At 64.5% G+C, this 113,789-nt stretch carries 105 protein-coding genes, 2 tRNA genes, 1 pseudogene and 2 riboswitches (2 of these 110 running past the window's edge); of the genes and pseudogenes, 61 read left to right on the plus strand and 47 right to left on the minus strand.

Annotated elements, in window-relative coordinates; genetic code table 11:
* Together IWX88_RS02320 and IWX88_RS02325 are read right to left on the minus strand one after the other, a co-directional pair.
* Window positions 1-1,060, minus strand: the 5' portion of a protein-coding gene (locus IWX88_RS02320) for a ThiF family adenylyltransferase (protein ID WP_196826776.1). 20 nt of this gene lie to the left of the window's left edge; the window shows 1,060 of its 1,080 coding nt (coding positions 1-1,060); it begins with the start codon at window positions 1,058-1,060; its stop codon lies off the left edge, out of view.
* 117 nt (window positions 1,061-1,177) lie between these two features.
* The gene (locus IWX88_RS02325; RefSeq protein WP_196827800.1) at window positions 1,178-1,501 is read right to left on the minus strand and encodes a multidrug efflux SMR transporter; all 324 of its coding nucleotides are present in this window, start codon (window positions 1,499-1,501) and stop codon (window positions 1,178-1,180) included.
* Between the two features lie 771 nt (window positions 1,502-2,272).
* On the opposite strand from IWX88_RS02325, the gene IWX88_RS02330 reads away from it, so the two are divergent.
* From IWX88_RS02330 to IWX88_RS02350, 5 genes are all read left to right on the plus strand, one after another.
* Window positions 2,273-2,707: a TOBE domain-containing protein gene (locus IWX88_RS02330; RefSeq protein WP_196827802.1), complete on the plus strand. Its 435-nt coding sequence runs from the start codon at window positions 2,273-2,275 to the stop codon at window positions 2,705-2,707.
* Entirely contained in the window at window positions 2,704-3,492 is a 789-nt protein-coding gene (gene modA / locus IWX88_RS02335; RefSeq protein WP_196826777.1) for a molybdate ABC transporter substrate-binding protein, read from the plus strand. Before IWX88_RS02330 ends, modA begins: the two co-directional genes overlap by 4 nt.
* Before the next feature lie 26 nt (window positions 3,493-3,518).
* Window positions 3,519-4,301: an ABC transporter permease gene (locus IWX88_RS02340; protein ID WP_370568137.1), complete on the plus strand. Its 783-nt coding sequence runs from the start codon at window positions 3,519-3,521 to the stop codon at window positions 4,299-4,301.
* A complete protein-coding gene (locus tag IWX88_RS02345) occupies window positions 4,298-5,329 on the plus strand; it encodes a sulfate/molybdate ABC transporter ATP-binding protein (protein WP_196826778.1) in 1,032 nt (343 codons plus the stop codon). Before IWX88_RS02340 ends, IWX88_RS02345 begins: the two co-directional genes overlap by 4 nt.
* A 275-nt stretch (window positions 5,330-5,604) precedes the next feature.
* Window positions 5,605-7,155: an AtzH-like domain-containing protein gene (locus tag IWX88_RS02350; protein WP_231368730.1), complete on the plus strand. Its 1,551-nt coding sequence runs from the start codon at window positions 5,605-5,607 to the stop codon at window positions 7,153-7,155.
* A 52-nt stretch (window positions 7,156-7,207) separates the two neighbouring features.
* Here the strand turns inward: IWX88_RS02350 and IWX88_RS02355 are convergent, their stop codons facing one another.
* The 3 genes from IWX88_RS02355 to IWX88_RS02365 form a co-directional block, all read right to left on the minus strand.
* Entirely contained in the window at window positions 7,208-7,957 is a 750-nt protein-coding gene (locus IWX88_RS02355; RefSeq protein WP_370568138.1) for an SGNH/GDSL hydrolase family protein, read from the minus strand.
* Window positions 7,958-8,150: 193 nt separating this feature from the next.
* On the minus strand, window positions 8,151-8,723 hold the full coding sequence (locus IWX88_RS02360) for an NTP transferase domain-containing protein (protein WP_196826779.1): 573 nt from the start codon (window positions 8,721-8,723) through the stop codon (window positions 8,151-8,153).
* Between the two features lie 173 nt (window positions 8,724-8,896).
* Window positions 8,897-9,379 carry a nucleoside deaminase gene (locus tag IWX88_RS02365; RefSeq protein WP_196826780.1) on the minus strand — a complete coding sequence of 161 codons (483 nt, stop codon included), beginning with the start codon at window positions 9,377-9,379 and terminating at the stop codon, window positions 8,897-8,899.
* Window positions 9,380-9,752: 373 nt separating this feature from the next.
* On the opposite strand from IWX88_RS02365, the gene IWX88_RS02370 reads away from it, so the two are divergent.
* Window positions 9,753-10,355, plus strand: coding sequence for a class I SAM-dependent methyltransferase (locus tag IWX88_RS02370; protein WP_196826781.1), 603 nt, complete (start codon window positions 9,753-9,755; stop codon window positions 10,353-10,355).
* A gap of 79 nt (window positions 10,356-10,434) precedes the next feature.
* On the opposite strand, the gene IWX88_RS02375 is transcribed toward IWX88_RS02370, so the two are convergent.
* From IWX88_RS02375 to IWX88_RS02415, 9 genes are all read right to left on the minus strand, one after another.
* Window positions 10,435-10,854 carry a PPOX class F420-dependent oxidoreductase gene (locus IWX88_RS02375; protein ID WP_196826782.1) on the minus strand — a complete coding sequence of 140 codons (420 nt, stop codon included), beginning with the start codon at window positions 10,852-10,854 and terminating at the stop codon, window positions 10,435-10,437.
* A gap of 59 nt (window positions 10,855-10,913) precedes the next feature.
* Window positions 10,914-11,600 (minus strand): pyridoxamine 5'-phosphate oxidase family protein, encoded by a 687-nt coding sequence (locus IWX88_RS02380; RefSeq protein ID WP_196826783.1) that lies wholly within the window; start codon window positions 11,598-11,600, stop codon window positions 10,914-10,916.
* Complete coding sequence (locus IWX88_RS02385) at window positions 11,597-12,379, minus strand: creatininase family protein (RefSeq protein WP_196826784.1); 783 nt, start codon at window positions 12,377-12,379, stop codon at window positions 11,597-11,599. Before IWX88_RS02385 ends, IWX88_RS02380 begins: the two co-directional genes overlap by 4 nt.
* Window positions 12,376-13,695: an FAD-binding oxidoreductase gene (locus IWX88_RS02390; protein ID WP_196826785.1), complete on the minus strand. Its 1,320-nt coding sequence runs from the start codon at window positions 13,693-13,695 to the stop codon at window positions 12,376-12,378. Before IWX88_RS02390 ends, IWX88_RS02385 begins: the two co-directional genes overlap by 4 nt.
* Window positions 13,696-13,831: 136 nt before the next feature.
* Window positions 13,832-15,007: an ABC transporter substrate-binding protein gene (locus tag IWX88_RS02395; protein ID WP_196826786.1), complete on the minus strand. Its 1,176-nt coding sequence runs from the start codon at window positions 15,005-15,007 to the stop codon at window positions 13,832-13,834.
* Window positions 15,008-15,076: 69 nt separating this feature from the next.
* A complete protein-coding gene (locus tag IWX88_RS02400) occupies window positions 15,077-15,931 on the minus strand; it encodes an ABC transporter permease (RefSeq protein WP_196826787.1) in 855 nt (284 codons plus the stop codon).
* The gene (locus IWX88_RS02405; RefSeq protein ID WP_231368732.1) at window positions 15,931-16,710 is read right to left on the minus strand and encodes an ABC transporter ATP-binding protein; all 780 of its coding nucleotides are present in this window, start codon (window positions 16,708-16,710) and stop codon (window positions 15,931-15,933) included. Before IWX88_RS02405 ends, IWX88_RS02400 begins: the two co-directional genes overlap by 1 nt.
* Before the next feature lie 8 nt (window positions 16,711-16,718).
* Entirely contained in the window at window positions 16,719-17,978 is a 1,260-nt protein-coding gene (locus IWX88_RS02410) for an amidohydrolase family protein (RefSeq protein ID WP_196826789.1), read from the minus strand.
* 391 nt (window positions 17,979-18,369) lie between these two features.
* Window positions 18,370-19,731 (minus strand): amidohydrolase family protein, encoded by a 1,362-nt coding sequence (locus IWX88_RS02415; RefSeq protein ID WP_196826790.1) that lies wholly within the window; start codon window positions 19,729-19,731, stop codon window positions 18,370-18,372.
* A gap of 186 nt (window positions 19,732-19,917) precedes the next feature.
* Between IWX88_RS02415 and IWX88_RS02420 the strand changes: the two genes are divergently transcribed.
* On the plus strand, window positions 19,918-20,964 hold the full coding sequence (locus IWX88_RS02420; RefSeq protein ID WP_196826791.1) for an XdhC family protein: 1,047 nt from the start codon (window positions 19,918-19,920) through the stop codon (window positions 20,962-20,964).
* Window positions 20,965-21,256: 292 nt separating this feature from the next.
* Here IWX88_RS02420 and IWX88_RS02425 read toward each other — a convergent pair whose 3' ends face one another.
* Both IWX88_RS02425 and IWX88_RS02430 read right to left on the minus strand, forming a co-directional pair.
* Window positions 21,257-24,163 (minus strand): molybdopterin-dependent oxidoreductase, encoded by a 2,907-nt coding sequence (locus IWX88_RS02425; RefSeq protein ID WP_196826792.1) that lies wholly within the window; start codon window positions 24,161-24,163, stop codon window positions 21,257-21,259.
* Window positions 24,160-25,002 (minus strand): FAD binding domain-containing protein, encoded by an 843-nt coding sequence (locus IWX88_RS02430; RefSeq protein ID WP_231368733.1) that lies wholly within the window; start codon window positions 25,000-25,002, stop codon window positions 24,160-24,162. Before IWX88_RS02430 ends, IWX88_RS02425 begins: the two co-directional genes overlap by 4 nt.
* Window positions 25,003-25,083: 81 nt before the next feature.
* Between IWX88_RS02430 and IWX88_RS02435 the strand changes: the two genes are divergently transcribed.
* The 3 genes from IWX88_RS02435 to IWX88_RS02445 are packed head-to-tail and all read left to right on the plus strand — an operon-like array spanning window position 25,084 to window position 27,077.
* Entirely contained in the window at window positions 25,084-26,232 is a 1,149-nt protein-coding gene (locus IWX88_RS02435; RefSeq protein ID WP_196826794.1) for a mannitol-1-phosphate 5-dehydrogenase, read from the plus strand.
* A gap of 12 nt (window positions 26,233-26,244) precedes the next feature.
* Complete coding sequence (locus IWX88_RS02440) at window positions 26,245-26,649, plus strand: hypothetical protein (protein ID WP_196826795.1); 405 nt, start codon at window positions 26,245-26,247, stop codon at window positions 26,647-26,649.
* Window positions 26,649-27,077, plus strand: coding sequence for a hypothetical protein (locus tag IWX88_RS02445; protein ID WP_196826797.1), 429 nt, complete (start codon window positions 26,649-26,651; stop codon window positions 27,075-27,077). The genes IWX88_RS02440 and IWX88_RS02445 overlap by 1 nt, the downstream gene beginning before the upstream one ends.
* Window positions 27,078-27,094: 17 nt before the next feature.
* On the opposite strand, the gene IWX88_RS02450 is transcribed toward IWX88_RS02445, so the two are convergent.
* A complete protein-coding gene (locus IWX88_RS02450; RefSeq protein ID WP_196826799.1) occupies window positions 27,095-27,496 on the minus strand; it encodes a DoxX family membrane protein in 402 nt (133 codons plus the stop codon).
* 149 nt (window positions 27,497-27,645) lie between these two features.
* Here IWX88_RS02450 and serA point away from each other — a divergent pair, with 149 nt between their 5' ends.
* A complete protein-coding gene (gene serA / locus IWX88_RS02455) occupies window positions 27,646-29,235 on the plus strand; it encodes a phosphoglycerate dehydrogenase (RefSeq protein ID WP_196826801.1) in 1,590 nt (529 codons plus the stop codon).
* Window positions 29,236-29,313: 78 nt separating this feature from the next.
* On the opposite strand, the gene IWX88_RS02460 is transcribed toward serA, so the two are convergent.
* Window positions 29,314-29,565: a DUF6458 family protein gene (locus IWX88_RS02460; RefSeq protein WP_196826803.1), complete on the minus strand. Its 252-nt coding sequence runs from the start codon at window positions 29,563-29,565 to the stop codon at window positions 29,314-29,316.
* A gap of 203 nt (window positions 29,566-29,768) precedes the next feature.
* Here IWX88_RS02460 and IWX88_RS02465 point away from each other — a divergent pair, with 203 nt between their 5' ends.
* From IWX88_RS02465 to gltX, 7 genes are all read left to right on the plus strand, one after another.
* Window positions 29,769-30,824: a 3-isopropylmalate dehydrogenase gene (locus tag IWX88_RS02465; RefSeq protein ID WP_196826805.1), complete on the plus strand. Its 1,056-nt coding sequence runs from the start codon at window positions 29,769-29,771 to the stop codon at window positions 30,822-30,824.
* A 25-nt stretch (window positions 30,825-30,849) separates the two neighbouring features.
* Complete coding sequence (locus IWX88_RS02470; protein WP_196826807.1) at window positions 30,850-32,043, plus strand: branched-chain amino acid aminotransferase; 1,194 nt, start codon at window positions 30,850-30,852, stop codon at window positions 32,041-32,043.
* Entirely contained in the window at window positions 32,040-32,816 is a 777-nt protein-coding gene (locus IWX88_RS02475; protein WP_196826810.1) for a fumarylacetoacetate hydrolase family protein, read from the plus strand. Before IWX88_RS02470 ends, IWX88_RS02475 begins: the two co-directional genes overlap by 4 nt.
* A 49-nt stretch (window positions 32,817-32,865) precedes the next feature.
* Window positions 32,866-33,918: a YeiH family protein gene (locus tag IWX88_RS02480; protein ID WP_196826812.1), complete on the plus strand. Its 1,053-nt coding sequence runs from the start codon at window positions 32,866-32,868 to the stop codon at window positions 33,916-33,918.
* A gap of 183 nt (window positions 33,919-34,101) precedes the next feature.
* Window positions 34,102-34,434, plus strand: a complete 333-nt coding sequence (locus IWX88_RS02485) for a PadR family transcriptional regulator (protein WP_196826813.1) — start codon at window positions 34,102-34,104, stop codon at window positions 34,432-34,434.
* Entirely contained in the window at window positions 34,431-35,009 is a 579-nt protein-coding gene (locus IWX88_RS02490; protein WP_196826815.1) for a hypothetical protein, read from the plus strand. Before IWX88_RS02485 ends, IWX88_RS02490 begins: the two co-directional genes overlap by 4 nt.
* A gap of 186 nt (window positions 35,010-35,195) precedes the next feature.
* Window positions 35,196-36,680, plus strand: coding sequence for a glutamate--tRNA ligase (gene gltX / locus IWX88_RS02495; RefSeq protein WP_196826817.1), 1,485 nt, complete (start codon window positions 35,196-35,198; stop codon window positions 36,678-36,680).
* Window positions 36,681-36,695: 15 nt separating this feature from the next.
* Here gltX and IWX88_RS02500 read toward each other — a convergent pair whose 3' ends face one another.
* The gene (locus IWX88_RS02500) at window positions 36,696-37,685 is read right to left on the minus strand and encodes a cytochrome c oxidase assembly protein (RefSeq protein WP_196826819.1); all 990 of its coding nucleotides are present in this window, start codon (window positions 37,683-37,685) and stop codon (window positions 36,696-36,698) included.
* A gap of 61 nt (window positions 37,686-37,746) precedes the next feature.
* Here IWX88_RS02500 and IWX88_RS02505 point away from each other — a divergent pair.
* Window positions 37,747-37,818: transfer RNA gene (locus IWX88_RS02505), tRNA-Gln, on the plus strand.
* 177 nt (window positions 37,819-37,995) lie between these two features.
* Here IWX88_RS02505 and IWX88_RS02510 read toward each other — a convergent pair.
* Window positions 37,996-39,126 (minus strand): zinc-binding dehydrogenase, encoded by a 1,131-nt coding sequence (locus tag IWX88_RS02510; RefSeq protein ID WP_231368734.1) that lies wholly within the window; start codon window positions 39,124-39,126, stop codon window positions 37,996-37,998.
* A 197-nt stretch (window positions 39,127-39,323) separates the two neighbouring features.
* Between IWX88_RS02510 and IWX88_RS02515 the strand changes: the two genes are divergently transcribed.
* From IWX88_RS02515 to IWX88_RS02525, 3 genes are all read left to right on the plus strand, one after another.
* The gene (locus IWX88_RS02515; RefSeq protein WP_196826821.1) at window positions 39,324-40,031 is read left to right on the plus strand and encodes a haloacid dehalogenase type II; all 708 of its coding nucleotides are present in this window, start codon (window positions 39,324-39,326) and stop codon (window positions 40,029-40,031) included.
* A 36-nt stretch (window positions 40,032-40,067) separates the two neighbouring features.
* Window positions 40,068-41,096: an alpha/beta fold hydrolase gene (locus IWX88_RS02520; RefSeq protein ID WP_196826823.1), complete on the plus strand. Its 1,029-nt coding sequence runs from the start codon at window positions 40,068-40,070 to the stop codon at window positions 41,094-41,096.
* Window positions 41,097-41,180: 84 nt separating this feature from the next.
* Window positions 41,181-41,278, plus strand: a riboswitch (TPP riboswitch).
* On the plus strand, window positions 41,270-42,925 hold the full coding sequence (locus IWX88_RS02525) for a bifunctional hydroxymethylpyrimidine kinase/phosphomethylpyrimidine kinase (protein ID WP_196826825.1): 1,656 nt from the start codon (window positions 41,270-41,272) through the stop codon (window positions 42,923-42,925). Its footprint overlaps the riboswitch before it by 9 nt.
* A 19-nt stretch (window positions 42,926-42,944) precedes the next feature.
* On the opposite strand, the gene thiE is transcribed toward IWX88_RS02525, so the two are convergent.
* Window positions 42,945-43,589 (minus strand): thiamine phosphate synthase, encoded by a 645-nt coding sequence (gene thiE, locus IWX88_RS02530; protein ID WP_231368735.1) that lies wholly within the window; start codon window positions 43,587-43,589, stop codon window positions 42,945-42,947.
* Window positions 43,590-43,627: 38 nt separating this feature from the next.
* Between thiE and thiO the strand changes: the two genes are divergently transcribed.
* The 4 genes from thiO to moeB are packed head-to-tail and all read left to right on the plus strand — an operon-like array spanning window position 43,628 to window position 47,241.
* Window positions 43,628-44,959: a glycine oxidase ThiO gene (gene thiO, locus IWX88_RS02535; protein WP_196826830.1), complete on the plus strand. Its 1,332-nt coding sequence runs from the start codon at window positions 43,628-43,630 to the stop codon at window positions 44,957-44,959.
* Window positions 44,952-45,206, plus strand: coding sequence for a sulfur carrier protein ThiS (gene thiS, locus IWX88_RS02540; protein ID WP_196826832.1), 255 nt, complete (start codon window positions 44,952-44,954; stop codon window positions 45,204-45,206). The genes thiO and thiS overlap by 8 nt, the downstream gene beginning before the upstream one ends.
* 2 nt (window positions 45,207-45,208) lie before the next feature.
* Complete coding sequence (locus tag IWX88_RS02545) at window positions 45,209-46,015, plus strand: thiazole synthase (protein WP_196826834.1); 807 nt, start codon at window positions 45,209-45,211, stop codon at window positions 46,013-46,015.
* Window positions 46,016-46,041: 26 nt separating this feature from the next.
* Window positions 46,042-47,241 carry a molybdopterin-synthase adenylyltransferase MoeB gene (gene moeB / locus IWX88_RS02550; RefSeq protein ID WP_196827818.1) on the plus strand — a complete coding sequence of 400 codons (1,200 nt, stop codon included), beginning with the start codon at window positions 46,042-46,044 and terminating at the stop codon, window positions 47,239-47,241.
* Window positions 47,242-47,267: 26 nt separating this feature from the next.
* On the opposite strand, the gene IWX88_RS02555 is transcribed toward moeB, so the two are convergent.
* Window positions 47,268-49,568, minus strand: a complete 2,301-nt coding sequence (locus IWX88_RS02555) for an ATP-binding cassette domain-containing protein (protein ID WP_196826836.1) — start codon at window positions 49,566-49,568, stop codon at window positions 47,268-47,270.
* Between the two features lie 6 nt (window positions 49,569-49,574).
* On the minus strand, window positions 49,575-50,255 hold the full coding sequence (locus tag IWX88_RS02560; RefSeq protein WP_196826839.1) for an ECF transporter S component: 681 nt from the start codon (window positions 50,253-50,255) through the stop codon (window positions 49,575-49,577).
* Between the two features lie 88 nt (window positions 50,256-50,343).
* Window positions 50,344-50,447: riboswitch (TPP riboswitch) on the minus strand.
* 146 nt (window positions 50,448-50,593) lie between these two features.
* On the opposite strand from IWX88_RS02560, the gene IWX88_RS02565 reads away from it, so the two are divergent.
* The 11 genes from IWX88_RS02565 to IWX88_RS02615 all read left to right on the plus strand — a co-directional run bounded on the left by IWX88_RS02565 (window position 50,594) and on the right by IWX88_RS02615 (window position 61,403).
* Entirely contained in the window at window positions 50,594-51,145 is a 552-nt protein-coding gene (locus IWX88_RS02565; protein WP_196826841.1) for a carboxymuconolactone decarboxylase family protein, read from the plus strand.
* Between the two features lie 218 nt (window positions 51,146-51,363).
* Window positions 51,364-52,908 carry an APC family permease gene (locus IWX88_RS02570; RefSeq protein ID WP_196826843.1) on the plus strand — a complete coding sequence of 515 codons (1,545 nt, stop codon included), beginning with the start codon at window positions 51,364-51,366 and terminating at the stop codon, window positions 52,906-52,908.
* A gap of 4 nt (window positions 52,909-52,912) precedes the next feature.
* Window positions 52,913-53,620, plus strand: a complete 708-nt coding sequence (locus tag IWX88_RS02575) for a cysteine hydrolase family protein (RefSeq protein ID WP_196826845.1) — start codon at window positions 52,913-52,915, stop codon at window positions 53,618-53,620.
* Window positions 53,617-54,366, plus strand: a complete 750-nt coding sequence (locus IWX88_RS02580) for an SDR family NAD(P)-dependent oxidoreductase (RefSeq protein WP_196826847.1) — start codon at window positions 53,617-53,619, stop codon at window positions 54,364-54,366. Before IWX88_RS02575 ends, IWX88_RS02580 begins: the two co-directional genes overlap by 4 nt.
* 25 nt (window positions 54,367-54,391) lie before the next feature.
* Complete coding sequence (locus IWX88_RS02585) at window positions 54,392-55,756, plus strand: glutamine synthetase family protein (protein ID WP_196826849.1); 1,365 nt, start codon at window positions 54,392-54,394, stop codon at window positions 55,754-55,756.
* A gap of 5 nt (window positions 55,757-55,761) precedes the next feature.
* Window positions 55,762-56,922: an amidohydrolase family protein gene (locus IWX88_RS02590; protein ID WP_196826851.1), complete on the plus strand. Its 1,161-nt coding sequence runs from the start codon at window positions 55,762-55,764 to the stop codon at window positions 56,920-56,922.
* 59 nt (window positions 56,923-56,981) lie between these two features.
* Window positions 56,982-57,737 (plus strand): class II glutamine amidotransferase, encoded by a 756-nt coding sequence (locus IWX88_RS02595; protein ID WP_196826853.1) that lies wholly within the window; start codon window positions 56,982-56,984, stop codon window positions 57,735-57,737.
* Entirely contained in the window at window positions 57,734-58,387 is a 654-nt protein-coding gene (locus IWX88_RS02600) for a GntR family transcriptional regulator (protein WP_196826855.1), read from the plus strand. Before IWX88_RS02595 ends, IWX88_RS02600 begins: the two co-directional genes overlap by 4 nt.
* A 51-nt stretch (window positions 58,388-58,438) precedes the next feature.
* Window positions 58,439-59,701 (plus strand): methylaspartate ammonia-lyase, encoded by a 1,263-nt coding sequence (locus IWX88_RS02605; RefSeq protein WP_196826857.1) that lies wholly within the window; start codon window positions 58,439-58,441, stop codon window positions 59,699-59,701.
* Window positions 59,698-60,903 (plus strand): CaiB/BaiF CoA-transferase family protein, encoded by a 1,206-nt coding sequence (locus IWX88_RS02610; RefSeq protein WP_196826859.1) that lies wholly within the window; start codon window positions 59,698-59,700, stop codon window positions 60,901-60,903. Before IWX88_RS02605 ends, IWX88_RS02610 begins: the two co-directional genes overlap by 4 nt.
* Window positions 60,900-61,403 (plus strand): MaoC family dehydratase, encoded by a 504-nt coding sequence (locus IWX88_RS02615; RefSeq protein ID WP_196826861.1) that lies wholly within the window; start codon window positions 60,900-60,902, stop codon window positions 61,401-61,403. The genes IWX88_RS02610 and IWX88_RS02615 overlap by 4 nt, the downstream gene beginning before the upstream one ends.
* Window positions 61,404-61,437: 34 nt before the next feature.
* Here IWX88_RS02615 and IWX88_RS02620 read toward each other — a convergent pair whose 3' ends face one another.
* Window positions 61,438-62,199, minus strand: a complete 762-nt coding sequence (locus tag IWX88_RS02620) for an SDR family NAD(P)-dependent oxidoreductase (protein ID WP_196826863.1) — start codon at window positions 62,197-62,199, stop codon at window positions 61,438-61,440.
* A gap of 86 nt (window positions 62,200-62,285) precedes the next feature.
* Window positions 62,286-62,888, minus strand: a complete 603-nt coding sequence (locus IWX88_RS02625; RefSeq protein WP_196826865.1) for a helix-turn-helix domain-containing protein — start codon at window positions 62,886-62,888, stop codon at window positions 62,286-62,288.
* Window positions 62,889-63,067: 179 nt separating this feature from the next.
* Between IWX88_RS02625 and IWX88_RS02630 the strand changes: the two genes are divergently transcribed.
* Both IWX88_RS02630 and fdhA read left to right on the plus strand, forming a co-directional pair.
* The gene (locus tag IWX88_RS02630; RefSeq protein ID WP_196826867.1) at window positions 63,068-64,189 is read left to right on the plus strand and encodes a zinc-binding dehydrogenase; all 1,122 of its coding nucleotides are present in this window, start codon (window positions 63,068-63,070) and stop codon (window positions 64,187-64,189) included.
* 196 nt (window positions 64,190-64,385) lie between these two features.
* A complete protein-coding gene (gene fdhA / locus IWX88_RS02635) occupies window positions 64,386-65,600 on the plus strand; it encodes a formaldehyde dehydrogenase, glutathione-independent (protein WP_196826869.1) in 1,215 nt (404 codons plus the stop codon).
* Window positions 65,601-65,766: 166 nt separating this feature from the next.
* Here fdhA and IWX88_RS02640 read toward each other — a convergent pair whose 3' ends face one another.
* The 3 genes from IWX88_RS02640 to IWX88_RS02650 form a co-directional block, all read right to left on the minus strand.
* Complete coding sequence (locus IWX88_RS02640; RefSeq protein ID WP_370568139.1) at window positions 65,767-66,555, minus strand: SDR family NAD(P)-dependent oxidoreductase; 789 nt, start codon at window positions 66,553-66,555, stop codon at window positions 65,767-65,769.
* A gap of 106 nt (window positions 66,556-66,661) precedes the next feature.
* Window positions 66,662-67,111, minus strand: coding sequence for a Fe-S cluster assembly sulfur transfer protein SufU (gene sufU / locus IWX88_RS02645; RefSeq protein WP_196826874.1), 450 nt, complete (start codon window positions 67,109-67,111; stop codon window positions 66,662-66,664).
* 238 nt (window positions 67,112-67,349) lie between these two features.
* Window positions 67,350-70,481 carry a glycoside hydrolase family 2 TIM barrel-domain containing protein gene (locus IWX88_RS02650; protein WP_196826876.1) on the minus strand — a complete coding sequence of 1,044 codons (3,132 nt, stop codon included), beginning with the start codon at window positions 70,479-70,481 and terminating at the stop codon, window positions 67,350-67,352.
* 258 nt (window positions 70,482-70,739) lie between these two features.
* Here IWX88_RS02650 and cofG point away from each other — a divergent pair, with 258 nt between their 5' ends.
* The 3 genes from cofG to IWX88_RS02665 are packed head-to-tail and all read left to right on the plus strand — an operon-like array spanning window position 70,740 to window position 75,531.
* Entirely contained in the window at window positions 70,740-73,145 is a 2,406-nt protein-coding gene (gene cofG, locus IWX88_RS02655; protein ID WP_196826878.1) for a 7,8-didemethyl-8-hydroxy-5-deazariboflavin synthase CofG, read from the plus strand.
* Complete coding sequence (locus IWX88_RS02660) at window positions 73,142-74,041, plus strand: alpha/beta fold hydrolase (protein ID WP_196826880.1); 900 nt, start codon at window positions 73,142-73,144, stop codon at window positions 74,039-74,041. Before cofG ends, IWX88_RS02660 begins: the two co-directional genes overlap by 4 nt.
* Window positions 74,038-75,531, plus strand: a complete 1,494-nt coding sequence (locus tag IWX88_RS02665; RefSeq protein ID WP_196826882.1) for an NAD(P)/FAD-dependent oxidoreductase — start codon at window positions 74,038-74,040, stop codon at window positions 75,529-75,531. The genes IWX88_RS02660 and IWX88_RS02665 overlap by 4 nt, the downstream gene beginning before the upstream one ends.
* 36 nt (window positions 75,532-75,567) lie before the next feature.
* Here the strand turns inward: IWX88_RS02665 and IWX88_RS02670 are convergent, their stop codons facing one another.
* From IWX88_RS02670 to IWX88_RS02680, 3 genes are all read right to left on the minus strand, one after another.
* Complete coding sequence (locus tag IWX88_RS02670) at window positions 75,568-76,008, minus strand: OsmC family peroxiredoxin (RefSeq protein WP_196826884.1); 441 nt, start codon at window positions 76,006-76,008, stop codon at window positions 75,568-75,570.
* Between the two features lie 56 nt (window positions 76,009-76,064).
* The gene (locus IWX88_RS02675) at window positions 76,065-76,508 is read right to left on the minus strand and encodes a MarR family winged helix-turn-helix transcriptional regulator (RefSeq protein ID WP_196826886.1); all 444 of its coding nucleotides are present in this window, start codon (window positions 76,506-76,508) and stop codon (window positions 76,065-76,067) included.
* A 75-nt stretch (window positions 76,509-76,583) separates the two neighbouring features.
* On the minus strand, window positions 76,584-77,129 hold the full coding sequence (locus tag IWX88_RS02680; RefSeq protein ID WP_196826888.1) for a TetR/AcrR family transcriptional regulator: 546 nt from the start codon (window positions 77,127-77,129) through the stop codon (window positions 76,584-76,586).
* 100 nt (window positions 77,130-77,229) lie between these two features.
* On the opposite strand from IWX88_RS02680, the gene IWX88_RS02685 reads away from it, so the two are divergent.
* From IWX88_RS02685 to IWX88_RS02710, 6 genes are all read left to right on the plus strand, one after another.
* Entirely contained in the window at window positions 77,230-78,789 is a 1,560-nt protein-coding gene (locus tag IWX88_RS02685) for an MFS transporter (protein WP_196826890.1), read from the plus strand.
* 35 nt (window positions 78,790-78,824) lie between these two features.
* Window positions 78,825-79,919, plus strand: coding sequence for a LacI family DNA-binding transcriptional regulator (locus tag IWX88_RS02690; protein ID WP_231368736.1), 1,095 nt, complete (start codon window positions 78,825-78,827; stop codon window positions 79,917-79,919).
* A gap of 216 nt (window positions 79,920-80,135) precedes the next feature.
* A complete protein-coding gene (locus IWX88_RS02695) occupies window positions 80,136-81,440 on the plus strand; it encodes an ABC transporter substrate-binding protein (protein ID WP_196826892.1) in 1,305 nt (434 codons plus the stop codon).
* A gap of 11 nt (window positions 81,441-81,451) precedes the next feature.
* On the plus strand, window positions 81,452-82,405 hold the full coding sequence (locus IWX88_RS02700; RefSeq protein WP_196826894.1) for a carbohydrate ABC transporter permease: 954 nt from the start codon (window positions 81,452-81,454) through the stop codon (window positions 82,403-82,405).
* On the plus strand, window positions 82,405-83,346 hold the full coding sequence (locus tag IWX88_RS02705; RefSeq protein WP_196826896.1) for a carbohydrate ABC transporter permease: 942 nt from the start codon (window positions 82,405-82,407) through the stop codon (window positions 83,344-83,346). The genes IWX88_RS02700 and IWX88_RS02705 overlap by 1 nt, the downstream gene beginning before the upstream one ends.
* Before the next feature lie 47 nt (window positions 83,347-83,393).
* On the plus strand, window positions 83,394-85,526 hold the full coding sequence (locus tag IWX88_RS02710) for an alpha-galactosidase (RefSeq protein WP_370568140.1): 2,133 nt from the start codon (window positions 83,394-83,396) through the stop codon (window positions 85,524-85,526).
* A gap of 95 nt (window positions 85,527-85,621) precedes the next feature.
* Here IWX88_RS02710 and IWX88_RS02715 read toward each other — a convergent pair whose 3' ends face one another.
* Window positions 85,622-89,029 (minus strand): bifunctional proline dehydrogenase/L-glutamate gamma-semialdehyde dehydrogenase, encoded by a 3,408-nt coding sequence (locus IWX88_RS02715; protein WP_370568141.1) that lies wholly within the window; start codon window positions 89,027-89,029, stop codon window positions 85,622-85,624.
* A 109-nt stretch (window positions 89,030-89,138) separates the two neighbouring features.
* Here IWX88_RS02715 and IWX88_RS02720 point away from each other — a divergent pair, with 109 nt between their 5' ends.
* Together IWX88_RS02720 and IWX88_RS14165 are read left to right on the plus strand one after the other, a co-directional pair.
* On the plus strand, window positions 89,139-90,041 hold the full coding sequence (locus tag IWX88_RS02720) for a LysR family transcriptional regulator (RefSeq protein WP_231368836.1): 903 nt from the start codon (window positions 89,139-89,141) through the stop codon (window positions 90,039-90,041).
* 33 nt (window positions 90,042-90,074) lie between these two features.
* A pseudogene (locus tag IWX88_RS14165) lies at window positions 90,075-90,140 on the plus strand (PT domain-containing protein); the annotation flags it as partial.
* Between the two features lie 20 nt (window positions 90,141-90,160).
* On the opposite strand, the gene IWX88_RS02725 reads toward IWX88_RS14165, so the two are convergent.
* The 4 genes from IWX88_RS02725 to IWX88_RS02740 form a co-directional block, all read right to left on the minus strand.
* Complete coding sequence (locus tag IWX88_RS02725) at window positions 90,161-91,786, minus strand: GMC family oxidoreductase (protein ID WP_196826898.1); 1,626 nt, start codon at window positions 91,784-91,786, stop codon at window positions 90,161-90,163.
* On the minus strand, window positions 91,783-93,372 hold the full coding sequence (locus IWX88_RS02730; protein ID WP_196826900.1) for an AMP-binding protein: 1,590 nt from the start codon (window positions 93,370-93,372) through the stop codon (window positions 91,783-91,785). The genes IWX88_RS02725 and IWX88_RS02730 overlap by 4 nt, the downstream gene beginning before the upstream one ends.
* 61 nt (window positions 93,373-93,433) lie before the next feature.
* Window positions 93,434-95,224: an aldehyde dehydrogenase family protein gene (locus IWX88_RS02735; protein ID WP_196826902.1), complete on the minus strand. Its 1,791-nt coding sequence runs from the start codon at window positions 95,222-95,224 to the stop codon at window positions 93,434-93,436.
* Window positions 95,225-95,394: 170 nt separating this feature from the next.
* On the minus strand, window positions 95,395-96,564 hold the full coding sequence (locus IWX88_RS02740; protein ID WP_196826904.1) for a thiolase family protein: 1,170 nt from the start codon (window positions 96,562-96,564) through the stop codon (window positions 95,395-95,397).
* A 297-nt stretch (window positions 96,565-96,861) separates the two neighbouring features.
* Between IWX88_RS02740 and IWX88_RS02745 the strand changes: the two genes are divergently transcribed.
* From IWX88_RS02745 to epsC, 3 genes are all read left to right on the plus strand, one after another.
* Entirely contained in the window at window positions 96,862-97,905 is a 1,044-nt protein-coding gene (locus IWX88_RS02745; RefSeq protein WP_196826906.1) for a hypothetical protein, read from the plus strand.
* A gap of 241 nt (window positions 97,906-98,146) precedes the next feature.
* Window positions 98,147-99,085, plus strand: coding sequence for a cysteine synthase A (gene cysK / locus IWX88_RS02750; protein ID WP_196826908.1), 939 nt, complete (start codon window positions 98,147-98,149; stop codon window positions 99,083-99,085).
* A 4-nt stretch (window positions 99,086-99,089) separates the two neighbouring features.
* Window positions 99,090-99,653: a serine O-acetyltransferase EpsC gene (epsC, locus tag IWX88_RS02755; protein ID WP_196826910.1), complete on the plus strand. Its 564-nt coding sequence runs from the start codon at window positions 99,090-99,092 to the stop codon at window positions 99,651-99,653.
* Between the two features lie 39 nt (window positions 99,654-99,692).
* Here epsC and IWX88_RS02760 read toward each other — a convergent pair whose 3' ends face one another.
* Window positions 99,693-100,331, minus strand: coding sequence for an MBL fold metallo-hydrolase (locus tag IWX88_RS02760; RefSeq protein WP_196826912.1), 639 nt, complete (start codon window positions 100,329-100,331; stop codon window positions 99,693-99,695).
* A gap of 106 nt (window positions 100,332-100,437) precedes the next feature.
* Between IWX88_RS02760 and IWX88_RS02765 the strand changes: the two genes are divergently transcribed.
* From IWX88_RS02765 to IWX88_RS02785, 5 genes are all read left to right on the plus strand, one after another.
* Window positions 100,438-101,340 carry a diacylglycerol kinase family protein gene (locus IWX88_RS02765; RefSeq protein WP_196826914.1) on the plus strand — a complete coding sequence of 301 codons (903 nt, stop codon included), beginning with the start codon at window positions 100,438-100,440 and terminating at the stop codon, window positions 101,338-101,340.
* A gap of 68 nt (window positions 101,341-101,408) precedes the next feature.
* Window positions 101,409-101,484 (plus strand) — tRNA-Glu (locus IWX88_RS02770).
* Window positions 101,485-101,666: 182 nt separating this feature from the next.
* Window positions 101,667-102,275: a phosphotransferase gene (locus IWX88_RS02775; RefSeq protein ID WP_196826916.1), complete on the plus strand. Its 609-nt coding sequence runs from the start codon at window positions 101,667-101,669 to the stop codon at window positions 102,273-102,275.
* A 91-nt stretch (window positions 102,276-102,366) separates the two neighbouring features.
* Entirely contained in the window at window positions 102,367-102,612 is a 246-nt protein-coding gene (locus IWX88_RS02780; protein ID WP_196826918.1) for a ribbon-helix-helix protein, CopG family, read from the plus strand.
* Window positions 102,606-102,950 (plus strand): type II toxin-antitoxin system PemK/MazF family toxin, encoded by a 345-nt coding sequence (locus IWX88_RS02785; protein WP_196826920.1) that lies wholly within the window; start codon window positions 102,606-102,608, stop codon window positions 102,948-102,950. The genes IWX88_RS02780 and IWX88_RS02785 overlap by 7 nt, the downstream gene beginning before the upstream one ends.
* Window positions 102,951-103,193: 243 nt before the next feature.
* On the opposite strand, the gene IWX88_RS02790 is transcribed toward IWX88_RS02785, so the two are convergent.
* The 4 genes from IWX88_RS02790 to IWX88_RS02805 form a co-directional block, all read right to left on the minus strand.
* Window positions 103,194-103,490 (minus strand): HigA family addiction module antitoxin, encoded by a 297-nt coding sequence (locus tag IWX88_RS02790; RefSeq protein ID WP_196826922.1) that lies wholly within the window; start codon window positions 103,488-103,490, stop codon window positions 103,194-103,196.
* Window positions 103,491-103,509: 19 nt separating this feature from the next.
* Window positions 103,510-103,791 (minus strand): type II toxin-antitoxin system RelE/ParE family toxin, encoded by a 282-nt coding sequence (locus tag IWX88_RS02795; protein WP_196826924.1) that lies wholly within the window; start codon window positions 103,789-103,791, stop codon window positions 103,510-103,512.
* Between the two features lie 109 nt (window positions 103,792-103,900).
* Window positions 103,901-104,386: a DNA alkylation repair protein gene (locus IWX88_RS02800; RefSeq protein WP_196826926.1), complete on the minus strand. Its 486-nt coding sequence runs from the start codon at window positions 104,384-104,386 to the stop codon at window positions 103,901-103,903.
* A 4-nt stretch (window positions 104,387-104,390) separates the two neighbouring features.
* Window positions 104,391-104,561, minus strand: a complete 171-nt coding sequence (locus IWX88_RS02805) for a VOC family protein (RefSeq protein ID WP_196826928.1) — start codon at window positions 104,559-104,561, stop codon at window positions 104,391-104,393.
* Between the two features lie 190 nt (window positions 104,562-104,751).
* Here IWX88_RS02805 and IWX88_RS13735 point away from each other — a divergent pair, with 190 nt between their 5' ends.
* Both IWX88_RS13735 and IWX88_RS13740 read left to right on the plus strand, forming a co-directional pair.
* Window positions 104,752-105,489 (plus strand): hypothetical protein, encoded by a 738-nt coding sequence (locus IWX88_RS13735; protein WP_231368737.1) that lies wholly within the window; start codon window positions 104,752-104,754, stop codon window positions 105,487-105,489.
* 3 nt (window positions 105,490-105,492) lie between these two features.
* Window positions 105,493-106,071 (plus strand): hypothetical protein, encoded by a 579-nt coding sequence (locus IWX88_RS13740; RefSeq protein ID WP_231368738.1) that lies wholly within the window; start codon window positions 105,493-105,495, stop codon window positions 106,069-106,071.
* 70 nt (window positions 106,072-106,141) lie between these two features.
* Here the strand turns inward: IWX88_RS13740 and IWX88_RS02815 are convergent, their stop codons facing one another.
* The 3 genes from IWX88_RS02815 to IWX88_RS02825 form a co-directional block, all read right to left on the minus strand.
* A complete protein-coding gene (locus IWX88_RS02815) occupies window positions 106,142-107,428 on the minus strand; it encodes an ATP-binding protein (protein ID WP_196826930.1) in 1,287 nt (428 codons plus the stop codon).
* A gap of 102 nt (window positions 107,429-107,530) precedes the next feature.
* Window positions 107,531-108,160, minus strand: coding sequence for a hypothetical protein (locus IWX88_RS02820; RefSeq protein WP_196826933.1), 630 nt, complete (start codon window positions 108,158-108,160; stop codon window positions 107,531-107,533).
* Between the two features lie 63 nt (window positions 108,161-108,223).
* Window positions 108,224-110,308 (minus strand): alpha/beta fold hydrolase, encoded by a 2,085-nt coding sequence (locus tag IWX88_RS02825; RefSeq protein WP_196826935.1) that lies wholly within the window; start codon window positions 110,306-110,308, stop codon window positions 108,224-108,226.
* Between the two features lie 75 nt (window positions 110,309-110,383).
* Between IWX88_RS02825 and IWX88_RS13745 the strand changes: the two genes are divergently transcribed.
* Complete coding sequence (locus tag IWX88_RS13745) at window positions 110,384-110,605, plus strand: hypothetical protein (RefSeq protein ID WP_231368739.1); 222 nt, start codon at window positions 110,384-110,386, stop codon at window positions 110,603-110,605.
* A 277-nt stretch (window positions 110,606-110,882) separates the two neighbouring features.
* On the opposite strand, the gene IWX88_RS02835 is transcribed toward IWX88_RS13745, so the two are convergent.
* The 3 genes in view from IWX88_RS02835 to IWX88_RS02845 are tightly spaced (at most 53 nt apart) and all read right to left on the minus strand, a layout consistent with a single transcriptional unit that may run on beyond the window.
* Window positions 110,883-111,764 carry a F510_1955 family glycosylhydrolase gene (locus IWX88_RS02835; RefSeq protein ID WP_196826937.1) on the minus strand — a complete coding sequence of 294 codons (882 nt, stop codon included), beginning with the start codon at window positions 111,762-111,764 and terminating at the stop codon, window positions 110,883-110,885.
* A gap of 12 nt (window positions 111,765-111,776) precedes the next feature.
* Window positions 111,777-113,474 (minus strand): AMP-binding protein, encoded by a 1,698-nt coding sequence (locus IWX88_RS02840; RefSeq protein WP_196826939.1) that lies wholly within the window; start codon window positions 113,472-113,474, stop codon window positions 111,777-111,779.
* A gap of 53 nt (window positions 113,475-113,527) precedes the next feature.
* Window positions 113,528-113,789 carry the end of a TIGR00645 family protein gene (locus IWX88_RS02845; RefSeq protein WP_196826941.1) on the minus strand. It continues 464 nt past the right edge of the window, so 262 of the gene's 726 nt are visible here — the last part of the coding sequence; its start codon lies off the right edge, out of view; the stop codon is at window positions 113,528-113,530.

The raw sequence follows: 113,789 nt of genomic DNA on the forward strand, positions 1-113,789 counted from the left end.
GATCGATGCGGCGGGACCAGGCGTCGATACCGCCGACGAGGCTGCGGGCCGAGATTCCGTGGGTACCCAGGGTCGCAACGGCGTTCGCCGAGCGCACGCCCGCGTGGCAATAGACGACCACCGGCTTCGAGCGGTCGATGGCATCGAGCACGTTTTCGAGCGATCCGAGCGGCAGGAGCACCGACCCGGGCAGACTCGCGATTGCCGCCTCCCAGGGCTCGCGCACATCGATGAGGGTGACTGCGTCGAGAGATGCGGCGAGTTCATCGACGGTAATGACATTGCGGATGCCGCAGAACAGCTCGTAGTCGATCAGGCCGGTGATCGGGGCGGCCTGTGGATCCCGGTCGTAGGCGAGCTCGCGGAACCCACCGGTGAGGGCGTCGAAAGTGGTGACCCGGCCGATGAGGGGGGTGCCGATACCGGTGATGATCTTCACGACCTCCCCGGCCATGATCGATCCGATCACCGCGACGACACTCGGCAGTACGCCCCCGGCCTCGCAGGAGAGCACGGATCCGAGCGGCGGGGGAGTGGGGAACAGGTCGCGGTACTGCGGACCGCGCGCGGCCCAGGCCACTCCGGCCTGACCGGCGTACTGCGAGACCGCTCCCCAGACCAGGGGGATGCCGCTGAGCACCGCCGCGTCGTTGGCGAGGTATCGGGTGGGAAAGTTGTCGCTGCCGTCGACCACGAGGTCGTAATCGGCGAAGAGCTCACGAGCGTTGCGTGCGGTGAGGCGGGCCTCACTGGCGTGCACGGTGGTCGTGGGGTCAATGGTGGCCACCGTGTCTGCCGCCGAGCGCGTCTTCGGGCGTCCGACATCCGCAATTCCATGGGCAAGCTGGCGGTGCAGGTTGCTCAGCTCCACCGTGTCGTCGTCGATGATGCCGATCGTGCCGATGCCCGCTGCGGCGAGGGCCGGGATCACGCTGCTGCCGAGTCCACCGGCGCCGATCACGAGCACACGGGCATCCGCGAGGCGCTGCTGAGCTTCGGGCCCAAAGCCGGGGAGGGTAATCTGGCGCACGTATCGCGCGCCCGGTGTTGATGCCTGCATCCCGCAATTCTCGCAGGTGTGGGTGGCGCGACGGTGCTTGGGTCGCAATGTCAGCGGGAACAACAGCTGGTCGCCAACAACGAGCTCCTACCCAGCGGGTTGCCGCCCATGCAGCGGTCAGTGTGCGTCGTCGACGAGCTTGAGCCCGATGACGCAGCCAACGAGCGCGACAATGAGCAGCACCTTGAGCAGCGAGGCGGGTTCGCCACCGAACACCATCGCCCACACGACAGTGAGGGCAGCACCGATACCGACCCAGACGGCGTAGGCGGTGCCGACGGGTATATCGCGCATCGCCCACGCGAGCCCGCCCATGCTCAAAACGAGCGCGATCCCGAAGATGACGGTCGGCCAGAGTTTGGTGAACGATTCGGATTTGCCCAGCGCAGTCGCCCAGACGGCCTCGAGCATTCCTGATAGCACCAAAATGATCCAGGCCACGGTCTTCTCCATTGGCCAGCCTTGTGAGGTGCCGGCTACTGGTCCATCGTCCGGTGGCCCATTGGTGGCCCGCTTTCGAGTCTGGCACACTGACTCCTTCTTCCGAGTGGCGAACCCGGTGCCACCAACTCAGTCCTTATCAGGTGTGCAACGACTACTCGGCTACAAACTCTTGGCGGACCCTCTTGGCGGACCGTTCCGCCAGCGGCATCCGCGATGTAGCCGAAGTCACGGTCGCTGTTCAGGATGGGCGCGGTCAGCTGCCGCAACGATGGCCTAGTTGCGAGTCGCAGGTTGAGGCGAAACGTCAGGGTGCCGACGCTGGAAGACACTTCACCGGTGAGGGTTCCGATTCCAGTTCCGATCGCCGTTGGCCAGAATTTGAATCCACTCGAGCCAGCGGAAATAGCCCCAAGAATTGCGCCGAGAGTCCAACCCGCAATTGTGGCGAGAAGGACCGTGAGACAGACGAGCGATCCCCGTCGGCGCGTCATCTCTGTGGTCCCGGTCTTCTGGACTTAGATCCGGCACAGCACAAGTAGCCGGTCAACGTCGAACAGCTCAAGGGTGGCCGAGTGGCCGAGTGGCTGAGTGGCTGAGTGGACGAGTGGACGAGTGGCCGAGTGGCCGAGGTGTCAACTTGACAGGTTCCCGGGCCGCTTGAGCCTGCGAAGTTGACACCTGGGCGGCAGGGTGGCTGAGCGGCAGGGTGGCTGGGTGGCGGGCGGCGAACCTGAAAGTATCCGCGCATCCGGATCTAAGATGGTCTATGTGCCGCAAATACGGATAAAAGATGCCGCCCTCTATCTGGGCGTGAGCGATGACACCGTGCGCCGCTGGGTCGACAACGGCACCCTCGTCGCCGAAAAAGACGAGTCGGGCCGCGCCGTCGTCGACGGTTTCGCCCTCGCGACGCTGGCGCGCGAGAACGCGGTGCTGCCGGATGACCCCTCGGGTGTCTCCCGATCGGCCCGCAACAGCTTCGTCGGCCTGGTCACGAACATCGCGATGGACACCGTCATGGCCCGGGTGGAACTGCAGTGCGGCCCGCACCGCGTCGTGTCGCTGATGAGCAGCGAGGCCGTTCGCGACCTCGGACTCGAGCTGGGATCCGTCGCCATCGCCGTCGTGAAAGCCACGACGGTCATCATCGAGACTCCCAAGATCGAGACTCCCAAGATCGAGACTCCTAGGGTACAGCAATGAAAAAACAGCTCCTCGCCATACTCGCTCTCGGTGTCCTGTTCGCGATATCGGGATGTTCCGCGGCGTCACCTGCTCCCTCGGCGACGCTCACAAAAGACTCATTCACAAAAGACTCGCTCAGCGGCTCGATCACGGTCTTCGCCGCGGCATCCCTCACCAAGACCTTCGGAGTGCTGGTTGCGAAGTTTGAGGCCGCGCACCCCGGCGTCACCATTGCCACGAGCTTTGCCGGATCCGCTGACCTTGCCGCGCAGCTCACCGCCGGAGCCCCCGCCGACGTGTTCGCCTCGGCCGACGCGAAGAATATGGCGAAGGTCGCGACCCTGGTGGGCACGCCGGTCAAGTTCGCTACGAATGTGCTCGAGATCGCTGTTCCGTCGGGCAATCCGGCGAAGATCGTCTCGTTCGCTGACCTCGCAAAGCCCGGCGTGAAGACCGTGATCTGCGCCCCGGCGGTGCCCTGTGGCGCGGCAATCATCGCCATTGAGACGGCTGCCGGTGTGAAGTTGACGCCGGTGAGTGAGGAGAACGCGGTGACCGATGTTCTCGGCAAGGTCTCGTCCCGTGAGGCGGATGCTGGGCTCGTCTATGTGACCGACGTGAGAGGTGCCGGTGCGAGCATCGAGGGAATCGCCTTCCCCGAAGCGAATCAGGCCGTCAACACCTACCCCATCGCGACAGTTACAGCTGGCACGAACAGGAAGGTCGCCCAGGCGTTCGTGGACTTCGTGACCGGTGCGGTCGGTCGGTCTGTGCTGGCTTCGGCTGGCTTCGGCGCACCCTGATCGTGCGTAGGCCGTCATTCTCTGGAGTGCCACGCTGGGTGATCGTGGTCGCGATCGCTGGAGCGGCCTTCGTGTTGCTGCCGCTCGTGGCGATGACCACCAGGGTGAACTGGGCCGGGTTCGTCGCGCTGGTCACGAGCGAATCCTCCGTCTCCGCACTGCTGCTGAGCCTGCGCACTTCGCTTGTCGCGACGGTTTTGTGCGTGCTGGTCGGTGTGCCGATGGCGCTACTGCTGGCCCGCACCACCTTTGTCGGCCAGCGTCTGGTGCGCACCATCGTGCTGCTGCCGCTCGTACTCCCACCGGTGATCGGCGGCATCGCCCTGCTCGCGGCCTTTGGCCGACAGGGGCTGCTCGGACGTCCGCTGGAGCTGCTCGGTATCACGGTGGCCTTCTCGACGGTGGCCGTCGTGATCGCGCAGACTTTCGTCGCGCTGCCCTTCCTGGTGTTGAGCCTCGAGGGGGCCCTTCGCCTGGCTGGCACCCGTTACGAGGCGGTTGCGGCAACGCTCGGCGCGCGTCCCACGACTGTGCTTCGCCGCATCACACTGCCGCTGGTGTTTCCTGCCCTGCTGTCCGGTGCCGTGCTGTCGTTCGCCCGCGCCCTCGGTGAATTCGGGGCAACACTCACCTTCGCGGGCAGCCTCCAGGGCGTAACCCGCACGCTGCCGCTCGAAATTTACCTGCAGAGGGAGACGAGTCCGGATGCCGCAGTCGCCCTCTCACTCGTGCTGGTGATCGTCTCGCTCGTGGTGGTGGCGCTCACGCTGCGCACCGTGCCGGGCGCACGGGGACGGTTCGCCGCATGACGCTTCACCTTGAGGCGCGGATCGCCGAGCGCGGATTCGACCTGTCCCTCGACGTAGCCGAGGGGGAGACCCTGGCCATTCTCGGGCCGAACGGTGCGGGCAAATCGACGTTACTCTCGATTCTCGCCGGACTGCTGCGGCCGGACACCGGTCGAGCCGAGCTCGACGGGACGTCGCTGTTTGACCTGTCGTACGGTCACTGGCTGCCGCCTCATCGTCGCGGAATCTCGCTACTCGCCCAGGAACCGCTGCTCTTCCCGCACCTCAGCGCGCTGGAGAATGTGGCCTTCGGTCCGCGCAGCGCGGGCCGCCTTCGTGCCGAGGCACGGGTATCCGCTCGCCAGTGGCTCAGCGCAGTGGAGGCCGCGGAACTCTGGGACAGTCGTCCGGCACAGCTATCGGGTGGGCAGGCCCAGCGCGTTGCGATCGCTCGTGCGCTGGCTCCCGAACCGCGGCTGCTGTTGCTCGACGAGCCGCTTGCCGCCCTCGATGTGGCCGTGGCACCGACACTGCGGCGCATGCTTCGCACCGTGCTCGCCGGTCGTACCGCCATTCTTGTCACGCATGAGGTGCTCGACGCGCTCACTCTCGCCGACCGGGTGGTCGTGCTCGGTGACGGGGTGATTGTGGAGCAGGGTGCCACAGCGGAGGTACTGCAGCGGCCGCGACATCCATTTACCGCCGGACTCGCTGGCCTCAACCTGCTCACCGGCGTGCGCACGGCGACGGGGCTGCGGATGGCGGACGGCGCTGTGGTCACCGGTTCGGGCACCGGTGCGATCGGCGTGCCCGCTGCCGCTGCCGCCCGCCCGGCTGCGATGAGCGTGCAGCTCGAGAAGATCGCCGGCCCGAACGTCTTTCCCGTGACCGTGCAGGATCTCGAGCCCCGCGGGGACAGCGTGCGGGTGCGTTCCGCGTCGATGGTCGCTGACGTGTCTCCGGGACGCGCGGCAGCTCTCGGACTCACACCGGGACTGCCGGTTTGGTTCACGGTACCCGAGACCGAAGTGACGGTATATCCCCGGTGAGCGCCGCGAGGGCATCCGTGTCAACTCCGCATGGTGCCGCAGTCTCTGAGAGTGCAGTCTGTAGGCTTGACCTGATGTGTGGTGCCGGGAATGTCACCAGATTTTTAGGCGAGGGCGTGATGCAGGCGACGAGGCCACGATCTACACTCTCAGCACTGAGGACATTCGTGAAGGACAGGGCGGGGATTTGCTCGCCTTCGAAGCACAAGACTTATCCGTTCTGCAGGTCGTGGACGTTGTGAAAGGCGTCCACGCAAAAATGAGGGTGGCAGATTTTGACTGACAGTGTTGTAAAAGACAGTGCTCCGGAAGGTCTCCTGGAAACGTTCTGGAGTTACGAGCGAGCGCTCATGGCCGATGACCTCGAGGCGCTCGACCGCCTTTTTGCGCCCGGAGATGACAGCTTGCGCGGTGATGCCAGCGGACTAATCGTGGGTCATGAGGCGATCAGCGCCTTCCGGCACGGTCGCGGCGGAGCACCGGCCCGTACGATCGGCGATATTCACGTGCGCGACCTTGGCAACGACCGTGCGCTGATCGTGGCTGTGACCCTTCCGGCCAGTGGGGGCCGGGGTCAGCAGACTCAGCTGTGGCACCGCGTCACCACCAACGACGGTGATGCTGTCTGGCTGATCGAGTCCGCACACCTGAGTGTTCCGGCGCCCGCGATCGTGGCATCCATTTGGCGCATCGTTGGCAGCCCGCTCGTGACCGGAGCACCGGATGGCCCGCTGGTCGGTGAGACCGTGGCGGTGAAAGATCTCTTCGACGTAGCCGGGTTCGCCGTCGGAGCTGGGGTGCCCGCCTACCTCGCTGAATCGCCGCGGACTGTCGCGCATGCCTCTGCGGTCACGGCACTCCTCGCCGCCGGTGCCGCGGTGCAGGGCATCGCCCAGACCGATGAATTCGCCTACAGCATTGCCGGTAAGAACTCCCACTACGGCACTCCGCCGAACGCCGCTGTACCCGGTGCGATCCCCGGTGGGTCCTCGAGTGGGCCAGCTACCGCGGTCGCCTCCGGCCAGGTCTCGATCGGGCTCGGTACCGACACCGGTGGGTCGATCCGCGTTCCTGCGTCGTACCAGGGACTGTGGGGCCTTCGCACGACGCACGGTGCTGTGGCGCGCGATGGCCTGCTCGGTCTTGCGCCCACCTTCGACACCGTTGGCTGGATGACGCGTGATGCGCAGACGCTGCGGGCGGCAGCATCCGCATCTCTGGCGTCCGCCGGTCGAGGGGCCGCAGTCGCCGGATTTGCGGTGGCTCCGGCACTGGTCGCCCTGGCCACGCCGGGAGTGCAGGATGCCTTTGCCGCGGCCCTTGCACAGCTCGCCGAGGCGGGACTCACCGATGATCTGATCGAGGTGACACTGCCCGACATCGAAGATCTGCACGAGATTTTTCGCACGCTGCAGTCGGCGGAGGCGTGGGCAACTCACGGTGACTGGATCGCAGCGCACCCCGGTGGTCTCAGCGATGAAGTCGCGGCCCGGTTCGCGTTCGGTGCCACGGTCGATTCTGAGACCGAGACCTTCGCCCGGCTGGCCCTCGAGCTCGCCCGCGAGCGCATCGCGTCGGTCGTGGGTGACCGAGTGCTGCTGCTACCGTCCGCGTCATCCATCGCTCCGTCGACTACGGCGGATGCCGAGACGATCGAGCAGGTGCGCCAAAGCACGCTGCGCCTCACCTGTGTCGCCGGCATCGCGGGTCGCCCGGCACTGAGCGTGCCGAAGCTCACGGTGAATGGCGCGCCAGTGGGCCTCTGCCTGGTTGGGCCGCCGAATACCGACCTGGCCCTGATCGCGCTCGGGGAGTCGCTGGCGTAACCGGCTGCCATTTGACCGGCTGTCACTAAACCGGCTGTCATTAGACCGGCTGTCACTTGACCGGCTGCAGCGTGGCGATCTTCGGCTCACGATTGTCTCCCGACGAGCGTCCTGTGAGGCGCCGGCCGATCCACGGAAGCACATATCGGCGCCAGTAGGCGGCGGTGTGTTCGTGCGCCACCGCTGGTATGCCGGGGCGCGGATCATCCGCACTCTCCACACCGAGCGCAGCGAGCACGTTGCCGGCCACCCGCGCGTGCCCGATCGGATTCAGGTGCAGTTTGTCGCGAGACCAGTAGTGCAGTCGCCCGAGTTCCGCGTCTGCCCAGTTGTCGACGAAGGTCACATGTTGCTTGGGGAGGCGGTCACGAATGGATGCCGCGAGCTGGTCTCCCCTCGCTCGCACGAAGGATCCGAGGGGGATGTGCCTCGTCGGGTCTGCGCCGCTCACGAGGATCACATGCACACCGTTCGCAACCGCGCGGTCGACCGCGGTCTCCAACTGATCGGCGACCCCGGTGATCGAGACCCGCGGACGCATGATGTCGTTACCGCCGCCGTTGATACTCATCAGCGCGGGGGCAAGAGCGAGAGCGGCGTCGAGTTGTCCGCTCACGATCGGGGCGAGCAGCCGTCCCCGGATGGCGAGGTTCGCGTAGGTGACCGGCGTAGTGGACGCTGAGGCGAGCCCAAAGGCCACGAGGTCGGCCCAGCCCCGCACCCTGCCGTCGGGAAGGTCATCCCCAACACCCTCGCTGAAACTGTCACCAATGGCGACATAGCTGGTCAGATCGATGCTCACCCGGTTGAGTCCACCATAGTTTCAGCAACTCGGCGGCGACATCCGTTGTGCGGACTCGAGTTGCGGAGTGAATGGCCATCCGTAAAGGGGCATGCGGGAGCCAGATGCCGATCGCTCACCTGAACCTGTGGGTGACGAGAGCTGGTTGCGTGTGTTGGTTGCGTGTGTTGGCTGTCTGTGTTGGCTGCTCGAGTCAGTCAAGCGAGCCGGTTGCTCCGGATAGCCGGTCGACATCATGGCCGTCGAACAGGTCCGCGCACTCCACCTCGACAACTCCGTTGGCCACGAGGTACTCTCGTGCGCCCCGGTCGCCGACCAGGGTCGAGGCGACTCTGGCCCAGTGAGAGCGCCCGATCAGCACCGGATGCCCGGGACGCCCCTCGAACACTGCCTGCCTCAGCGTGTGCGGGGTGGTCGGCTCGGCGAGCATCCGACTGATCACGTCGACGGGGAGATCCGGCAGGTCGACAAGAGTGATGAGGGCCGCGTCGCCACTCGCTACCGCAAGCGCTGCACGCAGGGATTCGCCCATGCCTCCCGCCCAGTTATCCACCACCAGGATCTCGCTGCCGACCGGCACGAGTGCGGTTGCCTGCTGGGCTGCGGCTCCGAGCACTACGAGCACGCGAGCGCAGCCCGAGGCCTGCAACAGCCGGGCGGCCCGGGCAACCCAGGGCTCGCCATCCGCGGTGAGCATGAGCGCCTTCGGTCGCCCGAGGCGCGAACCTGCACCTGCCGCGAGCACGATTCCGGTGAGGGTGGCCATGGGTAATGGTAGGCAGATGGGTGAGCTGCCCGTCGGTACACCGCGCTGTGGTTTGTTAGCCATGCGCTCGACTGTTCGGCAGCACGGCCAACGAACGGCCGCATGGTTTTGCAGCAGCGCAACGAGCAGCTGCACGGTCCACCCTGCATGTGCATAGTCGTGAACTTTGCCGCTCAGTACTCCGTTCGAGCCTCGTGCGCGAGCCAGGCGTCGAAGGGCGCCGGCGACTGTGGAATTCGCAGCGACACTACCGGGATCTGCCAGGTGCTGCGGTCGCGCGCGAACAGATCGTAGAACTCGAGGTCGTCGAATCCTCCGCGGGCGGCATCGTGCCGGTCGGCGGCAAAGACCATTCGATCCACCCGTGCCCAGAGGGCAGCAGCGAGGCAAAGGGGGCATGGTTCGCAGGAGGTGTAGAGCGTTGCGCCCACCAGTGAGAAGGACTGCTCCGCTTTACAGGCAGCGCGGATTGCTACTACTTCGGCATGCGCGGTCGGATCCAGATCGGCGGTCACACGGTTGTATCCCTCAGCGACAAGCGCACCGTCCCGCACGATGAGCGCGCCGAAAGGGCCGCCGCCGTTGGCGATATTGAGAGTGGCCAACTCCACAGTCCGTTCGAGCCAGCGAGCGTCGACCGCATCGAACTGACTCATGCGAGAACCGTCCCGGCTATCGCGGTCGTTCCGGCACCCGGGGCGTCCTCACACAGGATGGTGGCCTCGGTGAGACTGCTGTGCTGATCAGTAGCGATGCTTGCCTCATTGCGATTGTTGGGTCCGAACTGGCTCCGGAGACAGCTTAGTTGTTGCCTCCTGAGGCTTCGAAGACCGCATCGATACCGTAAACGAATACATCTCCGTAACGGCTTTTCAGATGCGGTCGCGAGTCGGCTATGTCACGAATTTGTCCCGCATCTGCGGTGGTCCAATTGGCCAGCTCCATCCAGTGCGTTGCTGAATAATGGAAAGGTGACCAGCCTGTCGGCCACACCCTGTGTGCAGCAATCTCCAACGAATGGGATACATCGTGAGCAACGCATTCTGGGATGACCGCTACTCGACAGCCGCAGCTTCAGGTGAGGCGGTGTGGTCGATCGAACCAAACGCGTGGATCGAGCAGGTCACCAGCATTTTGCCGCCAGGCAACGCCATCGACCTGGCCGCCGGCGAGGGGCGAAACGCTCTCTGGTTGGCCTCGCGCGGCTGGAGTGTGACCGCGGTCGACTTCTCCGCCGCCGGCCTCGCGATCGGACGTCAGCGTGCTGCCACCCTCGCACTTGACCTGAATTGGGTAACTGCGGATGCCACCACCTGGGTCTCGCTGACCCCCGTCGATCTCGTGGTCATCGCCTACCTTCAATTGCCCGCAGCAGAGCTCACCGCCGCAATCTCGAACGCGATTCTCTCCCTCAATGCTGGCGGCACCCTCGCCCTGATCGGCCACGACAGCACAAACCTCGTGCACGGGGTCGGTGGGCCGAAGGATGTCGCGATGCTGTACGACCTCGAAACAGTGCGGTTGGCCGCGGCTGGCCTCGATATCGCCGAGTGCCGTCGCTACAACCGGACGACAGCAGACGGTCGAGTGGCGATCGACACGATCCTGCTGGCGACAAAGCCCCGCCGGTAGTTTTGCGCAGTGCTGTCGCGCAGTGCTGTCGCGCGGTGCCGATGTACCGGCCTACCCCAGCCGCACTGCGGGAGCCGGGCTACTCGCGCGCGACGAAACCGGCGGATCCGAGTATCCGCTCTACCCTGACCGCAATCGCCACCCGCTCGGGATTCACCCGCGGCTGGCGGTAGCGGGCCGCATACCGGGTCACCGCAACAGCGATGCTTTCCGGGTCGTCGAGCACCTCCGCTTGCCCGATGAGGGTGATCCAGCCGGCGCCTTCGACTTGACAGAGTGTGGCGTGCCCCGATCGACGGGCATTGAGTACCTTCTGGGATGTCCGCGTCGTGATGACGAAAGCTGTGCCGTCGTGAAGAGTGAAGCCGACGGGCACCGCATGAATCGATCCATTGCCCGAGAGGGTGGAGAGTGTGGCGAGGTGCCGTTCGGTTACAAAGCGAATGCCGTCCTCGGTGAGATATGTCTGGGAAATAGCGGGCTCCTGGGTCGCTTCCATCGTGCCACGGTAGCGGTCTCGGTTTAGTACGGGGTGACCGGGAGCACTACGGGGGCTGCTCACCCCGGCAGGTATACCACCGTCCAGCCGCCGGAGGTAGCGCGGTATTCGACTCGGCGGCTCGGTGCGTCCGAGCCGCTGGCCCAAAAGGTCATGCGGGTGGGGCGCACAAGGAACCCGACCCAGGTATCGGGCTGCGAGAAGGCGGGCTGCGGGGTGCCGGGCCGACGGGAGTCGTCGGTGTGCTCGCCTGTGTGCTCGGCGGTGTGCTCGCCTGTGTGCTCGGCGGTGTGCTCGCCCGTGTGCTCGGCGGTGTGCTCGGCGGTGTGCTCGGCGGTGAAGGCTACCCAGCGGTCGCGGCGCTCGTCGTCCGGGTACTGGGCGAACTCGAAGGTGTTTTGCCAGGCCAGCTGCTGAAGGTACGGCGAGCGTGCAAGGTATGCCGCGGCAATTTCGTGGGCGGGCGCGACCTCTGCGCGGCCCTGCACCACGAGTTGCTTCGTGAATCCGGGCCAGAGGAACGTCAACGCGACGGCCGGACGCGCGACGATCGCTGCGGCCTTCCGCGAGAGAGCGTCGGTATGAAAGTAGAAACCCTCCGAGTCGTACTCGCTCAACAGCACAGTGCGCGCATCGGGTTCCCCGGTGACGCTCACCGTCGCGAGGTTCATCTGCGGGCGCTCCGGCTCGTCATTGCCCGGCAGCCACTCCCCGACCACATCCCAGGGGTTCTGCGGTTCGTTCACGGTTCGTGCCGGAATCGGGCGATCTCCGCGAGGGATGCCACACCATCAGCCACCGCGCGCTCGAAGATCGCACGGCCATGTTCGGCCGTCGCTCCGGTCGCGTCGCCGATCACACCCGACGGTCCGAAGTCATTGGAGAGCCAGCCGAAGCTCACCGCGCCACCGTTGAACTTGATGTATTCCAAATCCGCCATGTGATCGGGAACCCAGCGAGCGGCCTGTGTCATATCCACGAGGTCAGGCTGCAGGTGCAGGATCATCGACGTCTCCCCGTGCCCGCCGTGTATACCGAAGCCACGCTCATCCGGGCCGTCGAGGCCGTTACCCGCGGTGATTCCGGTGCCCATCAGGAAGGTGCGCAGTCCGAAGCGTCGGCGCAGTTCTCGCAGAGTAACCTGCAGGAGTGCGATGTTTCCGCCGTGTCCGTTGTAGAAGACGAGCGTCTTCGCGGGAGTCGCAGCGACCGAACGCCCGATATCCACCACCGTCTGCATGAATGTTTCCCCGGTGAGCCAGATCGTGCCCGGAGCCCAGTGGTGTTCGTCGGACTTCGTGTAGGCGAGCGGTGGAAGCAGCCAGACGTCCTGGCCGGCGGATGCGGCGGACTCGACGACAGCACGCCCGATCAGGTCGGCCATCAGAAAGTCCGTCGACAGCGGCAGGTGCGGCCCGTGATGCTCGATCGCGCCGGTCGGCAGCACGAGAATCGAGCGCTCGGTGAGTGCGGCATTCGCGGCCGGCCCGGACAGGTTGACCAGGTCGCGGGACAGCGAGATCATGAGACCTTGGCGCCGGTCGACACAGACGGCGTGACGAGTTTGCCGGGATTCAAGAGGCGCTGAGGATCGGTCGTCGCCGCAAGAGCGGCGGTGCGTTCCGGCTCGAAGTCCACGAACCACTGATGCGGATTGTGGTAGCCGACGCCAAGCGCTGTGAGTTTGTCGAAGCCCGCGAAGACCTCCGCGGCGCTGGAATAAACGCCGGCGAGCATGCCGATGGGAACCCGGTGCTGCGCTTCGATGTGCAGCATGCCACCGGGATAGACCGCGTGCACTTCGTCGATGCGATCGACGAGGGCGTCGCCGCTCACCTCCACGTGGAAGTACCGGTCGGGATAGGCCTTCTGCAGAAATTCGATCGGGTGGTTGTACGACATCATGCTGATCTGCATCGAGGCCTGAGCACCCTCGCGCACGTCTTCGACCCGTCCACCGGCCGCTTCGACGAGGGCCGTCGCCGCGGCAACCGTGGAGACGTCGAGGATCGCCCGCAGGCTCGCTCGGTCGGTCGGGATTGCCGGGTCCGGTGGTAACGCGTTGGCGAGTGTTGCGAGATCGGCTGACACCAGTCGGGGAATTGGCTCGAGTCGGCCGATCTCCCTGATTACCGAGATGGCGTGCTCGAAGGTGTCGAAACTCGCGAAGAATCCGCGCCAGTCCTGCAGCGGCTCGGTCACCACGGTGGCCCGGGCGATGATGCCCGCCGTGCCGTAGGTGTGTACGTAGGGCTGTGCGGCCTCCCCGGCGACGTGCACGAGCGAAGCATCCGCAACCGCGTGCACCACGTCGAGCGCGGCGACGAATCCGTCGCTGTTCGAGCCGTGCTTGATCGATCCGGTGCCGCCGGAGCCACCGGAGAGAAAACCGCCGACCGAGGAGTTGGCGGTCGAGGGATACATCAAGATCTGCTGGCCAGCCTCGTTGGCTGCCCGCTCGAGCGCAGACATCGACGCGCCAGCCTCGGCGGTGATGAACCCATCACCGACCTCGGTGATAGCCCGGGCCCGGGACATATCGAGCACAAGACCACCCGCCATCGGGATGGCTTGGCCGTAGTTGCCGGTGCCCTTGCCTCGCGGAGTGATCGGAATACCGTGGCGTACGGACGCTGCGACAGTCGCGGCGATCAGTTCCGCACTCGCCGGGTAAGCGACGAGCTCGGCCAGCCCGAGTGGCAGCTGTTCCTTGATCACGGGGGAGAGGTGCGCTCCGTCGGTTGATGCTCTCTGGCGTGCGAGGAGTTCGACACTCACGCCGCGGTCGCCGAGCAGTTCACGCAACTCGGCTTCGAGGGCGGCAATGGGGGAGTCGTTCATGGTGGTCCTTTAGTGAAGCTGACAGTGCATGACCATGCCACTGGTGACGACGAAATGCTTCATGAGAAAGCGCTGCCTGGCCAGTCGCGCGGGGCGGGCCATCGTCGTCGTCACCAGTGGGTCACTCATGGGTGGTTCAGAATCCGATCGTCTTGCTCAGGAACTCGTTGGTGAAGAGGTCGGTCGCCTTGAGACCGGCCTTGGGCGCGGAACCCGTCGCGGTGAACAACGGGGTGTCGATGTCGATGACCTTCTGCACGCGGGCCTCATCGAAGTCACCGACGTAGGCGTTGGAGCCGTTCGAGGCGATCTTGAGCTTCTTCATCTGGCTGACTCCGAAGTCTGCGACCTTCTCGGAGTAGACCCAGCCGTTGTTGAACGCCGTCACGAGGTCGGCAACCAGCTTGTTGGTCATCGCCGGCTTCGAGATGTAGTCCACGTCGGCCTGCTGCAGCACGGGTACGAGCTTGGTGAGGCACGGGCTGAGTTTGGTGAGGTCCGCAGATCGCACCGATACTGCCTCCGGGTAGATCGGGTATCCGGTGTCGTGAATCAGCTGGAAGCTGAGGGGCTTGCCCCAGGCTGAGACCTCGTTCTCGTAAATGTATGGTTCGGCGGTGGCGAAGCCCTGCTGGCCGTCCTTACCCTTTGCGGTGACGAACTTCGCCGGGCTGCCGTCGTAGGCACCGTCGGTCTGGGCTGCCGGGAGGATTCCCGATCCCTGCAGGTAGCCCATGTAGGCGGCACCCTGGAAGTAGCGCACGACACCGCCACTGGTCTTGAGTGCGCTGGCCAGGTCCTTGATGGTCTTGACCTTGGGGTAGGTCGCCGGGTCCCACATGATCATCTGCGGAGAGATGTCGTTTTCGGCGAAGACTGCGGTGGTCGGCAGGCTGGCTGACAGCTGCACGGCTTCGTCGGTGGAGACATAACCGAGGGTGATGTCCTTGTCTTTATACAGCTCAGAACTCACCGTGGAGAAGCCGATGGCCGGTCCACCGGATCGGATCTCGACCTTTACGCCGGTGGACTTTCCGCCGGAGTAGAGGTCGCCGCTCACGGACTTCTTGTCGGCGTTGATCACCGGGTTCGGCCCGAGCAGCTCGTAGAGGTGACCGTGGTCCGCCTCGGGGTTCCAGTCGGTCTGGATGGTGACGGTGGCCGGGCAGACGCCCGAGAGGTTGACGGCCCCTGCTGCGGCGGTCGGCGCTGTACTGCTGCTCGGGGATGCGCTGGCGCATCCGGACAGAGCGATCCCTGCAGCGAACACCATGCCGACGGCGATGGTGGAGCGGACTGCTGTTTTGTGCATTAAAACTCCTCGTGTGATGTGTGCTGTGTGAGTGCGAAGGGTGGTGCGGGTGAAACTCTCTGGGGCGGATCAGCTGAAGTCGTACCACTTGCCGATGGCGAGGCGACCGATCCATCCAAAGAACAGGAAGACCGCGACGCCGAGCAGTGAGGCGGTGAGAATTGCGGCGTAGGTTCCCGCTCCGTTGAGCCGGGATGTCGAGACCTGAATCAGCACACCGAGACCGGGAGTACCCCGCTGGAAGAACTGGTCGCCCACGATGGCGCCAATCACCGACAGCCCGGCAGCGTTACGAAGGCCGACGAAGATCGAGGGGAGTGCGGCGGGGAACTGCAACTTGGTGAGCGTCGTCCACCGGCTCGCACCCTGCAGCTTAAAAAGTTCGCGCTGCGCGAGGTCGGTCGACTGCAGTCCGAATAGCGTGTTCGACACCATCGGGAACACCGAGATCAGCACTGTGACGATCACGCGCGACAGAAACTCGTACCCGAACAGAGCGCCGATCAGCGGAACGAGCGCCAGCACCGGGATGCATTGCAACACCACCGCATAGGGGTAGAGGGAGCGCTCGACCCACTTGGCCTGCGACATCAGCGTCGCCCAGACCACGCCGATCACGATCGCGATCGTGAGTCCGGTGAGTGCGACCTGGGCGGAGTTGCCGAGATCCGCAACGAGCTGCGGAGTGAACAGCGGATCGGCGAACGCCGCCTTGATCACCAAATGCGGATAGGGCACGAGGAATGCAAGTTGCTGACTGGCGTAGTAGTTCGCCAGCAGGTACCAGAGCCCGACGAGAGCAGCAAGCACCACGACCGGTGGCCACCATAGCGATGACCGATGCGCATAGACCCGGTTGATGCGCGCTTGCCGCTGGGACGGATCCGGAATTGCAGCGGATGTCACTTGGGGGGAGAGGGCCATCAGCTGTGCCCCTCTCGCAGTGCGTGGGAGACTTCGCCGACGAGCTCCGCGAACTCCGCGGTGAAGCGGATATCCGGATCCCGCGGCATCGGGAACGGCACGTCGAAGGTGCCAACGATCGATCCGGGTCGGCCGGACATCACGACGACCTTTGTCGAGAGGTAGACGGCCTCGGAGACCGAGTGGGTGATGAACAACCCGGCGAACTGCTTTTCGACGAAGAGCCGAAGCAGCTCATCATTCAGCCGCTCGCGGGTGATCTCATCGAGCGCACCGAAGGGCTCATCGAAGAGGAATAGCTCCGGCTCGAGGGTGAGTGAGCGGGCGAGTGACGTGCGCATCTTCATGCCACCGGAGAGTTGCTTTGGTAGGTTCTTCTCGAAGCCGCTGAGGCCAACAAGGTCGATCGCCTCTTGTGCCCGTGCCCGACGCTCCTTCGGCTTCATCCCACCCAACTCGGCAAGCAGTTCCACGTTGTCCTGTACCGTGCGCCACGGCAGGAGTGTCGCATCCTGGAACACGTAGCCGATGCGTTTCGTGTCGATCTCGGCGATGCCCGCGGAGGCGGTCTCGAGTCCGGAGGCGATGCGCAGCAGGGTGGACTTGCCGCAACCGGAGGGCCCGACGACGGTGACGAACTCGCCGCGGTTCACGGTGAGATCAATGCCGCTGAGGGCGATGGTGCCGTTGGGAAACTGCATCGCGACATCGCGGAAATCGAGCAGTGTGCCGTGGGGTGCGGCGCTGCGAGATGGCTTCGTGAGTGCTGGGGCGGACATGCTCAGCATCACCTCGTTTCGGCTAGAAAGGCGGGGGAATCCACTGCCTGAAGGGGCGTTGCGACATCGTAGGTCACGGTGCTGTGGGCTACGAGACGGCCGGCGTGGATGACGAAGCGGTCCGCGGAGGCGTTGGCGACGACATCCGAGAGGTTCGTGCCGCGCACCGCGAGCAGCTCGGCGGCCGCACCGACCTCGACCCCGGCGACGGGGAGCGACATGACGGACCGGGCACCGGAGCTCACTGCGGCATACGCCTCGTCGAGCGTGAGGTGCCCGGCCGAGACGAGCAGCGACGCGGTCTCGAGTGCATCACTGCGCCCGACCGGGTTGAATGGATCGCGCACGTTATCGGCTCCGGCCCCGACGCGCACTCCGGCATCCAGCAGCGCACGCAGTGCCGTCAGCCCCCGCGGGGTGCCAACCGGATGCTGCCAGCCCTGCAGGTAGAGGTTCGTGATGGGCAGCGAGATGATGCCGATGTCGCTTGCGAGCACTTCGACAATCACCGCGGCGAGCTCGTTCGGTTCGAGGGTGCCGAGGCGCACGCAGTGACCTGCGGATGCCGGCGCCGTCCAGTCGCGCACCAGCCGCGCGTACTCTCCGAGGGTTGGCACGCCGGTGAGGCTCTCATCGGTGTGGATGTCGCTGCCGACTCCGCGACGCTCAGCGATGCCGACGAGGCGGCGAAGATCGGCGATCGGATCCTCGGACAGGTGCGGTGCGCCGCCCACCAGGTCGACGCCGAGGTCGAGCGCCTCATCGACGTGTTCACTCGGAACAAATGGCCCGGCGAGGGCTACGAGCTCGATGTCCATGAGTCCGCGCAGCTCATCGCGCACGCGCACGAGAGCGTGAACCCCGCGCATCGGATCGTCACCGGCGAGCAGATCCACGTGTGTGCGCACGGCGGTGATGCCCTGCCGCAGCAGCAGCAGGGCGGCCTGCCGGGCCCGATCCGCGATGCTTATCATCGTCATGACCTCGGTGTAGTCATGCCACGACTGGATCGCGAGTTCGAGATCACCCATCGGTGGATTGATGAGATCCCACGACAGCGCCTTGTCGAGGTGCGCGTGCGGTTCGGCCGGCGCAGCGAGCAGCAGGAAGCCAGTCAGATCAAGGGTGTCCGGGTTGATCGCAGTGTCGAGTCCGGTTGCGGGCACGATGCTGCTCACCGTGCTGCCGTTGAGCGTGACGTCCACGCGCGATCCGTCGGGAAGTGTCGCATTCACCAGCCGGGAGATGTGACGGGGCAGGGATGACACGGCGCGACACCTTCCTCGAGCTGCTCGGAGTTTGCGACCATCGCACCGGTGAGTTGGCCGAAAAACATGTGAAGAGTTACAGCATCCCTGACCTTAGAGACGCCCCATTTCCGACATGTAACGGCATCGTTTCCATGTGTTAAGCCTGCATTCGTCGGTTCGCGCGCACTCTCGCCGGTCAGAGTGATCACCAGTGATGTGACCGCTGATCACGCCCGAAACAGCGTGGCGGTATCCCGGTCGATGTGTCGACAGATCCGAAGTCTCACCGCACCAGAGAGGCTCAACCGACGACAACGATATACCTAAAAAATGTGGCTTGTGGAGCTCGCCTGGAGTGCGGACCTACCCTCCCCGTTTTTCACCGTGCCGGCCCTTTTTGGGCTGGCTTTCATTCGGCCAACGGAACCCGAGCTTTCAGCCGTGCCACCAGGTCGTGTTCGTCGTCATTCACGAGTGTGTAGTCCCGCACAACCACCTGCCCGGCCACAACCACGTGCCTCGGACGCCGACCGGGATTCGCCCAGAGTAGGCCGGCCACCGGGTCGGCGACGCCGGCGTCCGCGATGCCCGAAACGTCCCACACACAAAGATCCGCAGCGGATCCGGCACGGAGATTGCCCAACTCCGTGCGTCCGAGTCCAGCCGAAGAGCCTGCCATCGCCATGCCGAGCACCCCGCGAGCCGAGATCGGCGGCCCGACAAGCGGCGCAACCTGCATCGCGAGCCGGGCATCCGCAAGGAGGTGTCCGGCATCGTTGCTTCCGCCTCCGCTGGTACCGAGGCCCACCGTGATACCTGCGGCCCTCAGCGCTGCGACCGGGGCGATGCCCCATCCCATCGGCAGGTCGCAGCCCGGCGCGTGCGTCGCGGTGATTCCGGATGCTGCGAGCCGCCGGATCTCGTCTCCGGTCACATCGCAGAGGTGCGCGAGTGTCACTCCCGGCTGCAGCCATCCCCAGTCCTCGAGCAGATCGAGCGGACGTCTGCCGTATTTTTCGAGCGCGATCGCAACATCCACCTGCTCATTGGCCTGAGTGCGCCGCTGTAAACCGTACTTCTCGGCGACCTCGGCGAGCAGTTCGAAGGTTTCCCGGCTGTCGCTGTGCACTCCGGCTGGGCCGACGGCTAGCTGAAGCATGCCGTCTCCTGTGCGTGGCAGCAGCGCCCGCACGATGGCTTCGGCGGAGGCTGCGGCTTCCTGCGCATCATCCCTCGCCGAGCCGCGCACGAAGACCAGCCTGCCACCAAGCGCTCGTGCGGCATCCGCGGTCGCTGTCGCGATGGCGACACTGTCGCTTGCGTTTGTTTGACTGGTGATTTTTTGGCTGCCGCTGTTCTGGCTGCCGCTGTTTTGGTTGGTGCCGCTGTGGTCGGCGCTTGGCCAGGTGAGATGGTGGTCGGCGACGGTCGTGACCCCGCAGAGCAGTCCTTCCGCCACACCGACGGATGCTGCGGCATAGGCCAGCCCGGCGTCCACTCCCGCACGGGCGTATGCCGCTGCCATCGTGGGCAACCAGTCCCGCATGGCGACACCGCGGGTGCCGGGCAGGGTGCGGAAGGCAGACTGCAGCAGGTGGTGGTGGGCGTTGACGAGCCCGGGCGTGACGACGCATCCGCTCGCGTCCAGGATTTCGCCTGGCTCCGTGTGCGTGCGTCCGGTGGAGACCACGCCATCCCGCAGTTCGAGGTCGCCGTCGCGTTCAGTGCTCTCGTCGATGAGGATTCGGATCGCGCGGGTGATTGTCAGCATGGTGTTTTCTAGCACTCGCGTGTGTGCAGTGCATGACACCGCACCCTTCCTCGCGCGCCCAGCTCCTCTTCGCCTCTTCTTCTCGTGAGTCTTGTGTAGGCAAATGGCCTGCAGCAGGCAGTGGGCGGCCGGCAGCCGGCAGCCTGCAGTAGGCGATCCCCCATGCGACTATGCGATCCTGACAGCATGTTTGAGATCGGAGATCGCCTGCTTGCCGCAGTCACTGCGGGTAAGCGCCTTGCCGTTGCCACCGCGGTTGTCATCGATGGCAGCGCGCCGCGCACGGTTGGCACCTCGATGGCGTTCGACGGAACGACCGTGATCGGCAGCATTGCCGGCGGCTGTGTCGAGGGCGCGGTGATCGAAACCTGCGAATTGGTTCTCGCCGACGGCATCCCGCGCACCGTCGAATACGGGGTGAGCGATGAGTCGGCTTTCTCGGTCGGGCTCACCTGCGGCGGACAGTTGCGCATCCACGTGCAGTTGCTTGACGATGAGCTGATCGGGGCGCTTCGGGGACAGCGCAGCCTCGAAGTGTGCGCGGGCTTCATTGAACATCCACCGGTCGACCGACACCTGATAGTTTTCGGCGCAATGGAGTTTTCTGCTGCGCTGTCCGCTGCAGCGCAGGTGCTCGGTTACCGGGTGACGCTGTGCGACCCGCGCGCACTCTTTGCGACACCCGAGCGATTTCCGGGAGCTGAAATAATCGTCGCCTGGCCCACCGTGTGGTTCGAGACGGCGAGGGTCAACGAACGCACGGTGATCTGTGTGCTCAGCCACGATGCCCGGTTCGATGCCGAACTCATTGCCCTCGCACTCGGTTCGCCGGCCGCATTCGTCGGTGCGATGGGATCGCGCCGCACGCATGACCGCCGAATCGCCTCGCTGCGCGAGAGAGGCGTCAGCGAGGAAGCGATCGTGCGTCTGCGCTCGCCGATTGGCCTCGACCTCGGCGCTAGCTCGGTCGAGGAGACCGCCATCGCGATCCTCGCAGAGGTGATTGCGGCGCGGTCCGAGGCATCCGCACGACCTCTCTCGGTGACTTCCGGAGCCATCCACCCGGCGCCTGTTCTGGCTGCTGTAGCCACAGATGCTGTCTCGGCTGCCGCCTCAATTGCTGCCACTGCTGCCACTGCTGCCACTGCGGCCGCCAGAGCGGCCGCTACAGATGTCGCTACAGTTCCTGCCACAGCACCCGTCTCGACGGCTGGGAGCGTGCTCGTCGAATAGTGCGGGCCAGACTGGGTGACTCGGGCCAGACCGGGTGGCGCGGGCCAGACCGGCCCGATCAGTCGGATCCGCCATGCGGCCGTCGAGCGCACACCCGTTCACAAATCGACTCGGTAGTTGTTGCGACCTGGCGTCGGGAAATATCGCAACGATTACCAAGTCGATTGTTGGGGGGACTGCCTTCGATGGGGAGCCAGGTGTGGGGTAACCGCGCTTGACGGGGAGCCAGGTGCGGGGGCTCGGTTCGATGGGGAGCCAGGTGTGGGCGGGCCCGAAGCGGGCCGACCCCGGCCTACTCCGCCGCGCCAGAGGCCTCGCCAGAGGCCGCATCAACGGTGGCATGCGACGCCAGGCGCCACAGACGCTCGCGGGACATCGGGAGTTCGTGGGGGCGGATGCCGAGAGCATCCCGGATCGCATTGGCAAGGGCCGGCGCCACCGGGTTGTACGGCGCCTCGCTCATCGACTTCGCTCCGAGCGGACCGAGGGCATCGAAGGTCTCGGCGAAAAACACCTCGGTCTGCGGGATGTCCGCAAACCGCGGCACGTGGTAGTTGCGGAACGCGGTGGTGGTGACGCGCCCCGCGCCATCGAGGCGCATCTCCTCGTAGAGCGCGGTGCCGATCGCCTGGGCCGTGGCCCCCTCGATTTGCCCACGCAGCTGCTCGGGGTTGAGCACGGTTCCGGCATCGGCCGCCTGCACGGACTGCAGGATTCGCACCTCGCCGGTGGCGGGATTCACGGCCACGCGGAAGCCATGCACGTTGAACGCCACGGTGCGGGGTGTGCCGTCGTGCCGTCCGGAAGCTGTGAGAGGCCCCGCCGCCAGCAGCTCTTCCGCCGGGAAATGACGGTCGCCGATACGCACGCCGCCACCCTCTACGAGCTCGTCGGAAACCAAGTCGATACGCACGCCGCCACCCTCTACGAGCTCGTCGGAAACCAAGTCGATAGGCACGCCGCCGCCCTCGTCGGGAACCAAGCCGGCGGACACACCACCATCCTCACCGGAAACCAAGCCGGCCGGTGCGCTTCCGCGCCCCCCAGAATCAGCCCCCGGGGAATATGCCCGCTCGAGCATGAGTGCACGCAACTTTTCGGCCGCGGCGAGCAGGGCTTTACCGGCGACGACGACACCCGCGGATCCGAACGCTCCGGTGTCGTACTTCACCACGTCGGTGTCGGACTGGCGGATACGCACGCGGTCGACGGTCGTTCCGAGAGCGGATGCCACCAGCTGGGTATGCACTGTCGTGGTGCCGTTGCCGAATTCGACGGTGCCAACGCCGATCTCGAAGTCTCCGGACGCCAGCAGGGTGACCGTGGCATCTGCATAGTGTCCACGGGGTGGAAGGGACGCGATCATGGCGAGTGCCATACCGGTGCCGAAACGCCACTCGGGGTCGGGCGCAGGCGAAACGTCAGACGAACCAGCAGACGGAAAGCCAGCCAGCGCATCCTGCACGAGGTCGAGGCACTGATCCAGCCCATACGAGCCGTAGAGCAGGTCCGTTTCGGCGTGCGGCTCTACAACCACCATGTCGTCCCCCGGCACGACGACGTTGCGCCGGCGCAGCTCGAACGGATCCATTCCGAGGGTGCGCGCGAGCTCATCCATTGCCGACTCGATCGCGAAGATCACCTGCCCGAGGCCGTAGCCCCGGAATGCACCCGATGGCAGGTTGTTTGTGTAGACCGACTCGGCATCCACCCGCTTGTTCGCGCAGCGGTAGACGCTGATCGATTCGTGGATGCTGTGGAACATGACGCCGATACCGTGGTTGCCGTAGGCGCCCGTGTCCACGAGCTCATCGATCGCCATGGCGGTGAGGGTGCCGTCGGCGGTCGCTGCGAGAGTGACGGACACGCGGATCGGATGCCGCGGCGAGGCCAGGGTGAACTCATCCTCCCGGGTGAACTCGTACTGCACGGGTCGCCCGGTGCGCAGCACGGCGAGGGTCACGAGGTCTTCGGTGAAGAGCTCCTGCTTGCCACCGAAACCGCCGCCGACCCGTGCGGTGAAGACGCGCAGTCGCTCGGGTTCGAGGTCGAAGATGTGGCAGAGTTCATCCCGCACCAGATAGGGCACCTGGGATGAGGTGCGCAGCACCAGTCGCCCGTCGGAGTCGAGCCAGCCACGGGTTGCGTGGGTTTCGAGGGCCGCATGGTTCACTCGCTGGGTCTGCCAGGTGCCGGTGGCCACGGCATCCGCTGCCGCGATCGCAGCATCCACATCACCCATCTCGCCGTGCATCTCGGCAAGCACGTTGCGCTCGGGGGCGGTCACTCGCTGATCGGAACCCTTGTCGGCATGCAGCAGCGGTGCGCCCGGCTGGCGCGCCAGGTGCGGGTCGAAGACACCGGGCAGCACCTCGTACTCCACCTCGATGAGCGCGAGCGCGCGTTGGGCAATCGCCACCGAGTCGGCCACAATCGCGGCGACCCGCTGGCCGATAAAGCGCAGCACCGGATCGAGCACGAGCGTGTCATCCGGATCGTCCGTGCGCATCTCGTGTCGTCCGGTCGAGAACAGTGTCGCGGGGGAGTCCCGGTGGGTGAGCACCGCGTGTACCCCCTCGACCGCAAGTGCGCGCGCGGTATCGATGGAGAGGATGCGCGCATGGGCGTGCGGGCTCTTCAGCACCGCGAGATGCAGCAGCCCGGTTGTTCTCACGTCGAGGGTGAACTCCTCCTCGCCGGTGGTAATTCGCAGGCCGGCAGGCGCCCGAACCGACCGCCCGGCGGCCGCACCGGACGCCGGCGTCTGGGTGTTCGAGGTGCCGCAGATGGCATCCTTTATCGACCGGTAGCCGGTGCAGCGGCAGATATTGCTCTTCAGCAATCTCGGCAGGTCGTCCAGGTCCTCCTCAGTGAAGGTCGACGCCGTCACGATCATGCCTGCGGTGCAGAATCCGCACTGGAAACCGGCCGCATCCACAAAGGACTTCTGAAGCGGATGCGGATGCTCCGGGCTGCCGAGCCCCGAAACGGTGGTGATCTCCACACCCTCGAGTCGATGCGCGGGCAGGATGCAGGAGTGGATCGGTTCGCCGTCGAGCAACACCGTGCAGGAACCGCAGTCGCCGCTGTCGCAGCCCTTTTTCACGTCGAATTGACCAAGATCGCGCAGGACCGTGCGCAGCACTTGGCCCGCGGCCGGTGTCGCTTCGACGGACTCGCCATTTACCGAGAATTTCATGCCAGCTCCAGCCGCAACTGCTCTGCAAATCGCACGCTCATCGCACGCCTCCAGTCGGAGGACCCGTGGGCGTCGTCGTACCAGCAGTCGATCGCCAGCACGCGTTCCTGCAGCTCCGGTGCCGAGGGCATGCCGTCGAATCGCAGCTGCACGGGATGCGACGTGCCCCCGGTCACGGTGAAGACTGTCTCACCGGTCGGTGCCACTCGAGCGATCACGAGCGTGCCCGTGCGGCCCAGATCATTCAGGGCGATGCGGCGGAATCCGGTACGGGAATCGAGGGAGGCGAACGGGATCACGATCTCGCGCAGCACCTCGCGGGGCTCGAGCGCAGTGCGCATCACACCGGTGACGAGGTCGGCAACGGGCATCCGTCGCTCTCCGCCCGATGGCATCCAGATCACCGCTTCGGCGTCGAGGGATGCGGCGAGCGAGATCATTGGACCGGCGGGCAGCGCCAGAGCGATATTGCCGCCGACGGTTGCGATATTCCAGATCTTGTACGAGGCGAGGAACGAGTTCGCGCAGTGCCAGAACAGGGCGTATGGATCGGTGTGTGACTCGTATCCACTGCCCGCGCGAACCGGGTCGGTGCGCAGCGCCGGTGGAGTGAGCCGGGAGAGTTCGGCGACGGTGCAGGTCGCGGCGATCACGAGAGCGGAGGCCGTGCGTGTTACCGGCGCCCAACCGAGCCGGGTGATGTCTACGAGGCCAGTGAGTCCGGTCTCCGGTACGGAGAAGAGCCAGGTGCCGCCGGCCAGAATTTTTTCGCTTGACCCGATCACGATTTCCGATCGGGCGGAGGGCACGCGAATCTCCTGCACATCGATAAGGTCCATTGTCTGACCAGTAAACAGCACGAATGTGACAAATCTATGACAGCGCCAACGCCGGATGACGCGCCGGTAGAATTGGCGGCCATGAGCAACAAGACCGCTGTGCATTTCGGCGCCGGCAACATCGGCCGCGGTTTTGTCGCCCAGTTTTTGCACGTGAGCGGCTACCAGGTGATCTTCGCCGACGTCAACGACGACATGATCGCAGAGCTACAGGCCGCCGACAGTTATCACGTGCACGAGGTTGGCGAGCATTCCACGTCGAGCGTTGTCGACAACTTCCGGGCCCTGAACAGCCGCACCCATGAGGCCGAGGTCGTCGCCGCCATCGCTGCCGCCGATGTTGTCACTACCGCCGTGGGGGCGCGCATCCTGCAATTCATCGCCCCCATCATCGCCAAGGGTCTTGATGCCCGCACCGCGGGAGCAGCCAAGCTCACGGTCATCGCCTGCGAAAACGCTCTTGGCGGCACCGACATCCTCGCGGGGCACGTGCGAAAGCACACGCCCGGTCACAACGCCGTCTTCGCCAACTGTGCGATCGACCGCATCGTGCCAGAGCAGCACGGCGGACTGGATGTCACGATCGAATCCTTCTACGAGTGGGTCGTCGACCGCACACCGTTCCACGGCCATGACGGTGCCGGCCACACTCCCGAGATCCACGGCATCTCCTGGGTGGACGACCTGGCTCCCTTCATCGAACGCAAGCTGTTCACGGTGAACGCCGCTCATGCCGCCGCGGCTTACCACGGCATCGATCGCGGCTGGGTGTCGATCCGCGAAGCTCTCGCCACCCCCGAACTGCAGTCCGAGGTGCGCGCCGTGCTCGCCGAGACGAAGTCACTCCTGGTCGCCAAACACGGGTTCGACGCCGATGAACAGCAGGCCTACATCGAGAAGACACTCATCCGCATCTCCAATCCGCATCTGCCCGACACCTGCGAGCGGGTCGGTCGCAATCCGATGCGCAAGCTCGGTCGCAACGAACGCTTCATCGGGCCAGCGGCCGAGCTCGCCGAGCGCGGAATGCCAGCTTGGGACCTGCTGAATGCGGTCGGGGCCGCACTGCGCTTCGATGTCGCGGGGGACGAGGAGAGCGTTCAGCTGCAGGAACTGCTTTCGAGTGGCCTGCCCGCTGACATACTTGCGGTCGAAATCACCGGAGTCGAGCCGGAACACCCGTTGTTCCCACACCTGGTCGAAGTCATCCAGCTTCGCCTGGATCGCTGAGGTCGGCCTCCCGTGGCTGTCGATAATTACGAAGAAGGCCTCAGCTGGGGCGCCGAAAACGACCCGACCCATGTCGAAGCCCCGGTTGCTGAGCAGGCAGCCGATTCGGATGAGCCGCACGAACCGGGCACGAGTTCTGCCCTGCTGGTAACCCTCGGTGTGTTCGGAGGAATCTTTCTGCTGTACACCGTCGGCTGGCTCATCGGGATGCAGCGCAGCACCGTGCCATCCGCGACCCTCTTCTTCGTCTTCATGTACCGTCTCGGCCAGGTTCTCGCGATCGCGGCACCAGCAGCCTGGTTCATTGGCGTTCTCGTGCTCGCCCGTGAGCGACGTGCCGGAGTGCGCATCATCTGGCTGCTGGTCGGTGTCGTTCTCCTCGCGCCCTGGCCGTTCATTCTCGGATTGGGAGCCTGATGACCAACGATGATTCCGCCGACTCTCGCCCCGATGCCGGCACGACGTCAGATACTGGGTCGCCTCTCCCCACGACGGGCAGAGCGGATGTCGAGCCGCGCCGATTCGCACGCATCGGCTGGCTCAGTCTCACGATCGCCATTCTGTTCGGGCTCTTCTACGCGTACGACCTCTTCGAAGCGATCTCGAACGTGGTCGGCGTCACCTCGCAGATCACGCTCTACAACGAGGCGCGAGCCGTGGTGAAACTCGACCCCGTGCCCATCCCCTGGGGGTGGCTGGTGATCGATGTTCTCCTTGCGCCGGTCGTCTTCGCGTTGGCTGTGTTCATCGGACGTAGAAAAGCCGTGCTGCTCAGAGTGCTGCTCTTCGTGGTCGGGCTCACGCTGGTTGCCGCCGCGACGCTATCGGTCGAGGCCCTCGCCTGACCCGATGCCGTGCGCAACTAGCGCGGCACCGTCACGATCGACACCAGAATCACAGCGATGACCACCAGCTGGGCGATATAGCGCGGCCAGAACGGAATGGCGGCGGCACCGAACCGCTCCGGATGCTGGGATGCGAAGTGATTCGCCGGAAACACCGCGATAAGAAAAACCACCAGCATGATGCCAGCGAGGAACGTGGTCACGGGCACGAGCAGCCCGATGCCGCCGGCGATCTCGCACACACCGGTGAACCGTACAAGAGTCCGGCCGCTGATCAGGCCGCCGCGCGTGATGTATTCGGGGATCATTGCGGCCATACCCCGCGCGGGCCCCGGCCGGAAGTGGGTGATCCCCACGCCGACGAACATGATGGCCAGCAGGATGCGAAGCACGAGCTGCACGGTTTCGAAGGTGGTCATCGGGCAATCCTTGCAGAGACGTCCTTGCGCGCCCGGCATCGACGGGCGTCCAACTGTCAGGGGCTTGGCGGTGGTGGGCTAAAGTTCAATGGCCGGAGCGTCCATCGTGTCGCGGCATCCCCCCTACTTCCAAACGAAGGATCCGATTCGTGGCAAAGCCGATCGTTGTGATCGCTGAAGAACTCTCTCCTGCTACCGTCGAGGCCCTCGGTCCGGACTTCGACGTGCGTTCCGTGGACGGCACAGACCGGCCGGCCCTGCTCGCCGCGCTCGCCGAGGCCAGCGCGGTGCTAATCCGCTCTGCGACCCAGGTAGATGCCGAGGCAATCGCCGCCGCAAAGCATTTGAAGGTCGTGGCGCGCGCCGGCGTCGGGCTCGACAACGTGGACATCAGGGCCGCGACGGAAGCGGGTGTCATGGTGGTCAATGCGCCCACGTCAAACATCATCTCGGCGGCCGAGCTCACGGTCGGCCACATCCTGAATCTTGCGCGACACATCCCGGCCGCTCACGGCGCTCTCGCTGACGGTCAATGGAAGCGCTCGAAGTACACCGGGGTCGAGATCTTCGAGAAGACGATCGGCATCATCGGGCTCGGACGCATCGGTGCACTGATCACCGCCCGCATGCAGGCGTTCGGAACGAAAATCGTCGCCTACGATCCGTATGTCACCGCCGCTCGCGCCCAGCAGCTCGGCGTCACATTGCTCAGCCTCGATGAGTTGCTCGCCCAGAGCGACTTCGTGACCATCCACATGCCGAGGACCCCCGAGACCACCGGCATGATCGGCGACGCGCAGTTCGCACTCATGAAGAACACGGCCTATATCGTGAACGTCGCCCGGGGCGGACTCATCGACGAGGATGCCCTCTACCGCGCGCTTACTGCTGGCACCATCGCCGGTGCTGGTCTCGATGTTTTCGTGCACGAGCCGCCGGTCGGCTCGCCACTTCTGGCGCTGCCGAATATCGTCGTCACCCCGCACCTCGGTGCTTCCACCGACGAGGCCCAGGAGAAAGCGGGCGTGTCGGTTGCGAAGTCCGTGCGCCTCGCGCTCTCCGGCGAGCTCGTGCCGGATGCCGTGAATGTGGCCGGCGGCGTCATCGATACGAGCGTGCGGCCGGGGATCCCCCTGATGGAGAAGCTCGGACAGCTCTTCGCCGGGCTCGCCTCGAGTCCGATCACCGCAGTCGATGTCGAAATCCGCGGGGAGATCGTCGAGTTCGACGTGAAGGTGCTGAAGCTCGCTGCACTCAAGGGCATCTTCACCAACGTCGTGAGCGAATCCGTGAGCTACGTGAACGCTCCGCTGCTCGCCGAGCAGCGGGGCATCACCGTGCGCCTCACGACGGATGCGGTGAGCGATGAATACCGCAACCTTCTGACCATCCGCGGCACCCTCAGCGACGGCAGCCAGATCTCGGTCTCTGGCACTCTCACCGGATCCAAGCAGGCGCAGAAGATCGTCGAAATCAACGGGTATGACGTGGAGGTGCCGGTCGCCGAGCACCTCATCGTGATGATCTACACCGACCGCCCCGGAATCGTTGCGGTCTACGGCAAAGAGTTCGGCGAGGCCGGAATCAACATCGCGGCCATGCAGATCAGCCGCCGCGAGGCCGGCGGTCAGGCGCTGAGCGTGCTCACCGTCGACTCTCCAGCACCCGTTGGACTCCTCGAGACGGTGCGTCTGGCGATCCAGGCGGATCTTCTGCGCGAGATCGACATCACCGACTGACGGTCAACCCGTCGAACCAACGAAGACGCGCCCCCCTTTCGAACCCGAAAGGGAGGCGCGTTGCAGCAGGTGGGATGACTAGACGACGTCTCCCCGGGTTTCCTGGCTGGTGCTCTTCTCGTTTCCGGTCGCGTCGACAGCCGTACGCGTGGTCGATATCGTCGACCGCTTGCGCGTGGCCATGATGATCGAGATCAGAAAGACCACCACACCGGCCCCCATGAGCAGATAGCCGATGAGGATGAGGTTTACCCCCGGGACTGTGAAACTGACGGCGAATGCGATAACCGCGCCGATGACGAAAAGAAAGATGCCTGTACCGATACCCATGATGAGCCCTTCCAGTGCTGTTGTGCCTTGTAAAGGTGCGCCGTAACTGGCGCGCCCGATCAATGCGTGATCACAATTGTAGTCATTTGTCCCTCGGATGGGGAGTAAAACGTACATCGATGCCCTGCGGGTACGCTGGTCACCAGCCCGAATCGGCCGTGCCACATCCGCTCCCCGTCAGCTTTCTCCCCTGGAGTCATCCCATGTTCCGCAGCATCTCACTCGCTCTCATCCCCGGTGATGGGATCGGCCCAGAGGTGATCGGCGAAGCGGTGAAAGTTCTCGAAGCGGTGATCCCGGCGGAGGTCGAACTCACCACCACTCACTTCCCCTTCGGAGCTGCGCATTACCTCGCCACCGGGGAGATCCTGAGCGATGCGGGGCTCGCCGAACTCAAGCGGCACGACGCCATCCTGCTCGGCGCCGTCGGTGGCGATCCGCGGGATCCCCGCCTGGCCGGCGGGTTGATCGAGCGAGGCTTGCTTCTTCGGTTGCGCTTCGCCCTCGATCACTACGTCAACCTGCGTCCGACTCGGCTGTTGCCAGGCATCACGTCTCCGCTTGCCGACCCTGGCACCGTCGACTTCGTCGTGGTGCGCGAGGGCACCGAGGGTCCTTATGTGGGTAACGGTGGGGTGATCCGAGTCGGCACACCGAATGAGGTTGCCAACGAAGTGTCGGTGAACACTGCCTTCGGCGTCGAACGCCTGGTGCGCTACGGTTTCGCCGTGGCATCCGCTCGACCGCGCCAGAAGCTGACGCTGGTGCACAAGACGAACGTGCTCACCAACGCGGGCAGCCTCTGGCAGCGCACTGTTGACCGAGTGGCCCTCGAATATCCGGCCATCTCGGTGGACTACCTCCATGTCGATGCCGCCACCATCTTCCTCGTCACCGACCCGGCGAGGTTTGACGTTGTCGTCACCGACAACCTTTTCGGCGACATCCTCACCGACCTCGCAGCGGCGATCAGCGGTGGTATCGGACTCGCGGCATCGGGCAATATCAATCCAGAGGGCACGTTTCCGTCCATGTTCGAGCCGGTACACGGCTCAGCCCCCGACATCGCCGGGCAGCACAAGGCCGATCCGACCGCCGCCATCCTCTCGGTCGCGCTCCTGCTCGATCATCTCGGCCTGGCGGATGCTGCGGCCACGGTGACCGCCGCGGTCACGGCCGATCTCGCGTCGCGCGGTACCACGGTGAGAAGCACCTCCCAGGTTGGCGACGCGATCCGCTCACTCGTGTCGCACAATTAAGAACTCGTACGAAAATAGGGATCCAATGAAAAACCTGCTCGCTCCGGTCACGCTCAACTTCACCCGTCGGCACAACCCCGAGGCGCTCGCCGAGCTCAAGCGCAACGAGATCCTCGCCGATCCGGGGTTCGGCAAACACTTCACCGACCACATGGTCGATATCTGCTGGTCCGCCGGTGGTGGCTGGCATCGCCCTCGGGTGCAGCCCTACGGCCCGATCGAGCTCGATCCGGCGGCAGCGGTGCTGCATTACGGGCAGGAGATCTTCGAGGGACTCAAGGCCTACCGGCACGCGGATGGCTCGATCTGGAGCTTCCGTCCCGAGGCTAATGCGGCGCGGATGCAGCGGTCTGCGCGGCGCCTCGCGCTGCCCGAGCTGCCGACCGAGTATTTTCTCGACTCACTGCGGGAGCTCATCGCTGCGGACGGCGACTGGGTGCCAACAGCGCCTGATACGAGCCTCTACCTTCGTCCGTTCATGTTTGCCAAAGAGGCCTTCCTTGGGGTGCGCCCGGCAGAGAAAGTGAACTTCTACGTGATTGCCAGCCCAGCTGGCGCCTACTTCACCGGCGGCCTCGCCCCAGTCTCCATCTGGCTGTCGACCACCTATTCGCGTGCGGGTAAGGGCGGCACGGGTGCGGCAAAGACCGGTGGCAACTACGCTTCCTCGCTCATCGCCCAGGCGGAGGCCTATGAGCACGGCTGTGCGCAAGTGCTCTTCCTCGACTCCGAGGAGGAGAGGTTTCTCGAGGAACTCGGTGGCATGAACATCGTGCTCGTGAAGAAAGATGGCACGCTTCTGACTCCGGCATCCGACAGCATCCTCGAAGGCATCACCCGCGAGTCCATCCTGCAGCTTGCCGAAGACCGCGGGCACACCGTTGAGCGTCGACGCGTGACCATCGACGAGTGGCGCGAGGGCGCAGCATCCGGCGACATCGTCGAGGCCTTCGCGTGTGGCACGGCAGCGGTCGTCGCTCCGATCGGACATCTCAAGGCCGAGGGCTTCGAGATCGTGCACGAAAGCAGCGCGCTCGCACTGTCGCTGCGGGCCGAGCTCACGGGCATCCAATACGGCACCGGTGAAGATCGTCACGGCTGGATGATGCGGCTCGATAGCGCTGATTCGGCAGGCAGCACGGTTTCGGCAGGCAGCACAGACTCGACGGCCGATGCTGCTCACGCCGCTCCGGCAGCTCACGAAGCTCCAGCCGAGTGAAGGTTGCTCGCTTCTCGATCGACGGCGCCGATCCGCGGTACGGCATCCTCGACGGAGATGACTTCGTTGTGCTCTCCGGTGATCCGATGTTCAGCGGATTCGGCACCACCGGCCAGCGCGTCGCCGCGAGCGATGTAAAGCTGCTGGCCCCGGTCATCCCACGCTCGAAGGTCGTCTGTATCGGCCTCAACTACGCCGCCCATCGCGACGAACTGAAAAACGAATTGGCGAGCCCCACAGCGCCGCTCATCTTCCTCAAGCCGAACACGGCAGTGGTCGGTCCTGGCGATACGATCCAGATACCACCGGTCGAGGGACGCATTGTGCACGAGGGAGAACTCGTGATCGTGATCGGCAAAATCGCCAAGAGGGTCAAGGCCGCCGACTACGCCGACGTGGTCTTCGGCTACACGATCGGCAATGATGTGTCGGCCCGCGATCAGATGTTTGCGGATGGACAGTGGGCCCGTGCCAAGGGCTACGACACCTTCGCGCCGCTCGGCCCGGTGATCGAAACCGAGTTGGACTGGTCGAACCTCGAGATTCAGACCTATGTCGATGGCGAACCGCGCCGATCCGGCAACACTCGCGACATGCTGCACACGGTCCCCGAAATCATCGAATACGTCTCGGATGTCTTCACCCTGCTACCCGGCGACGTGATCATGACCGGCACACCCGCGGGCCTCGGCGGATTCCTCGATGGACAGACGATCGATATCACGATCGAGGGAATCGGCACTCTGAGCAACCCCGCGAAGAACCGCGTGTGACTCACTCGTCGAGTGAGTCGCCCCGCGACCGCATCGCGGCCTGACGGCAATGACCCGCATCCGCTGGCTCCCCGGCCTCACTCTCGCCGTTGTGGGGGCGACCGCGGGTTACGGGGTGCACCTTCTACTTCCCGGTCTTCCGTGGCTCACCGCCGCGCTCATCCTTGGCGTGCTGGCCGGCTCGATTCCACCCCTCCGACACACGCTGGATGGTGCGCTTGCGCCGGGCCTCGCACTCGCCGGGCGCCGCCTGCTGAGACTCGGCATCGTGGTGCTCGGACTCAAACTCAGCCTGGTCGACATCGCGCGCCTCGGCTGGGTCGCGATCCTCGCGATCGTAGTACTCGTCGCCGCCAGCTTCGGAATCACCTGGCTCGTCTGCCGACTGTTTCATCTGGAGGGCGACCAGGCTGTTCTCATGGCGGCCGGGTTCTCGATCTGCGGCGTATCGGCGGTCGGTGCCATGGCCGCCGCGCGCCGATCCCGCGAGACGGATACCGGTACGCCGATCACACTCGTCACCCTGTATGGCACTCTCGCCATCGTCGTGCTGCCGGCCCTCGCCTCGCTGCTCCGCCTCGATAACCGCCAATTCGGGCACTGGGTGGGGGCGAGCGTTCACGACGTCGGTCAGGTCGTCGCCACGGCCCAGACGGCGGGTGCGGTCGCCCTCGCGGTTGCGGTCGTCGTCAAGCTCACCCGGGTTCTGATGCTCGCGCCAATAGTCGCGATCGCCTCGATCCAGACCCGGAGACGGGATTCCGCGGCGGATGCCTCACTGGATGCCACGCCGGATGTCTCGCTGGATGCCTCATCGGCAGCCTCGTCGGCAGCCTCATCGAAACGGCCGCCAATCGTTCCGCTGTTCATCCTGGGATTCGTCGCGGCAGTGCTTGTGCGCTCTCTGATCCCGCTGCCGGATGCCCTGCTCGCGTCAGCGGACGTCGTGCAGTCGGCACTCCTTGCCACCGCGCTGTTCGGCATCGGCGCCTCGCTTCGCCTCGAGCAACTCGCTCGTTCGGGCCTGCGGGCCCTTGCGGCCGGGCTGGTGTCGTGGGTCGCGACACTCGGCCTCGGTCTGGCTGTGGTCTTCCTCTCCTGACGGCTGCGCATGCGGATGGGTCCGGGCCAAATCCAGCATCTGGCGCACCACGCGCCCGTTTGTCAGCCATGCGGGCCTTCGTTTGGCCGCATGGCTGACTTACGACAGCGCGGTTGGTCGCTGACGGTGAGCCCGCGGCCCCGCGCATTGCGCTAACGTGCGATGCAAGCTAATGTGCAATGCATGACAGTGGATGTGGGGGCGCAACTCCGCAAGGGAGTGGTCGAGTACTGCATCCTTGGGCTGCTCGCGACCGAGCCGACCTATGGCTGGAAGCTCTCGGAAGGCCTCGTCTCACGCGGCCTGATCGCGAGCATCGGCACCCTCTACCCGATTCTCGGCCGGTTGCGCGCCCAGGGGCTGGTCAGCAGCTTCGATCAGCAGTCGGATGCCGGACCATCCCGCCGCTACTACCGCGTTACCGAGAGCGGACACCGCCAGCTCGCGGCCTTCCGCACTCACTGGGGGCCGTTCGCCCGTACCGTGCACGAGCTCGTCGGAGAGGACACCCCATGACGAAACCCAGCATCCCAGGTGTGGTTCGTGACTATCTCGCCGAGCTCGACCGGGAGTTAGCCGGGGTGCCCGGCGAGGTGCGCCAGGGCATCGTGGCTGGCATCGCCGAGGAGCTGGAGGGACTGGATGCCTCGGCCGCGGCGTCCCGCATCGAATCCCTCGGCGATCCAGCGTTTATTGCGGCGGAGGCCCGTGCGGGTGTCGCGCCCAGGTCGACAGGCCCGAAGTCGACCAAACTGGTGGTTGCCCCACCCCGGGTATCCGAGCAGCGCTGGTATGTCGTCGTGACGGCGGCGCTTCTCGAATTCGGAGTCCTCGTGGTTCCGTTGGCAGGCTGGGTGGCAGGCATCATGATGCTGTGGGCATCGCCCCTCTGGACTCGAAACGAGAAGCTCATCGCAACGATCGTGCCGCCGGCCGTTGGGGTGCTGCTCTTCGGCATCCTCGCGCTCGCCGGATCGGGATTAGCGATGTGGCACGCCCTGCTGTTCGGTGGCCTTGTTGGCCCGATCCTCGCCTCCATCGTGATCGGAATCGTGCTCAGTCGCCGGGCGTGGGGCCGCGCGCGGACCTGATTTCACCGCAGCCGACCAGTGTTCCAGCACACTATGCGCCTTTTTGTCAGCCATGCCGCCAAATGAAGTGCCGCATGGCTGACGAACGGGCGCGTGGTCCCCGGCAGGCGGAGCGGAGCGGGGTGCCGGGCGCGGGCGCCGCGGCTCGGGGTGCCCCACACCCGCCCCCGATAGAGTTAGCTGGCTATGTCACCCTCTTTCAGTACCGCCACCGGAGCCGACGTCCGCGTCCGTTTCTGCCCCTCGCCCACCGGTACCCCGCACGTCGGGCTTATCCGCACGGCCCTCTTCAACTGGGCCTACGCCCGGCATACCGGGGGCAAACTGGTCTTCCGCATTGAAGACACGGATGCCGCGCGTGACAGCGAGGAGAGCTACCTGCAGCTTCTGGATGCGCTCAGCTGGCTGAACATCGAGTGGGACGAGGGCGTCGGAGTCGGCGGCCCGCACGAGCCCTACCGCCAGTCCCAGCGCGGCGAGATCTACACTGGCCTCATCGAGCGGCTTCGGGCGAGCGGGCACCTCTACGAGAGCTACGCCACGGCGGAGGAGATCGAGGCCCGTAACATCCAGAACGGTCGGGATCCGAAGCAGGGCTACGACAACTTCGAACGTGATCTGGGCGAGGAGGCGAAGGCCGCGTATCGCGCTGAGGGACGCACACCCGCCCTGCGCCTGCGCGTGCCGGACACCGACCTCTCCTTTGACGACCTGGTGCGCGGCGGGATCACCTTTCCCGCCGGATCCTTCGTCGACTTCGTGGTCGTGCGCCCGAACGGCGCCCCGCTCTACACCTTTGTCAACCCCGTGGATGACGCGCTCATGGGCATCACCCACGTGCTACGCGGCGAGGACCTACTGTCGTCAACGCCGCGGCAAATCGCGCTCTATCACGCGCTGATCGAGATCGGTGTTGCTACCGCCATCCCGCGCTTCGGCCACATGCCCTACGTGATGGGAGAGGGCAACAAGAAGCTCTCCAAGCGCGATCCGGAGTCCAACCTGTTCCACCACCGCGAGCGTGGATTCATCCCCGAGGGCTTGCTCAATTACCTCTCGCTGCTCGGCTGGTCACTCAGCCACGACCGCGACGTGTTCACCATGGATGAGATGGTCGCCGCCTTCGACGTCGTGAACGTCAACCCCAACCCGGCCCGGTTCGACCTGAAGAAGGCCGAGTCGATCAACGGCGATCACATTCGCCTGCTCGCCCCGGATGTTTTCGTGCAGCGCCTCCTGCCCTACCTGTCGGGGCTTGTCTCCGATCCGCCGACGGGTACCGAGCTGGCAATCCTGCGTGAGGCCGGTCCACTCGTGCAGGAGCGCATGCAGCTGCTCGGCGAGGCGCCGGGTCTGCTCGGATTCTTCTTCGCAGCGGATGACTCGATAGAGGTCGACGCGGATGCCACACCCTCGGCGGGCTCAGCCGAGATCCTGGATGCTGCGGTCGGGGCGCTCCGGCAGCTCAACGAATGGTCGCACGTCGAGATCGAGCGAGTCTTGCGCGCTGAACTCATCGAGGGTGGCGGACTGAAGCCCCGCGTCGCGTTCGGTCCGCTGCGCACGGCACTGTCAGGCAAGCGGATCAGCCCGCCGCTGTTCGAGTCGATGCAGCTGCTCGGCAAGGAGTCGACGCTCGCGCGGCTGTCTCGGTTGGCGGCTGCACTCTAACCAGCGGCTGCACCGCTACTCGCGCGGCCGTCGCAGGTGCTCGCGTGTGAGGGCATCCATTTCATCGTCGGTCAAAGCGTCGAGCGCCTTCGCTTCCGAGCGGTCGATGCGGGACCAGCGCACAAACAGCAGAATCAGCACCGGCACATCGGCGACTTCGGCGATGAACCAGAGCAGGTCTCCCGAAAGATGCTGGTCGTGATATGCCGAAGGGAACCAGGCTGGCAGCGCACCGGCGGCCTGCCCGAGCCCATCGAGTATGTGGTTGTTCAGCCGAAGAAGGATGCCCGGGATCGCGTCGACGACCAACTCCACAAAAACCAGCAGGAACTCCACCGTGATGAAGAAGCTCGTGCGCTGGGTCGTGTTCTCGATGATCGGCAGCACCATCAGCAGGCCCATTTGGGGCACAGCCACCGTGAGCACACTGCCAGCAAACGAACTCTCGCGCAGGCTGCCAGCGAGCGGCGTGAGAAACACCGAGAAGGCCACGAGGGCGAACAGCGGTGCGAACACAGCATTACCGGCCAGCCGAACGGGCCAGGATCCGAGAACAGTATTCATTCTCCTCAGGGATCCTCCGGTGAGCACGAGTCGTGCGAGTGCGACGGGAGCACCCATGCTCAGCAAGCCGGGCACGGCAAACAGAAGCAGGGCAATGCGGGTCGTGAATGCCCACCGCATGTCGGTGCTCCACACACCAAGAAATCCCAGATTCACGACGGCGAATGACCCGAGGCCGAGTGCGAAGAACCAGATGATGCGGATGCCCGGCCAGACGATATTTCGCCGGCGCAGCGACATCACGCCCGCGATGTACAGCCCACCGGCTAGCACGATGACGATGACCGAGACGACGTCGAACCGCCAGGTGCTGAGAACGACGACGACGGATGGCGTGGCTGGCTCGATTCGGCAAGGTGGAGGTGTGGAGGTACGGGCTGCTCGAAGTCTGCCACGCCATGCCGACAGCCCGCCCGCCCTCACGCACAGCCCGCCCCGCATTTGGGCGACCCCCCACCCGTAGGTTAGAGTGACGAGTCGACCCGGTTCGCGCTGGGCACGGTGGGGTATGGTGTAATTGGCAACACGGAAGATTCTGATTCTTTTGTTCTTGGTTCGAGTCCAGGTACCCCAGCTTGATGGCCCGGTCCTCGGGCCTTTTGTTTTTTACGGGTGACATGCTGGTTTCGCCTCGTCGAGGCCAACTCCAACTGCTCACTGATCTGCGATTCGAACATCGGCATGGATATCGCTGGCCATCGCCCGGCCAGGGGTGGTGCAGCCACCACAATCCGACCTGCGTGCATCGCCCTCATTGCGGCGGGAGCAAAACGATGTTGCCCACGTGGCGTTTGTCCAAAAAATCGCGCTGTGCCGCGACGATCTCGCTCATGGGATAGGTGCGCTCGAGCAGTGGTCGGATCTCACCGCGTTCGACGTACGACACCACGTCAGTAAAAACATGCTCATCCCAGGCGGTGCAGCCGATGAGACGCAGATCCGCCAAGTACAGGGCCTGTAGGTCGAGTTCGACGATGGGGCCAGCGATCGCACCCGACGTCACATAAACACCTCCGCGGCGGAGCACCGCGAGCATCCCACCAAAACCGCTGCCTGCGACATTGTCGATCACAACGTCGACGCTCTTGGCACCAAGCTCCAACACGGGGTCCTGCCCCCGCTCGAGAACCTCATCGGCACCAATTTCGATGACGCGCGCGCGTTTCGCGGCGCTCGCGATCCCGATGACGTAGGCGCCACGTCGTTTTGCGAGCTGCACCACGGCCGATCCCACGCCCCCGGACGCCCCGGACACGAGCACACGCGTTCCTTTCGTGATCCCGGCACGGCTCACCATGTTTTCTGCGGTGCCGTAGGCACAGGGAATTGTTGCCAGCTCGGCATCGCTCCACGTGCTCTGAATCGGGAACACATCGCGGGCGCGGGCCACGGTGAATTGTGCGAATGCGCCGTCACGATCAGAACCGAGCCACTCCGTGTCGCGTGTGTCTTCCCGGCCAAGAGCCATGCACGAGCGAATGAGCACGCGGGCACCCACGATGGCCTCGTCGACTCCGGCGCCCACCGCGACGACACGGCCACAGCAGTCTGCGCCCTGGATGAGTGGAAACGGTGTTGTCGCATTCCAGCCGCCGTCGGTGCGATCTGCCCTGTCGTCATTCATCGAGTTGTCACCCAGTGCGACGAATGATTCGTTGGTTGCAGTCGACACCTGAGACGAATACCAGCCGAGTCGGGTGTTGATGTCGGTGTTGTTCACGCCTGCCGCGAGCACCAGAACAAGGACTTCTCCGGGTCCGGCCGCCGGCCTGGGCACTTCGCCAAGCACCAGTTGTTCGAAGCCACCAACGCCCACGGTGATGACGGCAGTCATGGTGGATGAGTTCGCGTGGCTGGCCTGAGTACCCGGCTGTTGGCTCATGACTACAGTCTTGCAGCCAGCGATCTCGTTTCCGTGGCGGGTGGCATTGGTCGGCACGAGGGACGTTGCCGCGATCTTCCCCAAGCCATCAAGCCCCAAGCCACCACGCCACCAAGCCCCAAAGCCACCACGACCCCAAGCCACCACTTCATAATGCCGCAATCGCACCGTGCGGAATTGCGTGACACACTGGCAGCATGACGGCGCCAACGACGATCGAACATCCGACCACCGGCATCCGAGGGGTCGTTTTCGACGTCAACGAGACGCTGTCAGATCTGCGCCCGATGGCGGATGCTTTTGAGGCGGTGGGTGCACCGGGATCGCTCGCGAAGACCTGGTTCGCCGGGGTGCTTCGGGACGGATTCGCCCTGTCTACGGTGGGAGAAAGCGCGCGCTTTGTGACGATCGCAGAGCTGCAGTTGCGGGTGGTGCTCCACTCAGTTGCGCTGCGTTTATCGCTCGACGAGGCCGTGGAGTCGATCCTGCAGAAGCTGAAAAACCTGTCGCTGCATCCCGATGTCGTCGATGGGGTTCGGGCACTGACCGGGGACGGGTTGCAACTGTTGACGCTGAGCAACGGGTCGAGCGATCTCGCCGCACGGCTCTGTGCCGACGCGAGTGTGCGGGCAGAGTTCTCTCATCTGCTGTCGGTCGAGGATGCACCCCTGTGGAAACCCGCAGCACAGGCGTACCGTTTCGCCTCCGAGGCCTCCGGGCTCGCACTGGGAGAACTGCTGCTGGTAGCCGTTCACCCGTGGGACATTCATGGGGCCAGTCGAGCGGGGATGCAGACCGCGTGGGTCAATCGCACCGGCGAACCGTATCCGACCTATTTCGATACTCCTGATATAACGTTGGATTCCGTATCCGGGCTGGCCGACGCCATCCGCTTAACCCGCTGAAACAGCGGTGTCTTTCTTCCCCAAAGGAGTGGTTTTGTGAGCGCAACGTGGCCAGTGACCCAGGGTGTTTTCCTGCTCGGCGATCTCGAGGTTGAGCTCGGGGGAACGATAAAGGATGCCCAGCTCACCTGGCAGGTGCACGGCACCCTGAATGAGGCGCGCGACAACGTGATCGTCTACCCGTGCAGCTACACCGCTACCCACGACGACCTGGCCTGGCTGATCGGGCCAGGGAAGGTGCTCGATCCCACCGAGTGGTTCATCATCGTGCCCGACATGTTCGCCAACGGGGTCTCGTCGAGCCCGTCACAGCCCTCGAATCATGACGACTACCCGGGTGCAGTGACGATGGCCGATAACGTGCGGGCGCAGTACCGCCTTGTGACGGAGCACTTCGGTGTGACGCGAGTCGCAGCTACATACGGTTTTTCGATGGGTGCAGGTCAGGCCTACCACTGGGCGGCGCTGTTTCCTGACTTCGTGGAACGGGCGATCATCGTGTGTGGAAGCAGCCGAACGTCGATCCACAACCGCGTGTTCCTCTCGGGGTTGCTGCGGATTCTGGAGGCGGCTCCGCAATACGAAGGTGGCGGACGGTTCAGCTCGGAGCCGACCCTGGCGCTCACCGCATTCGGACACGTCTATGCCGGCTGGGGACTCAGCCAGGACTTTTACCGCGAGCGCCTGTTTGAGACCGCACTCGGTGCCCCCGATCTGGAGACGTTCCTTCACACCGACTGGGCGGAGTCATTCGCACAGATCCGGGCGGCCGACCTCTACGCTTCAGCGGTCACCTGGCAGGAGGCCGACATCAGCCGGGGTGCGATGTACGACGGTGATCTCGCTGCGGCGCTCGCCGGAATTCAGGCGAGAGTTCTCCTGATGCCGAGTGAAACCGACCTGTATTTCCGTGTCGCCGATAACGAAGCCGAGCTGGAGCACCTGCGCCACGGCACGCTCGCCGTCATCCCCAGCATCTGGGGCCACCGCGCCGGAAGCCCCGAGGGCATCCCCGATGATCTGGCCTTCCTCACGCGGCACGTGCGGGAGTGGCTGGCATCCTGACCTGGCGTGCCTTCCTGACCGGCCACGCCTTCCTGAGGGTAGACCCGGCCCCCAACGGATGATCATCGCCTATCGTCTAGGCTGATTTTTGACACGGGGTGCTCGCCGATTGGTGGGCTGAGATCCATACCCGTCGAACCTGTCTAGTTAGCACTAGCGAAGGGATGTCGCGCATGTTGACGCAAGCCTCTGGCCTCGAACCGACCGGCCTCGAACCGACCGGCCTCGAACCGACTGGCCACGAACCGACCGGCCTCGAACCGGCGCCCATCGAGACTCCGTCCAGCACCATCCGATTGCGCGCTCCATCGAAGGCTCTCGTTCTCCGGGCAATTCCCCGGGTGCTCAGCATCGCCGGTACCGACCCGACCGGCGGCGCTGGTATCCAGGCCGACCTGAAGAGCATCGCAGCCAACGGTGGCTACGGAATGGCGGTTGTCACCGCGTTGGTCGCCCAGAACACGATGGGCGTGCGGTCGGTGCACACCCCGCCGGTCGAATTCCTGCGCCAGCAACTGGATGCCGTCAGTGACGATGTCACCATCGACGCTGTGAAGATCGGGATGCTCGCCGACATCGCCGTCATCCGCGAGGTTCGGTCCTGGCTCGAATCGACCAATCCGCCCCTTGTCGTGCTCGACCCTGTGATGGTGGCCACCAGCGGCGACCGGCTGCTCGAGCCATCCGCCGAGCAGGCGCTGCGCGATCTGATCCCACTCGTCGATCTGGTGACCCCCAACATCCCGGAACTGGCTGCGCTCCTGCAGGAATCACCGGCATCCGATTGGGCTGCCGCACTCGAACAGGGCAAACGGCTCTCAACCAGAACCGGAGTCACCGTGCTGGTCAAGGGGGGTCATATCGTGAGCGGCACCTGTGCGGACGCCCTGGTGAACACCCACGGGCTGTTGCCGCAGACGGTAGTGGAGTTCTCCTCCGCCCGGGTCGAGACACGCAACACCCATGGAACAGGATGCTCGCTCTCCTCGGCCCTCGCCACCGTGCAGGCCCGAACCGGCGACTGGTCCCGGTCGCTGGAGGAGGTGAAGGCGTGGCTGGATGACTCCCTCGAGCACGCCGATGAGCTCGGGGTTGGTGCGGGCAATGGTCCGATCCACCACTTTCATCGCATCTTCGCCGATCGGGCTTCGCTCAGCGCGCATCGCTCTCCCGTCGGTGCCGAGTTCAGCGGCATGCTCTGGGCTGACATCGAGGGCATCCGGCGGGCCATTTTTGACCTTCCGTTCATTGAAGCGCTGGGCGATGGCAGTCTCGAGCGCCACCAGTTCGCGTACTACCTGGCCCAGGATGCGCTCTACCTGAGTGCATACTCCCGCGCTCTCGCCCGTGCGAGCGCTCTCGCGGGCTCCGATACGGAGCAACGGTTTTGGGCCACTGCGGCGCATTACTGCCTGGATGTCGAGGCAGAGCTGCATCGCAACTGGCTCGGTACCGAACCGGTGCCACCGGTCGGACCGGTAACAAAAAGCTACGTCGACCATCTGCTCGCCGTCAGCGCGCAGGGCAGCTACGCAGTACTAGTCGCGGCCCTGCTTCCCTGTTACTGGCTCTATGCGGATGTCGGCAGCCGACTGCACTCCGAGTTCCTAGCCCGAACCACAGGGACGGCTCATCCCTACGCCGCCTGGCTCGAGACCTATGCCGACGAGGATTTTGCCGCGGCGACTCGGGAGGCGATCTGCATCACCGACGCGGCTGCCCGGGCGGGTTCCGCGGCGGAGCGGGCCGCGATGCGCACCGCCTTCGCCCAGTCGTCGCAATATGAGCTGGACTTTTTCGATGCGCCACGGGTGCACGCTCGTGCCTGAGAGTTCGCGGGGTGTCCACTCAGCCGAGAGGCGGCAGCGCGGCGAGGATGCTTCGTGCTGCCTCGGCCGGATCAGCTGCCTCGGTGATCGCTCGCACGACGACAACACGCGAGGCTCCGGCATCCACCACCTGGCTGATGTTGCCGAGGTCGATGCCACCGATCGCAAACCAGGGCAGCGTGCTTTCGTCAGTGCGAACACGCTCTGCCGCGTACCGCACCAGTTCGAGACCGACCGCGGCGCGGCCGGGTTTGGTCGGAGTGGCCCAGACCGGACCGACGCAGAAGTAGTCCAATCCGCTGGCTGCCAGCGCGGCCTCGATCTGCTCGGGGCTGTGGCTGGACATGCCGATCGATGTCGACGGATCGACCAAGCGCCGCGCCGAAGCAAGGGGCAGATCGAGTTGCCCGATGTGAAATACCGGGGCTTGGCTCAGCACCGCGATGTCCGCCCGGTCATTCACCGCCCAGAGTCGGCCGTGGCGCTCCGCCACCGATCGCAGTGTCTCGAGCAGCTCGAGCTCCTGCGCGGCTTCAATGCTCTTATCGCGCAGCTGGATGATGTCGACACCGCCACTAAATGCGGCATCCAGAAAGTCGGCGAAGTCTCCCTGGCGAATTCTGGCGTCGGTGCACAGGTAGAGGCGGGCGTGATCGAAGCGCATTTTTCCCATGCTACGGGCGATCAGTGGAGAAAGATCTCATGATCGCTCGTCACAATCCCGTCGATGTCGTGGTGGTCGATGTCGTGGTGGTCGGTGCCGGCGTCATCGGCCTTGGAATCGCCCACACGCTCGCACAATCCGGTCGTTCGGTCACCGTCGTCGATGCCCAACCCGCCTCCGGCGCAACTTATGCCGCTGCAGGCATGCTCGCCCCGGTGAGTGAATTCCACTATCAGGAAGAGCATCTGCTCGAGTTGATGCGAGCCTCGGCAGCGCTGTATCCGGAGTTCATCGCCTCGCTTGGCCTGGCGGATGCGGCTGACGCCGGCTATGTGCGGTCGAAGACGATCAGCGTCGGCTTCGATTCGGGCGATCGCGCGGCCCTCAGCGATCTTCGCGCGGTTCAGGTCGCCAACGGGCTGGCCGTCGAGCCGTTGACGATTCGTGAGGTTCGCACTCTGGAGCCGATGCTGAGTCCACGGTTGTCGGTCGCCTACAGCATCGAGCACGATCACCAGGTGGATCCGCGGCGGCTCACGGCCTGTTTGCGACAGGCGATCGAAGGTGTGAACGGCACGGCGACCGGCACCGCGACCGGCACTGCGACCGGCACTGCGACCGGCACCGCGATCTTGCAGAATGCGGTCGCGCTGCTGCACGAGCATCCGCTGGATCTCACCTCCCGCGTCATCGGCGTCGTGCTCGACGATGGTTCCGAGGTGCGCGCCGGTGACGTGATTCTGGCCAATGGTCTCGCCGCAGCGACCATCGCCGGGCTGCCACACTGGCTCGACCTGTCGCTGCGACCGGTCTTCGGCGACATCCTGCGACTGCGCGTACCGGATCAGTTACGGCCGCTCATCACCGCCACTGTGCGTGGTCTGGTGCGCGGCATCCCGATCTATCTCGTACCGCGAAACGATGGCACGATCGTGATCGGAGCGACCCAGCGTGAAGACGGGTCACCGGCCGTGTCGGCGGGTGGGGTGTATCAGCTGTTGCGAGACGCGCAAGAACTTATACCGGCGGTCGCCGAACTGGAACTGATCGAGATGACCGCTCGCGCCAGGCCGGGAACACCGGATAACGCTCCTCTCGTCGGTCGGGTGGACGGCATAGCAGGGCTGGTCATCGCCACTGGATTCTTTCGCCATGGCGTGCTTCTCACCCCGATCGCAGCTCAGATCTGCCGGGAAATTCTGGACGGCGGGGCGGATGACCGGTGGGCGCAGTTCCGGCCCGACCGCTTCTCCGTGTCAGGCCACCGCAGCCCGGCCACCGCATCAGGAACCACTGCATCAGGAACCACTGCATCACGAACCCCCGCATTACGAACCCCCGATGTGCCGATGGAAAGAGCTCATGACTGAATCACCACTGACAACATTTGTCCTCAACGGGGCCCCGCATGCTCTGGTGGATGGGCAGACCACAGCCAACCTTGTCGCCGCGATCTCCGGGAGGTCGATCACCGCCGAGGGCATAGCAACCGACGGCACGCGGCTCGGGCTCGCGGTGGCACGAAATGGCGCAGTGGTGCCACGGAGCCAATGGTCGATAACGACGCTCGAACCGGGCGATGAGGTCGAGATCCTGTCGGCCGTTCAGGGAGGTTGATCATGCACGATTCAGTGCCGAACGGCTCGCTACCGGAGCAATCGGATCCACTGGTGATCGACGGGGTGTCTCTCACCTCACGGCTGATCATGGGCACCGGGGGAGCGCCGAGCCAGGAGGGTCTCGGGGCTGCGCTCCGAGCATCCGGCACCCAGCTCACCACCGTCGCGATGCGCCGACACAACGCTGCGAGCGGCTCGTCACTATTCCAGGTGCTGCTCGACAACAACATCCTCGTGCTGCCCAATACCGCGGGATGCTTCACCGCGCGCGAAGCCGTTCTCACCTCCGAACTGGCCCGAGAGGCCCTCGAAACCGACTGGATAAAACTCGAGGTGATTGCCGACGAGCAGACGCTGCTTCCGGATGCTGTCGAGTTGGTCGAGGCGACGGAACAGCTGGTGGCGCGCGGATTCAAGGTCTTCGCGTACACCAATGACGACCCGGTTCTCGCGCTTCGGCTTGAACAGCTCGGGGCCGTCGCGGTGATGCCGCTCGGAGCGCCGATCGGCACCGGCCTCGGCATCCTGAATCCACACAATATCGAACTGATCGTCTCCCGAGCTGGTGTTCCGGTGGTGCTCGATGCCGGAATCGGCACGGCCTCGGATGCTGCACTCGCGATGGAACTCGGCTGTGACGCCGTGCTGCTCGCTACCGCCGTGACGCGGGCGCAGGATCCGGTGCGCATGGCTCAGGCATTCCGCCATGCGGTCATCGCCGGGCGGCTGGCCTCGCAGGCCGGACGCATCCCGAAGCGGCAACATGCGCTCGCGTCCTCCGCAATGGACGGACGGCCCGACCTGTGAGCGGGTCACTCGTGCCGCCGCAGCTCCTGTTACCTCTGGTCCCGCCGCAGCTCCCGTTACCTCTGGTCGAACCCGCCGAGCAGCTCAGTTCGGAGGAGATTCAGCGGTACTCCCGGCACCTGTTGATTCCGCGGATCGGTGCGATCGGACAGCGTCGGCTCAAGAACGCCAGAGTGCTCGTCATCGGTGCCGGCGGCCTCGGATCCCCGGTGCTGCTATACCTTGCGGCGGCGGGGATCGGCACGCTCGGCATCGTGGACGACGACACGGTCGACCCGAGCAACCTGCAGCGACAGATCATCCATGGGGTGCAGGATATCGGCCGGCCCAAGCTCGACTCGGCACGGGATGCCATCGCGGCGCTCAACCCGCTGGTCGAGGTACGGCTGCACCCGGTGCGACTGGCGGCCGCGAATGCGCTGGAGCTGTTCGGCGACTACGACCTGATCGTGGACGGATCCGACAATTTCGCTACCCGCTATCTCGTGAATGATGCGGCGGCTATCCTCGGGAAGCCGTATGTGTGGGGTTCGGTGTTGCGATTCGATGGTCAGGTGAGTGTCTTCTGGCAGCACCATGGGCCGACCTATCGTGACCTGTACCCGGAGGCACCGCCCGCCGGATCGGTACCGAGTTGTGGCGAGGGTGGGGTTTTCGGGATGCTCTGCGGAGCGGTCGGTGCGGCGATGGTTGCCGAGGTCGTCAAGCTCGTGACGGGGGTTGGGCGCACCCTCCTCGGCCGATTGGCCATTATCGATGCGCTCGACGCATCATGGCGGGAGTTGCGTATTCCACTCGACCCGGATCGTGCGCCGATCTCTGCGCTCGTCGACTATGACGCAATGTGCGGGGTGCAGTCAGGGCAAGCGGCGTCGCTCCCGGTGGCGGATCTGTCCTCTATCTCGGTGCACGATCTTGCTGCCAGCCTGAGGGCGAGAGACCGCGGGGACACCGCTTTCGATCTGATCGATGTGCGAGAGCCGGGGGAGCATGAGATCGTGCGGATTCCGGGGTCCACCCTCATCCCGCAGGGCGAACTGCTCTCCGGGGATGCCGCAGCTGCACTCTCAGCGGAGCGGCACATCATCCTGTACTGCAAATCGGGCGCGCGGTCCTCTGCGGTGGCGGTGGAGTTGCAGCGGCGGGGGTTCACCCGGGTGACGCAGGTGAGTGGAGGAGTACTGGCCTGGATAGCCGAGATCGATTCGTCGCTGCCCACCTACTGAAGTTCGGGCATTCGGTCGCAGCGTATTTAAAACCGGATGAAAGCAGGGATCGCCGCCACGACTAGAGCTCCGGCGATGAGCACTGTGTCGTTCCACCTCCACAGTGCGGGCTCCGCCCAGGTGCGGGGATTATTTCCCGCCCTGGCGGTGGAGAACCCGCGCGCGTCCATCGCCACTGACATCCGGCCGGCTGTATAAAGCGAGTGCACGAGGAGGGCGCCGGTGAGAGCGGCAAACTCTCGTACTCGGGCGCGGGGCGAGCGGGATCCATCGAGTCCCCGAATCCGGCGTGACTGTTGCAGCTGGCGCCACTGATCGGCGAGGTTCTCGAACTGCTGGAGTGCTGCGGTCGCTGCGACAACGGCCCGCTCTGGCAGCCTGAGGCGCTGCGCCAGATGATCCCCAAGCGCCGTCGGGTCGATCATGCTGGCCAAGTGGATTCCGGGGAGCACAAAGAACGCGATCCGTACTGCCGCCGTGGCGCCGGTCAGGGGATCCTGCCCGCGACTCAGGAGCCAGGTGGAAAACCCGACCGAGAGCACGGCCAGGAATCCGGGCACCAGTCGACGCCAGCGGATACTTTTCGGTGAAGCGATGAGCAGAAAAAATACGGTCCAGGCCGCGAGGCCAACGACACCCTGAATCACGCTGGTGATCGCAAACGATCCGAACATCAGGGCGAAGGATGCGCCGAGCAGGGATAGCGGTCCGCTCGAGTCGATGATCCGCTGCCGTGTGGGTGAGGATGTCGCCTCGTCCGGCAGCACGGATTCACCCGGCAGACCTCGGGCATCCGGCTGGGGGAGGGTGATGATGCGGTCAGCAATAGCTATGAGGAGAGGATCGTGGGTGGTCACCAGAATCGCGGTGCCAGCATCCCGCGCCGCAAGAACGACACCGACGACGGCCGCCCAGGACTGCCGGTCCTGGCCGACCGTCGGTTCATCGAGCACGAGAATCGAGGGTCCGTGCGCTACTGCCGTCGCGAGCGCCAGCCTCCGCATCTCGCCCCCGGAGAGGAGGTGCGGGTCGGAGTCGCACAGCGGTGCCAGCGACAGCACGGCAAGCAGCCGCTCCACCCGGTTCGAGGTGCCGACAGCCGAGGGATACAGCAGGCGCTCAGTCAACCGGGCGTCGTCCCGCACGGTTCTCCCGATCACGGTGAGTTCTGCGTTCTGTGGCACCCACCCGATCCGTGCGGCCAATGCGGGAGCCTGCCACCAGCCCGGTCGCGCCTCGCCCTTCACTTCGAGAGCGGCTGTCACTGTGACCTCTCCGCTCGTCGGTTTCTCGAGTCCCGCGACCAGGGAGGCAAGGGTCGACTTGCCAGATCCGCTCGGGCCGACCACGGCGACGACCTCGCCGGCCCGCACGCTCACGTTCGCATCGCGCAGCAGGTGGGTGGTCAATGGACGCCCCCCGTTGCCCAGACTCACTCTCGCACGGGTCAGGCCGACCTGCCGAGCCGTCACCGCGTCATCCCCATCCGATGACGTATGGCCGGCGGCGAGAATATTCCCGGAGTCATCAGCGCGAATCGGGGCGCACAGTGCCGGTGGTACGTCGAGAGGTGCCGGGGCCGGGAGACCCGGTATCCAAATGCCGTCACCCTGCAACAGCTCGGCATGCTGGTCCAGGGTGGAGCGCACCGGGCCGTCCGCGCGGAGTGTTCCGTCCCGTGCAAGCACGATGACCCGATCTACGAGCGCAATCCACGGTTCCAACCGATGCTCCACCACAATGACCGTCGCGGAGGAGGCGAGGACCGCGCTGCGGATTGCGGCGCGAACCGCACTGGCCGCGACCGGGTCGAGCATCGAGGTCGGCTCGTCGAGAAGCACAAGCCCGGGACCCATCACGAGCACCCCGGCGAGAGCGAGACGCTGCGCCTCCCCACCGGACAGCTCGGCGACCGGCCGGTCCAGTCCATACGGAAAAGTTACCTGAGCCAAAATCTTGCGGACAGCATCCGCCATGTCTTTCCTCGGAACACCCTCGTTCTCGAGCCCGAACGCGGCATCGCGGTAGGCGGTACCGGCAACCACCGCATCGGCGGGATCCTGCATCAATAACCCGACGGATGGCTGTGCTTCGGCAGACGCGGTCAGCGTCACGGTGCCCGCAAGATCGCCCGATTCCGATGACGTCAACACACCGGCGAGAGCGCGCAACAGGGTCGACTTGCCCGATCCGCTCCCACCAATCAGGAGAACGTGTTCTCCCGGCTCGATGGTGAAGGAGATGTCGAGGAGGATCGGAGTTTTTCGACCCATCGGGCGCCAGGTCAGGTGATCAACGGCGACTCGCACCCCGGGGGTGGGCGTCACCGGGTGTTATTCGGACTGCCGCAGCAGTCGTTCGTGAAATTCCTGCCCCGGGGGGAACGCGTTGAGCGCGCGTGTGCGGCTCAGGGAGCGCACGATCAGCCAGCCGAGCAGTCCAGCGATCAGTGCACCGGAGACCACGCCGCTTGCCAGGTAGATGAATTTCCAGGCCCAGGAGTACCCGGCCACGTAGGCCCACCACTCGTATCCGACGATTTCAAGGACTGCCGAGAACGCACCCCCGAGCATTGCGACCGGGATTCCGAAACGACGCCAGAGGAAGAGTGCAAAAATTATTTCGACCCCGACGCCCTGTAAGAATCCGGATAGCAGCACGGCGGGACCCCATTGGTTACCGAGGAACAGTTCGACGTTCGCCGCCACCACTTCGGTGAACAGCGCAGCACCGGGACGACGGATGACCAGCGCCCCCACCACTGCCGGCACGATCCACACGCCGAGCGCGAGTTCCCCGAGCGGTGGAAATCCGGCCGAGAGCAGACTGACACCGGGATATACGAAGGTGTCGAAGCCCCAGAAGATGACCCCGAAGGCCACCGCAAGTACCGCAGCCGTGACGAGGTCGACGCCACGCCAGGATCGCAGTCGGCCGGATGCTCGAATTGACGGCACGCTTTTGAACGCGCCTCCACGCCCCGACTTCGCGCGAATCGTTTTGTTGATGCTCATTGCGTTGTTTCCTCTCGTGGAATCCGGTGGATACCTCGAGGAAGTGACTTCGCCAAATGTGCCACACGAGCTGCGCATTCAGCAGAGGTCACTTGAGATCCCGACTCCCTTCGCCGGTGCTAACCGGAGCAGGTTCGAGGGTCTGCGGTTTCCCGCACTCTCAGCGCTCGAGGCGCTCCCCTGTCGTACTGGGAAAAGACTACAGCCCAGCCGTCCGTCCAAGACCTTGCCCGAGTTCTCGTTCGGGGTGCAACATGCTTTTAGGCTGGGTCAGCTTCGTGTTCGGGGTTTCACGCCCAGAACCATGTCACGCACAACGACCGCAAGGAAGAAAATCGATGACTCGCATTCCGACCCACACAGTTGCTAACGCCCCGGAGAAGTCGCAGGAAATCGCTGCACGATTTGAGAAGCGGATGGGCATGCTGATGAACATCCATGCCGGCATGGCGCACTCGCCGGTCGTGATCGCCGCCTATGAGGGCATCACCCAGGCGGTTGGCCGGCTCGGTACGTTCGACGCAAGAACGAAGGAGACGATCGCACTAGCGGTCGGTAACGAGGATGGCTGCGAGTATTGCCAATCTGCGCACACCATCTCGGCTCAGCGGGCCGGGCTCAGCGAAGAGGAAACTATTGCGATCCGGGCGGATCGAATCGATTTCGACCCGCGACTTGCCACGATGGCGGCGGTGGCCCGTGAGGCCGCCCGCAACACGGGCACCGTCACTGACGAGGTCTGGCAGGGCGCCCTTGATGCAGGGTGGAGTGAGGCCGAGCTCAGCGAAGCATTCGCCCATATCGCAGCAAACCTCTTCACCAACTACTTCAATCACTACGCCGGAACCGAACTCGACGTGCCGCGGGCGCCGGCGCTACCGGCGCCGTAAGAGTAAGCATTCAGCGTGCGGGCGCCGGTGTCGACTCGCACAGCAGTGCGAGCCGTGCGCCAGCGGGGACCCGCTCGTGCACGGCGGGATCCCGGTGTCGTGGCCGGAATCTTAATATGTGAGAAACATAATGGTGGTGCATCTGCAATACATCTGATATATCTATGGGATAGCAGGTATTCCCTGTTAACTTTCTACCCAGAAGGAGTGCCCAACCCATGTCCCATGCGCGTTCCGATATCACCGCCGCCGCCCCCCACGGGTTGCAGCGCGGAGTCCTCACAATACCGAACGCCATTGCGCTCTCGGTGGCCGCGATGGCACCCGTGCTCGCGGTCGTGCTCAACGCCCCGGCGGCTGCCGCGGCCGCAGGTGCAGCGTTGCCCCTGTCGTTCCTGATTGCCTTCATCGCCTGTGCCCTCGTCGGCAACACGGTCGTACAGTTCGCGAAGAAGCTGCCGTCCGCCGGTTCGTTCTACACCTTCAATCGGGCCGGACTCGGCCCCGCCGCGGGCTTCTTCACCGGCTGGCTGTTCTGGATCGGTTATGCGATCCTCGCACCCGGCCTGTTCACCGCCTTCGGTGCGTTCGTGCACGATTATGTGCTCGCTACTTTTGGCGCCGACGTGCAGTGGTGGATCTTCAGCATGATCGCTATGGCGATCGTCTTCGGCCTCTCCGTGCGCAGCATCAAGGCATCGGTCAACGTCGACCTCACCCTGTTGGTCGTCGAGGTGATTATTTTCCTCATCCTCGGTATCGTGGCCATCGCGACGGCGGGGTCGGGTAACAGCCCGACCTACTTCCTCACTTCGGTTGCCCCCACCGGCTTTGCCGGCGTCGGGCTCGGCGTCGTCTTCGGAATCCTCTCCTTCATCGGATTCGATGCGGCTGCCACCCTCGGGGAAGAAACGAAGAACCCGCGCAAGAGTATCCCGTTCGCCATCACCGGCGCACTCGGTGCCGTTGGGATCTTCTATGTGCTCATGATGTATTCGCTCGCAGCGGGTTATGGGCTCAACGATCCGGCGAAGATGGACGCGTTTCTGAAAGACCCGAACCCCTTCGTCACCCTGGGTGCCAACGTCACGCCCTGGTTGCTGCAACCGATCGAGCTCGCGGCGATCGCTGGCATCTTCAGTTGCTTCCTTGCCATTCACAACACCACCGTTCGCGTGATGTTCTCGATGGGGCGCGACCAGGTGCTGCCGGCTTCTCTTGGACGCATCCACCAGACCTGGTATTCGCCGATTCGCGCGATCATCGCGCAGTCGATCTTCACCGTGGTGATCGGCATCGGCGTCGGGATCTGGCTCGGCCCGGGTGCGACCGGCGCCTATGGCTTCACCGGAACAATCGGCACCGTCGCCATCGTGATCGTCTACATCATGAGCAATATCGCCCTAGTGAAGTACTTCTGGAAACTCGCCGAGCGCAAACTCGTCACGCACGTGATCGTGCCGATTCTCGGCGTGCTCGCCCTCCTCTACCCGCTCTACGCGGTCGCAAACCCGGCGCAGGCCTACCCCTTCAACCTCGTGCCGATCATCGTGCTCCTCTGGATCGGGGCCGGAGTGGTGCTGTACTTCTACTACAAAGCCAAGTCACCGGAGAAGATTGCCGCACTCGGTTCCTTCATCACCGAAGATGACCTGCCGGAGGGCGAACAGAATGCGGCGCTCTTGGCCGCGCGGGCTCCGTCGGTGCAGCATCCCACCGTCGCCGAGGAAGCCGCACAGCAACCGGAGACCACAGGAAACTGAGCCAATGATCAACGTTGACGGCAAGGCCGTCTACACCGAGCTCGTCGAACTCGTCGACGCGGCACACACCGCGCTGCTCCTGGTCGATATGCAACGCGACTTTATCGATCCGGACGGACTGTTCGGCGGGCTCGGAGTCGACCTCACAATGTACGAACGGTCGCGTCCGCGGCTGGCTCACCTGCTTGCCGAGGCGCGCCAGGCGGGGGCTCTTGTTATTCATGTTCAAAATACGGCCCTGCCAGACCGCATGAGTGACTCGTCCGCGCAAATCCGATTCAACCTGCGCATGCATGAGAATGCACGGCGGGAGGGACCTCCCCTTCGATACACGGTGCCGGGCACTCCCGGCTACGAGTTCGTTGATGAATTCCGGCCGATCGCAGGCGAACTCGTGGTGAACAAATACCGATCGAGTGCGTTCTGGGGTACGAACATGGAGATGCTGCTGCGAAGCAACGGTGTCGAGACGGTCGTGATCGGCGGGTGCACAACGGAGGGATGCGTCGAGTCGACGGCCAGGGACGCGATGTTCAACGACCATTACGTTGTCATCGCCTCCGACTGTGTGGCCAGCGACGACCCCGCGCAGCACGATGCATCCATGTTGCTCATGCGTCACCGGTTCGACCTGGCAACGGCGGCGGAGATCGCCGCGGTGTGGGTGCCTTCGACGGGTGCTCGACTAGACGCAGACGAAAGCGAAGAATGAAGAAACTCGACGGGCGCATCGCAGTTGTCACCGGTGCGGCATCGGGGATCGGCCGAGGAATCGCCGCCGCCTTCGCGCGGGAGGGTGCCGATATCGTCGTCGCCGACCTGGTGGCCCCGGGTGACGCTGCTGACGTTCTGGCAGAAATAGCCGAAGCTGGCACTCGCGGTGTCTTCGTGCGCACGGACGTGAGCGATGAATCAAGCGTGCGCGAGATGGCCAAGCGCGCGCTCGAGGAATTCGGGCGAGTGGACATCCTGGTTAACAACGCGGGGATCTTCACCGAATCGCTGCTCGAGGACATCTCGGTGGAGGATTGGGACCGGGTGGTCAACACGAACCTGCGCGGAACCTTCCTCTGCACGCGCATGCTCATCGGGCAGATGCTCGAGCGTGGTGACGGCAGGATCATCAACATCGCATCTCAGCTCGGCCAGATCGGCGGAGTCGCGGTGCCGCACTATGTTGCGAGCAAGGCGGGCATCATCGGCCTGACGAAGGCGCTGGCGCGCGAGGTGGCTGGCCGCGGCGTTCTGGTCAACGCCATTGCGCCAGGCCCGATCGAAACACCTCTGCTCGATCGGGAAACCGAGCAGTGGCGCAGTGCAAAGCTTGCAGAGTTGCCAATCAAACGATTTGGCCGGGTCGACGAAGTGACCCCGACCGCTGTGCTTCTTGCCTCGGCAGACGGTTCGTATTACGTGGGTCAGACCCTCGGCCCCAATGGTGGAGACGTGATGCTGTAGGCGGTCGCCTGCAGCAGAAGGAAGCATGACAGTGAATATTTCTGAAGTAGTCGCCGCCGCCCACGAGGCTGGGGTGAAGCTCATCCGTTTCGAGTATTGCGACGTGAGTGGCATTGCCCGCACGAAAGCGGTGCACGTGGCGCAGCTCGAGCACAAGCTGCTCGAGGGAGTGAGTCTCACCCGGGCCCAAATGTCGATCAACCTGCTTGAGCAGATGGTGCCCATCGAGGGTTTCGAACCGGTGGGAGAGATCCGGCTCGTGCCCGACCCGTCGACCTTCACCGTGCTGCCCTGGGCACCCGGCAGCGCAAGCGTGCTCTGCGACCAGCTCGGGCACGACCGCCTGAACTGGGGCGCGTGTGGCCGCTCCTACCTGAAGGGAATCATCGAGCGCGCCGCGAATCACGGCATCTCGGTGCAGGCCACGTTCGAGAACGAGTGGTATCTCGCCCGCGAGGTCGAGGGTAAATACCTCCCGTTCGACCTCCATGATCACGCTCCGGTCTACAGTTCGATCGGGCACGACCTCAACAACGACCTGATGATCGAGACCGTAGATGCTCTCGTCGCGCAGGGCATCGTGGTTGAAGCGGCAATCAACGAGTTCGGTGCCGGCCAGCAGGAGATCTCCATCCGGCACTCGAATGCGCTGGCGGCGGCGGATAACCAGATGAAGTTTCGCGACACCATTCGCGGGGTAGCTCTTCGCCATGGGCTGCTCGCCTCCTTCGCTCCGAAGCCGTATCCCGAGCAGGTCGGAAGTGGTGCGCACCTGCACTTCAGCCTGTGGGATCTCGCGGGAACGACGAGTTTGCTCTACGACAAGACCGCGGAAGGTGGCCTGTCGAAGATCGGCCGCCACTTCATCGCCGGGGTTGCCGAGCACCTGCCCGCGCTGGTCGCACTCACCACGCCGAGCTACAACTCCTATCGTCGGCTGCAGCCGAGTGCCTGGTCTTCGGCGACAACGGCCTGGGGATTCGACAACAAGGAAGCGGCCCTGCGGGTCTGCTCACCGTTTTTCAAACGCGAGGAGCAGAGCTTCAACATCGAGTTCAAGACCTCTGATGCCAGCGCGAACCCCTATCTCGCACTCGGCGCCATCATTGCCGCCGGCCTCGACGGCATCGAGCGGGAGTTGGATCCGGGCGAGCCAAGCGAACACGACCCCGCTCATCTCTCGGCCGAGGAACTCGCCCGCGGCAAGGTGCGCCCGCTACCCACCTCGATGTCCGCCGGCCTCGACCAGCTCGAAGCGGACGAGTTTCTCGTCGGAACCCTTGGCGAGTTCCTCACCCGCTGCTACCTGGGAGTACGGCGGTCAGAGGCTGAGGCCTTCGCGGCCGAAGACCTCGACTTCGAGATCCGTAACCACTTCTACCGGTTCTGAAGATCATGGGCTCCTTCATCGATCTCTCTAACATTCCCGTCATCGACAACCACTGCCATGCCGTCGAAGCAGTGCAGAGTGCCGACCCGGTGGAATGGCTGAGGCGGTTCACCGAGTCGCCCGATCCCGAGATGGCGAACGACCATGTGCGGCACACCGCGTTCTACCGGCGGCTAATGAGCCGGGCCGCAGAGTTTTATGGCATCGCCCCTGACCGGGAGGACGAGCTGTTGGCACACCGGGAGAAGCTGGGCGCGGCAGCCATGGTCACAGCGCTGTTCCAGGATGCCCGGATCGGCGGCGTCGTAATCGACACCGGGTATCCCGCCCCCGACAAAGCGATGGCACCCGCAGCTCTTGTCGAGGCAAGCGGCGCAGAGTATGTGGCGCTGATGCGGCTCGAAGTTGAATTCCAGCGGCTCATTACGCTGCACGATGATTTCGGTGACCTGATTTCTGCTGTTGGCGAGCTCGTAACCGACCTTCGTGCAACGGGCTTCGTCGGCTTCAAGAGTATTGCGGCCTACCGCACGGGGCTGGCGATCGAGCGCTGGGATACCAACGCCGCCCGTGTCGCGTTCGGGCAAGCCCGTGGCGAAGTCGCCGCGTCCGGACGCGTGCGCCTCGGCTACAAGCCGCTACTCGACACCCTGCTGCACATCGCATTTGAAGCGGCTGCGGCGCAGCGACTGCCGGTGCAGTTTCATGTGGGCTACGGCGACCCCGACGTCGATATTCGCCAGGCGTCGCCACTTCAGCTGCGAGCCCTGTTTGAAGAACCGGCCTACCGTTCGATGCCGATCGTCATGCTGCACGGATGCTGGCCATACTTTCGGGAGGGCGCCTATCTTGCAGCGGTATACGGCAACGCCTACCTCGATGTGTCGTATTCGATTCCATTTCTCTCGAGGTCCGAGATGACATCGATGACGAGGGCGGCCCTCGGTGCAGCGCCGTTCAGCAAGGTGATGTACAGCTCTGACGCGGTCGGGATTCCCGAGATGCACTGGATGGGCGCGATCGAGGGCCGACAGGCGATCGGCACAGCGCTTGGCGAGATGGTCGACGCCGGTGAGCTGAACCAGAGCGAGGCGCGGGATGCCGGCCGGCTGATGCTCAATGCGACGGCCGCCCGACTCTACGGGCTCTCCGAGGCCGCCCGATGAGCACCGTTATCGGCGGCGGTTACCCGCGCATCTTCCATCACCCGCGAAGGAGCCTCTGAATGTGTCGCCTGCTCGGCTTCGTTTCCCGCCATCCCGTGACCCTCAGCCAACTCCTCGGGGATGAGGAACTCGCTGAATTTACCGAACTCGCGTGCAAACACGGCGATGGATGGGGATTCGCCTGGGCAACCTCTACCGGTGTCGAGGTAGCCAAGGCTCCCGATTCGGCCCGCGACAGCGCTTTGTTTGCAACGGTTGCCGCCCAACAGAAGGCCGATCTCGGACTGCTGCACCTGCGCTGGGCAACCCTCGGCCTCGGTGTCACTTTAGAGAACACCCACCCGTTCACCGACGGCACTATCGCGTTCGCGCACAACGGTTCGGTGAAGCCCCCGGAGTCGCTCGATGCGCTCATTCCCCGTGATCTTGCTGCAGAGCGGCGGGGCACAACCGACAGCGAACGGTACTTTCTCGCGATGCTCGGCGCGGCGCGATCCGGGGATCCGGCCACTGCGCTCGAGCGCATCGCCTCACGTATTTCTGCGGAGTGCGCCTTCAGTAGCGTTAACGCCATGACCGTGACATCCAATCAATTGCAGGTTCTCAACCTGTTCGACCCGGTGGCCGAAGCCCGAGAAGCCGAGCCGCACTACTACCGAATCGGATATCGGGTCGACTCCGATGCCGTCGTGGTCTCCTCGAGCGGCTGGGGGTCGGGATGGACGTTCTTGCAGAACGGCGAAATGCTGACCGTCGACCGCGCGACCCTGGGAATCCAGATCCGTCGCGTGGCAGCTGCCCCGGTGGCACCATGACACTCGCCGACACCGGGCTGGATCTGCGCGCCAGCGAAATCGCCTACAACGAATTACTCGGGCGCATTGTCGACCTGCGATTGCCTCCGGGTTCGGTCATCAACGAGAAGGCGATGGGCGCAGAGCTGGGGATCGGGCGGATGCCGGTGCGTGAGGCCATCGCCCGTCTCGCGACCGGGCGCTTTCTCACCGTGCTCCCGCGCCGGGGTGCCGTCGTGAGTCCGATCGGCCTGACTGACGTTCTCGACATGTTCGAGGCGAGAGAAGCCATCGAATGTGGAGTGGTCTATATCGTGGCAGAGCGTGCTACACCGGCCGAGCTCGCGATCCTGCGTGATCTTGTCGCCCGTGCCGACACTGCGCGAGCCGGCACCGATCATGAAACCTATCTGCGCGCCGACCACGCGGTGCACGCCTATCTCGTGCACATGGTGCACAACGGGTTGCTGCAGGACGCGGCAGACCGCCTGCTTCTGCACAATTTGCGGTTCTGGCACCTGTATTGGTCGACCCGGCCTCCGCAGGCGTCGACGATGATGTCGCACTCTCGCCTCGTCGAAGCGCTCGAGTCGCATCATCCGGAAGACGCCGCTCGCGCCATGCGTGATCACCTGCAGGAATCCCGGGCTCTCGTGCAGGAGGCGTTCTGAGCAGTCGTCTCGACCATTCGTGACCAGGGAAGAAATCGATGAGGAGAGTGCATGAAGATCACTGAGGTGCTGGCTGTGCCGGTGCGAGCAGGGTTCTTCGCCGACGACCAGGCCGCCATCCTCGCTGGAGCGGTGCGTGCTGGCGCGAGCTATCTCGGGTCGCCGGTCACGCCCGGTTTTCGGGCCGTACGCCAGCCCGGCGAGGCGGTCTCGGTGATGCTCCTGCTCGATGATGGCCAGGTCGCCTACGGAGATTGCGCCGCGGTGCAGTACTCGGGCGTCGGTGGCCGGGATGCCGTGTTCGACGCTGCGCAGGCTGCGACGCTGATCCTCGAGCAGGTTGCGCCGCTGTTGCGCGAGCACCAGCTCACCGATTTTCGGAGCATCGCCGCGCTGATCGACACGCTTCAGGTGCACGGGCATCCGCTGCACAGTGCGATTCGGTACGGCGTGACCCAGGCGCTCCTGGATGCCGTGGCACGGTCGCGCGGCCTCACGATGGCCGAGGTCGTGCGCGATGAGTACCACACCGGTGCCGAGATCGTCCCGGTGCCCATGTTCGTGCAATCGGGTGATGACCGCTACGACAATGTTGACAAAATGATTCTGAAGCGAGCGGATGTCCTGCCCCACGGTCTCGTCAATAATGTCGATACCAAGCTCGGTCGCGACGGGCAACTGCTGCGCGATTACGTTCTCTGGGTGCGCGATCGGATCCTCGCGCTGCGCGACGGCACCGACTACGTGCCGGTGCTTCACATCGACGTCTACGGCACGATCGGCGAAGCGTTCGGCGGTGATACGCACCGCATCGCTGACTATCTGGTGGCCCTTGGCGAAGCGGCAGCCCCGTTCCGGCTTCGAGTCGAGCACGCGATCGACGCGGGCAGCCGAGATGGCCAGATCGCGGCCTCTGCGGCTCTGCGTCAGGCACTCCGGGTACGCGGTAGCGACGTGCAGATCGTGGTCGATGAGTGGTGCAACACCCTTGACGACATCCGACTGTTCGTTGCGGCGGGGGCAGCGGACGTCATCCACGTGAAGACACCGGACCTCGGCGGCGTCAACAACACGATCGAGGCGCTGCTGCTGGTGGCCCGCGGCGGACTCCTTGCCTATTGCGGGGGCACCTGCAACGAAACAGACCGCTCCGCACAGGTGAGTGCGAACATCGCAATGGCGTGCTCGGCAAGCCAGGTGCTGGCCAAGCCGGGGATGGGCGTTGATGAGTCGATGATGATCGTCGGCAATGAAATGACTCGGGTCGCCGCACTGGTGGCCGCCAGGGCGCGGCGAGGAGAGTCGGTGCGATGAAACCTCTCGAAGATCTGCGAATCATCGCCATCGAGCAATACGGGGCCGGGCCGTTCGGCAGCGTGCACCTTGCCGACCTCGGTGCCGAGGTTATCAAGATCGAGGATCCGGCCTCCGGCGGCGATGTCGGCCGCTACGTTCCGCCCTTCCAGCAGGGTGAGGACAGCCTGTTCTTCGAGGCGTTCAACCGCAACAAGCGCAGCATCAGCATCAACCTCAACACGGAAGCCGGGCGCACCGTTTTTCATGACCTGGTGCGGGTGAGCGATGTCGTCTACTCGAACCTGCGCGGTGATGTGCCGGCAAAAATCGGCATCACCTACAACGATCTGCGCCACCTCAATCCCGCGATCGTCTGCTGTTCACTGAGCGGATTCGGCATGACCGGGCCGCGCAGCGCCGAACCCGGCTACGACTATGTGCTGCAGGGCATTGCCGGGTGGATGGACCTCACGGGGGAGCCATCCGGACCGCCCACCAAGTCCGGCCTGTCGCTGGTGGACTATTCCGGTGGGCTCGTCGCGGCCATCTCGATGCTTGCGGCTGTACACGCTGCCCGGCGCGACGGCATCGGCACGGACTGCGACATCAGCCTGTTCGACACCGCTCTGACGATGCTCACCTACCCGGCGATCTGGGCGTTGAACGGTGACTTCGTGCCGACTCGAACCCACAACTCCGCGCACCCTTCGCTCGTGCCGTTCCAGGCCTTCGAGGCGAGCGACGGCTGGATCGTCATCGCCTGCCCGAAGGAGAAATTCTGGAAGCGTCTTGCCGCGACCATCGGACGACCGGAGCTCGGCACAGCTGAGCTCTACGCCACCTTCACCGAGCGTCGCGAAAATGCCGACACACTCCTGCCGATGCTCGATGCGGTCTTTGCCAGCCGTCCTGCGCTCGACTGGCTGACCGAGCTTCGCGCCGCCGGAGTGCCGTGTGGGCCAGTGAATACGGTGCAAGAGGCTTTGACGGATGCCCAGACCGAGGCGCGCGAAATGATCGTCGAGACCGAGCATCCGCGGTTCGGTACGGTACGCCAGGTGCGGAGCGCTGTGCGGGTGGGAGACGCGATGCCGGAGTACCGAAGAGCGCCGCAGCGCAACGAGGATGCGGACTATGTTTTGCGGCAGGTGCTCGGCTACGACGCCGATCAGATCGCCGTTTTTGCCGAGATAACCGAACAGCTCGAGGGGGCATCATGACTGTGCGCGAGGGCTGGAACGGCAGATTCTTCGAGGACTTCGAGGTTGGTGATGTCTACCAGCACGGACTCGGGCGCACGATCACCCAGGCCGATAACATCTGGTTCACACTGCTCACCCAGAACACCGCGCGCGTGCACTTCGACTCCAATTACGCGAAGCAGACCGAGTTCGGCCGTCCACTGGTCAACTCGACGTTCACGCTCGCCCTTGTGACCGGCCAGTCCGTCAACGATGTCTCCTACAACGTAATGGCGAACCTGTCGTGGAATGACGTTCAGTTGCCGAACCCGCTGTTCGAGGGAGACACCGTCTATTCCTCCAGCGAGGTGATCGCCGTGCGCGAGTCACGTTCGCGCCCGAATGTCGGCATCGTCACGGTGCGAAGTGTGGGAGTGAACCAGAGCGATGTGCCGGTCATTACGTTCGAACGCACCGTGATGGTCTATCGGCGTGGCTTCGGGCCACCGTCGCGGCCCGTGGCATCCCCACCCCAGTAATGTAGCGGCCCCCGTGACGTAGCGGCCCCAGCGGTCAGCTGGGCCAGACGACGGTCAGGCCGCCGTCCACGGTGAGCTTCTGGCCGCTGATGTAACTGGCGGCATCGGAGAGCAGAAACAGGATGGCCTGGGCGATTTCGTCGGGCTGCCCGACGCGGCCCAGCGGGATTGCTGCCGCCGACTGAACGAGACCGTCCGCGCCCCCCGAGTTGACCGGATCGAGCGATTGTGGCGACTCGATGACCCCCGGAAGGATCGCATTGATGCGCAGTTGCTGCGGACCGAGTTCGAGCGCAGCGCTCTTGACCAAACCGATCAGACCCGCCTTTGCGGCCGTGTAGGGGGTGTGGCCCTTCCAGCCCACGGCGGCGCCCGCGATGGAGGAGACCACCACGATTCCGCTCCCCACCGTGAGGTGAGGGGTGACCGCACGGATCGTGCGCATCACACCGGTGAGGTCGATGTCGATGATGCGGTTCCAGTCGCTGTCTTCGAGCACAGCCAATGGAGCCCGTTTGAGGATGCCTGCATTCGCAACCGCACCGTCGAGACGACCGTACCGGGCCAGGGTCTGATCGACCGCGTTAGCCAGCTCATCGGTGTCTTGCACGTTGGCGGCGACGGCGAATGCTGCCCCTCCCGCATCAACGATCTCGGCCACCACGGCTTCGGCGTCGTAGGGGTCCCCGGCGAAGGTTCCGACGGCGACCGCGTAGCCCGTACTTGCCGCACGCAGCGCCGTTGCGCGCCCGATCCCACTGGCTGCTCCGGTGATGAACAGTGCGCGTTCCGACATTGCATTAGCTCCCCGCTGGCGGGCCACGGGTGGGTCCGGTGTCCCTATTATCCGGCTAACCGCATCGGTCTCAGACCGGCGTATATTCAACCGCGCAGCGCCTGCGGGAGCAGGTCGCGGGGCAGTGGCGGCGCGATCACCCACAGCACTTCGGCCGGCGAATTGCCCGGGTTCGACCACTCGTGCAGTAGACGTGCGGAGAAGGTGGTCGACTCGCCTGCCAGCAGTGGTCGGGGTACCGAGTCGACGATCAGGTCGAGCTGACCCTGCAACACAGTGACAAAAATTGTGGTGGCAGCGAGGGTGTAGGCGCCCGCGGAGCCTCCGCCGGCACGGAGCCGGGTGCGCATCACCTGAATGAGCTCTTCGTCCCGCGGTGTCAGGAGGTACTCGTCGATGTCGACTCCACCCATCTGGAGGCGCGAGCCCTCGCGCACCACGGTTTCGTCGGGGTATTCGAACAGAGAGCCGATGTGAATGCCGATGGCCTCACAGATGCGCAGCAGAATCGGCACCGAGACCCGCGAGTGCCCACGCTCGAGCAGGCTGAGGAATCCCTTGGTCACACCGGTGCGTTCGGCCACCTCGAGGAGGGTCAGTTTGCGCGCCAGTCGCAGTTGGCGAAGCCTCTGGCCGGCCTCGTTCATGCCGGAGGAGGCATCCGGCGCATCGGAGGGTTCGTGCACCATCCAGCTCCCCGTTCGATTCGCGGCAGATCGTTGACATGGCAGATTCGATCTGACACGATTCAGTAAAGTTTAGTGATGCTAAACCCTGCCGTTATCGTCGAAAAGTGGAGTGCCATGATCGTGCCCGCCATTTTGTCACCCGGTGCCTCGCGTGGTGCGCCACGGAGCGGGGTGCCGCGATGAAAGCCATCGTCTTCGAGACCCCGGGGTCAGCGCCCGTTTTCACCGAGGTCGACCTTGCACCGCCGAGAGCCGGCGAAGTGGAGGTGACGATCGCCGCCGCCGGGGTGTGCCACTCCGATTTGCACGTGATTTCGGGGGACTGGCAGATCGCGACGCCCGTCGTGCTCGGCCACGAGGGCTCTGGCGTCGTCAGCGCGATCGGGCCGGGCGTTACCGACCTCGAGGTCGGTGATCACGTCGTGCTGTCCTGGGTGCCCGCGTGTGGCGTATGCCGCTACTGCCTCGCCGGCCGACCCGCGCAGTGCGTGCTGGTGGCCGAGGTGGTCGCACCCCTCGGCGTGCTGCACGACGGAACCAGCCGGCTGTCGAAAGACGGTCGCACCCTGCACCATTACCTCGGCGTCTCCTCGTTCGCCGAGCGGGTCGTTGTGCCGGTCTCCGGCGCCATCCGCGTGCGCAAAGATGCCCCGCTCGACCTGCTCGCACTGGTCGGCTGCGCTGTCGCCACGGGGGTCGGGGCAGTGATGAAGACCGCGAATGTGCAGCCGGGTTCCACTGTCGCCGTCATCGGCTGTGGCGGAGTCGGGCTCAACTGCGTGCAGGGCGCGCGTCTGGCCGGCGCCGCGCGAATAGTCGCCGTCGACATCGAGCCGGAGAAGCTCGAGCTTGCCCGCCGACTCGGTGCCACGGATGTCATCGACAGCAGCCGAACGGATGCCGTGGCCGCATTGTCAGCGGCGGTACCGGAGGGCCTCGACTACATTTTCGATGCCATCGGGAAGATCTCCACCACCGAGCAGGCCATCGCCGCCCTCGGACTCGGCGGGGCTGCCGTGATCGTGGGCCTCCCACCCACCGGGCAGCATGCCCGGTTCGACCCGTTGGCGCTCGCCGAGGCTGACCAGCGCATTCTCGGCTCCAATTACGGCTCCGTTGTGCCGCAGCGGGATATTCCGTGGCTTGTCGACCTCTACATGGCGGGCGATCTCGATCTCGAGTCACTCGTCTCTGCCCGCCGACCCCTGTCAGAGGCGCCCCAGGCCCTCGCCGACCTGGCGGCCGGACACGCCCTTCGCCAATTGCTCGTCAGCACGCCAACCCCTCCAGGGCAGGAGTAGTCATCTCCGCGTCTGACCCACACGACTGATCACCGTACCCACCTGAAGTCAGGGGAGTGGTGAATGGGGAGACGCGCCTGTGCGCACCGGCAGCCGTCTCCGGCACAGTAGGGAAATCCCCTATTCACGAATGAAATCGGCCTCAATAGGCTTTTGTAGTCAGTGAAATGTTTTTGACGATCGAGGAGGATCTTTCATGGCCGACAACAGGGCAGTCGCATACAAATCACCGGGGATAGTCGAAGTCATCGACGTCGACTACCCGGAGTTCGAGCTGAAAGACGGACCGGGTGTCAACCCCGATAACGTCGGCCGTAAAGTACCGCACGGGGCAATCATCCGCACGGTCGCTACAAACATCTGCGGCTCGGACCAGCACATGGTGCGCGGGCGCACCACCGCTCCGGCAAACCTCGTGCTCGGTCATGAGATCACCGGTGAGGTCGTCGAGGTAGGGCCGGGCGTCGAGTTCGTGAAGGTCGGGGACATCGTCTCTGTGCCGTTCAACATCTCCTGCGGCCGCTGCAAGAACTGCAAGGAGCGCAAGACGGGCATCTGTCTGAACGTGAATCCTGATCGGCCCGGCAGTGCCTACGGCTATGTGGACATGGGCGGATGGGTCGGCGGTCAAGCCGAGTTCGTGCTCGTTCCGTATGCGGATTGGAACCTGCTGGTCTTTCCTGACCGCGAGCAGGCGCTCGAGAAGATCATGGACTTGACCATGCTGTCAGACATATTTCCGACCGGATTCCATGGCGCATTCTCTGCCGGAGTCGGCGTCGGATCGACGGTCTACGTAGCCGGAGCCGGTCCCGTCGGGCTCGCCGCCGCGACATCCGCAATGCTGCTCGGAGCGGCTGCAGTCATCGTCGGCGACATGAATGCTGACCGTCTCGCGCAGGCACGGAGTTTCGGATGCGAGACGATCGACCTGTCGTCCGGCGAAATCGCGGCGCAGATCGAACAGATCCTGGGTGTGCCGGAGGTCGACTGCGGAATCGACGCGGTCGGCTTCGAGGCGAAGGGGCACCACGGCGGGCAGGAGGCACCCGCGACGGTGCTCAACTCGCTCATGGACATCACCGCGGCGGGAGGCGCCATGGGCATTCCCGGGCTCTACGTCACCGGTGACCCGGGTGGTGTCGATGAGAGCGCCAAAAAGGGATCCCTCTCGCTGAGCCTCGGCACCGGCTGGGCAAAGTCGCTGTCATTCACCACCGGACAGACCCCGGTGATGAAGTACAACTACGGCCTCATGCAGGCGATTTTGCACGACCGGGTGCACATCGCGAAAAATGTGAACGCCAAGGCGATCTCACTAGAGGATGCCCCGCGCGGTTATGCGGAGTTCGACGCCGGGGCCGCGACGAAGTACGTGCTGAACCCGAACGGGTATCTGGACGGCAAGTAGCCGACCGGTCCGCTGTTCCTGCTCGGGTGGTGGTCGGCCAACACGCTGTTGGTCGGCTGCCACCCGGCTTTCTGCCCGCTCGCTGCCAACATCCTGCCGGGAAGTGAACGCACCGCACGGGTCTGGATGCTAACCACTGCGCTGACTACTGCGCACGTTGGGCTGCCTATTGCGCACGTTGTTCGGCAACGCTGTTCCCGCCATCGACCACAATCGACTGGCCGGTGACATACGAAGCACCCGGGCTGGCCAGCCACGCGACGACGGATGCCACCTCTGCCGCAGTTCCGCTTCGACCCACCGGTGTTCGCAGCCCCTGCTCGTATTCGTCGGGCAGTTGCGAGCCCGTGGCGATCCACCCGGGTGCGACCGCGTTCGCCGTGATGAGATGCGCGGCCTCGTCAACCGCGAGTGCGCGAGTGAAGCCGACCATTCCCGCCTTAGCCGAGGCGTAGGCGAGGTCAGCGCGCGACGCCATCACCGGCCCGCTGACGCTGGACACGTTGATGATCCGCCCCCACCTGACGTCGCGCATGCCGGGGATCATTGCTCTGGTCAGCAAAAATGCAGTTGTGAGGTTCATGGCGATGGCTCGATTCCACAGGTCGAGGCTCATGGAGATATCGCCGCTGTCCATACCGGCATCGCCCACCGAAACCATGCCAGCGTTGTTGACCAGGATGTCGGGAATGAGCTGCGCCTGAGACACAGCAGCGGCCAATGCCGACACCGCCTCCTCGGTCTCCAGTCGGCTGACGAATCCGAAGGCGTCGACCCCCGCGAGCCGCAATTCGGCAACGCGCTCGAAGACCCGATCGGTCGTCGACGTGACAATCACACGTGCTCCCAGGCCGCCGAGCTCTGTGGCGGCTGCGAAGCCGATACCGGCCGGGCCACCGGCACCGCTGACGAGGGCGGTATGTCCGGTCAAATCGAATGCGGCGGGGAGGGTCACGCGCTCAGTGTGCCACAGAACATGCCGTGAGCAAGGCATCCGCCCGGGCTGTGCAGGTGGCTCGGGCTGTTCGGGTTGTTCCGGCTGTTCGGGTTGTTCCGGCGGCTCAGGCGGCGCCCGCAAGCATGATCGCCTGCTCGCCAGCAACCCAGGCGAGCATCGCGCACTTGACGCGGGCCCCATAGCGCGACACCCCACCGAGTGCGACCGCATCGCCGAGCAGCTCTTCGTCTGGCTCGATCGTGCCCCGTGACCGCATGGCAATCCGAAAGAGCTCGATGCGTTCCTGCAGTTCGGCGGTCGTCAGACCGGGCCCGAGGTCGGAGAAAAGCGAAGCCGAAGCCTGGGAGATCGCGCATCCGTGACCCTCCCAGCGGATGGCGCGGATGCGATCCGTACCCGGATCGAGATGGAGTTGCAGGGTGATCTCGTCTCCGCAGGTGGGATTGACCTGGTGCGATTCGCCGGCGGCATCCTTCTCAAGGCCTCGTCCGTGGGGGCGGCGGGACAGGTCGAGGATGACTTCCTGGTACAGAGACTCCATGGCTGAACTCATGCGCTCACCGGTGCGACCACCGCGTGGGTGCCGAGCGAGACCGCGCCGCACGAGACCGCGCCGCACGAGACCGCGCGGGGTCCGTGGTCAGCGGCGCAGGTGTCCGGGAACACTGGCGCGGTGATGGGGGACATGGTGAACGGCCTCAGGTTTCTCTCACTTCAATGCTAACCGCGTGTTCGAGCCGAGGCTAGGCGAGCCGAGTCGATGCGGATTCCGGTGACCCAGCCGCACGGGTTCAGCTGCTCCCTCGATGACTCCCGGGCAGGCCGCTAAATCGCAATTGCAGTGTTCGCGCCTCCGGTCGCAGGGCGTGCGTCGGCCAGACGTCGACACCGCACGCTCGCGAGCCGAGTCCGTTTTGCGCCGCATCGATGTACAGATATGTTCTCGTCGGCGTCGGCAGTTCATGAGGATGCCCCGCTGCCGAAACTTCTTCTGCGGTGTGACGGGTAACGCTGAAGCCGGGACGACGGCCGCGATGATCCGGGATCGCCTCGATGGCCAGGCTTCCGGCTGATCCGGTCAGTTGCAGCTGCCGCAGCCCCGGCCGATGCCCGGTCTCCTGTGGACGGGAATACGGCACGTTCAGGTCATCGACCGCGCTCGTGAAACTGCCGACCCGAGCCGCATTCGCGCTGTCCGGATAGGACTCGAGCGGCCCCGTGCCGAACCAGCTCGCGCTCTCCAGGCCACGGGGGAGAGCAAACCGAATTCCGAGGCGCGGCCAGACAATATCCCAGCCGGAGGATGGTTCGATCTCCACTGTCAGCAGAAGCGAGTCGTCGAGTGCCTGCCAGCGCGCAGTCGTGTAGACGCTCTCCCGGCTGGCTGCCGAAGACCAGCGACGCAATTCGCGGATGCCGCTGAGCCCGTGCTCCCGCTCGACGATGCGACTGGTGAGGCGGTCGAGCCCGGCAGAACGCCAGATTTCCGCGAGGGCGGGGGAGGGGAGTCCCCTGTCGTGCACCGTGGGATCCGCAAGGTCATAGCTGCCCGGGCCGGTGCGGAGGTCGTTGTCAGTGGGGGCACGGAACAGACTGAGCTCCGGTCCATCGATGGCCAGTCCATCGATGTGGGTAAGGCGGCTGTCGTCGAAGGAACCAATTGCCAGGGTGCGGACTCCGGATGTCGCGGTGCCGACGCTCCATCGCGGGAGCCTCGACGCGGGCAACGAGCGCGCGGTCACGTCGTGCTGTCCGAATGCGAGCACATGGCTGGCATCGGCCCAGTCCGTCTGCGAACGCAGCCGCGCCTCAACGGTCAGCCAGCTTTCGCCGTCCGGCTGAATTTCGAGAGCTGGCAGGTCGACCGAGATCGTTTCACCGGCCTCGAGCGCCGCAACCTCGAGTGTGCCGGACCCCGTCTCGATACCGTCGCGCTCCAGCCGCCAGATGAATTCCACATCGTCGGAACCGAGCGAGTGCCGCATGCTGCGGATCTCGATACCGCCTGTTGGGATACCGCTGAGATCCGAACCAAAAGCGAACCGGAACGGCGCCACCACCGCCGCGTACTCCGCAAGGCTCGGCATCGGGGTGTCATCCGAGAGGATCATGCCATCCATCACGAAGTTGCCGTCGTGCACGACCTCGCCAAAGTCACCTCCGTAGCCGAAGTACTCGACCCCCTCTGGTGTGCGGGTGCGGATTCCGTGGTCCCGCCACTCCCAGACAAAACCGCCGTGCAGCCGCGGGTAGCGGTCTACGAGACCTTCGTACTGGTCGATGGCGCCCGGTCCATTGCCCATCGCATGAACGTATTCGCAGTGCAGGAACGGCTTGGAGCGCTGTCGGGCAGATTCGGCGGCCGAGCATCCGAGAAGCAGCGACGTGTCATCGCGGCCGATGGACTCGGTTTCCGGCACCGAGGGATACATCCGCGAGTAGATATCGGTGTACGCGCCGGCGTAGTCGCCCTCGTAGTGCACGGGGCGATCCGGATCGCGGTCGTGCACCCAGGCGGCCATCGCCGCGAGGTTTGCTCCCGTGCCGGACTCGTTGCCGAGAGACCAGATGACCACGCTCGCGTGGTTCTTGTCGCGCTCGAGCGTGCGTTCGATCCGGTCGAGATAGGCACCGCGCCAGTCCGGATCGTCACTCGGATTCGCGGCCCAGGCACCCGCGCCCGTGCTCGCGTGGCCCTGATCCCGCGCGGTCAGTCGGCTGGTGCGTGCGGCGGCGGCGGCGGGATCACCGGTCCAGTCGTTACCGGCACCCCCGGCCTCGAAGCCGTGGGTCTCGAGATCGCATTCGAGCACCACCCACAGTCCCAGCTCATCCGCAAGATCGAGCAGTCGCGGGTGCGGCGGGTAGTGGCTGGTGCGAATCGCGTTGACGTTGAATCTCTTCATCAGCGCCAGGTCTTCGCGAGCGTGCGCTTCGTTGAAGACGCGTCCACGATCGGGGTGCGCCTCATGACGGTTCATGCCGTGGAAGACCAGCCGGCGACCATTGGCGAGCAGCTGGTCACCGACGATCTCGATGGTGCGAAAGCCCAGCCGAAGACTGATCTTCTCGGCGGATGTCGAGACCGTGGCCTCGTAGAGTCGTGGCGACTCGGCCGACCACGGTTCGACGCTCGTCAGCGGGATCGGCGCGACCGAGTCCTCATCCGCCCACTGCATATCCACTCCCAACTCCGGCACCTCGAGGCGCACCGGGTACGCGCCGGGATTCGCGCGCACCTCCGGATCGATGAATCCGCGACCATCCCGCCACGATGTTCGCAACCACACATCGTCGATGCCCGCCAGCGGCAGCGCACTGAGGGAGACATCTCGGAAGATTCCCGGCAGCCACCACTGATCCTGGTCCTCGATGTAGCTGGCATCCGACCACTGGTGTACTCGAACGGCGAGCACGTTCTCTCCCGCGGTCGCGAAGTCGGTGACGTCGAACTCGTGGGCGAGACGGCTGCCTTTGCCGACGCCGATCTCGTGCCCGTTCCACCAAACGCGGAAGGCGGACTCCACCCCGTCGAATCGCAGGACGAGGCGCGCCCCCGCGCTGAAATCGACCGGAAGCTCGACGGTGCGCCGGTAGTCTCCGGTCGGGTTCGCATCCGGAATGTTGGGCGGATCGACCGGGAACGGAAACTGCACGTTGGTGTAGATCGGGAGCCCGTATCGACCGTCGCCCACCAGCACCCAGGACGCCGGAACGGCAATGCGATCCCATGACTCCACGTCGGTCGATGGTCGCGCAAATGCGTCGGAGTCTTCGCCGGTCGGCTCTGCGCTCGGCAGCAGTCGAAACGACCAGTCGCCGGCAAGATCGAGCTTCGGGGCATCCGAATGCAGCCATGATCGGGCGATGCGTCCGCCGAATCCCGGCGAGCGATCGGTGAGATAGTCGGGGGAGAGAGTCATCGTCATTCCTTCACACTGGGGTCGCCAACCGTTTGCACGCCCCGCCAATTCTGGCACTGACCAGGGCCACAGTTCGAAACGTCGATCGTGTCGGGCGGCACCAGGCGAGGTGAGGGGTGCGCGTAAGCTGTCACAGAGTCGTCATCGGGCCTGGATTTAGGCTGTTCGCGTTCTGCTGAGCGCTGGTACCCCTCACTCTCCTGGAGGACTCCCCTGCCGCACACTTCCGTTCCTGAAACGACCGGGCCTTACCTCCCTGTGCCTGACCTCGGTGCGGCGCTCGGGCGCCTCGAACGCTCGGAGGTCATCGACCAGCGTGACGCCGAGCTGTTGTTCGGTGCGCGAGGCGACGAACTCGAGCGACTGCTGGCGGTCGCCTCGCGAATGCGCGACGACGGACTCGCCCGATCCGATCGCGCCGGCGTCATCACCTATTCGAAGAAGGTCTTTCTCCCGATCACGCAACTCTGTCAGGACCGCTGCCACTACTGCATCTTCGTCGACACCCCCGGCGGGCTCGCCAAGCGCAACATCCCGGTATTCATGTCGCCGGAGGAGATTCTCGAAGTGGCCCGTCAGGGTGCCGCGATGGGCTGCAAAGAAGCGCTCTTCACCCTCGGTGACCGCCCGGAGAACCGGTGGCCGAGTGCACGCAAATGGCTCGACGACCATCGCTTCGAGTCCACTCTCGACTACATCCGGGCCATGGCAATTCTCGTGCTCGAAGAGACGGGCCTGCTTCCGCATCTCAACCCGGGGGTCATGTCGTGGGCGGAGTTGCAACGGCTTCGCCCGGTCGCACCATCGATGGGCATGATGCTCGAGACCACGGCCACCCGCCTCTGGTCTGACAAGGGCGGCGTGCACTACGGTTCGCCCGACAAGGATCCTGCCATTCGCCTGCAGGTGCTCGAAGACGCCGGCCGCTCGCGAATCCCCTTCACCACCGGTGTGCTGCTCGGGATCGGCGAAAACGATGCGGAGCGGGCGGACGCGCTGTTCGAGATCCGCCGGTCGCATGAACGTCACGGTCACATCCAGGAGACGATCGTTCAGAACTTCCGGGCGAAGCCGCGCACGGCCATGCAAAACGAGGCAGACCTCGCACTGCAGGAGTATGTGGCTGCCGTCGCCGTTGCTCGCGTCGTGATGGGCCCGGATGCCACGATCCAAGCTCCACCGAACCTCACCGATGTGCAGGAGCTCGGCCTTCTGCTTCGGGCGGGAATCGACGACTGGGGAGGGGTGAGCCCACTGACCCCGGACCATGTCAATCCCGAACGCCCGTGGCCGGAGCTCGAAGCCCTCGCCCGGCTCACCCGCGATGGCGGGTTCGAACTTCGCGAGCGTCTGACGGCACATCCCCCCTACATCCGTGACGAGGAAACCTGGCTCGATCCGCGGCTGCGCAGTCAGGTGCATGCCCTGACCGACCCGCATACCTGGCTCGCCCGACAGGATGCGCCGGTTGCGGGACGCCCGTGGATCGCCGCGGCTCCGAGCCGCGCTGGCACTCTCTCCGACCTGCTCGACGTGGCCGAACTCACCCCCGCCTCCCTCACCGACTCCGACTATGTTGCCCTACTTGGGGCGCGCGGCGCCGACCTCGAGCGCCTTGCCACTATCGCTGACGAGCTGCGTCGATCCACCGTCGGTGACGACGTCTCCTTCGTGATCAATCGCAATCTCGACCTCTCGCTGTTCGATCCCTCGCGCTCGACTCCGGGATCCCTCGATCTGGCGCTGATTGGTCAGCTCGCCGACGAGGCACAGTCGCTGGGTGCGACCGAGATCTGCCTGCAGGGAGCGGTGCCGGATGCTGCGGGCGACGCCCACTTCGACATCATTGCTGCCATCCGCGATGCCCAGCCCGAGCTGCACATCCACAGCCTCAGGCCGGTCGAGATCGCCAACGCCGCCGCCCGGCTGGGGGTGAGCATCGGCGAATTCATCACCCGGATGCGCGCGGCCGGAGCGAACAGTATCCCCGGCACCGGGGCGCGCATCCTCGATGATCGCATTCGTGCCGTACTGAGCGAGAATACCGACCCGCCGGTCAAATCCTGGATCGAGGTGATCAGCACCGCGCATTCGCTCGGCCTCGGCACGACCGCAACCATGGTGTACGGCCATATCGAGTCGCCGGCTGAGCAGGTGGCCCACCTACGGCTTCTGGCCCGAATGCAGGATGAGACGGGCGGCTTCACGGAGTTCATCCCGATGCCATATATGCCGCTCGAGGCCTCCTCCCGAGTTGCGGCACTGGCCGGCCCTAGCCCGAGCCTGCACCAGAGCCGCGCGCTGCACGCGGTCGCCCGGCTGATGCTTACCGGTCGGATCGATCACATCCAGGCGGCCTGGACCAAGCTCGGCCTAGCCGGAGCAGAGGCCGTGCTTCGCGGGGGAGCGGACGACCTCGGCGGCCTCCTGCTCGGCGGAACCCTCCAGCGCACCGCCGGTGCGGAAGCCCATCGCGAACTGTCGCTGATCGACGTGAGGGCGATTGCTGTCGAACTCGGCCGGCCATTGCGCCAGCGCACGACTGACTACGCCACGGTGCGGTGGATCGCGCCGCGTGAATCGCCCCGCGCCGTTTCGATGCTGTCGCTCGAACACCGCTCCGCGGCCCCGGCGCACGATTCGGCGCTACGGTCGGCACCATGAGCGCTGCTGCTGCTGCCGTGGCCGCCACTGGTCCGACCGCTCAGACCGTGATTGTCGAGGGTGTTCCTGTGCACTGCACACTGGCGGGCAGCGACCCGAACGGCAGCGACCCGGTCGTCCTGCTCCCCGGCGTTGGCGGCACCACCGCGAGTGATTTTGAATTCCTGCTTCCGCTGCTCGCCCGCACCCGCCGGGTGCTGGCCGTCGACTTGTTCTACGGCGCCGCCGAGGCAACGGGTCTCGACGGCCTCCTCGATCAATTGGCGGGGGTGCTGCGCCAGGTGCTCCCCGGCCGCACGGTGATCCTCGTCGGATTCTCGGTCGGCGCGACGGTCGCGGCAGCCTTCACTGCACGAAACCCCACAGCCCCAAACCCCACAGCCCCAAACCCCACAGCCCCAAACCCCACAGCCCCAAACCACTCCGTCGCATCACTGGTTCTGGTGACTCCCGTACCGCGGGCATCGAATCGACACCGGATGCTTGCGGCGCTGCGCTCGGACATTAGCGTGAACCATCCCGAGGCGCTCCGCAGCCTCGACCTGTTCTCCGCCTACAGCTCGACCTTCCTGCAGCTAAACAGCCCCGAGCCGTTTCTGCCGGGTGCGAATACCGTCGCCCAGCTTCACCTGTTTGCCACCTGCGACCTGACGGCGGTGCTGCCGCAGATCACCGTTCCCACGCTTGTGGTCGGCTGCACCAAGGATGACCTCGCGGGCGTCGAGGCGGCCCGCCTGCTCTTCGCCTCATTGCCGGACGCCCGCTACACCGAGATCGACAGTGGTCACGCGGTGTTCGTGGAGCGCCCGGCTGAAATACTCGCGATCATTCGCGAATTCGTCTCTCATCCGGTGAGTCATCCTGCCGGCTCCATGCTGGAAGCAGCGCGGCCATGATTGGGCTGCAGCCCGTCGAGGTCGACACCATAATCGTGGGATCGGGGATGGGTGGCCTCGGCATGGGCATCCGGCTGGCGCGCGAGACGGAGCGCTCGTTCCTCATCCTCGAGCGGGCGCATGACGTCGGCGGCACCTGGCGCGACAACACCTATCCCGGTGTCGCCTGCGATATCCCGTCACACCTGTATTCGTTTTCGTACCGCACCAAGAGCGATTGGGGCCAGTTCTACGCGGATGGCGCCCAGATCCATCGTTACCTGCAGGATGCCGCCCGCCAGGAGGGCCTGCTGCCGCACTTGCGATTCGGCACCGATGTGCGCCAGATGCGTTGGCAGCCCGATGTGGCGCGCTGGCAGCTGGACACCACGACGGGCAGTTACCGCTGCCGGGTGCTCATCATCGCCGCAGGTCGGCTATCGGAGCCGCGGATCCCCGAGATCCCCGGGCTCACCGGTTTCGCCGGGCCGGTGTTCCACTCCTCTGCGTGGGATCACAGTGTGGAGCTCGCCGGCCAGCGCGTCGGCGTGGTCGGCACCGGGGCATCCGCAATTCAGATCGCACCGAATATTGCGCGCGTTGCCGAGTCTGTCGTGCTGTTCCAGCGCACTGCCGCCTATGTCGTACCCCGGGCGGACCGCACCTATTCCGACGCGGAGATGCGCCTGCTCGCGCAGGTTCCCGGCGAGATTGAACGGCTGCGGTCCCAACTCTTCTGGGAGGCCGAAGCCGGTTTTGCCAAGCGCGTCGGCCTGCCCGCTGCCGTTGCAGAGTTTCGGGATGTCGCACTCGGACATCTCGCATCGCAGGTATCCGACCCCGAGTTGCGCGCCCGGCTGACCCCGAGCTACGAGATCGGATGCAAGCGGGTCGTGCTCTCTGACGAGTTCTACCCCGCACTTTCGACCGGTGCCGTGGCATTGGAGCCGTCGGCGCTTGACTCCCTGCACAGCCACCGCGCCACGGCGGCAAGTGGCGCTGAATACGAGCTCGACGTGTTGGTCTTGGCCACTGGATTCCACACGACTCAGCCACCGTTCGCGACCCGGGTATTCGGCCGTGAGGGTATTGCGCTATCGGACCGATGGAGCCGGGGCATGGTCGCGCACGCCTCGACCACCGTGGCTGGATTCCCCAACCTGTTCGTAATCGACGGACCCAATGCGAGCCTCGGCCACAATTCTGCCGTGCACATGATCGAAACCCAGATCGGCTTCATCCTCGGTGCACTTGATCATCTTGAGCTCGTGAATGCCGATGTGCTCGAAGTGGGCAGGGAAGCGGAAGACGCGTGGATGAGCGAAATCGACCGACGCAGCGCAAGCACGGTCTGGCTTACCGGGGGTTGTTCGAGCTGGTACGTGGATGATCGCAGCGATCGCCTCACGCTGCTCTGGCCCGACTTCGCCTTCGCCTTTCGAGACGAAGTCGGCACATTCGACCCCCGGGGGTACCGCGTCAGTCGCGCACCGGTTGCAGTGGCGCACTGAGACCAACGCGGTCCCGCGGGGGAGGCGAATCGCGCTCTACTCGTCGAGCTGGGCGTCGAGCGTGATCTCCACGCCGGTGAGAGCCTTGCTCACCGGGCATCCGGCTTTGGCCTCGTTCGCGGCCGTGAGGAAGGTCGCACTGTCGACCCCGGTCACCTCTCCGCGCACGGTGAGATGGATACCGGTCAGGCGGAACCCGCCGGCCGGGTCTGCGCCGAGAGACACGTCGGCCTTCACGTCAAGGGCTTCGATTGTGCCTCCGGCGGCACCGAGCACCGCGGAGAACTGCATGGCGAAGCACGCGGAGTGAGCGGCGCCGAGCAGTTCTTCGGGGCTGGTGAAGCCGTTGGCTTCATCGGCGGCCCGTTTCGGGAAGGAGACGTCGTAGGTACCGATGCCGGAGCTGGTGAGCTCGACCTGGCCGCTGCCGGTTTCGAGGCTGCCGTTCCAGGCGGTGCGTGCGGTGCGAGTTGGCATTGATTTCTCTTTTCTTCTCAAGGTGGGCGGTGTATCCGCCCGGTTCGGTGGGAGAGCTAGTGGGTGCGAACGTGATCGGCTATCGCAGTGAGCGTTTTCTGCAGGGAACGGATCTGTTCGAGGTCGATTCCGGTGGCTAGGCAGATCTGCTCGGGGATCGCCGCGGCAGGGCCGCTCAGCGCACTGCCTGCCGCTGTCAGCGAAATCTGCACGCTGCGCTCATCATCGAGACGGCGCGAGCGAGTAATCAACTCGGCTTTCTCCAGCCGTTGAAGGAGGGGTGAGAGCGTTCCGGAATGCAACTGAAGCCGTGTACCGAGGTCGGACACCGTGATGCTTCCGGTCTCCCAGAGCACGAGCAGCACAAGGTACTGCGGGTAAGTGACGCCGAGCGGCGCGAGCAGGTCCCGATAGCTCACGGTGAGGGCCCGCGATGCGCTGTAGAGCGCAAAGCAAATCTGCTCATCGAGCCGGGGGGCCGATGTTGTGGTGAGAGCCATAGCCCTCACTCTAGTCTGTCGAGCACAATCATGTTGTGCACGATGTAGTTGCACTCTCGATTTTGTCGAGTGCGATCAGCCGTTGTTTGGATCGCGGCGTTCGGCGATCATCCGGCGTAGAAACTCGGTCACGTCGAGTTCTTCACGGAACGAACCGCCAGCCGTTGTCGATTCGTAGTAGAGCCCATCGGCCATCAGCATTGCGGCGCGGGCCAGGATGGGGTCCCCGAGGTCGTCGCTCAGAAGCTGCCAGTAGCGCTCGCGGATCGCCGAGAACACGTCGCGTGCGCGGGGGATGCTCGCGGCGAGCACGCCCACGGCCAGGGAGGCGCGGTCGAGGGGGCTGTGGAGATATTCGGCGAGCTCGATGTAGTACGCCGCGGCTCCACCGGGGGAGCCCACCATCCGCTCGTATTCTCCTTCGACGAGCAGTTCGAGCCGATCGATCAGCGCCGCGTCGAGTGCCCCCCGCGACCCGAAGTGGTAGAGCAGACCACCCTTGGTGAGGCCGGCCCGCTTGGCTACCTCATCGAGACTCGAGCCATGACCATTGGTCTCGATCAGAAGTTCCTGGTACGCGGTCAGTACGGTCTCCCGCGCGCTATCGCGGTGCTGGGTCATGAATGTTCCTTACGATCAGGCAATTTTACTGCACCCCTTGGTATAGTACTGAAGTGTTGTACTAAAAGGTACAGTAAAATTTTTACCGAACGTGATCGCCATGACTTATCCCGTACCCGCTTCGACCGCAACACCGAATAGGGCGAATTCTCGCCAATGGACCGCCCTCGTTCTGCTGATGCTTCCGGTGCTGCTCATCTCGGTGGACAACACCGTGCTCAGTTTCGCCCTCCCCGAAATCAGCCGAGAACTCCGGCCGAGCGGCACCACGCTGCTCTGGATTGTCGATATCTATCCCCTCGTGCTCGCCGGTCTGCTCGTGGCGATGGGTACCCTCGGCGACCGCGTTGGCCGCCGACGTCTTCTGCTCATCGGATCCACCGGCTTCGCACTGATTTCCGCTGCTGCTGCCTTCGCGCCGACCGCCGAGCTTCTCGTGCTCGCGCGCGGGATGATGGGGCTCTTCGGTGCAGCCCTCATGCCCTCGACCCTGTCACTGCTGCGCAGTATCTTCCTCGACCCACGCCAGCGCACCCTCGCAATCGCCGTCTGGGCAGGCGGGTTCGCCGCCGGATCGAGTCTCGGACCGATTGTCGGTGGCATCCTGCTGCAGCACTTTGCCTGGGGATCGGTCTTTCTCCTCGCCGTGCCGATTCTGATTCCCCTCCTGGTATTCGGGCCATGGCTCATCCCCGAATCCCGCGACCCTCAACCGGGCCGCATCGACTACCCGAGCATTGTGCTTTCCCTCCTTGCGCTTGCTCCCCTCGTGTTCGCGGTCAAGAGCCTCTCCCATGACTCGATCACCGTGGTCGGGGTGATCGCACTGCTTGTCGGGGCTGTCTCGACGGTCATTTTCGTGCTCCGTCAGAGGCGTATTTCGAATCCCCTTCTCGACCTCGAGCTCTTCGCCCACGGCCCCTTCGCCGGCTCTGTTCTCGCCAACTTCCTCTCGGTCTTCAGCCTGGTCGGATTCCTGTTCTTCATCTCCCAGCACCTCCAGCTCGTACTCGGACTCGAACCGCTTGCCGCCGGGCTGCTGCTCGTTCCCGGTGCCGTTGTCGGTATTGTCGCCGGTCTCCTCGCCGCGGTCGCGGTGCGCAGACTGGCGCGGCGCGCAGTGATCATCATCGGGCTCCTCACCACAACCGCGGGTTTCGTCATGATCATCCTGCTGAGAAACGACCTGAGTGCGCTCAGCGTCGCAATCGCCTTTTCGGTGTTGTCGATTGGTATCTCCACCGCTGAAACGATCTCGAACGACACGATTCTCGGGTCGGTTCCGCCGGAGAAGGCGGGGGCCGCATCCGGAATCTCCGAGACGGCATATGAACTCGGGGCTGTGCTCGGAACCGCTGTGCTCGGAGCAATCCTCTCCGCTTTCTATCGCGCCAACGTGGTGGTGCCGATGCTGCCATCCTCGGCGGATGCTGCCGCTACCGGTGCACGTGAGACCCTCGGTGGCGCAATAGCCCTGTCTGAGACGCTGCCGCGAGCCACGGCGACACCGCTTATCGGCTCGGCGCGGGCCGCTTTCGACAGCGGTGTCGGCGCGACATCCGCAATCGCTGTTGTTTTACTGCTCGTCGCGGTGGTGGTGATTCATCGGTCGATGCGGCCCGTTCCCGTGCTGCCACGCGAGTCGATTTCCGGCCAGTGACCGCGCCGATAGTAGGATTTTGCGAATTGGCGTAGATGACTTCCATACAACGCCGCATTCCCACCTGTCGAACTGGCGAGGCGTCTCACTGGCGTGGCGTCGAAATGGATGCCATGCGCTCACCGCACGAGGATCGCCCCTCGATTACGCGCAAAGATGTGGCGCTGCATGCGGGAGTAAGCACCGCTGTGGTGAGTTACGTCGTCAACGAGGGACCCCGCAACGTGGCTCCGGCGACCCGCGCCCGCGTGCTCGAGTCGATCAGCAGTCTGGGCTATCGACCGAACGCAGCGGCCCGCGCCCTCAAACTCGGGGTCAGCGAGCTCGTCGGACTGGTGCTCTCCGACAACGCGAACCCCTACTTCGCGGAGTTCTCCCGAGCGATCGAGAAAGCGGCGACCGACGAAGGACTGTCGGTGATCTTCACCAACTCTGCCCTGGTGCAGGGCCAGGAACACATGCAGGTGCAGAAGCTCGTCTCGCGGCAGGTCGATGGACTTCTGCTTGCCAGCACGGAGGACGACCCGAACCTCACGAGCGCGAAGGAAGCCAACGTGCGGGTCGTCATGCTCGACCGATCCGAGCCGCTGCGGGGATTCTCCAGTGTCGGAGTGAACTTTCGTGAGGCATCACGGATTGCAGTGGAACACCTGATCTGGCACGGGCACCGCAACATCGGGCTGGTCTCTGGTTCGCCGGGAGGACTGACCACGTCGGCACGCGAGCAGGGCTGGGCGGATGCACTACGGGCGGCCGGTCTGCCCCTCGGCCCCATCGTGCGCGGCGAATGGGGGCGCAACGGTGGATACCAGTCCGGCCTGGAACTGCTCGCCGATCCCCACCGTCCGACCGCGGTTTACGCGATTTCCGACCTTCAGGCGATCGGTCTTCTTCGCGCTCTGCATGAGGCGCATATCGACATTCCGCAGTCCATGGCTGTCGTCTCCTTCGACGGCTCGTCGGAGTCGGAATACAGCTGGCCACCGCTCACGGTGATGCGCCAGCCGGTTGACGAGATGGCTCGCGCCGCGATTGCCGCTCTCGGTCGGCCGGCCGACGCGACGCCGGAGCATCGATCGTTTACTGCCGAGTTCATTGTGCGTCAATCCTGTGGCTGCCTGCCGATCTAGCGGCCGGCAACATCTCGAACAACATCACGAAATGATGGCGTTTTGCGTGTCAGATCTACTCCAGTAGACGCGCAGCGGCGACCGGCGTATAGTGAACCCACCGGCAGCTTCCTCACGTGCACTATTTCCTCGTTCCTGGTCAGATGCATGACCCGAGGGCCGGTTCGTACCTGTCCTGACATTCACAGCACTGCACATTACAAAGGAGTAATACCGATGACCTCAGAAAAGTTGGGCGCTCTCGCACAGATCGGCAACAGCAATCTCAATCGGCGGGCTCTGCTTTCCGGTGGAATGGGCGTAGCAGCCATCAGCATGCTGGCCGCCTGCAGCCCGGGTGGCAGCACCCCGGCGAGTGGCTCCAAAACCACGACATTCGGATCCGGTTCCTCGGATGACGTTCCGAAGCGGGCGTATGCGGCCGTTGTCGAGGCGTTCCAGAAGAAGTCCGGCGACACGGTCAAGACCAACACCGTTGCGCACAACGACTTCCAGAACAACATCAACACCTACCTGCAGGGCAGCCCGGATGACTCGTTCACCTGGTTCGCCGGCTACCGCATGCGCTACTACGCCGGTAAGGGCCTCGCGGCTCCGATCGACGACGTGTGGGACAAGATCGGTGACAACTTCAGCGAAGGCCTTGCGAAGGCATCCACCGGTGACGATGGCAAGAAGTACTTCGTGCCGAACTACAACTACCCCTGGGGCTTCTTCTACCGCAAGAGCGTCTGGGCGGCAAAGGGCTACACCGTGCCGACCAAGTTCGACGACTTGATCACCCTCTCCAAGCAGATGCAGGCCGATGGACTTGTGCCAATCGCGTTCGCTGACAAAGACGGCTGGCCCGCGATGGGCACGTTCGACTACATCAACATGCGCACGAACGGCTACAAGTTCCACATGGACCTGACGGCGCACAAGGAATCCTGGGACCAGAAGAAGGTCAAGGACGTCTTCGACAACTGGAAGCAGCTTCTGCCCTACCAGTCGCCGAACGCCCTCGGCCTCACCTGGCAGGAAGCGGCCCAGCTGCTCGGCGAAGGCAAGGCGGGCATGTACCTGCTCGGCTCCTTCGTGACCCAGCAGTTCACCGATGCTGCAGTGCTCGCTGACATCGACTTCTTCCCGTTCCCGGAGATCGCGATGGAGGGCATGACGGCGGTCGAGGCCCCGATCGACGGATTGATGCTCTCGAAGAAGGGCGGAACCAACGCGGCCGCGAAGGCGTTCCTGTCGTTCCTCGGTACCCCGGCCGGCCAAGAGGCCTACTTCTCGGTCGACAAGTCGAACCTCATGACGGCAAAGGGCGCCGACACCTCCGGATACAACGAGTTCAACAAGAAGCTCGCGGATGTTATCGGCAACGCCAAGTCGATCAGCCAGTTCTTCGACCGGGATGCGCTTCCGGCCATGGCGAACAACGTCATGATCCCCGCGCTCCAGGGCTTCCTGAAGGACGGCACGATCGATACGGCAAACCTCGAGGCGCAGGCAAAAGCGCTGTACGCCGCCCAGTAAGAGAAAGCATCATGGCCGACACCACACTCGGCGCATCGGCACCGGCCAGGGGAGTCACCTCTCCTGGCCGGCTCCGCCGCCGCTACAGCATGCTCACCCGCCGCGACAAGATCGTGCTCGGGGTAATGGTGGCAATCCCCACCCTGATCGAGATGGTGCTGATCTGGATTCCCACTGTGCTGTCGGTCATCCTGTCGTTTGTGCGCTGGAATGGCCTCGCCCTTTCCGACATCCGCGCGAATGGCGTCGCCAACTACACCTACGTCTTCCGGGATTACCCCGACTTCTGGCCTGCACTGCAGCACAACGTGCTCTGGCTGGTGTTCCTGGCCGTGATCGCCACGCCGATCGGACTGTTGCTCGCGATCCTGCTTGACCAGAACATCCGCGGCACGCGCATCTACCAGAGCATCTTCTTCGCACCGGTGATGCTCTCGCTTGTGCTGATCGGCGTGATCTGGCAGCTGTTCTACTCGCAGAACAACGGACTGCTGAACTTTCTTCTCGGCACCTCCGGCACCCCCCAGGCAATCGACTGGTTTGGCAATTCGAATGTCAACATCTGGGCAGCTCTGGTTGCGGCCACCTGGCGGCACGCCGGCTACGTGATGATCCTCTACCTGGCCGGCCTCAAGGGCGTGGATCCGTCCCTCCGCGAAGCGGCATCACTCGATGGCGCAAATGCGATGCAGACCTTCTTCCGAGTGGTCTTCCCGGTTATGCGACCGATCAATATCGTCATCGTCGTGATCACGATCATCGAGTCACTTCGTGCGTTCGACATCGTCTACATCATCAACCGCGGCACGAACGGCCTCGAGCTCATCAGCGTGCTGGTAATCAAGTTCCTCGTCGGTGAGGGGCAGGTGATCGGCGTCGGTTCGGCCCTCGCTGTGATCCTGCTGGTCGTCTCGCTTGTGCCGATCGTCGCCTACCTCAGTCGAACCTTCAAGAAGGACGCCTAATGTCTGAAGTCACCACGCGGAAGCCTCCGGCTCCCGCTCGATCAGGACCACCGGCCAGTGGATCGGCAACACGTTCCAAGCCCGGCTCGATCACGCGGCCGCGGTACGGCATCCACCTGTTCCTCATCATCATGTCGATCATGTGGCTGATTCCCACGGGATGGGCGCTCTTCACGGCGCTGAGGCCGAAAGCGGACACGGATAAATACGGCTACTTCAATTTCAGTGGGTCGTTTAATTTCGACAACTTCGTCACCGCCTGGAACCAGGGTGGGTTCGCCACTCTCTTCACCAACTCCGCGATCCTCGTGGTGCCCACAGTGCTGCTCACCCTGCTGTTCGCCTCGATGATGGCGTTTGCCGTGAGCCGATTCACCTGGAAATTCAATATCACCCTGCTCATCATGTTCACGGCCGGCAATCTGCTGCCCCCGCAGGTACTCGCCGCTCCCCTGTTCGAGATGTTCAAGCACTTCGAACTGCCCTACAGCATCAGCGACTCGGGCAACCTTCTCAATACTTATTTCGCGGTCATCGCGGTGAACACCGCGTTTCAGATCGGATTCTGCACCTTTGTGCTCTCCAACTACATGAAGGCCCTGCCTCCGGATCTGACCGAGGCTGCATTCGTCGATGGTGCGGGCATCTGGCGCCAATACTGGTCGATCATCATGCCGCTCACGCGGCCGGCGCTTGCGGCGCTCGGCACTCTCGAGGTCATCTTCATCTACAACGACTACTTCTGGCCGCTGCTCTTTATCCAGAGCGCTGACAAGCTACCGGTGACCACCGGGCTCAACAACCTCCAGGGCCAATTCCTCTCCAACTACAACCTGCTCGCAGCCGGGGCGATCATCACGGTCATCCCCACACTGATCATCTACCTGGCACTTCAACGCCAATTCGTCGCCGGGCTCACGCTCGGGGCAAGCAAGGGATAACGAATGCTCGCACTCTCGCCCCGACTCACTTCCGGCGGAGCTACCGCGTGAGCGGCTCGGTCAATCTGCGCGGGATCGTCAATCTGCGCGCCGGGGGCTCAGCCTTCGTGCTTGATCTCTCCGGTGTGGCACCCGTCATCGTGCACTGGGGTGCCGACCTCGGTGAGCTGCTTCCCGCCTCTTTTCCGGTGAGTCCGGTTGCGCACTCCGCGCTCGACCAGCCGTCCGCTCAGGAGTTGGTGCCGCAGGCATCGAGCGGATGGCGCGGCCGCCCCGCCCTCGAAGGTCACCGTCCCGGAGGGCGAGCCTTCTCTGCCGCACTGGTAACCACCGGCTCACGCGCTCTTGCACCCGATGGCCACGAGGTCACTCTGAGCGATGACTCTGCCGGCCTCGCGCTCACGGTCGAGATCCACCTCGGAGAAGAGGGGATGCTGCGCATTCGTAGCACCGTGCAGAATCTGGGCCACGACGACTACGCCCTGCAGTCGCTCAGCACCACCCTGCCGACCGGCCTCGGGGCGGCGGAGATCCTCGACCTGACCGGCCGCTGGTGCCGAGAGCAGCATCCGCAGCGCCAGTCGGTTCGCCAGGGCACCTGGCTGCGGGAGTACCGTCACGGTCGCACCGGCCACGACTCGTCGCTGTTCACCGCGGTGGGCACCGCCGGTTTCGGCAACCGTTCCGGCTCGGTCTGGGCCACGCACTTCGGCTTCAGCGGCAACAGGGTTACTTCAGTGGAGAAGACCCCGAGCGGACCGGCCCTCATCGGCAACGCCGAGCTGCTTGGCAACGGCGAGATCGTGCTCGGCGCGGGGGAGTCATACGAAACGCCGTGGGCCTACGCATCCTTCTCCGCCCGCGGACTTGACGGTGTTACCGATACCTTCCACCGCTGGTTGCGGTCGCGACCACAGCATCCCGTAAGCGTTCGCCCCGTGGTACTCAACACCTGGGAAGCGGTGTATTTCGATCACTCCCTCGACGGACTTATCGAGCTCGCGGATCGCGCAGAACTCCTCGGTGTCGAACGGTTCGTGCTCGATGACGGCTGGTTCCGGCACCGCCGTAATGACCAGGCTGGCCTCGGTGACTGGTACGTAGACGAGGGTGTCTGGCCCGATGGCCTCACCCCACTGATCGACGCGGTACGTGCCAGGGGAATGGAGTTCGGCCTGTGGGTCGAACCCGAGATGGTGAACGAGGACTCCGATGTGATCCGTGCTCACCCCGACTGGATCAGCGGTGCCGGTCTCGGCCGTACCCCTGTTCAGTGGCGGCACCAGCAGGTGCTCGACCTGGCGAATCCGGATGCCTTCGCTTACATCTTTGACCGCCTCGACGCCCTGCTCACTGAGAATGCGATCTCCTACCTGAAGTGGGACCAGAATCGCGACCTCACCGAGATGGGGCACGGCGGAGTCCCCTCCGCCCATAAACAGACTCTCGCTGCCTACCGGCTGATCGACGATCTGCGACGCGCGCATCCCGAGGTGGAGATCGAGAGCTGCTCCTCCGGCGGCGCGCGGGTTGACCTCGGCATCCTCGAGCGCACTGACCGGGTGTGGGCATCCGACTGCAATGACGCCCTCGAGCGGCAGACGATCCAGCGTTGGACCGAGGCCATTCTTCCTCCGGAACTCGTGGGGACCCATGTGGGCCCGACCACCTCCCATACAACGGCCCGCATTCACTCCCTGTCGTTTCGGGCGATCACTGCCATGTTCGGCCACTTCGGTATCGAATGGGATGTACGCACCCTCGACGAATCGGAGCTGTCGGAGCTCAGTGAGGCGGTCGTTCTCTACAAGAAACATCGCGCACTGATCCACTCCGGAGTCACTGTGCACGCCGACATCGTGGACCCCGCATATCTGTTGAGCGGTTCCGTCGCTCAGGATGGCAGCGAAGCGCTGTATTCGTTTGTCAGCGTGGCCACGTCCTTCGACGAGACGCCGGGCCGGATGGGATTCCCCGGCCTGAATCCGGACACCAGCTACGACGTGCATGTGGTTTTTCCCACAGCGAGCTCCCCCTACAGCGATCGAGGCAGTGCCGGTTGGATCCCCGGTGGATTCAGCGCGACCGGGCGGTTTTTGGCCGAGGTGGGGCTTCCGATGCCGATCCTCCATCCGGAGCATGGCGTGCTGATTCACCTGGTCGAGACCGCTGGCGCCTAGCCGAGTCTTCGGGCCATCGAGTTCGACTGATCTCATCGGTCAGGGCTGCGAAACGCGCTTCGACCACGGTCCACGCGCAGTCCAGCGGGTTCGGATCAGATGAGGTCGTCCGTGAGATGGTTTGGAGTGCCGAAACGGTGTGCCGTGATGCTCACCGCCTGCTCGCGCAGGAACGGGAGCAGTTCGATGCGGCCAGCCGGTGTCACCGTGCCACTGTAGATCGCGACATCCGGACGTCCGCCGACCGCTTTCGCGAGGGCGACCGGGTCTCCGCCGATGAGGCGGATCCGGGTGGGGGGCGACGCGGACATGCGGGCATGCCAGGTGGCGTCATCTTCGACCACAACCGACAACTCGCGCAGCGCGTCACTTGCGACGGCGCTGGAGATACTGAGATCGGATGCTGCGAGAAGACCCGCACCGACGACTCGAAGCAGCTCGGAGACGGCCGCGCCCTCGGAGAGCCGGATGGTCACCGGTACGGGAAGGTAGCGGAATACGTTGCGTTCGGCGGTGAGGGCAGAAACATCGTCGGCCCGACCGAAGGTGCTCTGCATCGCCGCCGCATCGCTGCCGAATGCGCCGGAGAGTGACTCATCCGCCGCACGAAGTGCCTTCACTCCGGCGTGGGTGATCGCGGTGCCAGGCGCTGAGTGGTGTGCGGGCACCCATGAGCCGAGCCCGACCAGATAGTTCGGCCCGCCTGCCTTGGTGCCAGTGCCCACCGATGACTTCTTCCAGCCACCGAACGGCTGGCGTTGCACTACGGCTCCGGTGATGCCGCGGTTGACGTAGAGGTTTCCGGCCTGCACAGTGTCGAGCCAGAGCCCGATCTCGGCGGAGTCAAGGGAATGGATGCCCGCGGTCAACCCGAAGTCGGTCGCGTTCTGCAGTGCGATGGCTTCCTCGAGCGTCGCCGCCGTCATCACGCCGAGCACCGGCCCGAAGTATTCGGTCTGGTGGAACGCCGACTCGCGACGAACTCCGGTGCGCACCCCCGGCGACCAGAGCTGTCCGTCGCGGTCGAGTTTTCTCGGGCTCAGCATCCAGGATTCGCCTTCACCGAGAGTCGTGAGGCCGGTCAGCAGTTTGCCATGGGCCGGCTCGATGAGCGGACCCATCTGGGTCGCCGCATCCGTGGGGTAGCCCACCTTCAGCGACGCGACTGCATCCCGAAGCTGGTTGCTGAACCGGGCCGAGTCGGCGACCGAACCGACCAGGATCACCAGGGACGCCGCCGAACACTTCTGTCCGGCGTGCCCGAATGCTGACGACACGACATCCTTCACGGCGAGGTCGAGATCAGCGCTCGGTGTGACGATGATTGCGTTCTTGCCGCTTGTCTCGGCGAGCAGCGGCAAATCGGCGCGGAACGAGCGAAACAACTCCGCGGTCTCGTAGCCGCCGGTAAGGATCACCCGGTCGACTGCGGGGTGGGAGATCAGGTGCGTGCCGAGGTCGCGCTCGCTCAATTGCACGAGTTGCAGAACGTCGCGCGGCACACCGCCCTCCCACAGGGCGTCCGCCAGGACGGCGCCACAGCGGGCCGAGAGCGCGGCTGGCTTGAGGATCACGGCACTTCCGGCTGCGAGCGCCGCCAGAGTAGAGCCCGCGGGAATCGCGACGGGGAAGTTCCACGGCGGGGTGACGACAGTGAGTTTCGAGGGCACAAAGGACGCGCCGTCGACAGTCTCGAGGCTACGAGCGAGTTCGGCGTAGTAGTGCGCGAAGTCGATTGCCTCGCTCACCTCCGTATCACCCTGGTCGATGGTCTTTCCGGCTTCGCTCGCCATCACCTCGAGCAGTTCGGCGCGGTGAGCACTCAGCGCCTCACCGGCGCGATGCAGGATCGCGGCGCGCTCCGCTGCCGGCCGCGCACCCCAACTCGCACCGGCGGCGGTTGCCGCCGCAATCGTACGGTCGAGGGAGTTCGAATCGGAGATCACCGAGGATGCCACCGCTGCGACACCGAGAGTCGACCCCGCGACGCGGCCGATGATGTTCGCGCTCCAGGCGCGGTTGGCCGGGAGTGAGGGGTCGGTATCGACGGTGTTCACGAACCGGTTGGTCGGTGCCAGGTCGGCGTCAGAACAATCCCGGTTGCGGTCCTGGGTGCGGCGGGGCAGCGGGATGCCGCGGTCGAGGTTCGCGAGCGAGGCGAGGAATCGCGCCTTCTCCCGCTCGAACAGCGCCTCGTTGGTGGAGAGCTCGAAGACCGCAGACATGAAGTTGTCCTGGCTCGCACCCTCCTCCAGGCGGCGGATCAGGTAGGCGATCGCGACGTCGAATTCCTTCGGGTGCACCACCGGTGTGTAGAGCAGCAGGCCGCCGACATCCTTCTTCACCGCTTCCGCCTGGCCGGTCGCCATGCCGAGCAGCATTTCGAACTCGATGCCGTGTTGCACGCCGCGCGTGCCGGCGAGGAGCCAGGCGTAGGCGACATCGAAGAGGTTGTGACCTGCGACACCGAGGTGAACCGCATCGATGCGATCCGGCCGCAGGGCATAGTCGAGAATGCGCTTGTAGTTGGTATCGGTGTCTTGCTTGGTCGACCAGGTGGCAAGGGGCCAGCCGCGCACGGACGACTCGACCTGCTCCATCGGCAAATTGGCACCCTTCACGAGACGCACCTTGATGCGGGAGCCACCGGCGGCGCGGCGAGCGGTGGCCCAGTCGGTCAGGGTCACCATTGCCGACATCGCATCGGGCAGGTAGGCCTGCAGCACAATGCCGGCCTCGAGTTTCGCGAAGCGCGGTTGATCGAGAATTCGGGTAAAGACGGCGACGGTGAGGTCGAGATCTTTGTACTCCTCCATATCGAGGTTGATGAACTTGGGTGGCGTCGAGGTGGCCGCGCGCTCAAACAGCGGTGCGAGGCTCGCGACGACGTGCTCGACATCCGCTTCGAACGCCCATGGTGAGTGCGGAGCGACGGTCGACGACACCTTGATCGACACGTAGTCGACGTCGTCCCGTGCGAGCAGTTCGTGGGTGCCTTCGAGGCGACGGGCAGCTTCCCGCTCGCCGAGTACCGCTTCGCCGAGCAGGTTGACGTTGAGCTTTGCACCGTGAGATCGAAGGGAGCCGATTGCGGTGCCGAATCGTTTCGGTGTGGCATCCACGATGAGATGTCCGACCATGCCGCGCAATACCCGGCGGGCGATCGGCACAACGATGCCGGGCAGCAGCGGGGCGAACACGCCGCCGAGACGCACGGCTGCTCGCAGGTAGCCCGGCAGGAATGCGGGCACGCGCGGCGCGAGCCCGGCTAGGTTGCGGGCCGCGACAGTCAGATCTTCCGGGCGGATGACACCGTCGACGAAGCCGACCGTGAAGTCGAGCCCTTTGGGGTCTTTCAGCACTCCGGCGAGGCGCTGGGCGGAGGCATTCACCGGTGCCTTGGCACCCTCCTCGAGCCAATGGCGCACGAGAGCGACGGTGCGCTCGGCCAGCTCGGGGGAGAGGGCGTCATCGAGAGACGTCGTGGTTGCGGTGTCAGACACGGGAATCCTTTCGCGGCATTCTGCTCTTAGTATCGATGGCCCATCCGGTTAGGTAAAGCGACTGTTACTGATGAGTATCATTAAGCAGAACTTATTGATGGGGGACCCGATGCTCGATGTGCGGCGGCTCCGTCTGCTGAGCGAACTCCACATTCGTGGCACCCTCGCGGGTGTGGCTGAGGCGCTGAATTTCAGCCCCTCTGCGGTGTCCCAGCAGCTCAGCCAACTCGAGAAGGATGTCGGTGTCGAGCTGCTGAGAACGTCGGGTCGTCGGGTCGTGCTCACGCCACAGGCTGAGATCCTCGTCAGTCACACCGTGGAGGTGCTGCGTACTCTCGAGCGCGCCGAAGCCGAACTCGCCTCCTCGCTCACGACGATCACCGGTACGGTTCGACTGGCGGTGTTCCAGTCAGCAGCCCTCGCCCTGATGCCCGACGCGCTCTCGATCATGGAGAGCGAATACCCCGAGGTGCGGGTGGAGATGGTGCAACGCGAGCCGGAGACCGCGCTGCGGGAGACCTGGGCGCGTGACTTTGACCTCGTGATTGCCGAGCAGTATCCGGGGCACGCAGCCCCGCGCCATCCAGAGCTGGATCGGCGCACGCTCACGACCGACACGATCCGTCTTGCAACGCCACCGGTCGGCCACGGGCGCGCGCATCCCGCCGCTATCTCAGAGGCATCAGATGCCGCGTGGGTGATGGAACCGCGCGGCACCGCCTCCCGGCACTGGGCCGAGCAGGCCTGCCGCCGCGCCGGGTTCGAGCCCGACGTGCGATTCGAGACGGCGGATCTCCAGTCCCATATCCGTCTCGTCGAATCGGGCAACGCCGTCGCACTGCTGCCCGACCTGGTTTGGATCGGGCGGGGCACCACGGCGCGCCTGGTGCTGCTGCCGGAGCATCCGCAGCGCACGATCTTCACCTCGGTGCGCGAGGCGTCGAGCACCAGGCCGGCGATCGTCGCCGTGCGCGAGGTTCTCGATCGCGCGGTGCGACTTGTCGCTGCCTAACCGACTGCCCAACCGACTGCCTAGCCGACTGAGCAGCCGACTGAGCAGCCGACTGCCCAACCGACTGCCCAACCGACTGCCCAGCCGACTGCCCAATGATCGGCGAACCGCGTGCCGATTCAGCCGACAGATGCAGCGGCAGGCGCTCCCAGTTGTGCTGACTGCAATAACAGGTCCGCGGCTTTCTCGCCGATCACCATCGACGGCGCCTGGGTGTGCCCGCGAATGATGTCGGGCATCACCGACGCGTCGGCCACTCGAAGGCCAAGCACTCCGCGCACCCGCAGCTGCTCGTCGACGACGGATGCCGCATCCGTGCCCATGCGGGCGGTGCCAACGGGGTGGTAGATCGTGTGGGCTGCCGTCTCGAGGGCAACGGCGTCTCGCTCGACCCGTCCGAGCGAGTCGGCGCCCTCCGGAGCGAGAAAGTGCGGCCCCGTCGTTGCCTGCAGCGCCGGGGCCTGGAGGATGTCCTCGCAGATACCGAGCCCCGCCATCAGCCGGGCGCGGTCGCTACCACCGGAATCGCTCAGGTAGCGGGGATCGATGACGGGTGCCGCGAGCGGATCGGCTGACGCGAGTGTGACCGTTCCGGTGCTCTCGGGCTTCAGCAGGATGGCACCAATCGTGATCCCGTGAGCCGGTGCGGGAACGAGGCCCTCCCCGATGAACGCGACCGGCGCGAAGATGATCTCGATGTCGGGCAGTTCCAGCGACGGATCCGAGCGCACAAAACCATAGGCTTCCGCAACATTCGAGGTGAGCATTCCGCGTCCGCGGGCCAGGAACTTCACTAGCTCGGGTACCTTTTTCGCAGTGAAAAGCGTGTCGCCTGGGGTCTCGACGATGAGTCCGGACAGCAGGTGATCGCGCATGTTTTCGCCCACCTCGGGCGAATCAACGAGCACCGGGATGCCGTGCCTCTCCAGTTGTGCCCTCGGGCCGATGCCCGACAGCATCAGGAGCTGCGGGGTATTCACGGCCCCGCCGCACAGCACGACCTCCCGCCGCGCCGTCGCCTGTGTCGTCACCCCGTCGAGCACGTATTCCACACCGGTGGCGCGGCTGCCGTCGAACAGCACCCGGGTAGCCTGGGCGTTCGTTCGCACGGTGAGATTGGCGCGTGTTTTCGCGGGTACGAGGTAGCCGTCGGCGCTGGAGAATCGCTTGCCTTTCTTCTGGCTCACCATGGTCTGGCTGAATCCGTCGGGCAGGGCGGTGTTCGGCGCGACGACCGAGTAGCCAGCCTGCACCACCGCTTTCAGAAAGGTCGCGGTGTGCGATCGCGGACTGCGCTGGTGCTCGATGCTGATGGCACCTCCGGAGCCCTGATCCGGATCGGTGTTGCCCTCCACTCGCTCCACGCTGCGAAAGTACGGAAGCAGTGCTGAATACGACCAGGTCGGCCCTGCTGTCTTTGCCCAGTGGTCATAGTCGGCCGCAAAACCGCGCACCCACATCATGGCGTTGATCGACGATGACCCGCCGAGCATCTTGCCCCTCGGCCAGTAGATCGTGCGATCGGCAAGTTGTGGCTGCGGCGTTGTGTCGTAGTTCCAGTCCAGTTCTGAGCGGAACAGCGCCGAGAAGGCGGCTGGGATGTGCACCTCGGCCTTCTTATCAACGGCACCGGCCTCGAGAAGCAGCACCGTGTGGGAGCCGTCTTCGGTGAGCTTGGCCGCCAGTGCTGCTCCGGATGCCCCGGCCCCGACCACGACGTAGTCGAAAGGGTCTCTCATGGTCATGCCGGTACCTCCAGGCTCCGGAGGTCTTTGCGCAGTATCTTGCCCGAGGACGACTTGGGGATGGTGTCGATGAATGCCACCTGGCGAACCTTCTTGTGCGGTGCCACATGTTCGGCCACGAACGACATGACCTCCTCCGCTGTGATCTCGGCTCCCGACTGCACCACGACGAACGCCTTCGGCACCTCCTCGCCGTCGGCATCGTGGGCGCCGACCACCGCGGCATCCGCAATGCTCGAATGCGTAAGAAGCAGGGCTTCGAGTTCGGCCGGAGCCACCTGGTAGCCCTTGTATTTGATGAGCTCTTTCAGGCGATCAACGATTGACACCATGCCATCCGAACTCACCGTGGCGATATCGCCGGTGTGCAGGAACCCCTCCTCATCGATGGTGGCCCGAGTGGCCTCATCGTTGTTGAGATAGCCGCGCATGATGTTCGGGCCGCGACAGAGTAGTTCGCCGGGCGCGCTGGTGCCCTCGGCCGGCATCTCGATATCCTCGCCGGTCGCGGTGTCGATGAGCCTGCACTCGATGTTGGGCAGGGTGATGCCGACCGATCCGAGTGGGATGTCATCGCGGTTCGCCGGAATGCTATGCGACACCGGGCTCATCTCACTCATACCGAAGCCCTGGCGCACTCGGCATCCGATGCGATCGGCGACGGCTCGGCCGAGCGTGCCGTCGAACGGTGCTGCGCCGGAGACGATGAACTCCATGCTCGACAGGTCGTACGAGTCGATGAGCGGATGCTTCGCCAGCGCGACCGCGATCGGGGGAGCGATGAACGCCCAGTTGATCCGGAAGTCCTGGATGATGCGCAAAAATTCTGCCAGGTCGAACCGTGGCATCGTCACCAGTCGCGCTCGAGTGCGGAACGCCATATTCAGCAGCACGGTCATGCCGTAGATGTGGAAGAACGGCAGCACCGCGAGTACGCGGGAATCGGCATCCGCTCCGAGCAGCGGCAGGGACTGCGCAACATTCGCCACCAGGTTGCGGTGGGTGAGGATCACGCCTTTCGGACGGCCGGTCGTGCCAGAGGAGTAAGGCAGCACCGCGACGTGCTCGGCGGGATCGAATCGCACGTCCGGTGCGAGGTGGTTCTCGGCGAGCAAATCGCGAAGGGACAGATGGCCTTCGGCACCGTCGAGCACGACTATCCGGTCATCCGCTATCCCGGCCCGGGTTGCCGCATCTTTCGCCGCGCCGAGCAGAGGCGACACTGTGAAGAGAAAGATCGCTTGTGAATCGATGAGCTGGGTACTGATCTCCTCCCCGGTGTACAGCCCATTCACCGTCGTCGCGGTGGCCCCCGACCGCAGGATGCCGTGGAAGACCGGCGCGAACGCCGGCACGTTGGGTGAATGCAGCGCCACGACATCCCCCAGCCCGATGCCGCGGGCCGCGAGTGCGCCCGCTACGAGGTTGGTCTGCCCGATCAGCTGGCCGTACGTGGTCTCGGCACCGGATGCGCCATCCACGATCGCAATGCGGTCGAGATCACCTGCATCGATGTCGCCGAACAGGAAGTCATAGACGCTGAGGTCGGGGATTTCGACATCGGGCAGGGGTCCTCTAAAAACCACGTGAATCTCCTTTGATTGTGTGGTGAATGGTGCAGATACCGGTGCAAGAAACCGACCGGGGTCAGGCGCGGAACGCGGAGATGAAGATCGCAGGCATCTTGAACCACGAGGGAGCCGCGGCGAATTCTGCGAGCAACCGACCCGTTTTCTTGGCGCTGCGGGCGGTCACGAACCACGGTGGTTTCGGGAACAGCGCAAACTCACCGTGCAGCGCCGACCGGGGGAAGGGGCGGAATGGGCCGCGTGCGATGGTCTTCTCGGTGTCGGCCAAAAGCAGTGAATTGTGCACGACCCCGATGCCACTTTGCACATGATCGAGAGTGTGCCCGGGGAAGGCACCCCAGGGAGCGCCCGGTGTGAGAAAACCGAGGGCGGTCCAGGTGTTGACGGCGATGGTGCCGTAGTCGAGCCGTGCCAGGGCATTCTCGAATCCGGTGCCGAGCTGCGTGATCGTGCTCGGCAGGCCGAGGATGTTGGCACCGAGTGTGCCGACGAAGTCGCGGTTCACTGTCTCGACGGCCGTGTCGAGGAACGCCTGGCCGGTGCCCGGCAACTCGATCACGCCAAGCACGGGGGAGAAGTACTCGGTGGTCAGCAGCGTAGCCGCGTCGTCGTCGGCATGGATGTCGACGAGTAGCCGGCCGCCGCTCGCTCCGAATTTTTCGGCACCGGGGTAGGAGGAGCGAGCCTGACCGACCCTCTCGTCGCTGCCCGGATACCACGGAGCGCGGTCGGGGGTGCGGGCGAGGGCACTGCGCAGCTCGGCGAGGAAAGCCTCGCGCTGTGGCCACTGCGCACTGAGAACCACGATCTGGCCGGCGATGCAGTTGTAACCGCCGTTGTGCAGGCGCTGCGTGACGACATGCTCGGCTTGGTACCTCAGGTCGGCCTTCGACCACGCTCCCGGGAGCACGATGATTGGAGCGACGCCACCGAGTTCGCTGGTGATTGGCTTCGTGAGCAGCGGAGTACCAGCGGCCTTGCGAGAGGCGGCACCTGCGCCGGTACCCCAGACGATCACGTCATGGGTGACCGCGCTGCCGGTGATATGCACGTGGGAGATGCCGGGATGGTTGACGAGATAGCCGCCGACGTCCCCGGCGCCGGTCACGATGCGCAGCAGGCCGAGGTCGATGAGCGGCTTGAACGCGGCGGTGTATGGCGCGAGCATCCGGTTCATCACCGGATTGAGTTTGAGCAGTGCCACCCGGTTGTGCGCGACGAGTTCGTACAGGACATCGAGCGGGGGGATGGAGGTGATGTTACCGGCGCCGAGTACGAGCCCGACTCCATCGGTTTCGGTCGGAGTGCGGGCACCGAGACCAGCGGATGCCCGAACGGTGCTCTCGGTCGTGCCCGGCTTCATCCACACCTCGGCGCTGAAGCCGTGCAGCAGGAGCGCTTCGTAGGGGTTTGCGGGCAGCACCGGCACACTCACGCGGCCTCCGGGAGCACTGCCGAGCTTCGTGTCTGCAAGGGGGCTTTTTCCCGAGGCGATGGCGCCGAGGGTGTGCTGGAGCGCGAGGAGGGAAGACAGTACGACGTACGGACCGGAGATCCACTCCTCTCCGACATAGGCGGAGTCTGGATCAAGGTTCTTGGCGCGTACGGCGGCGTCCACCCACTCATCGGCGGTGGCGGCAACGGCGGCGTGCACCGATCCAAGAAGTGTGATGCGGGCCGGGATCGTCATCTTCGCCCAGCGTGACTCACCCGCAGAAAGCGACGCGATCGCCGCATCGAGATCGGCGCGAATCGCGACGTCTAGCGATGCTCGGCTTGCAGTGACATCGCTCGGAACGATGTCGGCTGGAACGGCCGCGACGGGCACGGTCGGGTCTGTGGTGGTCATCAATCTCCTGTGATCGCTGCCGTGCTGGTCACCGGCGCCGCCGAAACGACCACGCCTGTCCAATGGCTTTCAGTATCGCCCACCGCGGTGCCGAAGGCGATAGGCGAAAGCCGACTGTTCGCTGAATTATATGCAGCACTTCGCGCGGTGCGGCCCGGTGGCCTTCGGGGTTAAAGGCGCTCGATGATTGTGGCGTTCGCCATGCCACCGCCCTCGCACATCACCTGCAGGCCGTAGCGCCCACCGGTGGCTTCGAGGTGGTTGACCATCGTGGCTAATAGGCGTGCGCCGGATGCCCCGAGCGCGTGCCCGAGGGCGATGGCGCCACCGCGCGGGTTGAGCTTGGCGGCATCCGCTCCGGTCTCGGCAAGCCAGGCCAGCGGCACCGGCGCGAAGGCCTCGTTCACTTCGAAGGCGTCGATGTCATCGATCGTGAGTCCGGCCTTCGCGAGCACCTTCGCCGTGGCCGGGATGACACCGGTGAGCATGAAAAGGGGGTCGCTGCCGGTCACGGCGAAGCTGTGGAATCGCGCACGGGGCTTGAGCCCGAGTTCGGCGGCCTTCGACTCGCTCATGATCAGGGTTGCGGCTGCTGCATCGGTCAGCGGCGAGGAGTTACCCGGGGTGATCTGCCATCCGATCTCCGGAAAACGCTCGGCGAATCGCTCGGTGTAGAAGGCTGGCTTGAGTGTGGACAGTCCTTCGCCGGTCGTGGTCGCGCGCACCGTCTCGTCTGTGGATACATCCCCGATGGGGATGATTTCGTTGGCGAAGAGACCCGCAGCGGTCGCCTCGGCGGCGAGCTGGTGCGAACGGGCCGAGAAGTCGTCCAGCTGCGCGCGTGAAAAGCCCCACTTGGCTGTGATGAGCTCTGCCGAGATTCCCTGGCCGACGAGTCCGTCGGGATAGCGCGCGGCCACTTGCTCGCCGTAGATGTCTTCGCCCATGATCGAGTAGCCGATCGGGTTGCTGCTCATCGACTCCACTCCGCAGGCGATGGCGATGTCGTAATTGCCGGTCATGATGCCTTGGGCTGCGAAGACGGCTGCCTGCTGGCTCGACCCGCACTGGCGGTCGATTGTCACGGCGGGTACATGGTCGGGGAAGCCGGCGCCGAGCACGGCGTTGCGTGTGACGTTGTAGGTCTGCTTGCCGGCCTGCCCGACGCATCCGCCAATGACGTCGTCGACGATTGCCGGGTCTACACCGTTGCGCTCAACGAGGGCGCGCAGGGTAGTGGCGAGAAGATCGACCGGATGCACTCCACTGAGCGAGCCGCCCGGCTTGCCACGACCCGACGGGGTGCGGATGACATCGACGATCACTGCGGAGCTGTTCATGGTGGACTTCCTTGTCTAGAGTCCTTCCAGCTTAGGCACGTGTGGGTGCGTGGGTCGGTGTGGATGCGTGGGTGCTCAGCGGCCGGACCGTGCGCCCGTTTGTCAGCCATGCGTCAATTCGTTCGACCGCATGGCTGATAAGAAGGCGCATGGTCCCCGTATCGTCTCCTCATCGTGCTCGGATGGCACAGCAGCTGACGGCGCATCTGCTCCCTCACCATCCGTGATTGGCTGCCCGGGTGCACAGAAGAGCGTCGCGGAGTCCGCCAGCAGCGCCGAGTACGGCACTGTCAGCGGATGCAACCAACCGTTTCCCACCTGATGAATCCCTTCCACCTGATGGATCACATCTACCTGACTCGGCAACTGACCACTCCGGGAGAGCGATACTCATTCTTTGCATCGGTGTCGCGAGGCGAATTGATCGCCATGTTCAGAGGTGTCTACATTCGGGCACCGCTCTGGAATGCCATGAGTTTGGACCAGAGATATCGGGCCCGCGTGACGGCCGCGTCGCTTGTCGTCCCGCCCGACACCGTGTTCTCGCACTACTCCGCCGCTGCACTGTGGCGCCTACCCCTCGTTGGCCACTGGCCGGTCAAAGTGCACGCCCTGGTGCCGCGCGCTGCTGGTGGCCGCTCGACGAGCATGCTTGAGCGACACACGCTCGGACTCCCTCGCGAATCAGCCGTGATTGATCAGCTCGCTGTTACGACGCTCGCACGCACCGTGGCGGATTTGGCGGCGTGCACTCCTTTCGCGACTGGCGTCGCCGTGGCAGATGCCGCACTGCGCAGAACTGTGAATCCTCTGGTGTCAGCGCGTGCTCTGGCGTCAGTGCCTGCTCTGGTGTCAGCGCATGCTTTGGCGTCAGTGCCTGCTTTGGCGTCAGTGCCTCCGACATCGGTAGTCCGAGACGATCTGCTTCGTCAAGTCGATGAGATGGCGTTAACACACGGCGGTGCGAAGGCTAGGCGAACGATCGAGTTCGCCGATGCGAGGGCTGATCGGCCGGGTGAGTCGGTGAGTCGCGCAAACATGGCATGTTCCGGAATCTCGATGCCGCAATTGCAGGTTGCCCTGGCCGGGGCGAGTGGTCGGGTGTACATCGTCGACTTCTGGTGGCCGGAATTCAACATGATTGGCGAGTTCGACGGCAACGTGAAGTACACCGACCCGGAATTCTTGCGCGGGCGGACCCCAGAGCAGGTGGTGATCGATGAAAAGCGCCGCGAGGATGATCTTCGGTCCGCGGGCCATGGAATGACCCGGTGGCACTGGCAGATCGCCAATTCACCGAATCGGCTGCGGGCGCATCTCATTGCGGCGGGCATCCGCTAGTCATCTACTGGGTGTCGATTCATAGACCCCGCGGCGATTCGTCAGCACTGCGCCCCCTCATTCGACCGCAAGGCTAACGAATAGGCGCATGGTGCCGCGCGGTGAGTACCCGGCTGCACGCGACATAATCGGGAAGGATTCCATGTCGCTAACGTTGAATCTGTTGTAACCCACACCTATCGACGTGCAGGCAACTGCCGATCCGAAAAAACGTCTGGCACAGAAAAGGAAGCCCACTCCCATGCCGCAACGCATCTACAACGACATCACCGAGATCTACGGAAACACCCCGCTGGTGCGACTCAACAGGGTCGCGGAGGGTCTCGGCGCAACGGTGCTCGCGAAGCTGGAGTTCTACAATCCCTCCTCGACAGTGAAGGACCGCCTCGCGGTGGCCATCGTCGATGCGGCAGAGGCCTCTGGCGAGCTGATGCCCGGCGGCACGATTGTGGAGAGCACCAGTGGCAACACGGGTATTGCACTCGCAATGGTTGGCGCGGCTCGCGGCTACCGGGTGATCCTCACGATGCCGGACTCCATGAGCACTGAGCGCCGGATCGTCCTGCGTGCGTACGGCGCCGAACTCGTTCTCACCCCGGGGCCCGGTGGAATGCAAGCTGCGGTTGATCGCGCAGCTGAAATCGTGGCGAGCACCCCCGGTGCCGTGTATGCCAAGCAATTTGCCAACGCCGCGAACCCGGCCATCCACCGCGCCACCACCGGACCTGAGATCTGGAATGACACCGAGGGTGCCGTGGATATCTTCGTCGCGGGCATCGGCACGGGGGGCACGATCACCGGAACGGGCAGCTACCTCAAGGAGCAGAAGCCCGGCCTCGTTGTGGTCGGTGTCGAGCCGGCTGAGTCACCGATCCTCAACGGTGGAGCACCTGGCCCGCACAAGATCCAGGGCATCGGGGCAAACTTCGTGCCGGATGTTCTCGATCGCGAGGTGTACGACGAGATCATCGATATCAACATCACCCAGTCTGTGTCGATGGCGCGCCGCCTTGCGTCAGAGGAAGGTATCCTCGCCGGCATCTCCTCCGGTGCAAGCGTTCAGGCCGCTCTCGACGTTGCTGCACGACCGGAGAACGCAGGTAAGACGATCGTCGTGATCGTTGCGAGCTTCGGCGAGCGGTACCTGTCGACGATCCTGTACGAAGATCTCGCGGGCTGACCCAATGCCTTTTCGAGGCATTCGCGAAGACATCCGGATGGCGCGGAAGAACGATCCCGCCGCTCGATCGAACGCAGAGGTGTTTCTGGCGTACTCCGGAGTCCACGCGGTGTGGGGCTATCGGGTTGCGCACCGTTTGTGGAACTGGCACTTCTTTCTCGCAGCCCGTCTCCACTCGCAACTCGTTCGCGCGCTGACCGGAGTCGAGATTCACCCGGCCGCAATCATCGGGCGTCGACTCTTCATCGACCACGGCATGGGCGTGGTGATCGGTGAGACCGCGGTGGTCGGGAACGATGTCGTGCTGTATCACGGTGTCACCCTCGGCGGCACGAGCTCGGTGCGGGAGCGCCGGCATCCGACCATCGGTGACCGTGTCACGGTTGGTGCCGGCGCCAGCGTGCTCGGCCCGGTCAGCATCGGCCACGACTCAATCGTGGGTGCGAATGCCGTCGTGGTGCGGGACGCCCCGCCCAACTCCGTGCTCACCGGAATTCCGGCACGTGTGCGGCCGCGCACCGCGTCATCCGTTGCCGAGACTTTCACCGACCCGGCGATTTACATCTGAGGCTTGTGGCTGGAGAACCGGGCCACGGGCCGAGCCGGGCTACAGTTCCAGCGTGTCTCCCGGCTCCAGTGCCACGAATTCGCCGCCGCCCTGCTCCACAGCCCATTTGAGACGCGTCGCGCCCAACCCCTTGCCAGCTGTTGACAGCACCATTTCGTGGGTGGCGAATGCGCGTCGCGGTCGCACGGCGAGCACGAAATCAATCGCCTCGCCGATCTTGAGCCATGGCGCACCGACGGGCGCAGCGAGGGTATCAACTGTGACGCCGGCCGGCACGGTAAAAGAGTCACCGGGGTAATACAGCGAGTCGTTGACCAGCACCCCCACGTTGTCCACGGTCGGGATCGAGGAGTGGATCACGGCATGCTTCTCGCCGAAGAATCGAAGTGCAAAGGGTTCAGCGTCGATCGCGTCGCCATCCTTCACCACGGTGATATCAAAGTCGGTTGCCGCAATCGCGACACCCTCTGGACCGTAGAACTGCACGCCGGGATTGATCTCGAGGATGCGGGTGAGTTGGTCTGCGGTCCAGTGGTCACCGTGCTCGTGGGTGATCACTACGGCGACGACACCGTTGAGGCCGACGAGGGCGGTGGTGAACATTCCCGGATCGATGACGAGCAGCTTGCCCGCGGATTCGAGGATGAGACAGGCATGTTCTTGCTTCGTAATGCGCATTTTTCCGACTGTACTCCGACGAGTGAGCCGCGGTAGTGTCACGAACGGTATCCGACATACTGGGCTGATGACGACACCGGTGCCGCCCTCGTGACCTCGTGATCTCGTGACCGCGTTGCATGTCGTGGTCGCTATCAATCCGTCCGCCTCATTCGGCAAGGGACGCGCAGTCGGACCGGCCGTCGTGCAGGCGCTTCGCGGTGCCGGCCATCGGGTGACGGCCCTCAGCGAGCCGACCTTTGCCGACCTGTATCGGGAAGCTGACAAAGCGATCGCCCTCAATCCGGATGCGCTCGTGGTCGTGGGAGGGGACGGCATGGTGAGCCTCGGCACCAACCTCGTCGCCGGTACTTCTCTGCCGCTGGGAATCGTGCCGTCGGGCACCGGCAACGATGTTGCCCGCGGCCTGCATATCCCGATTGGGAATACGGATGCCGCGATCGATCTGCTGCTCGCCGCGATGACCCGAGAGCCGCGGGTTATCGATGCCGCGATCATCCGTCGTGCGGGGGCACCAGATCGTTGGTATGCAGGCGTGCTTTCCGCCGGTTTCGACGCGCGCGTGAACGAGCGTGCCAACCGGTGGCGCTGGCCCCGCGGCAAGAGCCGCTACAACTTGGCCCTCCTGTGCGAACTCGCGACCCTCACGCCCACGCCCTACCGTCTCGTGCTCGACGGGGTCGAGTGGAATACAGCGGGCACCCTGGTGTCGATCGCCAACAACACCTCGTTCGGCGCGGGAATGCTGATCACCCCAGACGCACTCCTCGACGATGGGTTTCTCGATGTATTCGTGGTGCAGCCGTTATCTCGCACCGCCTTCCTTGTCATCTTCCCGCGAGTGTTTTCTGGCACGCATGTGACGGATCCGCGGGTCTCGATTCGTCGGGCAAAGCACGTAACAATTGAGGCGGATGGCGTGGTCGCCTACGCAGACGGGGAACGGGTCGGCCCGCTGCCGGTCGAGGTCGAAATCGTGCCGGGAGCCCTGCGGATCCTCGCGCCCTGACCCGTGTGGGCGCACCGTTTTGGTGCGCCTCGCCCGCGTGTGGCATACTCGGGGAGTTGTCCACTTGCGGCCCCATCGTATAGCGGCCTAGTACGCTGCCCTCTCACGGCGGTAACACCGGTTCGAATCCGGTTGGGGTCACCACTGGCCCGGATGCCAATACAGCGTTTCCGTAACGCGTATCGGAGTCCGGGCCTTTTTCGTTCAGGCCTCCGGAGCTCTCGAAAACGGCCAGTCGCAAAAATATGGCACCAGTCGAAACTTCACGCAGTCGCATACTGAAGGCATGCGGGAATTGACGTTGGTTCAGCGTCTGGGTTCCGCGGTTGGCTCACTCTTCACGCGATGAACTCATCCTTGTAACCCACTACCTCCCCGGGGAACTCGTCGAGAGGACTGACGCTGAACTGGATCCCGAGACTTATCGTCAGGCGGGATGCCGGCTGAAACAACTTCTCGTTCCCGGACCTCTCTCCGAGGACTACATCCAACGGATCGTCACAGACGCCAGGCTGTCGATTTCGCGGGCTCGCCCACTGGTGCCCGAAGTGCAGCTCTCGGGACTCGAGGCGCGGCTTGTTCCCGTCTCGATCCGCCCAGTGGCGCTTTCCTTTACTCACGGTGACTATCAGCCGCGCAACTGGCTCGTGAACGACGGTCAACTGCGAGTGATTGATTTCGGCCGCGCGGACCAGCGCCATTGGACCAGCGAGCTTGTCAGACTGGCCAACCAACAGTTCGCAGGGCGCCCGCATCTTGAATGCGCGTTCTTGGAAGGCCTCGATCGACCAATGACCGCGCAGGATTGTGAGATCTACCGTCTGGAGTGCATTCAGCAAGCTCTTGGAACGGTGGTCTGGGCGAACAGCATCAGCGATTCGGCCTTTGAAGAGCACGGGCGGAGGATGGTCCGCGCGGTGCTCACCGATGGGTGACTGCGCGCCGCCCGAATCACCACCCTGGTCAATTCGAGATGGGTCGATGACGCCGATCGAGGGAAAAGTTATACCGGGTTATACTTTGGGAATGAAGACGGCAATCTCCCTCCCCGACGAGACTTTCGATCGCGCATCTCGCCGAGCAAAGGAACTCGGGATGAGCCGCTCGGAGTTCTTCGCCCGCGCGGCGGTCAACTACCTGGATGAGCTGGACGCCAAGTCACTGACCGCGCAGATGGACGTGGCGCTCGACCTCATCGGGAAGACGGATGAATCAACTGAGCTCGCCGTCAGCGCCGGACGCCGAGTGCTCGGCGCTACCGACGAATGGTGATCTTGCAAGGCGGCATCTACTGGGCGGACCTGGGCGCATCGGATGGCAGCCGCCCGGCGAAGCGTCGCCCAGTGCTCGTCATCCAATCTGACTCGTTCAATGACAGCCGACTGGCGACGGTGCTGGCGGCCGTGGTCACTTCGAACACGGCGCTCGCGACAATGCCGGGGAACGTGTTCCTTCCGTCCGCGGTCTCTGGTCTTCCGCGCGACTCGGTCGTCAATGTCACGGCAGTCGTCATACTGAATAAGTCGGATCTCGACGAGAAGTGTGGCCAGATTTCAGATGGAATTCTTGACCGGGTGAATGACGGTCTCCGCTTAGTTTTCGAGCTCTAGCCGGGGGCATTGCTAGGTACCCAGAGGCTTTACGTGCGACTTGAGCCTGGTCTCATTGAGCGTCGCCGCCACGTCGACCAGATCGTCATCGAAATAGTCCGCGCAAGTGTGGAGTGTCATCGCGGCGGTGTGGCGTATCTCGTGGGGCGTGATCCTGTCGAGTCCGATCTCGGGAGCAGCGGGGTCGAACCAGCCCTTGCGAAAGGGGAGCAGGGGAGAAACGGGTGCAGGGCTTGGGGCAGGTCAGGCTGAGAGTAGAGGTTTGATCTGGTTGAGTTGCTCGTGATGCTTGGTGACGGCGACATCGAGGTCGTACCGGCTCTGGAGGTTCATCCAAAAGCGATCGGATGTGCCGAAAGCGCGAGATAGTCGTAGTGCGGTATCCGGGGAAATTGCGCGTTTGCCGTGGACGATCTCGTTGATGCGTCGAGCGGGCACGGAGATGGCCTGGGCGAGCCTGTACTGGGTGATACCCATCGGGGTGAGGAAATCTTCGAGAAGAATCTCTCCGGGGTGGATCGGGTCGTGTGCAGTAGTCATCCTTTCTCCTTTCTCCTCTCTAGTGGTAGTCAGTGATCTCGACGTCGGCGGGTCCGGCCGGTGTCCAGGTGAAGCAGATGCGCCACTGATCGTTGATGCGGATACTGTGCTGTCCCTTTCGGTCACTGTGGAGCGGTTCGAGGCGATTGCCGGGCGGGATTCGCAGGTCATTGAGAGTCTCGGCGGCGTCCAGCATCAACAATTTGCGGTTCGCAATTCGCTGAAGGTCGGAGCCAAACTTGCGAACACGTGATCGTTGCCAGACGAGCTCGGACTCTTTGTCCGCGAATGACTGGATCACCGGTAGAGCATAACGCATTGCGTTACTAATGTCGAGCGTCATCATGATTCGCCAGGCCGATATCTCCCGGCCACACCTGCGATTCGGGCAACAACAGACCCCTACGACTTCACTCCGGGCAACTCATCTGCAGCGCGGCCCCCCGCAGCCACGGGTTGGTGTCGGTCGCCCAGCGAGCGAGGGCTATGTTCGCGCGGGCTCGACCCGGAGCATCCAGTCCCCCGACGAGCGGGCTGATCACCTCCCTGATGAGGGGATCGGCGAGCGCGGGTGTGCGCGCGTCGCGCAGGAATCTCTCGAGGCGGGTGAGGTCGGAATTGTCGAGCAGGCGCACGTGGGTTTGCAGCAGCACGATCGCGGCCAACCGGCGCTCGAAGACGGGTGGGTGCCACAGCTCCGAGCTCAGGGCGGTGATTTCGTCGTGCCCGAGGCCGGGATACCGCTGGGCCACATTCCGGATTGTGCCGCGCACCGCGCCAACGGATGCCCCGTAGAACTGCAGGTTGGTGCCGATGCCCAACCCATCGGCACGAGCGCGCTGCCAGGTGGATTCGAGCTGGAGGGCGGCATCCACGAAGGCGCCCGCGTCACTCATTCGACTATTCCAGCGGCTGCGCGATCTCCCAGATGTGACCGCCCGGGTCTCGGAAACTCGCCGTGCGGATGCCCCACTCGCGGTCCATCGGACCGTTCAGCAGTTCGACCCTCGTCGCGGCAAGATCGTCGACGAACAGGGTGATGGCGCTGATCGATCCGGGCCACACGGCCATACGTTCTCCTCGGTTCCGTTGCTAGTCAAGTTAAGCCGACCCCGACGACAAAACCGCCCAACCGCCATAACATGAGGATATGTACTCACAGGCTGCGATAATTTCTCTCCCATCGATATCGTGGTGACAGAGCGCACCGGGCCGACCGGCCTCGTTGATTTCTCCGAAATGCTCGCCCGCGGTCAGGCGGATGCCGCGGGCCGCGATCCGCGATCCGGCCATCCTGGCGCGGGTCCGTCGTCGTCGCCTCCGCCGCCGCGTCGCTGGGCTCGTCGTTTTGCTGATGATCGTCGCGGCGGTCGGTACCTACCTGCCGGTCACCCTCCTCGCGCCGCTCGGCACGGCGGCGCTGACCTCGACCACACCGTCCGTGACTGCGCCTGGCGCGGTGGCACTCACTCTTCCGAGCACCGGGGAGTCCGCTGTGAGCGTCACCGGAGCCGAGGTGTTCGCCGGCACGGTCGGCACTAACGGCATCCTTGCCGCAAGTGGTGGCGCTGGCCCGCTGCCGATTGCGAGCATCAGCAAGCTGATCACCGCTCTCGTCGTGCTCGAGGCCAAACCACTGACGGGCACAGAGCCCGGGCCGACCCTCACCTTCAGCAAGGCCGACCACGACCTCTACGACCAGTACTACGTGCTCGGCGCCTCGGTTGTGGCGATGAAGACCGGCAGCACGCTTTCGGAGCATGACGCACTCGCCCTGATGCTGGTGGCATCCGCCTGCAATTACGCGGATGCGGTGAGCACCTGGGCGTTTGGATCTCGCGCTCGCTACCTCGGTGCAGTGAAGACCTACCTCGCCGCGCACGAACTGAGCGGAACGACCATCGAAGAACCTACGGGAATCAGCGCCAGAAACGGGAGTACACCGGCGGACCTGATCGCAATCGGAAAGCTCGCAATGGCCAATCCGGTGGTTGCATAGATCGTGGGCTCGCCACGCATCACGGTGCCCGGAGTCGGGCAGGTGTCGAACAACAACATCAGCCTCGGATCCGACGGGATAAAAGGTATCAAGACCGGCACTCTCGACACGGCCGGCTCGTGTCTGCTGTTCTCCGCCACAGTCGATGTCGGCTTGCCCCAGCCAATCACAATCATCGGGGTGATCCTGGGGGGAGACAGCCGTGAAACGGTAAACCGGGCCGCACAGAAGATGATCCAGAGCATCAAGTCCGGCTTTCATGTCGTGCAGCTCGTGGGGGCCGGCACGGCCGTCGGGCGCTACTCCACGCCCTGGAAAAACGGTGCACGCGTCGTGACCGCGAGCGGGGCAAGCGCGCTGACCTGGTCGGACGCTGCGGTCACCCCGACGATGACGATCAGGCCTCTCACGATCACGGCCGGCACGGAGGCGTCTAAAGGATCCACCGTTGGCAGCCTCGTCTTCACGGTCAATGGGGCCGCCACGACGGTACCCCTGGTACTTGATGAGACGATTTCGGGACCGGATGGATGGTGGCGACTCACCCACCCCGAGGTGTTACTGAACGCGGGACAAAACTAAAACCGCGCCTGAAATTGCACCCTAAACAGCACCCGAAATTGCAGTGCAACCGCGACCCGGGGCATTACACCTAGAGCCGCGCGAGCCGCTCGATGTCCTCAAGGAACTCCGCAGCCACCTGCGGTGACACCGTCGTGCGAGTGGAACGAATCGCCGAGATGTAGTCACTGGTGCTCGGCCCGCCCGGGGTGGTTTCGTCCGCTCCGGTGAACAGCGCCCGCTCGAGTGCCTCCTGCGACGCCCGGCGCGCGGCATACTCCACATCGGCGGGAGAGAAACCGGCGCTCGCGGCAACCAGCGCTTTGAGGTCGACAAGGCCGTTGACTGACGCCGGGATGTAACGCTCCCAGATGGCGAGTCTGGCCGCGACATCCGGCAGCCCGATCGGCACCACGTAGTCGAAGCGACCGTGACGGAGGAACGCCGAATCGAGTGCGCGGATGAAATTCGTAGCGCAGACGAGCAGTCGCCCCGGCTGCTCTCGGAAGGCGGGGATGATCTTTAGCAGCTCGTTGGTCACCCCCTGCAGCGCCGACGGCGGCTCTCCTCCGCGCTGGGCGGCGATCTCCTCTACCTCGTCGATGAACACGACCGCATGTTCGAGCTCGGAGATTTTCAGGAAAGTCTCGCGCAGGGCGCCAGCCAAGCCCTTCGGGTCGGCGGCGAGGCGAGAGGGGAAGACCTCCACGAACGGCCATTCGAGGCGCGAGGCAATCGCCTTCGCGAAGGTGGTCTTGCCGGTTCCGGGCGGACCAAACAGCACGACAGCTTTGGGCGGCACTACGCCGTACTGCTCGGCCATATCGGGTTTGGCGAGCGGCATCACGAGGCGGCGTTCGAGCAGCTCCTTTTCCCGCTGCATTCCACCGACGCTCTCCCAGAGATCGCGGGGCAGGATTCGTCCACCGAGCTCGCTGAGCGAGCGCAGCTCTTCTCGCTGCACCGGGATGTGGCGCTCGAAGTAGCGCAAATTCTGCTTGAGCTCGAAGCCGCGGTCGTGGAAGGCAACCACCCGGCTCGCGGTCTCGGGCAGCAGCGCAGACAGCTTTACCAGCCCGTGCGGTGCCATTCGGTTTTCGAGGGCGGCGAGAAGCGCAGATCCGATGCCCTGGCCCTGCCACAGATGGGTGGTGGTGAGAAACACAATCCAGCCCTGCGCATGAGCGGCGCGGCCGACAGCGGCACCGATGACCTCATCACCGTGCATCGCGACGACAGCGTGGTCTTTTTGGCAGGAGGCGAGCACTTCAGAGAGGCTGTAGATCGGCTCGGTCGACGAGGCTGTCACCTCTTCCCACAGGTGCAGGATGCCATCGAGATCGTCGGAATGAAAGTCTCTAATGCGCCAACCGGTCATTGTGCTCCCTCGCGTGCATGACGTGTGGGCATAAACCTAGGGCACGGTTCTGAGTATTGGTGCCGCACTATCGAAACCGACACGGCACCGCGCTCAGCCCGCCTACCTCGATGTCGCGGTGGTATCGAGGGAGCCAAACTCAGCGTCGCTCTCAGAGGCTGGATCGGATGCCTGCTCGGCGGATTGGGCCTCCACTGGCGCGGGTTCACCGGTCGTATTCGATGGGTATTCGAGACTCAGTTCGATGAGCATCGGGCGATCACGCGTTGCAGTAAAACCAGCACAGTCGCTCATCACGGCGCCGTTTCGGTAGACCGCCCCGCTTCGATAGGTCGCGACCGTGAGGGTGCGGTTCGAGTGGGCGCCCTGATAGAGCTTCTGAGTCGCAGCAGAATCGGCGAGCCGGAGCTCCGCGAGGGTGAACCCCTGTTTCGCTGCGATCTCCATCACCCGGTCGGGAAGAGTGACGGACCGGGGTACGGCAAAAACTGCCTTGTACCAGGGCGACGTGTTGTCCGGACCGTAGCCTGGATCACCCTGGTCGCAGGCGAGCCTCGCGCCGGAAGCGCGCAGGTCATCCGCCATCGATCGAAAACCGGTCTCGGCGAGGTTTTCGTGGAGCAGTCCGACCGAACGTGCTGCAACGAACGCAGTGCTCCCCAGCACCAGCAGCGTGACGACGCTGACGATGACGAGTTGGCTTCGACGGCGCAGTGGCATGAGGGTCATCATAGGATCTTCCTGAGGAAGAATCGTGATCACCGCGCCGCTGCCGACGCCGATATTCTGGGCGGGTCAGCCCAGCAGCTTCGGGCGCACCCAGTGCGTGCCATTCACATGCTGGTCGAGGAAGGCGAAGACGGTCTCGTACCAGAGCACCGCATGCTGAGGCTTCAGCACCCAGTGATTCTCGTCGGGGAACAGAAGAAACTTGTGCGGGGTCGAGCCATCGGTCGCGGCATGGTGCTCGGCGAGTTCGGACCAGAGCCGAAGGCTCTCGCCGACCGGTACCCGGTAGTCGTTGTCGCCATGAATAACCAGCATCGGCGTCACGATGTCACGCACGCTGTGGTGCGGTGAACTGTCGGTCATGCCCTGTGGGGAGAAGATGCTCTGCCAGTACCAGGAGTTGTCCGTTGTGCCGTTGAACTGGTCGAGCGCCCACAGGCTGGCATGGCTGACAATCGCACGGAAACGGTCGGTGTGGCCGGCCACCCAGTTCGCCATGTAGCCGCCGAACGAGCCCCCGAGGGCCGCGGTGCGGGTGGCGTCGATGTCGGCGCGAGCTTCCGTGGCATCCGTAATCGCCATCAGGTCGGTGAATGGCTTGGCTCCCCAGGCATCCCAGCCCCGGGCGATGAAGTCGAGGCCGTACCCGGTAGACAGGGCGGGGTCGGGCAGCAGAACCGCGTATCCGCGCGAGACGGCGAGAAGAGGATTCCAGCGCCAGCTCCACGCGTTCCAACTGTTGAGTGGGCCGCCGTGGATCCAGAGCAGGAGTGGGGCCGGATGCTGCGGCGATGCGCCATCCGGAAGCAGCAGCCATCCGCGCACCCGTGTGCCATCCTCGGCCACGGTCGTGACCTCGGTGATCGATCCCGGCACTTCGGGAGTCTTGGCTGGCGTCGCAAGCGGGGTGACGGCTCCCGATCGGGAGATGCGCACCGGATGCGGCGGCAACACCCAGGATGACCGAAGCGCCACGAGGTCCCCGCTTGCGAGGTCGACCGCGACTTCGCTGTAGCCGAAATCGTCCGTGGTGAGCTGGCTCGGGGCTCCGCCGTGCAGAGGAATGCGAAAGACCGGACCTCGCCCGTCGTGGTCGGCGGTCACGATGAGGGACTCGTCGTCGGCGTCAAAGATGAGGCTGGACGGCCAGCGATCCCAGCCCGCGGCGATGCGGCGCGCATTACTGCCGTCGATGTTGGCGACCCAGAGTTCCTGATCGGCGGGACCGTCCGGGGTGCTGAAATCAGCGCGCACGAAAGCGATCCGTGCACCATCCCGGCTCACCGCGGGTACTTCGAAGTCCACCCGTTCCTCATCGAAGAGGGTCGTTTTGGTACCGGTCTCGATATCGATCGACACGATGACGAAGCGACCGGACCGCTGCTCGGGCACCTGCAACGACGCGATCAGAGTGCGGCCATCCGGGGTGAGAGCCTGGCCAGCAGTATCGGCGGAACGGCCGGGCACCGGTGTGAGGTCCCGCGGTCGCGGCAGATTCGCCGCATAGGGCAGTGGCTCCGGTGGCGGCACCGGTGCGCCGGTGAGGGGGACTGTGTCCAGCAGGCCGGTCAGGTCGAGCGCGAGGAGGTGTGGCTCCGAGGGCCCGAGATCATGATCCCAGTAGCGCACGGGGTAGCTCTCATGAAGAATCGCCGTGATCTTCTTGGTCTTTCGTTCGAGGCGCGAGGCGGCATCCGTCTCGAGACTGTCGGTGGATGTGAGCAGGCCTGCGGCGATCACGACGGCGTCGGATCCGCTGGCGGTCGCGGCAATTTCGGAGACTCCTCCGGCGAGGCGGGTGACCGCGTGGGCCTCGCCCCCGGCGGCGGGCAGCATCCATACCTGCGAGGTCTCGGTGTCCTTCTCTGCGGTGGCGTCTGGGCGTGCGGAGACGAAGAGGATGTCACCAGAGCCGGTGAACGCGACACCGGATTCCCCCTTGGCCGACCGGGTCAGCCGCGTCGGCGAGCCTGAGCCATCTGCAGGAGCCGACCAGAGCGAACGCTCGTAGGACGTGCGATCGAGGGCGAGGGTCGCAACTGTGAGAACTACGGTGCGGCCATCCGGCGAGAGGGCGAGACCCTCCACCCGGGGTAGCGCGATGTAGTCGTCGAGGGATGCGAACGGCAGAAGTTGAGTCTCAGTTGACATCCCCCCACGCTAGTCGCCAGGGTCGGCGGCGCGTATTCGACGCCGGTGAGGTGGCACCGTGCTTAGAGTTGGCCAATGAACAGCGACCGACCAGTACTCACGGATCTCGAGGCGATGCTCGGTAGCCTCGAGCCGACAGTTCGCGAGGGCGTAGTTGTTTACGCGACGGTAGCCGACGAACTCGTCGCGGGAATCAGCTGCAATGTGCTCGCGGGGGCGCATCACGACCACATCTTGGTGCCATTGGCGCGCACCGATGACGCGCTGCGTGTGCTTCATGAACTCGATAGGGCTTAACGGCCGATAGCCACCCGAGTGCTCGCGTCACGCCACTAAGGTTGTCTCATGTATTCACTTTTGGGATTAGCGGTGTATCTTCTTGGCGCCGCTGCCCTCGCCTTTGCCCTGTTCTGGGTGGTGCGTCTTGGTGTGCGGTACGCCTTGCGCGACCATGACAGATGGCGCGAGAGCAGATCGCCCAATCCGCCATCTGAGCTCCACTAACGCCGTCCCACCAGCTGGGAAGCGGATGCCTGGCGAGCACCGCTGCGGTGCGCGCGTCAGCTGTGCGCCGTCAGCTGTGCGCTGAGAGCACGGTCCAGGTGGCGCCAACGTCATCAGTGACCGAGATGCCCCGGTCATCCGCCACGTAGAGGCGATTACCGTCGACAGTGAAGGCCTGGGGAGTGCCCGTTACCGTGCCACCCTTCGTCCAGGTTCCCTTCGCCCCGCGCGCCCAGACGTTGCCGCTGGTGTCGATGCCCGCGAGCGTGCCAGCCGGATCTGCTGCCACCAGGTACAGTGCGGGGGCGGTGGCGTCCACGGTGAACGTGGTGGCGTTGTCGGTGCTGACGACGAGACCCTTCTGCGTCGTGGCGTAGAGAGAATCGCCGACAGCGAGGATGTCGCGGGCGACAAGTGTGGCGCCGTCGCTCCAGGTGCGGCCGCCATCCATACTGCGCTGGATCTGTTGCTTGCTCGAGTCCATTCCGAACACTCGATCTGCAGCTCCATTGCCGGTCATCACCGTCAAGCCGTGGAAGTCGGTTTTGCCGGTCAGCGATACGTTGGTCCAGGTTGCACCTGCGTCCGTGCTGGTGATCAGGCCGAGGTTCGGGGTGCCGAATGTGTCGGGTGTCGTCGGGCCGGGGTGCCCGGAGGCATAGGCGGTATCACCGGCGATGCTTAACCCCATTGGATCGAAATCCAGGCCGCCGATCGGCCCGGTTGCGCTGGCCTTGCCTGCCGAGCTGACCGCGAGCCGGTAGAGCCCCTCGTGGGTGGCGACGAGCAGGCTGCCGTCGGCGTGATTCACGTCGAGCTCGTGAATGTGCTCGAACGCCACACCGGTCTTTTCCGGCGCTGGCGCGGCACTGTTCGGGGACGAGCATCCGGCGAGAGCGAGCACGGTGACGACAGCGGTGGCAAGGACCACGGTGGTGTTGAGTTTCATCATCTGTGCCCCATTTTACCGCCCGCGCAATTCGTCATCGCGCCACTCGATCGCGATCACGGTGCCGACAGCGACCTCTACTTCGCGAGCCCGAAGCTCTACCCGGCGGATCTTGCCGGAGATCGTCTTCGGCAGTTCCATGAACTCAATGCGACGGATGCGCTGGAACGGCGCGAGTTTTTGGCGCGCGTAAGCGAGGATCGAAAATGCGACCTCGGCCGTTGGCTCGAAGCCGGCAGCGAGCACGACGTAGGCCTTCGGCACGGCGAGGCGCACGGCATCCGGAGCTGGCACGATCGCGGCCTCAGCCACCGCCGGATGCTCGATGAGCACGCTCTCGAGTTCGAACGGGCTGATCTTGTAGTCGGAGGCCTTGAAGACGTCGTCGGTGCGGCCGATGTAGGTGATGTAGCCCTGTGAATCCCGGGCAGCAATGTCACCGGTGTGGAAGTAGCCGTCGTGCATTGTCGCGGCATTTCGCTCGGCATCGCCGACGTAACCGGTCATGAGGTTTACCGGATGCTGACCGAGGTCGACACAGATTTCACCCTCCTCGGCGAGTTGGCCAGAGATCGGGTCGACGAGCACGATCGGGCTGCCGGGAAGTGGGCGGCCCATTGAGCCGTCTTTCACGGGGGAGCCCGGGGTATTGCCAACCACGGCCGTCATCTCGGTCTGGCCGTAGCCGTCGCGGATGGTGAGCCCCCAGTGCGAGCGCACCTGGCTGATCACCTCGGGGTTCAGCGGCTCTCCCGCCGAGATCGCCTCGCGCAGCAGCCCGCTACCCGCAGAGAGGTCGGACTGGATCAGCATCCGCCACACCGTCGGTGGCGCGCAGAAGGATGTGACCCGTTCATCCCGAATCTTCTGCAGCAGCGACGCAGCATCGAAGCGACCGTAGTTGAAGACGAATATGGTGGCCTCGGCGACCCAGGGCGCGAAAAAACAGCTCCAGGCGTGCTTGGCCCAGCCTGGGGAAGAAATGGCGAGGTGGATGTCTCCGGCCTTGAGTCCCAGCCAATACATGGTGGAGAGGTGGCCGACCGGGTACGACACCTGGGTGTGTTCCACGAGCTTCGGCCGCGTGGTGGTGCCCGAGGTGAAGTAGAGCAGCAGCGGATCGTGCGACGAGGTCCCCGGATGCGTAAGCGGCGCTGCAGGCACGGCGAAGGCATCCGCGAAGTCGATCCAATCGCCCGCTCCGGCGCCCACTCGAATGCGGGTGAAGTCACCGGGTACGTCGTCGAATTTGTCGGTATCGGCGGATGCGGCGATTACGTGCCGCACGCCGCCGCGCTGCAGCCGATCGATGAGGTCTGCGGTGCCGAGCGCTGTCGTCGTTGGCAGAATTACCGCGCCGATCTTCATGATGGCGAGCATCGAATCCCAGAGTTCGACCTGATTGCCGAGCATCAGCATGACGGCGTCGCCACGTTTCACCCCGAGCGATTGCAGCCATCGCCCGACCCGGTCGGAGCGTGTTGCCATCTCGTCGAAGCTGAATCGGGCGGTCGAGCCGTTTTCCTCTGCGATCACCAGGGCTGGCGCGGTGTTGCCTCGAGCGACGGCGTCAAACCAGTCGATGCCCCAGTTGAAGGACGCGCCGACATCGGGCCAGCGAAACTCGCCTACAGCCGCGTCGTGGTCATGCCGCAGGGCGACCAACCGATCGCGGGCAGCTCGAAAGTTGTCGGTTGCGGGAGTGTGCGACATCGGTGGCGCTCCTTGCGGTCAGGAGTTCGATCGTAACGCGGGCCACCGTGAGACTAATTCGCGCGAATTTCCCGTGCCAGTTGTTCGTACTGCGCGGCCCGCAATTCCCTCTCCGCCGCGGTGCCGCCCTCCACCGGAAGTGTCATGACGTCGCCGCGCGGTGGCCCGGCGGCGATAGCTCCCGCATACGATGCGCTGGAAATTTTATCGATCCAGGCAAGCGCTACCGCCGACAGGATGAAGACGCTGTGGATGATGACCTGCCAGAACACCCCCTCGGAGGTGTACACCTCATCGGTGACTTCATCGACGGCG

The sequence above is a fragment of the Frigoribacterium sp. CG_9.8 genome (genome assembly GCF_015751965.1).
In the GTDB taxonomy this organism is placed as follows: Bacteria; Actinomycetota; Actinomycetes; order Actinomycetales; family Microbacteriaceae; genus Lacisediminihabitans.

What these genes read in the sequence shown, in the direction of transcription:
- modA (WP_196826777.1), top strand. Translation starts at nt 2,704, where the DNA reads ATGAAAAAACAGCTCCTCGCCATACTCGCTCTCGGTGTCCTGTTCGCG.
- IWX88_RS02345 (WP_196826778.1), top strand. Translation starts at nt 4,298, where the DNA reads ATGACGCTTCACCTTGAGGCGCGGATCGCCGAGCGCGGATTCGACCTG.
- IWX88_RS02360 (WP_196826779.1), bottom strand. Translation starts at nt 8,723, where the DNA reads ATGGCCACCCTCACCGGAATCGTGCTCGCGGCAGGTGCAGGTTCGCGC.
- IWX88_RS02365 (WP_196826780.1), bottom strand. Translation starts at nt 9,379, where the DNA reads ATGAGTCAGTTCGATGCGGTCGACGCTCGCTGGCTCGAACGGACTGTG.
- IWX88_RS02375 (WP_196826782.1), bottom strand. Translation starts at nt 10,854, where the DNA reads ATGGAAGCGACCCAGGAGCCCGCTATTTCCCAGACATATCTCACCGAG.
- IWX88_RS02385 (WP_196826784.1), bottom strand. Translation starts at nt 12,379, where the DNA reads ATGATCTCGCTGTCCCGCGACCTGGTCAACCTGTCCGGGCCGGCCGCG.
- IWX88_RS02390 (WP_196826785.1), bottom strand. Translation starts at nt 13,695, where the DNA reads ATGAACGACTCCCCCATTGCCGCCCTCGAAGCCGAGTTGCGTGAACTG.
- IWX88_RS02395 (WP_196826786.1), bottom strand. Translation starts at nt 15,007, where the DNA reads ATGCACAAAACAGCAGTCCGCTCCACCATCGCCGTCGGCATGGTGTTC.
- IWX88_RS02400 (WP_196826787.1), bottom strand. Translation starts at nt 15,931, where the DNA reads ATGGCCCTCTCCCCCCAAGTGACATCCGCTGCAATTCCGGATCCGTCC.
- IWX88_RS02405 (WP_231368732.1), bottom strand. Translation starts at nt 16,710, where the DNA reads ATGTCCGCCCCAGCACTCACGAAGCCATCTCGCAGCGCCGCACCCCAC.
- IWX88_RS02415 (WP_196826790.1), bottom strand. Translation starts at nt 19,731, where the DNA reads ATGCTGACAATCACCCGCGCGATCCGAATCCTCATCGACGAGAGCACT.
- IWX88_RS02420 (WP_196826791.1), top strand. Translation starts at nt 19,918, where the DNA reads ATGTTTGAGATCGGAGATCGCCTGCTTGCCGCAGTCACTGCGGGTAAG.
- IWX88_RS02425 (WP_196826792.1), bottom strand. Translation starts at nt 24,163, where the DNA reads ATGAAATTCTCGGTAAATGGCGAGTCCGTCGAAGCGACACCGGCCGCG.
- IWX88_RS02430 (WP_231368733.1), bottom strand. Translation starts at nt 25,002, where the DNA reads ATGGACCTTATCGATGTGCAGGAGATTCGCGTGCCCTCCGCCCGATCG.
- IWX88_RS02435 (WP_196826794.1), top strand. Translation starts at nt 25,084, where the DNA reads ATGAGCAACAAGACCGCTGTGCATTTCGGCGCCGGCAACATCGGCCGC.
- IWX88_RS02445 (WP_196826797.1), top strand. Translation starts at nt 26,649, where the DNA reads ATGACCAACGATGATTCCGCCGACTCTCGCCCCGATGCCGGCACGACG.
- IWX88_RS02450 (WP_196826799.1), bottom strand. Translation starts at nt 27,496, where the DNA reads ATGACCACCTTCGAAACCGTGCAGCTCGTGCTTCGCATCCTGCTGGCC.
- IWX88_RS02460 (WP_196826803.1), bottom strand. Translation starts at nt 29,565, where the DNA reads ATGGGTATCGGTACAGGCATCTTTCTTTTCGTCATCGGCGCGGTTATC.
- IWX88_RS02465 (WP_196826805.1), top strand. Translation starts at nt 29,769, where the DNA reads ATGTTCCGCAGCATCTCACTCGCTCTCATCCCCGGTGATGGGATCGGC.
- IWX88_RS02470 (WP_196826807.1), top strand. Translation starts at nt 30,850, where the DNA reads ATGAAAAACCTGCTCGCTCCGGTCACGCTCAACTTCACCCGTCGGCAC.
- IWX88_RS02480 (WP_196826812.1), top strand. Translation starts at nt 32,866, where the DNA reads ATGACCCGCATCCGCTGGCTCCCCGGCCTCACTCTCGCCGTTGTGGGG.
- IWX88_RS02485 (WP_196826813.1), top strand. Translation starts at nt 34,102, where the DNA reads ATGACAGTGGATGTGGGGGCGCAACTCCGCAAGGGAGTGGTCGAGTAC.
- IWX88_RS02490 (WP_196826815.1), top strand. Translation starts at nt 34,431, where the DNA reads ATGACGAAACCCAGCATCCCAGGTGTGGTTCGTGACTATCTCGCCGAG.
- gltX (WP_196826817.1), top strand. Translation starts at nt 35,196, where the DNA reads ATGTCACCCTCTTTCAGTACCGCCACCGGAGCCGACGTCCGCGTCCGT.
- IWX88_RS02500 (WP_196826819.1), bottom strand. Translation starts at nt 37,685, where the DNA reads ATGCGGGGCGGGCTGTGCGTGAGGGCGGGCGGGCTGTCGGCATGGCGT.
- IWX88_RS02510 (WP_231368734.1), bottom strand. Translation starts at nt 39,126, where the DNA reads ATGAGCCAACAGCCGGGTACTCAGGCCAGCCACGCGAACTCATCCACC.
- IWX88_RS02515 (WP_196826821.1), top strand. Translation starts at nt 39,324, where the DNA reads ATGACGGCGCCAACGACGATCGAACATCCGACCACCGGCATCCGAGGG.
- IWX88_RS02525 (WP_196826825.1), top strand. Translation starts at nt 41,270, where the DNA reads ATGTTGACGCAAGCCTCTGGCCTCGAACCGACCGGCCTCGAACCGACC.
- thiE (WP_231368735.1), bottom strand. Translation starts at nt 43,589, where the DNA reads ATGCGCTTCGATCACGCCCGCCTCTACCTGTGCACCGACGCCAGAATT.
- thiO (WP_196826830.1), top strand. Translation starts at nt 43,628, where the DNA reads ATGATCGCTCGTCACAATCCCGTCGATGTCGTGGTGGTCGATGTCGTG.
- thiS (WP_196826832.1), top strand. Translation starts at nt 44,952, where the DNA reads ATGACTGAATCACCACTGACAACATTTGTCCTCAACGGGGCCCCGCAT.
- IWX88_RS02545 (WP_196826834.1), top strand. Translation starts at nt 45,209, where the DNA reads ATGCACGATTCAGTGCCGAACGGCTCGCTACCGGAGCAATCGGATCCA.
- IWX88_RS02560 (WP_196826839.1), bottom strand. Translation starts at nt 50,255, where the DNA reads ATGAGCATCAACAAAACGATTCGCGCGAAGTCGGGGCGTGGAGGCGCG.
- IWX88_RS02565 (WP_196826841.1), top strand. Translation starts at nt 50,594, where the DNA reads ATGACTCGCATTCCGACCCACACAGTTGCTAACGCCCCGGAGAAGTCG.
- IWX88_RS02570 (WP_196826843.1), top strand. Translation starts at nt 51,364, where the DNA reads ATGTCCCATGCGCGTTCCGATATCACCGCCGCCGCCCCCCACGGGTTG.
- IWX88_RS02575 (WP_196826845.1), top strand. Translation starts at nt 52,913, where the DNA reads ATGATCAACGTTGACGGCAAGGCCGTCTACACCGAGCTCGTCGAACTC.
- IWX88_RS02580 (WP_196826847.1), top strand. Translation starts at nt 53,617, where the DNA reads ATGAAGAAACTCGACGGGCGCATCGCAGTTGTCACCGGTGCGGCATCG.
- IWX88_RS02585 (WP_196826849.1), top strand. Translation starts at nt 54,392, where the DNA reads ATGACAGTGAATATTTCTGAAGTAGTCGCCGCCGCCCACGAGGCTGGG.
- IWX88_RS02590 (WP_196826851.1), top strand. Translation starts at nt 55,762, where the DNA reads ATGGGCTCCTTCATCGATCTCTCTAACATTCCCGTCATCGACAACCAC.
- IWX88_RS02595 (WP_196826853.1), top strand. Translation starts at nt 56,982, where the DNA reads ATGTGTCGCCTGCTCGGCTTCGTTTCCCGCCATCCCGTGACCCTCAGC.
- IWX88_RS02600 (WP_196826855.1), top strand. Translation starts at nt 57,734, where the DNA reads ATGACACTCGCCGACACCGGGCTGGATCTGCGCGCCAGCGAAATCGCC.
- IWX88_RS02605 (WP_196826857.1), top strand. Translation starts at nt 58,439, where the DNA reads ATGAAGATCACTGAGGTGCTGGCTGTGCCGGTGCGAGCAGGGTTCTTC.
- IWX88_RS02610 (WP_196826859.1), top strand. Translation starts at nt 59,698, where the DNA reads ATGAAACCTCTCGAAGATCTGCGAATCATCGCCATCGAGCAATACGGG.
- IWX88_RS02615 (WP_196826861.1), top strand. Translation starts at nt 60,900, where the DNA reads ATGACTGTGCGCGAGGGCTGGAACGGCAGATTCTTCGAGGACTTCGAG.
- IWX88_RS02620 (WP_196826863.1), bottom strand. Translation starts at nt 62,199, where the DNA reads ATGTCGGAACGCGCACTGTTCATCACCGGAGCAGCCAGTGGGATCGGG.
- IWX88_RS02625 (WP_196826865.1), bottom strand. Translation starts at nt 62,888, where the DNA reads ATGGTGCACGAACCCTCCGATGCGCCGGATGCCTCCTCCGGCATGAAC.
- IWX88_RS02630 (WP_196826867.1), top strand. Translation starts at nt 63,068, where the DNA reads ATGAAAGCCATCGTCTTCGAGACCCCGGGGTCAGCGCCCGTTTTCACC.
- fdhA (WP_196826869.1), top strand. Translation starts at nt 64,386, where the DNA reads ATGGCCGACAACAGGGCAGTCGCATACAAATCACCGGGGATAGTCGAA.
- sufU (WP_196826874.1), bottom strand. Translation starts at nt 67,111, where the DNA reads ATGAGTTCAGCCATGGAGTCTCTGTACCAGGAAGTCATCCTCGACCTG.
- IWX88_RS02650 (WP_196826876.1), bottom strand. Translation starts at nt 70,481, where the DNA reads ATGACTCTCTCCCCCGACTATCTCACCGATCGCTCGCCGGGATTCGGC.
- IWX88_RS02660 (WP_196826880.1), top strand. Translation starts at nt 73,142, where the DNA reads ATGAGCGCTGCTGCTGCTGCCGTGGCCGCCACTGGTCCGACCGCTCAG.
- IWX88_RS02665 (WP_196826882.1), top strand. Translation starts at nt 74,038, where the DNA reads ATGATTGGGCTGCAGCCCGTCGAGGTCGACACCATAATCGTGGGATCG.
- IWX88_RS02670 (WP_196826884.1), bottom strand. Translation starts at nt 76,008, where the DNA reads ATGCCAACTCGCACCGCACGCACCGCCTGGAACGGCAGCCTCGAAACC.
- IWX88_RS02675 (WP_196826886.1), bottom strand. Translation starts at nt 76,508, where the DNA reads ATGGCTCTCACCACAACATCGGCCCCCCGGCTCGATGAGCAGATTTGC.
- IWX88_RS02680 (WP_196826888.1), bottom strand. Translation starts at nt 77,129, where the DNA reads ATGACCCAGCACCGCGATAGCGCGCGGGAGACCGTACTGACCGCGTAC.
- IWX88_RS02685 (WP_196826890.1), top strand. Translation starts at nt 77,230, where the DNA reads ATGACTTATCCCGTACCCGCTTCGACCGCAACACCGAATAGGGCGAAT.
- IWX88_RS02690 (WP_231368736.1), top strand. Translation starts at nt 78,825, where the DNA reads ATGACTTCCATACAACGCCGCATTCCCACCTGTCGAACTGGCGAGGCG.
- IWX88_RS02695 (WP_196826892.1), top strand. Translation starts at nt 80,136, where the DNA reads ATGACCTCAGAAAAGTTGGGCGCTCTCGCACAGATCGGCAACAGCAAT.
- IWX88_RS02700 (WP_196826894.1), top strand. Translation starts at nt 81,452, where the DNA reads ATGGCCGACACCACACTCGGCGCATCGGCACCGGCCAGGGGAGTCACC.
- IWX88_RS02705 (WP_196826896.1), top strand. Translation starts at nt 82,405, where the DNA reads ATGTCTGAAGTCACCACGCGGAAGCCTCCGGCTCCCGCTCGATCAGGA.
- IWX88_RS02720 (WP_231368836.1), top strand. Translation starts at nt 89,139, where the DNA reads ATGCTCGATGTGCGGCGGCTCCGTCTGCTGAGCGAACTCCACATTCGT.
- IWX88_RS02725 (WP_196826898.1), bottom strand. Translation starts at nt 91,786, where the DNA reads ATGACCATGAGAGACCCTTTCGACTACGTCGTGGTCGGGGCCGGGGCA.
- IWX88_RS02735 (WP_196826902.1), bottom strand. Translation starts at nt 95,224, where the DNA reads ATGACCACCACAGACCCGACCGTGCCCGTCGCGGCCGTTCCAGCCGAC.
- IWX88_RS02740 (WP_196826904.1), bottom strand. Translation starts at nt 96,564, where the DNA reads ATGAACAGCTCCGCAGTGATCGTCGATGTCATCCGCACCCCGTCGGGT.
- IWX88_RS02745 (WP_196826906.1), top strand. Translation starts at nt 96,862, where the DNA reads ATGCAACCAACCGTTTCCCACCTGATGAATCCCTTCCACCTGATGGAT.
- cysK (WP_196826908.1), top strand. Translation starts at nt 98,147, where the DNA reads ATGCCGCAACGCATCTACAACGACATCACCGAGATCTACGGAAACACC.
- epsC (WP_196826910.1), top strand. Translation starts at nt 99,090, where the DNA reads ATGCCTTTTCGAGGCATTCGCGAAGACATCCGGATGGCGCGGAAGAAC.
- IWX88_RS02760 (WP_196826912.1), bottom strand. Translation starts at nt 100,331, where the DNA reads ATGCGCATTACGAAGCAAGAACATGCCTGTCTCATCCTCGAATCCGCG.
- IWX88_RS02780 (WP_196826918.1), top strand. Translation starts at nt 102,367, where the DNA reads ATGAAGACGGCAATCTCCCTCCCCGACGAGACTTTCGATCGCGCATCT.
- IWX88_RS02785 (WP_196826920.1), top strand. Translation starts at nt 102,606, where the DNA reads ATGGTGATCTTGCAAGGCGGCATCTACTGGGCGGACCTGGGCGCATCG.
- IWX88_RS02790 (WP_196826922.1), bottom strand. Translation starts at nt 103,490, where the DNA reads ATGACTACTGCACACGACCCGATCCACCCCGGAGAGATTCTTCTCGAA.
- IWX88_RS02800 (WP_196826926.1), bottom strand. Translation starts at nt 104,386, where the DNA reads ATGAGTGACGCGGGCGCCTTCGTGGATGCCGCCCTCCAGCTCGAATCC.
- IWX88_RS02805 (WP_196826928.1), bottom strand. Translation starts at nt 104,561, where the DNA reads ATGGCCGTGTGGCCCGGATCGATCAGCGCCATCACCCTGTTCGTCGAC.
- IWX88_RS13735 (WP_231368737.1), top strand. Translation starts at nt 104,752, where the DNA reads ATGCCGCGGGCCGCGATCCGCGATCCGGCCATCCTGGCGCGGGTCCGT.
- IWX88_RS02815 (WP_196826930.1), bottom strand. Translation starts at nt 107,428, where the DNA reads ATGACCGGTTGGCGCATTAGAGACTTTCATTCCGACGATCTCGATGGC.
- IWX88_RS02820 (WP_196826933.1), bottom strand. Translation starts at nt 108,160, where the DNA reads ATGATGACCCTCATGCCACTGCGCCGTCGAAGCCAACTCGTCATCGTC.
- IWX88_RS02825 (WP_196826935.1), bottom strand. Translation starts at nt 110,308, where the DNA reads ATGTCAACTGAGACTCAACTTCTGCCGTTCGCATCCCTCGACGACTAC.
- IWX88_RS13745 (WP_231368739.1), top strand. Translation starts at nt 110,384, where the DNA reads ATGAACAGCGACCGACCAGTACTCACGGATCTCGAGGCGATGCTCGGT.
- IWX88_RS02835 (WP_196826937.1), bottom strand. Translation starts at nt 111,764, where the DNA reads ATGATGAAACTCAACACCACCGTGGTCCTTGCCACCGCTGTCGTCACC.
- IWX88_RS02840 (WP_196826939.1), bottom strand. Translation starts at nt 113,474, where the DNA reads ATGTCGCACACTCCCGCAACCGACAACTTTCGAGCTGCCCGCGATCGG.